This window comes from Microbacterium trichothecenolyticum (genome assembly GCF_000956465.1).
GTDB lineage: Bacteria > Actinomycetota > Actinomycetes > Actinomycetales > Microbacteriaceae > Microbacterium > Microbacterium trichothecenolyticum.
The window spans coordinates 1-112973 of the sequence record NZ_JYJA01000041.1 but is presented as its reverse complement, the minus strand read 5'-3'; the positions used below and the strand labels follow the sequence as shown (position 1 = coordinate 112973).

The following is a 112973-nucleotide window of genomic DNA, read 5'->3' as shown; positions in this document are numbered from 1 at the left end:
CGCCTCGCGCGGCTGCGGCGCCGCATCCGTCCGCTCGTGCTGCGCCGGACCAAGGATCTCGTCGCCGCGGACCTCCCCGCCAAGCAGGAGCAGGAGGTGCGCATCGAACTGGGCGCCGCCCATCGCGCGCTGTACGACACGGTGCTGCAGCGCGAGCGTCAGAAGGTGCTCGGACTCCTCGACGATCTCGACCGCAACCGGTTCATCGTCTTCCGGTCCCTCACGCTCCTGCGCATGCTGAGCCTGGCTCCCGAGCTCGTCGACCCCGCGCACGCGGGCATCGCGCCGAGCAAGCTCGCCGCGCTCTTCGAACAGCTCGACGAGGCCCTCGCCGAGGGGCACCGGGCACTCGTGTTCAGCCAGTTCACGTCGTTCCTCGGGCTGGTGGCGAAGGAGCTCGAGGCACGCGGCATCCCGTACGCGTATCTCGACGGATCGACGCGCGACCGCGATGCCGCCGTCGCCGCCTTCCGTGGGGGAGAGGCGCCCGTGTTCCTCATCAGCCTCAAGGCCGGCGGGTTCGGCCTGACGCTCACCGAGGCGGACTACGTGTTCCTGCTCGACCCGTGGTGGAACCCCGCCGCCGAGGCGCAGGCCGTCGACCGAGCGCACCGCATCGGCCAGCACCGCAGCGTGATGGTCTACCGGCTGATCGCGAACGGCACGATCGAGGAGAAGGTGATGGCGCTGCAGCGGCGCAAGGCGCGGCTGTTCCGGTCGGTGATGGACGACGACGCGCTGTTCGGGCAGGCGCTCACCGCCGATGACATCCGCGGTCTCTTCGAAGACTGATCCCCAGCATCCTCGACGGCCGGATCCGGTTTTGCACGGCGGGCGATCCGGTGCGCCCCGCGAGCCTCACCTAGAATCGTCTGGTTCGACAGGAGGGCAACCCCATGCGCATCACGGGCCTCGGCCACGCCGGAATGTTCATCGAGACGGCGGGAGGAAGCATCCTCTGCGACCCGGTGATCGGGCCGACCTTCTTCGGGTCGTGGTTCCCGTTCCCCGACAACCGGGCACTCGACTGGGAGACATACGGCAAGGCCGATTTCCTGTACATCTCGCACCGCCACCGCGACCACTTCGACCCGGCGCTGATGCACAAGCACGTGCCGAAGAGCATCAAGGTCCTCCTGCCGGACTATCCGACGGACGACCTCGAGCAGGATCTTCGCCGGCTCGGGTACGACAACATCGTTTACACGCAGGCGGGCGTTCCCCTCGAGTTCGGCGACCTCAAGGTCATGGTGACGCCGCTGCGGGCACCCAGCGACGGCCCGATCGGCGACTCGTCGCTATCGGTCGACGACGGCACCGCCAGTATCCTGAACCAGAACGACTCGCACCCGCTCGACCTCGAGAAGCTGATGTCGTTCTCGAAGCCGGAGGCCTACTTCACGCAGGTGTCGGGCGCGATCTGGTGGCCGATGGTCTACGACCTCCCTCAGGACGCCAAGCAGAACTTCGCCAAACTCAAGCGCGACGCCCAGAACAAGCGCGCGATGTACTACATCGAGAAGGTCGACGCCGAGCATGTCTTCCCGATGGCGGGGCCGCCGATGTTCCTCCGCGAGGAGCTGTTCAAATACAACGGCTACGGCATCGAGGACGACTCGATCTTCACCGACCAGCGCCAGTTCCTCGCGCACATGGCGCAGCTGCGTCCCGAGCAGAAGGGCTACGAGTTCGTGCCCGGCACGGTCGTGGAGCTGAACGACGGCGAGATCTCGGTCACGCAGACGCTCTACACGCAGGCCGAGATCGACCGCATCTTCGATGACAAGTGGGCATACCTCGCCGAGCAGCGCGACGCGCGCCAGGACGAGGTTCGCGCGGAGGAGGCGACCCGCGCCGCCGTGCTCCCGCCGGACGAGATGCTCGCCGCGATCAAGGAGTGGTGGGAGCCGCTGCTGCGCCGCGCCCGCACGATCCGCAACGGCGTGGGCGGTGTGGTGCGCTTCCGCATCGGGGAGCTCGACATGGTGGTGGACTTCCCGAAGGCCAAGGTGCGCGAGTACGCCGACGGCGACGAGTGCATCTACTGGTACACGATCCCCGCAGACCTGGTCTCGACCAACATCGCCGACCACGAGATCGACTGGTCCAACTCGATCTTCCTGTCGATGCAGTTCTCCGTGGGCCGCAGCGGCAAGTTCAACGAGTTCCTCACCACCTTCCTCAAATGCCTCTCGCGTGACCGCATCGAGTACGTCGAGAACTGGTACGCGGAGCAGACGGACCAGACCGAGGACGCCCAGCTCGGCGACTGGATCGTGCAGCGCCGCTGCCCGCACCTGCGCGCCGACCTCACGAAGACGGGGAAGATCGAAGACGGCGTGCTCACGTGCTCACTGCACGACTGGAAGTGGGACCTCACCAGCGGGAAGTGCCTGACGAGCCAGGGGCACCCGATCCGGGCGTCCCAGGTCGAGGACGACCTGTATCGCGCGGCCACGACCCCCGCGGCCTGACGAATCCGCAACGCCGGTTCGTTGTGGATCCTCCACAACGAACCGGCGTTCTGCTGACGGGTCTTGTGTGGGGTCGGCGCTGATCTGCGCCGGCGAGTATCACCCGGTGGCTCCAGCGGGTCCTGATCACCGTGCCCGCGATCGCGGGCGATCAGAACCCGAAGGAATCACGCCATGACCACCGTTCCCATCCACGGCGCCGGCGGCGTCGTCCCCGCATCCACCGCCCGCCCGAACCCGCTCAGCGCCCTCCTCGCGTGGGAGGCCCGCGCCGAAGCCGCAGTGAAGGCCTCGCTGCAGCGCTGGAGCATCCCGGCCCTGCGCGTCGCCCTCGGCGCGGTGTTCCTGGTCTTCGGGGCCCTGAAGTTCTTCCCCGGAGTGAGCCCGGTAGAGGCCCTCGTCAGCCGCACGTGGGAGAAGCTCACGTTCGGCCTGGTGAGCGGGCAGGCCGCTCTCGTCGCCACGGCGGTCATCGAGGTCGCCGCGGGTGCGCTCCTCATCGCCGGCGGCGTCTTCGCCCGCGTCGGCCTCGTGGTGCTCGCGCTCGCGTTCGTGGGCATCCTGTCGCCGATCGTGCTGCTGCCCGCGGAGGTCTTCGGTCCGGTCGGCCCGACCCTCACCGGCCAGTACATCTTCAAGAACGTCGTGCTGATCGCTGCCGCGCTCGTCGTGGCCTCCCGCGTGCTGCGCGGACCCGCGCCCCGCTGACCCGGGCGCGCGACTCGGCGAAGGCCGGCCCCGGTTCGGGTCCGGCCTTCGCTGTGTCGTAGACTGGACGGCGATCACAGCAACCTTTAACACCGTCCCGTGAGGCGGAGAAGGGAGCGGCGGATGAGCACGCGCACCGTGCTGCACGAGGCCGACATCGCCCGGGCCCTGACTCGGATCTCGCACGAGATCCTCGAGTCCAACAAAGGCCCCGAGGGACTGGTGCTCCTCGGCATCCCCACTCGGGGCGTCACCCTCGCCCACCGCGTCGGCGCGCTCGTCGCCGAGTTCGGCGGCGCCCCTGTCCCGGTCGGATCGCTCGACGTCACGATGTACCGCGACGACCTGCACCGCAATCCGACCCGCGCGCCGCAGCCGACGCAGATCCCTGCCGGCGGCATCGACGGCAAGGTCGTCGTCCTCGTGGACGACGTGCTCTTCTCGGGTCGCAGCATCCGTGCCGCTCTCGACGCCCTGCAGGACATCGGCCGCCCCGCCGCCGTGCGGCTGGCGACGCTGGTCGACCGCGGGCACCGCGAGCTGCCCATCCGGCCGGACTTCGTCGGCAAGAACCTGCCGAGCTCGCGCGACGAGCGCGTGAACGTGCGCCTCGCCGAGACGGACGGCGTCGAGGAGGTGACGATCGAGTCATGAGGCACCTGCTCGACACCCAGACCCTCTCCCGACAGGACGCACTGCGCATCCTCGACGTCGCCGAAGACATGGCCGACACGCAGCAGCGCGAGGTCAAGAAGCTCCCGACGCTGCGCGGCAAGACCGTGGTCAACCTGTTCTTCGAGGACTCCACGCGTACGCGCATCTCGTTCGAGGCGGCCGCGAAGCGGCTGTCGGCCGACGTCATCAACTTCTCCGCGAAGGGCTCGAGCGTCTCGAAGGGCGAGTCCCTCCAGGACACCGCGCAGACGCTGCAGGCGATGGGCGCGGATGCCGTCGTCATCCGCCACGGCGCGTCCGGGGCGCCGCGCACCCTCGCCACCAGCGGCTGGATCAGCGCGGGGGTCGTCAACGCCGGTGACGGGACGCACGAGCACCCGACGCAGGCCCTGCTCGACGCTTTCACCATCCGCAAGCGCCGCTTCGGCGACGACAGCCGCGGGCGAGACCTCGCCGGTGTCAAGGTCACGATCGTCGGCGACGTGCTGCACTCGCGGGTCGCGCGCTCGAACGTCTGGCTGCTGGACACGCTCGGCGCGAGCGTCACCCTGGTGTCGCCGCCGACGCTCGTGCCCCAGGACATGTCGAACTGGCCGGTTCAGGTGCTGTACGACCTCGACGAGGCGATCGCGGCCGGCCCCGACGCGCTCATGATGCTGCGCATCCAGCTGGAGCGCATGAACGCTGCGTATTTCCCCACTGAACGGGAGTATTCACGCCGCTGGGGCCTCGACGCGCGCCGACTGCAGGAACTGGGAGCGGATAGCATTGTCATGCACCCCGGACCCATGAACCGGGGCCTGGAGATCTCCGCAGAAGCCGCTGACTCGCCGCGCTCGACCGTGCTCGAGCAGGTCGCCAACGGCGTCTCGGTGCGCATGGCCGCGCTGTACCTGCTGCTGGCGGGCGCGGAGCGCACCCCGGCCGAGACCACGTCCACGGCGGATGCCGCAGCCCCGGACGGCACAGAGAAGGAGAACACCCGATGAGCGAGACCCTTCTCTTCCGCGGAGCGCTGGTCGAAGGATCGACCGCGGCCGACGTCCTCGTCGAGGACGGCGTCATCACCGCCATCGGCAGCGCGGTCGGCCACGCCGGCGCCACCGAGATCGACGTCGACGGCCTGGTCCTGCTGCCCGGCCTGGTCGACCTCCACACGCACCTGCGCGAACCCGGCTACGAGGCATCCGAGACCATCCTCACCGGTTCGCGCGCCGCCGCGGCCGGCGGGTACACGGCAGTGTTCGCCATGCCCAACACCTCCCCGGTGGCCGACACGGCGGGCGTCGTCGAGCAGGAGCTCGCCCTGGGCGAGGCCGCCGGGTTCGTCACCGTGCAGCCGATCGGCGCGGTCACCGTGGGCCAGAAGGGCGAGCGGCTCGCCGAGCTCGGCGCCATGGCCGACTCGCGCGCCCGCGTCCGCGTCTTCAGCGACGACGGCTTCTGCGTGTGGGACCCGCTGATCATGCGGCGAGCGCTGGAGTACGTGAAGGCGTTCGACGGCGTCATCGCGCAGCACGCCCAGGACCCCCGCCTCACCGAGGGCGCGCAGATGAACGAGGGCGCCGTGTCGGCCGAACTCGGCCTCGCCGGCTGGCCGGCGGTCGCCGAGGAGTCGATCATCGCGCGCGACGTGCTCCTCGCCGAGCACGTCGGCTCACGCCTGCACGTGTGCCACCTCTCCACCGCGGGCTCCGTCGAGATCATCCGGTGGGCGAAGCGCCGCGGCGTGAACGTCACGGCCGAGGTCACCCCCCACCACCTGCTCCTCACCGACGAGCTGGTGCGCGACTACGACGCCCGTTTCAAGGTCAACCCGCCGCTGCGCCGCGAGGAGGACGTGCTCGCCGTGCGCGAGGGCCTCGCCGACGGCACGATCGACATCGTGGCGACCGACCACGCGCCTCATCCCACCGAGGCCAAGGCATGCGAGTGGCACGCGGCGGCGAACGGCATGGTCGGCCTCGAGAGCGCGCTGCGCGTCGTGCAGCAGTCGATGGTCGACACCGGCCTCATCACGTGGGGAGACGTCGCGCGCGTCATGTCGCGCGAGCCCGCCCGCATCGGTCGGCTCACCGGCCACGGCACCCCGCTCACCGAGGGCCAGCCCGCCTCACTGGCGTTCTACGACCCGTCGCCGCGGCGCACCTTCACGACCGAAGACCTGCGCGGCCGGAGTGTGAACTCGCCGTACCTCGGCCGTGAGCTCCCGGGTGACGTCCGCTGGACCGTGCACCAGGGCACCGTCACGGTCGCCGACGGCGTTCTCCTCGACACGCCGGGGGTCCGCGCATGACCCGCGAGGCCGCTCTCGGCGTCATGGTCGCGGTCACCATCGCGCTGCTCGGCGTGCTGGTGTGGGCCTGGTGGCGACGAACGCGGCGCGACGCCGCGCTGGTCGCGCCCGTGGGCGAGATCCCCGCGGGGGCCGCGACGCTCTCGGCGTTCCCCACCCTCTACGTCGCGACGACGCGTCACGACGAGCCGCTCGAGCGCCTCGCCATCGGAGGCCTCGCCTTCCGGTCCCGCTCCGACGTGACGGTCACCGATGCCGGCGTCGCCCTCGATCTCACCGGCAAGCCCCGCGTGTTCGTCGCGGCCGACCGCATCGAGCTCGTCGCGCAGGCGACGGTCGCGATCGACCGCGTGGTCGAGCCCGAAGGCCTCGTGCGCCTCGCGTGGCGCCTCGACGACGGCACCGTCGTCGACTCCTATCTCCGACCCCAGGATGCCTCGGCCCGCGCCCTCGCGGACGCGGTGGCCGGCATCCTTCCCACGACCCAGACGGGAACCGACGCATGACCTCCCTGTTCCAGACCGATCCGGCCGTCCTCGTGCTCGAGGACGGGACCCGCCACGTCGGACGCGCCTACGGCGCCCTCGGCACGACCATCGGCGAAGTGGTCTTCGCCACCGGCATGACCGGCTACCAGGAGACCCTCACCGATCCCTCGTACGCGGGCCAGATCGTGCTCCAGACCGCACCCCACATCGGCAACACCGGCATGAACGACGAGGACCCCGAGTCGCGCCGCATCTGGGTATCGGGCTACATCGTCCGCGACCCCTCCCGCGTCGTGTCGAACTGGCGTGCCGACGAGTCCCTCGACGACGCGCTCGTGAACGACGGCGTGATCGGCATCAGCGGCATCGACACGCGCGCGATCACGCGTCACATCCGCTCTGCCGGCAGCATGCGCGGCGCGATCTTCTCGGGGGAGGCCTCGACGATCGACCCTGACGAGCAACTGCGCCTGGTGCGCGAGGCCCCCGAGATGGCCGGCCGGAACCTCTCGGCGCAGGTCTCGGTGGCCGCGGCCGAGATCACGCCGGCGAAGGGCGAGCGCATCGGCAACCTCGCCGTGCTCGACCTGGGCGTGAAGCAGGCGACGATCGACAACCTCGCCGCCCGCGGCTTCGAGGTGCACGTGCTCCCGCAGGACGTCACGATCGACGGCATCCGCGCGATAGACCCGGTCGCGGTGTTCTACTCGAACGGCCCCGGCGACCCTGCGGCATCGGGCGACCATGTCGACCTGCTGCGCGGCGTGCTCGACGACGGCCTGCCGTTCTTCGGCATCTGCTTCGGCAACCAGCTGCTCGGTCGCGCGCTGGGCCTCGGCACGTACAAGCTGCCCTTCGGCCACCGCGGCATCAACCAGCCTGTGCTCGACAAGGCCACGGGCCGCGTCGAGATCACGGCGCACAACCACGGCTTCGCGGTCGACGCGCCCATCGAAGGATCTTTCGACAGCCCGAACGGCTACGGGAAGGTCGAGGTCAGCCACGTCGGCCTCAACGACCGGGTGGTCGAGGGCCTGCGGGCGCTCGACATCCCGGCCTTCTCGGTGCAGTACCACCCCGAGGCGGCCGCCGGCCCGCACGACGCCAACTACCTGTTCGACCGCTTCCGCGACCTCGTCGTCGCGAACCTCGAGAAGAAGGCCGCGAAGTAATGCCCAAGCGCGACGACATCAACTCCGTCCTCGTCATCGGCTCCGGCCCGATCGTCATCGGTCAGGCGTGCGAGTTCGACTACTCCGGCACGCAGGCCTGCCGCGTGCTGCGCGACGAAGGCGTCCGCGTCATCCTCGTGAACTCCAACCCGGCGACGATCATGACCGACCCGGACTTCGCCGACGCGACCTACATCGAGCCGATCAACTGGCGTGTGATCGAGACGATCATCGCGAAGGAGAAGCCTGACGCGATCCTGCCGACCCTCGGCGGTCAGACGGCGCTCAACGCCGCGATCGACCTGCACAAGCACGGCATCCTCGACAAGTACGACGTCGAGCTCATCGGGGCCGACTTCGAGGCGATCAACAAGGGCGAGGACCGCCAGATCTTCAAGCAGCTGGTGCTCGACGCCGGCGCCGACGTCGCAGACTCGGTGATCTGCCACACGATGGACGAGCTGCTCGCCGGCGCCGAGAAGCTCGGCTACCCGCTCGTCGTGCGCCCGTCCTTCACGATGGGCGGCCTCGGCTCGGGCTTCGCGTACGACGAGGAGGATCTCCGCCGCATCGGCGGTGCGGGCCTGCACGACTCGCCGACGAACGAGGTGCTGCTCGAGGAGTCGATCCTCGGGTGGAAGGAGTACGAGCTCGAGCTGATGCGCGACACCGCGGACAACACGGTGGTCGTCTGCTCGATCGAGAACGTCGACCCTGTCGGCGTGCACACCGGCGACTCGATCACGGTCGCCCCGGCGCTGACGCTCACCGACCGCGAGTACCAGAAGCTCCGCGACATCGGCATCGACATCATCCGCGCGGTGGGCGTCGACACCGGCGGCTGCAACATCCAGTTCGCGGTCGACCCGAAGTCGGGCCGCATCATCGTCATCGAGATGAACCCGCGCGTGTCGCGCTCGTCCGCGCTGGCGTCCAAGGCCACCGGCTTCCCCATCGCGAAGATCGCCGCGAAGCTCGCCATCGGCTACCGCCTCGACGAGATCCCGAACGACATCACGAAGGTGACGCCGGCGAGCTTCGAGCCGACGCTCGACTACATCGTCGTGAAGGTGCCGCGCTTCAACTTCGAGAAGTTCCCGGCCGCCGACACGACCCTCACCACGACCATGAAGTCGGTGGGCGAGGCGATGGCGATCGGCCGCAACTACGCGACCGCGCTGCAGAAGGCGCTGCGCTCGCTCGAGAAGCGCGGCTCCAGCTTCCACTGGGGCGACGAGCCCCGCTCGGCGGACGAGCTGCTCGAGATCGCGAAGACCCCCACCGACGGCCGCATCGTCGTCCTTCAGCAGGCCCTCCGCAAGGGCGCCACGGTCGAGCAGGCGTTCGAGGCCACCAAGATCGACCCGTGGTTCCTCGACCAGATCGTCCTCATCAACGAGGTCGCCGAGTTCGTGGCGAAGGCGGGGGAGCTGGATGCCGCCACCCTGCGGGTCGCGAAGGAGCACGGCTTCAGCGACGCCCAGGTCGCACAGCTCCGCGGCGACAGCGAGACCCAGGTGCGCGGCATCCGTCACGGCCTCGGCATCCGTCCCGTGTACAAGACCGTCGACACGTGCGCGGGGGAGTTCCCGGCGCTGACGCCCTACCACTACTCGAGCTACGACTTCGAGACCGAGGTCACCCCGTCCGAGCGGACCAAGGTCGTCATCATCGGCTCGGGCCCGAACCGCATCGGCCAGGGCGTCGAATTCGACTACTCGTGCGTGCACGCATCGTTCGCCCTGTCGGACGCGGGCTACGAGACGGTCATGGTCAACTGCAACCCCGAGACCGTGTCGACGGACTACGACACCTCCGACCGCCTGTACTTCGAGCCGCTCACGCTCGAGGACGTCCTCGAGGTGCTGCACGCCGAGGCGCAGTCGGGGAAGATCCTCGGCGTCATCTGCCAGCTCGGCGGCCAGACTCCGCTCGGACTCGCCAAGGGCATCGAGGAGGCCGGCTACACGATCCTCGGCACCAAGCCCGCTGCGATCGACCTCGCCGAGGAGCGCGAGCTCTTCTCGCGCCTGCTCGATGACGCCGGACTCGTCGCACCGCGCAACGGCACGGCGATCGACGTCGACGGCGCCGTCGCGGTGGCCGAGGAGATCGGCTACCCGGTGCTGGTGCGCCCGAGCTTCGTGCTCGGCGGCCGCGGCATGGAGATCGTGTACTCGACCGAGGCGCTGCGCGACTACTTCGTCCGCGTCGCAGGCGAGGCGATCATCGGCCCCGGTCTGCCGCTGCTGGTGGACCGCTTCCTCGACGACGCGATCGAGCTCGACGTGGACGCGCTGTACGACGGCGACGAGCTGTACATCGGCGGCGTCATGGAGCACCTCGAGGAGGCCGGCATCCACTCCGGCGACTCGTCGTGCACGCTGCCGCCGGTGAGCCTCGGGCGCACCGACATCGACCGCGTCCGCATCGCCACGCACGCGATCGCCGAGGGCGTCGGGGTGCGCGGACTCCTGAACGTGCAGTTCGCGATCTCGGCCGGAGTCCTGTACGTGATCGAGGCCAACCCCCGCGCGAGCCGCACGGTGCCCTTCGTCTCCAAGGCCCTCGGCATCCCGCTCGCGAAGGCGGCGTCTCGCATCATGGCGGGCGCCACCATCGCCGAGCTGAAGGCAGAGGGGCTGCTTCCCGAGCAGGACGGCTCGCGGGTGCCGCTGGACGCCCCCGTCGCGGTCAAGGAGGCCGTGCTGCCCTTCAAGCGGTTCCGCACGCGCGACGGCCAGACCGTCGACTCGGTGCTCGGCCCCGAGATGCGCTCGACGGGTGAGGTCATGGGCATCGACCGCGACTTCCCGACGGCGTTCGCGAAGTCGCAGGAGGCCGCGTACGGCGGCATGCCGCAGTCGGGCACCGTGTTCATCTCGGTCGCCGATGCCGACAAGCGCGCCGTGATCCTTCCCGCCCATCGCCTGCAGGAGCTCGGCTTCGATCTCGTCGCGACCGAGGGCACGGCCGAGATCCTCTCGCGCAACGGCATCGACGTGCGCGTGGTGGGCAAGTACTCCGAGACGCAGGACTCGGGCGAGACCAACATCGTCGACCTGATCAACGCCGGCGAGATCGACATCGTCGTGAACACCCCGTCCGGCGGCGCCGCCCGCGCCGACGGCTACGAGATCCGCGCGGCCGCCGTCGCGGGCGACAAGGCGCTGTTCACCACGATGGCCGTGCTCGGCGCCGCCGTCAGCGCGCTGCCGGTGCTGCGCGAGGGCTTCAAGGTCAAGAGCCTGCAGGAGTACGCGGCCGATCGGGCGGGCGCATGACCTCATTCGGTGAGCGCATCCGCGCGGGGATGGCGACGCACGGGCAGCTGTGCGTCGGCATCGATCCGCACGCCCACCTCCTCGCGGAGTGGGGATTGGATGCCTCCGCCGCCGGTGTGCGCGAGTTCGGCCTGCGGGTGGTCGAGGCCGCTGCGGGCCGGGTCGCGGTCGTCAAACCGCAGGTCTCGTTCTTCGAGGTCCACGGCTCGGCGGGCTTCGCTGCGCTCGAGGACGTGCTCGCGGCGGCTCGTGACGCCGGACTTCTCGTGATCGCGGACGCCAAGCGCGGCGACATCGGCACCACGATGGACGCGTACGCCCAGGCATGGCTCACGCCCGGCTCGCCGCTCGAGGCCGACGCGCTCACCGTGAGCCCGTTCCTCGGCGTGGGCGCACTGGACGGCACGTTCGACCTCGCCCTGCACCACGGCAAGGGCGTGTTCGTGCTCGCCGCGACGAGCAACCCCGAGGCGCTCGGACTGCAGCGCGCGCGTCATGAGGACGGCGACACGGTCTCGGCCGGCATCGTCCGCGAGGTCTCCGAACGCAACGCCCGCACCGCGCCCGACGGCGAGTGGGGGAGTCTGGGATTCGTCATCGGCGGCACCGTGGACTGGACGGATGCCGGCCTCCGGCCGTTCGCGCCGGTCGCGCCGATCCTCGGCCCGGGCTTCGGTCATCAGGGCGCCGAACCACGTCATCTCGGTGAGCGCTTCGGCTTCCTGCAGGAAGCGGTGGTAGCGTCTGAGAGCCGCAGCATCCTGGCTGCCGGACCCGACCGGCTCGCCGCGCGCATATCCGAGCGCGCCCTTCTCTACCGTGGTGATTGATATGTCCGATTCCCGCATCCTTTATCAGGAAACCCCTGATGAGGCCCCGCCCCGCATCCCTGGCGCGCAGGGGCGGCCTCCCGAGGTCGACCGCGTCGCCGCGTCGCGCCGTGCCGTCGCCGCCCGCCGCGAACGCGCCGCCCTCAAGAAGGACGTCGCGATGCGGGTGATCACGCCGCAGGAGCTCCTGCGGCGAGCCCTCGCCGAGCCCACGTCTCCCGCCGGCGCGATGCGCGTGCCCGAGTTCCTGACCGCGATCCCGGCGATCGGCGAAGGCAAGCGCGACCGTATCCTTCAGGACCTGGAGATCTCGCCGGTCAAGCGTCTGGGCGGCCTCGGCTCGCGCCAGCGCGAGGACCTGCGCCACTTCCTCGACAGCCGGTGGCCCGAGGCCGAGCCCCGCGCCGGCCGCAGCCGCCTCGTCGTGCTCGCCGGTCCCACTGCCGTGGGAAAGGGCACCGTGGCTGCGCACATCAAGGACCACCACCCCGAGATCCTGCTGTCGGTGTCGGCGACGACGCGGGCACCGCGCCCGGGCGAGGTCGACGGCGAGCACTACTTCTTCGTCGATGACGCGGAGTTCGACCGCATGATCGCCGACGGCGAGCTGCTCGAGCACGCCACCGTGCACAACGCCTACCGCTACGGCACGCCGCGCGCCCCCATCGAGAAGGCCCTCGCCGAGGGACGCACCGTGCTCCTCGAGATCGACCTGCAGGGGGCCCGCCAGGTGCGCGAGGCCGATCCGTCGGCCACACTCGTGTTCCTGCTGCCGCCGAGCTGGGACGAGCTCGTACAGCGCCTCGTCGGCCGCGGCACCGAGGACGCCGCCGAACGCGCCCGGCGCCTGCGCACTGCCAAGACCGAACTGGCCTCTCAGGGCGAGTTCGACTACCGCGTCGTGAACGACGACGTCGCCCATGCAGCCGACGAGGTCGCCCGCCTCGCGCGCTGAGAGCATCCCGTCACGTAGAATGGTGGGATGCCTCGGCACCCCGAGGCTCCATCGACTCCCATTCCGACATCCGATCCAGGAGGTTTCGCCATGGCCGGAACGAACCAGGGCATCATTGAGCCCCCCATCGACAGCCTGCTCGAGAAGGTGGACTCGAAGTACCAGCTCGTGATCTTCGCGTCCAAGCGCGCGCGCCAGATCAACGACTACTACTCCGACCTCCACGAGGGCAACCTGTTCGACAACGTGGGCCCGCTCGTCGACTCGACCGTCGAGGACAAGCCGCTCACCATCGCGATGCACGAGATCCACGAGGACAAGCTGCGCCTGCGCCGCGCGGAGTAATCCGTCATATCCTCGATGCCCCCGACGACGGCCCCTGTCCGTCGCCGGGGGCATACTGGTGTCCGCCCCCTCGCGCCCGGACGCCACGACGACCGGAGCCACGACAACTGGAGTACCGATGACCGACCTGCGTCTGTTCACGTCCGAATCCGTCACCGAGGGCCACCCCGACAAGATCTGCGACCAGATCTCGGACTCCATCCTCGACGCGATCCTGGACGCCGACCCGAACGGGCGTGTCGCCGTCGAGACCCTCGTCACCACCGGACTCGTCCACGTCGCCGGTGAGGTGTCGACCTCCGCATACGTCGAGATCCCGGCCATCGTGCGCGGCGTCGTCAACCGCATCGGCTACACCTCGAGCGACACCGGATTCGACGGCGACTCGTGCGGCGTGAGCGTCTCGATCGGGGCGCAGTCCTCCGACATCGCCGCCGGCGTCGACAAGGCGTTCGAGCGCCGCGAGGACGGCTCGCAAGACCCCCATGACCTGCAGGGCGCGGGCGACCAGGGCATCATGTTCGGCTACGCGACGACCGAGACGCCGCAGCTCATGCCGATGGCCGCATGGACGGCGCACCGCATGGCCGAGCGCCTCGCCGATGTGCGCCGGTCGGGCGAGCTGCCGTTCCTGCGCCCCGACGGCAAGACCCAGGTCACTCTCGGCTACGACGGCCACACGCCGAAGACGGTCGAGTCCGTCGTGCTGTCGACGCAGCACCACCCCGACATCTCGCAGAAGGCGCTGCGCGCCGCCGTCCGGGCCGAGGTCATCGACCCGGTGCTCGAGGCGACCGGGCTCGAGCTGCCCGACGTGAAGTACTACATCAACCCGGCGGGGCCGTTCGTCATCGGCGGTCCGAAGGGCGACGCCGGCCTCACCGGCCGCAAGATCATCATCGACACGTACGGCGGGGCGTCGCGCCACGGCGGTGGCGCGTTCAGCGGCAAGGACCCGTCGAAGGTCGACCGCTCAGCCGCCTACGCGATGCGCTGGGTCGCGAAGAACGCCGTCGCCGCCGGACTCGCAGACCGCCTCGAGGTGCAGGTCGCGTACGCCATCGGCAAGGCGAAGCCCGTCGGGCTCTATGTCGAGACGTTCGGCACCGGGCGGGTGGCGGACGACGTGATCACCCAGGCCATCCTCGACGTGTTCGATCTGCGCCCGAAGGCGATCATCGACCAGCTCGATCTGCTGCGGCCGATCTACGCGCAGACCGCGGCGTACGGCCACTTCGGCCGCGAGCTGCCCGACTTCACGTGGGAGCGCACCGACCGCGCGGACGCGCTGCGCGCCGCAGCCGGGCTCTGACGCCGGCCGCGTGACCGCGGTGCACGACGACGAGCCCGACTCCGCCGATCGACCGCGGCGCCCGCGCCGCGTCGCGCGTGTGCTGATCGACTCGCCGCTGCCGCAGCTCGACCGCCTCTTCGACTACGAGATCCCCGCCGAGCTCGTCGCGGACGCCGTGCCTGGCGTCCGGGTGCGCGTGCCCTTGCGCAGCGCCGGGCGAGTGGTCGACGCGCTCCTCGTCGAGGTGGGGGAGCCGGATGCCTCGGACCGCCCCCTGTCGCAGCTCGAGGCCGTCGTGTCGCCGGTGCCGGTGCTGACGCCGGCGCTCTACGCGCTCGCCCGACGCGCCGCCGACAGGGCGGCAGGATCAGCCGGCGACATCCTCCGCCTCGCGATCCCCAAGCGCATGGTGCGCGCCGAGAAGGCATGGCTCGCAGCCGACCCGCCGTCGCGACCGGTGATCGACGAGGCGGATCGCGCGTGGGCCGACGGGGTGCTGGGCGCGTACCCGGGGCTCGCCGAAGCGCTCGACGACGACGAGCGCCTCGCGGTGGATGCGCCGCCCGTGCCGTCGACGCTCGGCGACGGCACGGTCGTCGGATCCTGGGCGATCCTGCTCGCCGCGGCAGCGACGCACACCCTCGCCTCCGGGCGCAGCACCGTGATCGCCGTGCCGGATCACCGTGACCGCGCCCAGCTCGAAGCCGCGCTGGCGGCCCGCATCCCCGCCGACGCCCTGGTCCGCGACGATGCGAAGCAGAGCGGTCCCACCCGGTACGCCGCGTTCCTGCGGACCCTCGCCGACGCGCCGTGCGTCGTGATCGGCAACCGCTCCACCGTGTACGCGCCGGTGTCCGCGCTCGGGCTGGCCGCGCTCTGGGACGACGGGGACCCGCTGCTGGGGGAGCCGCTCAGCCCCGGCGTCCACGCCCGCGACGCGGCGCTGCTGCGTCAGGAGCTGCACGGCGGAGCTCTCGTCTTCGCGGGCCACACCCGCACCACCGACGTCGAGCGCCTGGTCGCCGTCGGCTGGGTGCGCGACCTCCCCGCGGCACGGCGGGTGAGCCCTCGTGTCGTGCTGAGCGCGAACCGCGAAGGGGAGTCCCGCGCGGCGCGCGTGCCGTCGTCGGCGTTCGCCGCCGCGCGTGAAGCGCTCACCGAGGGCCCGGTGCTCGTTCAAGTGGCGCGTCCGGGCTATGCACCCGTTCTCGTGTGCGCGAAATGCCGCCATCCTGCGCGCTGCGCGCACTGCGGCGGTCCGCTCCACGCCGCGCGGCAGGGCGCCGTCCCGACATGCACGTGGTGCGGACGCGCCGCCCACGCGTGGGCCTGCCCCGAGTGCCGGTCGACGCTCCTTCGCATGGCCTCGTCCGGCAGCGAGCGCACCGCCGACGAACTCGGTCGCGCCTTTCCGGGCACGCGTGTGATCGTCGCCGACGGCGACCACCCCGTGACCGAGGTCGACGCCCGTCCCGCTCTGGTGGTGGCGACCCGCGGCGCCGAGCCGCGCGCGGCCGGCGGGTATCGTGCCGTGATCCTGCTGGATGGGGATCGGATGCTGATGGCCGACGATCTGCGCATCGGCGAGTCGTGTCTGCGGTGGTGGTCGAACGCGGCGGCCCTGGCCGCCCCCGGGTCGCCGGTTCATCTGGTCGGCGTGGGCGGCGAGGTCGCTCGCGCGCTGGCGACCTGGACGCAGGCCGCGTACGCCCGCTCCGAGCTCGCCGACCGTGCCCCGCTGCGAATGCCCCCGACCGTCCGGGTGGCCTCCGTCGACGGACCGCATCGCGCGGTGGACACCGCCATCGCCGCGTTGCGCGCCGCCGTCCCGGAGCTCGACGGAGAGGCCGTGCTCGGTCCGATCGCGCACGATGAGTCGGTGCGCGCTCTGGTGCGGTTCGACTACGGCCTCGGCGCCAGCGTGACCGAGAGTCTGCGCGCGTCCGTGGTGAGCCACGCGATGAAGGGGCGCCGCGCCGCGAAGGGTCGCACGCCCGGGGCCGCCCATACACTGAAGGTTCGGGTCGACGTACCCGATCTCGATCTCTGACCCTCGACTTCCAGGAACGTCATGCGTCTCGTCTTCGCCGGCACACCGGCGCCGGCTGTGCCGGCGCTGCGCCGGCTCGCGGCATCCGCTCACGACATCGCCGCGGTCATCACCCGCCAGGACGCCCCGCTGGGGCGCAAGCGGGTCCTGACGCCGTCACCCGTCGCCACGGCCGCCGAGGAACTCGGGCTGCCCGTGATCCGGGCCGACCGCCTCGATGCGGCCGCCACCGCCGAGATCGCGGCTCTCGAACCCGACCTCGGTGTGATCGTGGCCTACGGCGGGCTCGTGCGCGAGCCGCTGCTGTCGACCCCGGCGCACGGGTGGATCAACCTGCACTTCTCGCTGCTGCCGCGCTGGCGCGGCGCCGCACCGGTGCAGCACGCCCTCATCGCCGGTGACGCACGCACGGGGGCCAGCGTGTTCCAGCTCGTGCCCGAGCTCGACGCCGGAGACGTGTTCGGCGAGCTCGCCGTCGACGTCCCGCCGAACGCGACCGCCGGCGACCTCCTCGCCTCGCTGGCCGACGACGGAGCCGGGCTGCTCTCGGACGTGGTCGACGCGATCGCCTCCGGCGCCGCCGTCGCCCGCCCGCAGGAGGGCGACACCACGTACGCGTCGAAGCTCGGCGACGACGACGGCCGCATCCGCTGGGACGAGCCCGCGAGCGCAGTGCTCGGCCGCATCCGCGGGGTGACGCCCGAACCCGGTGCGCACACCACGATCGACGGCGCCCGGTTCAAGGTTCTCGCTGTCGCGCCGGCTCCCGGCGACGCTCTGCCACTCGAACCGGGCGCGCTCGCCCTGCACGGCAAGCAGGTGATCGCCGGGACCGCATCCGCGCCGATCGTGCTCGAGACGGTGCAGCCTGCCGGCAAGGGCGCGATGCGCGCCGCCGACTGGTGGCGAGGGCTGCACGGAGCGACCCCGGTGGCGGGATCGTGAGCCGCACGGTCGCGGCCCGCCGCGTCGCCTACGAGACGCTGCGAGCCGTCCACGAGTCGGACGCGTACGCCAACCTTCTGCTGCCGACGGCGATCTCGCGCGCCGGCCTCTCGACGGCCGACGCCGCGCTCGCGACCGAACTCACCTACGGCACGCTGCGGCGCCAGGGCACGTACGACGCGGTGATCGCGATCGCCGCCGATCGCCCGGTCTCCGACATCGACCCGGCCGTGCTCGACGCGCTGCGTCTCGGCGTGCACCAGCTCCTTTCCACCCGTGTCGCCTCCCACGCCGCGGTGAACGAATCCGTGGAGCTCGCCCGGGGTGCGGGCGGCCGCGGTGCCGCCGGGTTCGCGAACGCCGTGCTGCGCCGGATCTCGCGCGACACGCCGGGCGACTGGATGACGCATGTCGCCGCGAGCGCCCGCTCCGACGACGAGCAGCTCGGCCTGCTGTTCTCGCACCCGGTGTGGGTCGTGCGCGCCTTCCGGCGCGCGCTGGCCGCGGAGGGCCGCGCCGAAGAGCTCGAGGCGCTCCTCACCGCCGACAACGCCTCGCCGCGCGTCACGATGGCGGCGCTGCCCGACCTCGCCGGTGTTCCCGACGATGCCCGGCGCACGCCGTTCTCGCCGATCGGGTTCCGCCTCGGCGGCGGCGATCCCGACTCGCTCGTGCGCTCCTCGCGCGGTCGCATCCGCGTGCAGGACGAGGGCTCCCAGCTCGCCGCGCTGGCGCTGACGCGCGCCCTGCCCATCACGGAGGGGGAGCGCTGGCTCGATCTGTGCGCGGGTCCCGGTGGCAAGACCGCCGTCCTCGCCGCCGAGGCCCGTGTCGGCGGCGCCGTGCTCGAGGCCAACGAGATCTCACCGGCGCGCGCCGGCCTCGTCCGGCAGGCTCTCGCGGGCGTCCCGGTGGAGGTGCCCGTGTCGGAGGAGGATGGCCGCAGCCGCGCGGCGAACGCGCCCGACACCTACGACCGCATCCTCGTCGACGCGCCGTGCACGGGGCTGGGTGCGCTGCGCCGACGTCCCGAGGCGCGCTGGCGCAAGGCGCCGAGCGACGTCCCGGCGCTGACCGAGCTGCAGCGGGAGCTGCTCAGCACCGCGGTCGGTGCGCTCAAGCCTGGCGGCGTCGTCGCCTACGTGACGTGCTCGCCGCACCTCGCCGAGACGTCCGGCGTCGTCGCCGACATCCGCCGCGAGTGGGGCGCCGCGCTCGAGGAGATCTCCGCCCGTGACGTGATCACGTCACTGTCCGACGCCGACCCGGGCCTGCCACCGCAGTCCGACGGCAGCGGGCGCGCACAGCTGTGGCCGCACCGTCACAACACCGACGCGATGTCGATCTCGCTGCTGCGGCGGGTCTGAGCCGTCGGGCCGGGTCTGAGCCGCGGCATCCGTCCCCGCTCGCGAGTTCATTCCCGCAGGCGGATGCCGCTGGGCATCTGCTCGAACTCGACCCGCAGGGCGACCAGCGCGGCGCTGTGGGCGCGGGCGAGGTCCCGCGCGTCGACGATCACCTCGGCGGCCTCGGGGAGCGCTTCGGCGATCTCGCGGAGCACGGCGACGACCCGCTCGGTGCCGGCCAGGCCGAGCTCGCCCGACAGGCGCAGCACGCGTCCCTGGTCGGTGTCCTCGACGGTGAACGCGGGGACGGCGACGCTCTCGTGCGGCTCGAGCAGGTGCATGCCGAACCGCTCGCCGAGCGTCTCGAGGAGCGCGATGGCGCGCACCGAGTTGCCGTGCTCGTCCAGCCGGGGGCTGAACGCCGCGACGCCGAACTGCGACGGGGCGACGGCCAGCAGGCCTCCGCTGACGCCGCTCTTCGCCGGCAGACCGACGCGCAGCAGCCACTCGCCGGAGTAGTCGTACATGCCGCAGCTCGCCATGATCGACAGCACGTCGCGGGCCACGGCCTCGGAGACGACCCGCTCGCCGGTGACGGGGTTGAGGCCGCCGAACGCGAGCGTCGCGGACATCACTGCGAGGTCCCGCACGGTCACCAGCAGCGAGCACTGCCGGAAATAGGTCTCGACGGCGATCTCGACCGAGCCCTCGATGATCCCGTGCGAGCGCAGCAGGTGCGCCAGGGCGCGGTTGCGGTCGCCGGTCGCCGACTCCGAGGCGTAGACCTGCTCGTCGACCCACAGCGACCGCCCGGCGAACGCGGAGAGTCCTTCGACGATGCGGGTCATCCGGTCGTCGACGCCGTCGCCGGGGATGAGGGCGGACGTCGCGATCGCCCCGGCGTTGACCATGGGATTCGCCGGCCGCCCGGTGCCGGGCTCGAGGCTGATCGCGTTGAACGGCTCGCCGCTCGGCTCCGCGCCGACCTTGCGCAGCACCGCGTCGCGGCCGCGATCGGCGAGGGCGAGCGCGAGCACGAACGGCTTCGAGATCGACTGGATCGTGAACTCGTGCGTGACATCGCCGACGGCGCGGACCCGGCCGCGCGGGCCGACGACCGCGAGCGCGAGCCGGTCGGGATCGGCGGCGGCGAGCTCGGGGATGTAGCCCGCCGGGGCGCCGTCGTCATGGGGTCGGATGTCTTCGAGGACGTCGTGCAGCAGCGCCGTGATCGGATCCACGGCTCGACCATAATGGACGCGTGCCACCGATCGACGACGCCGCCCGCCAGAGGGGCATCCGCATCAATCCCAGCATCCTGGCCGCCGACTTCGTGAACATGCAGGCCGAACTCGCCCGCATCGCGACGGCCGACTTCGTCCATGTGGACGTCATGGACAACCACTTCGTGCCCAACCTCACGTTCGGCCCGCAGATGGTCGAGCGGATCCAGGCGACGAGCCCCGTGCCCCTCGACGTGCACCTCATGATCTCCGACCCCGACCGCTGGGCACCCGGCTACGCCGAGCTCGGGGCGGCATCCGTAACATTCCACCTCGAGGCGGCGACCGAGCCGGTCGCGCTCGCCCGACGGCTGCGCGACATCGGCGCACGCGCCGGCGTCGCGGTCAAGCCCGCGACCCCTGTGGAGGGCCTGTTCGACCTCCTCGACGACTTCGACCAGATCCTCGTGATGACGGTCGAGCCGGGCTTCGGCGGCCAGTCGTTCATGCCCGAGACCATGCCGAAGCTGCGTCGCCTGACCGACGAGGCCCGCAGGCGCGGGTCGTCGGTGTGGCTCCAGGTCGACGGCGGCATCGGCGAGTCGACGATCGCGCAGGCCGCCGAGGCGGGCGCCGACACGTTCGTCGCGGGCTCGGCCGTGTTCGGTGCGGGCGACCCGTCGAACGCCATCGCGGGCCTTCGCGCGTCCGCCGCCGAGCACCACATCCACTGACCGTCGCGTCACGCGGCGCCGAGGCATCCGCTCGGTTCGATACCCTGGCATGGTGAAGACGTTCGACACGCTGTACGCCGAGCTCGCCGCGAAAGCGGCTGAGCGCCCCGAGGGATCGGGAACCGTGGCACAGCTGGACGCGGGCGTCCACGCGATCGGCAAGAAGATCGTGGAGGAGGCGGCCGAGGTCTGGATGGCGGCCGAGTACGAATCGACGGATGCCGCAGCCGAGGAGATCTCGCAGCTGCTGTACCACCTGCAGGTGCTGATGCTCGCGAAGGGGCTGAGCCTCGAGGACGTCTACCGACATCTCTGAGCGCGAGTCCCCACCCGTCCTCGAACCCGAAAGCCCCGCTGCCATGCTGCGAATCGCCGTGCCGAACAAGGGCTCGCTCGCCGAGACCGCCTCTGAGATGCTTCACGAGGCGGGCTACATCGGTCGCCGCGACCCCAAGGACCTCCACGTCATCGACCCTCAGAACGAGGTCGAGTTCTTCTACCTCCGTCCGAAAGACATCGCCACGTACGTCGGATCCGGCGCACTGGACGTCGGCATCACCGGACGCGACCTGCTGCTCGACGCCCGCATGCCGGGCGCCCGCGAGATCGAGGCTCTCGGCTTCGGCGACTCGACGTTCCGCTTCGCGGGTCCTCCCGGACGCTTCACGTCCGTCCAGGACCTCCAGGGCGCGCGGGTCGCGACCGCCTACCCCGGCCTCGTCGACGCCTTCCTCGACGAGCACGGCGTGGCCGTCGACCTGGTGCCGCTGGACGGAGCGGTCGAGTCCGCCGTGCGCCTCGGGGTGGCGGACGCCGTCGCCGACGTCGTGTCGACCGGCACCACGCTGCGCCAGGCCGGCCTCGAGATCTTCGGCCCGGTGCTGCTGCAGTCCGAGGCGGTGCTGATCACCTCGCCGACACAGGCGGAGGGAACCGACACGTTGCTGCGGCGCCTGCGGGGCGTCATGGTCGCCCGCCGCTACGTCATGGTCGACTACGACCTGCCGGCCGACCTCGTCGACGACGCGGTCAAGATCGCCCCGGGCATCGAGTCGCCGACGATCGCGCCGCTGCGCGACCCTGCGTGGGTGGCCGTGCGCGTGATGGTGGCCCGCAAGGGCGTGAACCAGGTCATGGACGCGCTGTATGCGATCGGCGCCCGCGCGATCCTGGTCACCGCGATCCACAACGCGAGACTCTGATGAGCCTGGTCTGCCGCGTCATCCCGTGCCTCGACGTCGCCGCAGGGCGCGTCGTCAAGGGCGTGAACTTCCAGAACCTGCGCGACATGGGAGACCCGGTCGAACTGGCACGCGAGTACTTCCGCCAGGGCGCCGACGAGATCACCTTCCTCGACGTCACGGCGACGGTCGATGAGCGCTCGACGACCTACGACGTCGTCCGGCGCACCGCCGAAGAGGTCTTCATCCCGCTCACCGTGGGCGGGGGAGTCCGCTCGGCCGACGACGTCGCCCGCCTGCTGTCGGTCGGCGCCGACAAGATCGGCGTCAACTCGGCGGCGATCGCCCGCCCGGCGCTCCTGGACGAGATCGCCGACCGCTTCGGCGCTCAGGTGCTCGTGCTCTCGCTCGACGTCAAGCGGGCTTCGTCGCAGCTCAGCGAGCGCATCCCGTCCGGCTTCGTCGTCACCACGCACGGCGGCCGCACCGAGACGACCCTCGACGCGCTCGAGTGGGCGCGCGAGGCGATCGAACGCGGTGCGGGGGAGCTCCTGGTGAACTCGATCGACGCCGACGGCACCAAGCAGGGTTTCGATCTCGAACTCGTCTCCCTGATGCGCGAGGTGGCGAGCGTCCCCGTCATCGCGTCGGGTGGCGCCGGCCGCGCAGAGGACTTCGGCCCTGCCATCGAGGCCGGCGCGGACGCCGTGCTCGCAGCATCCGTCTTCCACTCCGGCCAGCTCACCGTCGGCGACGTGAAGGCCGCCATGCGCGCCGAAGGGATCGCCGTCCGGGAGGTGGCCGCATGACCGGGACGCTCGACGAACGCATCGCGCGCGTGACCTTCAACGCCGACGGCCTGGTCGCCGCGGTCATCCAGCAGTGGGACACCCGCGAGGTGCTCATGCTCGGATGGATGGATGCCGAGGCCCTGCGTCGCACGCTCACCGAGGGCCGCGTCACCTTCTGGTCGCGCTCGCGCCAGGAGTACTGGCGCAAGGGCGATACGTCCGGCCACATCCAGCTGGTCCGCGGAGCGAGCCTCGACTGCGACGGCGACACGATCCTCGTCGAGGTCGAGCAGATCGGCGCCGCATGCCACACCGGCACCCGCACGTGCTTCGACGGCCGCGACCTCGGCGCCGTGCGTGGCCCGGAGCCGGACGCGTGAACCGCAGGGCGCGACTGCTCTCCGTCGTCGTGGCGGTGCTGTGCGGGGCGCTGGGCGTGATCTCGTCGACCCAGACATGGCTGACGGTCGAGCTCCAGGACGCCGCCCACCACACGCTCGAGGTGCCCGGCGCCTCCGCGGTGCCGGTGCTGGCGCCTCTCAGCCTCGCTGTGCTCGCCCTCGGTGCCGCACTGTCGATCGTCGGGCTGGTGCTGCGCTACGTCTTCGGCGCACTGGCGTTCTTCATCGGCGCCGTCCTCGCCTGGCTCACTGCCCGCGTCGTGTTCGAGCACCCGGTCTCCGCCGTCGCCTCGGTCGTCACCGAATCCACCGGCATCGCGGGGGAGGCCTCCGTCGCGAAGCTCGTCGCGTCCATCGATGCGACCGCGTGGCCGGTGGTGACCCTGGTCGTCTGGGTGGTGCTGATCGCGGCCGGTGTCTTCGTGCTCGCGACAGCGCACGCCTGGTCGCGCACCGGTCGCCGCTACCGCACGGACGAGGCCGCGAAGGCCGCCCCGGCCGCCGGTTCCCCCGCGCGCGCCGGCGACGGCCCGCGCCCCCACGACGCTGCCGGATCGCGCGCCATCGACAACTGGGACGACCTGTCGCGTGGCGAGGATCCGACCGCCTGACCGCTAGACTGGCGGCATCCCGCCCAGGTTCCACGAGGAGACACGCATGAGCAACAACATCGGCGACCCCGGCCACGGACACTCGCCCGCAGCCTGGACTGCCGTCGTGATCATGCTCATCGCGGTCTCGATCGGCACCTTCTTCTTCTTCCTCGACATGCCGATCTTCGTCTGGGCGTCGGCCGGCCTCCTGGTCATCGGACTCCTCGTGGGCTGGATCATGAAGCGCGCCGGCTACGGCGTGGGCGGCTCCAAGGTCGCGGCGAAAGAGCACTGAGCATGCTCGCCGACCTCACGGCCGGCGCGGTGGAGGATGCGGAGGGACGCGCCTCGGTGCGTCCCCTGGCAGAGGTCGAGTCCGCAGCCCTCGCGCAGCGTCCCGCTCTCGACGTCCTCGCCGCGCTCGCCCCTTCCGACCGCGTCAAGATCATCGCCGAGGTCAAGCGTGCGAGCCCGTCGCGCGGCGACCTCGCCGCCATCCCGGACCCGGCGCTCCAGGCCCGTCGCTACGAAGAGGGCGGCGCGTCGGCGATCTCCGTCCTCACCGAGGGGCGGAAGTTCAAGGGCAGCCTCGCCGACCTCGAGGCGGTGAAGGCCGCGGTCACGCTGCCGGTCCTGCGCAAGGACTTCATCGCGACCGAGTACCAGGTGCTGGAGGCCCGCGCATCCGGCGCCGACCTGGTCCTGCTCATCGTCGCCGCGCTCGACCAGGACGTGCTCGCTCGCCTCTACGCATTCACGCGTGAGCTGGGAATGACGGCGCTCGTCGAGACGCACTCGGCCGACGAGGTCGACCGCGCCGTGGACCTCGGGGCGCAGCTCATCGGCGTCAACGCGCGCGACCTGTCCACCTTCCAGCTCGACCGCGACCTCTTCGGTCGCCTCGCCGAGCGCATCCCGGCGGGGGCGATCAAGATCGCCGAGTCCGCCGTGCTGGCGCCTGCCGACGTCGCCCACTACCGCCGCGACGGCGCAGACGTGGTGCTCGTGGGCGAGGCGCTCGTCACGAACGATCCCGTATCCACCCTGCGTGCATTCCTGGAGGCAGGCGCATGAGTCTTCGTGAGGCTCCCGGGCCGCTGTTCGGCGAGTTCGGCGGGCGGTACATGCCCGAGTCCCTCATCGCCGCCATCGACGAGCTGACAGCCGAGTACGAGGCGGCGAAGGCCGATCCCGCGTTCCAGGCCGAGTTCGTGCGGCTGCTGCACTCGTACGCCGGCCGCCCGTCGCCGATCACCGAGGTCGCCCGGTTCGCCGAGCACGCCGGCGGCGCCCGCGTGTTCCTCAAGCGCGAGGACCTCAACCACACCGGCTCGCACAAGATCAACAACGTGCTCGGCCAGGCGCTGCTCACGAAGCGCCTCGGCAAGACGCGCGTCATCGCCGAGACCGGCGCGGGCCAGCACGGCGTCGCGACCGCGACGGCCGCAGCGCTCTTCGGCTTCGAGTGCACGATCTACATGGGCGAGGTCGACACCGAGCGGCAGGCGCTCAACGTCGCCCGCATGCGCCTGCTCGGCGCCGAGGTGATCCCCGTCAAGACCGGCTCGCGCACCCTCAAGGACGCGATCAACGACGCCTACCGCGACTGGGTCGCGAGCGTCGAGACGACCAACTACATCTTCGGCACGGCCGCCGGGCCGCACCCGTTCCCCGCGATGGTCCGCGACTTCCAGAAGGTCATCTCGGAGGAGGCGCGCGCTCAGCTCCTCGAGGAGGCGGGGCGGCTGCCCGATGCCGTCCTCGCGTGCGTCGGCGGCGGCTCGAACGCGATCGGCATGTTCGACGCGTTCCTCGACGACGCGGGCGTCAAGCTCTACGGCGTCGAGGCCGCCGGTGACGGCGTCGACACGCCGCGGCACGCCGCGTCGATCGAGCGCGGCCGCCCGGGTGTGCTGCACGGCGCGAAGACCTTCGTGCTGCAGGACGAAGACGGCCAGACGATCGAGTCGCACTCGATCTCTGCGGGTCTCGACTACCCGGGCGTCGGCCCGGAGCACGCGTGGCTCGCCTCGATCGGCCGCGCCGAGTACATCCCGGCGACCGACGACGAGGCGATGCAGGCACTGCGTCTGCTCTCCGAGACGGAGGGCATCATCCCCGCGATCGAATCCGCCCACGCCCTCGCGGGGGCGCTCCGCATCGGCCGCGAGCTCGGCCCCGACGCGATCCTCGCCGTGTGCCTCTCCGGGCGCGGCGACAAGGACATGGACACCGCGGCGCGGTACTTCCAGCTGTACGACGAGGCAGCGGATGCCTCGACCGCCGCATCCGCGCCGCACGACGACGCCGCACACGGCGAGGGGGAGAAGCTGTGACCTCACGCGTCGCCGCGGCGATCGACGCCGCCCGTGCCGAGGGGCGCGGCGCGTTCGTCGGCTACCTGCCGCTCGGCTTCCCCGACCTCCAGACGAGCATCGACGCCGCGGTCGCACTGGCCGAGAACGGCGCCGACATCCTCGAGCTCGGGCCGCCCTACTCCGACCCCGTGATGGACGGCACGGTCATCCAGGAGGCGACCCAGACCGCCCTCGCGGGCGGGTTCCGCCTGCGCGACACGTTCACGGCGGTGCGCGAGATCACGCGCCGCGTCGACGTGCCGGTGCTCGTCATGACCTACTGGAACCCGGTGCTGCAGTACGGCGTCGACCGCTACGCCGACGACCTGCTCGCCGCCGGCGGAGCGGGCCTCATCACGCCCGACATCACGCCAGAGGCGGCGCCGGAGTGGATCGCCGCCAGCGAGCGCACCGGCCTCGACCGGGTGTTCCTCGCCGCGCCGACCTCGACGGACGAGCGCCTCGAGCTCATCGCGCAGAACTCCACCGGCTTCGTCTACACCGTCTCGACCATGGGCATCACGGGGGAGCGCGCGCAGTTGGATGCTGCGGCCCGCACCCTCGTCGCGCGCCTGCGCGAGCACGGGGTCGAGCACGCGTGCGTCGGCATCGGCATCTCGAACGCCGAGCAGGTCGCCGGCGTGCTCGAGTACGCCGACGGCGCGATCGTCGGCACGGCGCTCGTGCGCGCACTGCGCGAGCGGGGCCTGGAGGGCCTCGCCGAGACCGCGCAGAGCCTCGCCGCAGGCACCGCCCGCGGCGCGAACTAGACTTCTGACGTCGGCGGCCACCGCCGACGCCCCCAGCACGGATCCAGCAAGGACACGGTTCTCCCATGATCAACGCCGCCGCGAGCGTCGTCGCCAGCATCCCGAGCCCGTCGATCAGCTACTTCGACATCGGCCCCCTGCGGATCCACATCTACGCGCTGTGCATCATCACGGGCATCATCGTCGCGGTGCTGTGGACCAACGCCCGCCTCACGAAGCGCGGCGCGGAGCCGTGGGTCGTCATCGACATCGCCCTGCTCGCCGTCCCGCTCGCGATCATCACGGCTCGCATCTACCACGTGCTCACGCACTGGAACTTCTACTTCGGCGAGGGCGCGAACCCCTGGTCGGCCCTCTTCATCTGGGAGGGCGGCATCGCCATCTACGGCGCGCTCATCGGCGGCGCCGTCGGTGCCTGGCTCGGCTGCCGCTGGACCGGCATCCGCTTCTGGACCTTCGCGGACGCGCTCGCCCCCGGACTCCTCCTCGCCCAGGCCATCGGCCGTTTCGGCAACTGGTTCAACCAGGAGCTCTTCGGCCTGCCCACGGACCTGCCGTGGGGCCTCGAGATCGACTACCCGAACCCGGCGTGGCCGATCGGCCTGCCCGAGGGCACGCTCTTCCACCCGACCTTCCTCTACGAGGTCCTCTGGAACACGCTCGGCGTGCTCTTCCTCGTATGGGTGGGTCGCCGCTTCACGCTCCAGTGGGGACGCCTCTTCGGCCTGTACCTCGTGTGGTACAGCGCCGGCCGCATCGTGTGGGAGTCGATCCGGATCGACCCGAGCGACATCTTCCTGGGCCTTCGCACCAACGTCTGGGCAGCCATCCTCGGCGTAGTGATCGGGCTCGTGATCTTCTTCCTGCAGAAGCGCCGCCACCCCGGCCTGGAGCCGTCGCCCTATGTGTCCGGCCGCGAGTGGAAGGCCGGACAGGCTGTACAATCTTCGGAGACCGACGACTTCGTCGACGTCAGCGAACCCCCGACGTCCGAAGCCGAAGGGGTCAGCGCCACAAGCACTCCTGCCAACAAGTAACGCAGCTCTCTCCCCGAAGAGCGCGCCCAGGGCCGACGTCGTCCCATCTTGACTATCAACGTGAGGACGGTAGGTATGGCTTCGAGCCCCCGTTCCGTCGCCTCTGCGGAGGCGAACTTCCCCGCTGCGTCCGGCCGTGCCGGGTTCCCGCAGAAGCAGGGGATGTACAACCCTGCCTTCGAGAAGGACGCCTGCGGCCTGGCCATGGTGGCCACGCTCCGCGGTGAGGCCGGCCACGACATCATCGATCTGGCCCTGACCGCCTTGCGCAACCTCGAGCACCGAGGCGCGATCGGCTCCGATGCCGGCACCGGCGACGGCGCGGGCATCCTGACGCAGATGCCGGACGCGTTCCTGCGAGCGGTGGCCGGGTTCGACCTGCCGCCGGTCGGCGAGTACGCCGCAGGCCTGGTGTTCCTGCCGCGCGACGCCGAGGCGCGCGCGACGCAGAAGAGCGGGATCGAGCGGATCGCCGCATCCGAGGGTCTGACCGTGCTCGGCTGGCGCGACGTCCCGACCGCCGACGAGAACCTGGGCAAGCTGGCCTTCGAGGCGCGCCCGGTCTTCGAGCAGCTCTTCATCTCACGTCCCGCGACCGGTGACGCCGCGGCTCTTTCGGGCATCGCGCTCGACCGTCGCGCGTACCGCCTGCGCGCCCGTGCACGCACCGAGCTCGACGCGTACTTCGTGTCGCTGTCCTCGCGCACGCTCGGCTACAAGGGCATGGTCACGACGCTCCAGCTCGAGCCGTTCTATCCCGACCTCCAGGACGAGCGCTTCGCCTCAGAGCTCGCGGTGGTGCACTCGCGCTACTCGACCAACACCTTCCCGTCGTGGCCGCTCGCGCAGCCGCTGCGCATGCTCGCGCACAACGGCGAGATCAACACCGTCAACGGCAACCGCAACTGGATGCGCGCCCGCCAGTCGCAGCTCGAGTCCGAGCTGCTCGGCGACATCCAGCCGCTGCTGCCCATCTGCACCACCGGCGCGAGCGACTCGGCGTCGTTCGACGAGGTGCTCGAACTCCTCACGCTGACGGGCCGGAGCCTCCCGCACGCCATCATGATGATGGTGCCCGAGGCCTACGAGAAGCAGGCCGACATCGACCCGAAGCTGCGGGCGTTCTACGAGTTCCACTCCATGCAGATGGAGCCGTGGGACGGCCCGGCCGCACTGATCTTCACCGACGGCACGCTCGTCGGCGCAACGCTGGACCGCAACGGCCTGCGCCCCGGCCGCTGGACCGAGACGACCGACGGCCTCATCGTGATCGGCAGCGAGACCGGTGTGCTCGACTTCGAGCCCGAGCGGATCAAGCGTCGCGGCCGCCTGCGCCCCGGACGCATGTTCCTCGTCGACACCGCCCAGCGCCGCATCATCGAGGACGACGAGATCAAGGCGCAGCTCGCCGACCAGGAGCCGTGGCAGGAGTGGCTCGACGCCGGCCGCGTCCGCCTCGCCGATCTCCCCGAGCGCGAGCACATCGTGCACCCCATCGCCTCGATCACGCGGCGCCAGCGCACCTTCGGCTACACCGAGGAAGAGGTCAAGATCCTCCTCACGCCGATGGGTCAGAACGGCGCCGAGCCGCTCGGTGCCATGGGCTCCGACACGCCGGTCGCGGTCCTGAGCGAGCGCCCGCGCCTGCTGTTCGACTACTTCACGCAGCAGTTCGCGCAGGTCACCAACCCGCCGCTGGACTCCATCCGCGAAGAGGTCGTCACGTCGCTGGGCCTGGGCCTCGGCCCCGAGCGCAACCTCCTCGAGTGGGGGCCCGAGCACACGCGCGTCGTGACGCTCGACTTCCCGGTGATCGACAACGACGAGCTCGCCAAGATCCAGCACATCGACACGGCCCTTCCCGGCCGCACGTCGGTCACGATCCGCGGCCTGTACCGCGTCGAGGCCGGCCACAAGGGCATGAAGAAGCGCCTCGAGCAGATGTGCCAGGAGGTCGACCAGGCCATCGAGGACGGCGCCGAGTTCATCGTGCTGTCGGACCGCGACTCCAACAAGGACCTGGCGCCCATCCCGTCGCTGCTCATGCTGGCGGCCGTGCACCACCACCTCATCCGCAAGCAGACCCGCATGAAGTGCGGTCTCGTGGTGGAGGCGGGCGACGTGCGCGAGGTGCACCACATCGCGACGCTCATCGGGTACGGGGCATCCGCTGTCAACCCGTACCTCGCGATGGAGACCGTCGAGTACCTGGTGCGGGCCGGCTTCATCACCGGCATCGCGCCCGAGAAGGCCGTCAAGAACCTGATCTACGCCCTCGGCAAGGGCGTGCTCAAGATCATGTCGAAGATGGGCATCTCGACCGTGTCGTCTTACGCCGGCGCCCAGGTGTTCGAGGCCGTCGGCCTGTCGCAGGACTTCGTCGACACGTACTTCACCGGCACCGAGTCCAAGCTCGGCGGCGTCGGGCTCGACGTCATCGCCGCCGAGAACGCCGCCCGGCACGCGTATGCCTACCCGCAGGATGCTGCGGTCCGGGCGCACGAGCGGCTCTGGACGGGTGGCGAGTACCAGTGGCGCCGCGACGGGTCGCCCCACCTGTTCAACCCCGACACGGTGTTCCGCCTGCAGCACTCGACACGCACGCGCCGGTACGACATCTTCCGCGAGTACACGAAGCTCGTCGACGACCAGGCGAACGAGCTGAAGACCCTGCGCGGCCTGTTCGCGCTCAAGACCGAGGGTCGCACGCCCGTGCCGATCGACGAGGTCGAGTCGGTGGCGTCGATCGTCAAGCGCTTCTCGACGGGTGCGATGAGCTACGGCTCCATCTCGCGCGAAGCCCACGAGACGCTCGCGATCGCGATGAACCGCATCGGCGGCAAGTCGAACACCGGCGAGGGCGGCGAGGACGTGGACCGCCTCCTCGACCCCGAGCGTCGCAGCTCCATCAAGCAGGTCGCGTCGGGCCGCTTCGGCGTCACGAGCCTGTACCTGACAGAGGCCGACGACATCCAGATCAAGCTCGCGCAGGGCGCCAAGCCCGGCGAGGGTGGACAGCTGCCGCCGACCAAGGTGTACCCGTGGGTCGCCCGGACGCGTCACGCGACCGCCGGCGTGGGTCTCATCTCGCCGCCGCCGCACCACGACATCTATTCGATCGAGGACCTCAAGCAGCTGATCTTCGACCTGAAGCGCGCCAACCCCGGTGCGCGGGTCCACGTGAAGCTGGTGAGCCAGTCGGGCATCGGCGCGGTCGCCGCCGGCACCGCCAAGGCGCTGGCCGACGTCATCCTGGTGTCGGGCCACGACGGCGGCACCGGCGCGAGCCCGCTGAACTCGCTGAAGCACGCCGGCACCCCGTGGGAGCTCGGTCTCGCCGAGACGCAGCAGACGCTCATGCTCAACGGCATGCGCGACCGCGTCGTCGTGCAGGTCGACGGCCAGCTCAAGACCGGCCGCGACGTCATCATCGGCGCGCTGCTGGGCGCGGAGGAGTTCGGCTTCGCCACGGCGCCGCTCGTGGTGTCGGGTTGCATCATGATGCGCGTCTGCCACCTCGACACCTGCCCCGTGGGCGTCGCGACGCAGAACCCCGTGCTGCGCGAGCGCTTCAACGGCAAGCCGGAGTTCGTCGTGAACTTCATGGAGTTCATCGCCGAAGAGGTGCGCGAGTACCTCGCGTCCCTCGGCCTCCGCTCTCTCGACGAGGCGATCGGCCGCAGCGACCTGCTGGACATCGACGGCGCGGTGAACCACTGGAAGGCGAACGGCCTGGATCTCGGCCCCGTGCTCGACGGGCCGGTCTTCGCCGAGGACGAGCCGCGCCGTAACACGACCGCGCAGCTGCACGAACTCGACGAGCACTTCGACGTCGGTCTCATCGAGCGCGCGCAGGACGTCATCGCGAACGGCGGCGAGATCACGATCGACCTGCCGATCCGCAACACCGAGCGCGCCGTCGGCACGCTGCTGGGTCACCACGTGACCAAGGCGCGCGGTGAGAACGGGCTGCGCTCGGGGAGCATCGTCGTCAACCTCACGGGGTCGGCGGGCCAGTCGTTCGGCGCGTTCATGCCCGCGGGCATCACCCTGCGCCTCGAGGGCGACTCCAACGACTACGTCGGGAAGGGGCTCTCGGGCGGTCAGATCGTCGTCCGTCCGCCACGCGGAGCCACGTTCGACGCGTCCAAGAACGTCATCGCCGGCAACGTGATCGGCTACGGCGCGACGCTCGGGACGATGTTCCTGCGCGGCGTCGTGGGCGAGCGCTTCTTCGTGCGCAACTCCGGTGCCACCGCGGTGGTCGAGGGCGTGGGCGATCACGCGCTCGAGTACATGACCGGCGGTCTCGCGGTCATCCTCGGCGCGACCGGACGCAACCTCGGTGCCGGCATGTCCGGTGGCACCGCGTACGTGTACAAGCTCGACCGCAAGCTCGTGAACCGCGAGGCGCTGGCCTCCGGCGAGCTCGAGCTCGGCGAGCTGGGCTCCGGCGACGCCGAGATCCTTCGCGACCTGCTCGAGCAGCACGTCGCCGAGACCGAATCGACCCTCGCCAAGGCTCTCCTCGACGACTTCGAGGCCGAGCTGGCGAACTTCGTCCGGGTCCTGCCACGCGACTACGCCGCTGTGCTGCAGACCCGCCAGGAGGCGGTGGCCGAGGGGCTCGACCCCGACGGCGACGTCGTCTGGAACCGCATCCTGGAGGTGACGGGTGGCTGACCCGAAGGGCTTTCTGAAGGTCACCGAGCGCGAGCTGCCCACGCGGCGGCCGGTGCCGGTGCGCATCATGGACTGGAAAGAGGTCTATGAGCCGGGCGACGCGGCGGTGCTGCGCCGGCAGGCCGGGCGCTGCATGGACTGCGGCGTGCCGTTCTGCCACAAGGGCTGCCCGCTCGGCAACCTCATCCCGGAGTGGAACGACCTGACGTGGCGCGGCGAAGGCCGCGCCGCCAGCGAGCGTCTGCACGCGACGAACAACTTCCCGGAGTTCACCGGGCGGCTGTGCCCCGCTCCCTGCGAGAGCTCCTGCGTGCTCGGCATCAACCAGCCGGCGGTGACCATCAAGCAGGTAGAGGTCTCGATCGCCGACGAGGCGTTCGCGAACGGCTGGATCGAGCCGGAGCCCCCGGGGCGCCTCACCGGGAAGACCGTCGCCGTCGTCGGCTCGGGTCCTGCCGGTCTCGCGGCCGCGCAGCAGCTGACGCGCGCGGGCCACACCGTCGCCGTGTTCGAGCGCGACGACCGCATCGGCGGCCTCCTGCGCTACGGCATCCCCGACTTCAAGATGGAGAAGAAGCACCTCGAGTCGCGTCTTCGCCAGATGCAGGACGAGGGCACGCGGTTCCGCGCGGGCGTCGAGATCGGCAAGGACATCTCCTGGGCCGACCTCCGCGCCCGTTACGACGCGGTCGTCATCGCCACGGGCGCGACCGTGCCGCGCGAACTCGCGATCCCCGGACGCGACCTGGCCGGCGTGCATTTCGCGATGGAGTACCTCGTCGAGTCGAACAAGGCCGTCGCAGGTGACGCGGTCGCCAATCAGATCACGGCCGAGGGCAAGCACGTCGTGGTCATCGGCGGCGGCGACACCGGAGCCGACTGCATCGGCACGGCACACCGTCACGGCGCGCTGAGCGTGACGAACCTCGCGATCGGCCGCCGCCCCCCGGGCGAGCGTCCCGAGCACCAGCCGTGGCCGATGGACCCGCTCGTGTTCGAGGTGCAGTCCGCGCACGAAGAGGGCGGCGAGCGTGCCTTCCTCGCCTCGACCGTCGAGTTCCTGGCGAACGACGCCGGCGAGGTGCGCGCGCTGCGCGTCGCCGAGACCGAGTTCGTCGACGGCCGCCGCGTGCCCAAGAGCGGCACCGAGCGTGAGATCCCCGCCGACCTCGTACTGATCGCGATGGGCTTCACCGGCCCCGAGCGCGCCCTCCTCGAGGACCAGCTCGGCGCCCGCTTCACCGAGCGGGGCAACGTGCGCCGCGAGGACGACTACCAGACGACCGCCCCGGGCGTGTTCGTGGCCGGCGACGCCGGCCGCGGCCAGTCGCTCATCGTGTGGGCGATCGCCGAGGGACGCGCCGCCGCAGCCAGCGTCGACCGCTTCCTCATGGGCGAGACGGAGCTACCTGCTCCGGTCCGCCCGACCGATGTCGCCATCGGCCTGCAGCCCGCGTAGGCTGGCCGAGGCACTCGCCACCTTCAACCCACCCGGAGAAAACCACGGATGAGACGCGCCAAGATCGTCGCCACCCTGGGGCCCGCCACGTCGTCGTATGAGATGGTCCGCGCGATCATCGATGCCGGCGTCGACGTCGCCCGCTTCAATCTGAGCCACGGGGACTACTCGGTCCACGACAACAACTTCGCCAACGTACGCAAGGCCGCCGACGACGCCGGACGGGCGGTCGCGATCCTCGTCGACCTGCAGGGTCCGAAGATCCGCCTCGGCAAGTTCGAGAACGGACCGCACGAGCTGGCGGTCGGCGACATCTTCAAGATCACCACGGAGGACATCCTCGGCACCAAGGAGATCGTCGGCACGACGTTCAAGGGCCTGCCGAACGACGTCAAGCCGGGCGATTTCCTCCTCATCGACGACGGCAAGGTCCGCGTCGAGGTCGTCGAGACCGACGGCACGGTCGTCACCACCAAGGTGATCGTCGCAGGCCCCGTCTCGAACAACAAGGGCATCAACCTGCCCGGCGTCGCAGTCAACGTCCCCGCGCTGTCCGAGAAGGACGAGGCCGACCTCCGCTGGGGTCTGCGCGCCGGCGCCGACATCATCGCCCTGTCGTTCGTGCGCGACGCGAAGGACGTGCAGCGCGTCCACGTCATCATGGCCGAGGAGGGGCGCCACGTGCCTGTCATCGCCAAGATCGAGAAGCCGCAGGCCGTCGACAACCTCGAGGAGATCATCGACGCATTCGACGGCATCATGGTCGCCCGCGGCGACCTCGGCGTCGAGCTGCCCCTCGAGGCGGTGCCGATCGTGCAGAAGCGCGCGGTCGAGCTCTGCCGTCGTATGGCCAAGCCCGTCATCGTCGCGACGCAGATGCTCGAGTCGATGATCGAGAACCCGGTGCCCACGCGCGCCGAGACGAGCGACGTCGCCAACGCGGTCCTCGACGGCGCGGACGCGGTCATGCTCTCGGGCGAGACCAGCGTCGGCAAGTACCCGGTGGTGGTCGTCGAGACCATGGCGCGCATCGTGGAGTCGACAGAGGAGCACGGCCTGGACCGCATCCAGCCGCTCACGACCAAGCCCCGCACGCAGGGCGGCGCGATCACGCTGGCCGCGATGGAGGTCGCCGAGTTCGTCGACGCGAAGTTCCTCTGCATCTTCACGGAGTCGGGCGACACCGCGCGCCGCATGTCGCGCCTGCGTCCCCGCATCCCCATGATCGGTTTCGCGCCCGAACCGGCGATCCGCCGTCGGATGGCGCTGACGTGGGGTGTGCAGTCGACGCTCGTCGAGCACGTCGCGCACACCGACCTGATGTTCATCCAGGTCGACGACTACCTGCTGTCGAACGACCTCGCGAAGGTCGGCGACAAGGTCGTCGTGATCTCGGGATCCCCTCCCGGAATCATCGGCTCGACGAACGACATCCGCATCCACAAGGTGGGCGACGCGGTGCACGGCAAGGCGCCGATCTACAAGACACGGGACTGACACGTCCCTCAACCGGACGGCTGCGACCACTACTGTGGTCGCAGCCGTCCGGTTTTTCGAGAGAGGTGACGCCGATGTGGTTCGGTGATTTCTGGTGGTTCCTGCTGTGGAGCTTCTACTTCATCGCGTATCTGTACGTGGTGATCGTGATCATCACGGACCTGTTCCGTGACGATGCGCTCAACGGCTGGCTCAAGGCGCTGTGGATCATCGCCCTCGTCTTCGTGCCGTTCCTCACCGCGCTGATCTACATCATCGCCCGCGGCAAGGGCATGGCCGCGCGTGCGCAGTCCGCGCGCGGGGGAGTGGTGGCCGAGTCCGACGACTACCGTCCCTCCGCCTCATCGAGTCCCGCAGAGGACATCGCGCAGGCGAAGGCGCTCCTCGACGCCGGCGCGATCTCGCAGGGCGAGTTCGACGCCCTGAAGAGCAAGGCGCTCGGCAACCAGTACTTCGGCGCTTGACCCCTGAGAACAGCAGAAGAGCGGATGCCTCGGATTCGAGGCATCCGCTCTTCCGTTTGTGCCGGCCTGCCGGCGTCAGCTGATCTTCTTGCGGTAGATCGCCATCGACGCGATGTACGCGACGACGAGGATGCCGACCAGCCAGGCCATCGCCACCCAGATGTCGGTGCCGACCGGCTCGCCGGCGAACAGCGCCCGCATCGAGTCGACGATCGAGGTGACCGGCTGGTTCTCGGCGAACCACTGCACCGGACCCGGCATGCTCTCGGTCGGGACGAACGCCGAGCTGATGAACGGGAGGAAGATGAGCGGGTACGAGAACGCACTCGCGCCGTCCACCGTCTTCGCCGTCAGGCCCGGGATCACCGCGAGCCACGTGAGCGCCAGCGTGAACAGCACCAGCATGCCGATCACGCCCATCCACGCGCCGAAGCTCGCGCCCGTGCGGAACCCCATCAGCAGCGCGACGCCGATGACGAGGGCGAGCGAGACGAGGATCGAGACGAGCGATGTCAGCACGTGCGCCCACAGGACTCCCGACCGTGCGATCGGCAGGGACTGGAACCGCTCGAAGATGCCGCTCTGCATGTCCAGGAACAGCCGGTAGGCCGTGTAGGCGATGCCCGAGGCGATCGTGATGAGCAGGATGCCGGGGAGCATGTAGTCGATGTACGACCCCTTTGCGCCGCCGGTGTCGATCGCCCCGCTGAAGACGTAGACGAACAGGAGCATCAGCGCGATCGGGGTGACCGCGGTGGTGATGATGGTGTCGGGGCTGCGCAGGATGTGCCGCAGCGACCGGCTGGTGAGAACGGCGGTGTCGCCGATGATGTGCGCGGTCATCGTCCTTCCTTTCGTGTCGTGGCGGCGTTCGCGGCGTCGCCGGGTTCTGCGGTCTCCTCTTCGCCGGTGAGGGCGAAGAAGACGTCCTCGAGGCTCGGCTGCTTCTCGACGTACTCGACCTCGGCCGGCGGCAGGAGCTGCTTGAGCTCCGCGAGCGTGCCGTCGACGATGATGCGGCCCTTGTGGAGGATCGAGATGCGGTCCGCGAGCTGCTCGGCCTCTTCGAGGTACTGCGTGGTCAGCAGCACGGTCGTGCCGCCCCGCGCCAGCTCCCGCACCGCATCCCAGACCTCGAGGCGCGCTGCGGGGTCGAGACCGGTCGTGGGCTCGTCGAGGAAGATCACCGGCGGGTCCCCGATCAGGCTCATCGCGATGTCGAGCCGGCGCCGCATGCCGCCGGAGTACGTCGACACCTTGCGGGAGCCGGCATCCGTCAGCGAGAAGCGGGCGAGCAGGCCGTCCGCGATCGCGCCGGGGTCGGGGAGGTGGCGGAGCTGCGCGATGAGCACGAGGTTCTCGCGGCCGCTCAGCACCTCGTCGACGGCGGCGAACTGCCCGGTGAGGCTGATCGTCTCGCGCACCTTCTGAGCCTGGGCGGCGACGTCGAATCCGGCGATGGCGGCGGTGCCGGCATCGGCCTTGAGCAGCGTCGACAGGATGCGGACGACCGTGGTCTTTCCCGCACCGTTCGAGCCGAGCAGCGCGAAGATGCTGCCGCGCGCCACCTCGAAGTCGACGCCGCGCAGCACGTGCAGGTCCTTGTAGGACTTCTCGAGCCCCTGGACCCGGATGGCGGTGTCGGTGGTCATTTCTCATCTCCTCGTTCTGCGTCGTCGATCGCCTTGTTGAGGCGTGCGCGCTCCTTGTCGATCCATTGCTTGCCGGAGTAGGCGGCGGTGAACTCCTCGGCGAACGCCGAGGCGTCCTCGCCGACGATGTCGCGCACGGGGGTGCCGTCGGCGGCCGCGCGCTCCCAGAGGTCGGCCGAGTCGCCGAGCATCTGCATCATCGTGACGCCGTCGGTCATCCCGCCGACGGTCATGAAGTACCTGTCCAGCGCCTTGGCGGCGCCGCGGTAGGGCTCGGGCAGCGCCTCGATGCGCGCCTTGTACTGACGGTACTGCTTCTTCTGCTCGAGCGAGCCGGTGACGACTTCGTACCACTTGGCGGCCATGATCAGTCCTCTTCCTGGGGGTTGTGGGTGTCGGCGTGTTCGCGGTGGAGCTGTTCGATGCGTTCTGCGAGGAAGCTCCAGGTCCTCCAGAACTCCGCGAGCTGCTCGCGGCCCTGCGCGTTGAGGGAGTACACCTTGCGCGGCGGTCCCTTCTCCGACGGGACCTTCTCGACGTCGACGAGGCCGCGCTGCTCGACCCTGACCAGCAGGGCGTACACCGTGCCTTCGGCGATGTCGGAGAAGCCCTGGTCCCGCAGCCACGAGGTGATCTCGTACCCGTAGGCGGGGCGTCCGGAGAGGATCGCGAGCACGATGCCCTCGAGCGTGCCCTTGAGCATCTCGGTCTCCTGCTTGCCCATGGCGCACCTCCTTCTGTCTGACTACTCAGTCTTGCTGACTACTGGTAGACGGTAACACTAAGTACCAGTACTTAGCAACACCGAATAGCAAAGAAATCTCGGGCAGAGGTGTAATGTCCATCCGTCGCCAATGGAGGCGGCAGCAAAGGACCTTCGATGACCCGATCCAGCTCACCGGTCGCACCCGACGACCAGAGCACCCCTGAGCGTCACGATCTGCAGGCGGGCGGCGTCAGCGCTGCCGGCTCGATCGTGATGGCCGTCGCCGGAAGCGCTCCGGCCTACTCGATCGCCGCGACCACGGCCACCCTCGTCGGCGTCGCCGGGCTCGGCGCCCCCGCCGCACTGCTGTGGTGCGGCATCCCGATGCTCGGCATCGCCTGGGCGTTCCTGTACCTCGGCAGAGCCGATGTCAACGCCGGTGCGGCGTACTCCTGGGTGGCGAGGGCGCTGCATCCGGCGCTCGGATTCCTCTCCGGGTGGGCGCTGGTGATCTCGGCGACGATCTTCATGGTCGCCGGCGCGCTTCCCGCCGGCGCGATGACCGTCTCGCTGTTCGACCCGTCCCAGGCCGAGAACGTGCCGCTCATCACCGGCGTCGGCGCGATCTGGTTCGTCATCATGGCGGCCTGCGTCTACTTCGGCGTGAACATCACCGCGCGCGCCCAGTGGATCATGTCGACGATCGAGGTCGGCATCCTTGTGGTGTTCGCCGGGCTCGCGCTCTTCCGCGCCGCCACGACGAGCCACGACGGACCGAACTTCTCCTGGGACTGGCTCGGCTTCTCGCACCTCACCGGACCCGGCATCTTCGTCGGTGCCGCGCTGATCGCGGCCTTCTACTACTGGGGCTGGGACGTCAGCTCGAACCTCAATGAGGAGACCACCAACGGCCACAAGTCGGCCGGCGCGGCAGGACTCATCGGTGTGGGCATCGTCTTCGTGCTGTTCGAGATCTTCACGATCGCGACGCTCATCATGCTGTCGCAGGAGCAGATCGAGGCGAACAGCGCCAACATCCTCTCGGTGCTCGGCGACGTCATCTGGCCGGGCCTCGGGGGCAAGATCCTGATCATCGCGGTGGCCCTCTCGACGATCGCGACGCTCGAGACCACGCTCATCCAGGTGACCCGGTCGCTGTTCGCGATGGGCCGTGACCACACGATCCCGCGCGCGTTCGGTCGCGTGCACCCGCGATGGAAGACTCCGACCTACGCGACGATCGTCATCCTCGTCGTCTCGCTGCTGCTGTTCGTCGGCTCGAACTTCCTCGGCAGCGTGGGCGACATCATGGAGAACGCCATCCTGTCGATCGGCCTCCAGATCGCGTTCTACTACACGCTCGCCGGCGTCGCCGTCGTCGTGGCGTATCGGAGGGTGCTCTTGCACTCCGTGAAGAACTTCCTGCTGATCGGACTGTGGCCCGCCGCCGGTGCGGCGTTCATGGGCTGGGCGTTCTTCGCGTCGATCCCGAGCAACGACCCGATCGTGAACTGGCTCGGCATCGGGCTCATCGTGCTGGGCATCGTGCCGCTGGCCCTGTTCTACCGCAAGGCGAAGGTGTACTACTCGCGCCGCCCGCTCGAGGTGCCTCCCGAGCTCGACAAGAAGGCTCCTGCCGACATCGATCTGCGCTCGCCCGGGCAGGTCGAGACGCTGCCCGACCCGAACACCTCGGTGATCAAGACTCTCGACGAGGAGTGAGATGAGAAGAGCGGATGCTCCCCACCTCGCGGGTGAGCATCCGCTCTACTCAGCGGTCGCGTCCTGGACCTGCTGCGAGAGTCCGGGGGTGCCGGTGGTGGGAGTCGAACCCACACGCCCTTGCGGGCAACCGAGTTTGAGTCGGTCGCGTCTGCCATTCCGCCACACCGGCCCGCGCGCCATGCCGCGCGTCCGGGATTGACCATACCGTAGGATTCAATGGTGACTGAGCAGGAGCAGACCGCCGCATCGACGGCATCCACCCCCCGCCGCGTCGTGGTCGCCGAAGACGAGTCGCTCATCCGACTCGACATCGTCGAGATCCTCCGCGACAACGGATACGACGTCGTGGGCGAGGCCGGCGACGGCGAGACGGCGGTGGCCCTCGCCACCGAGCTGCGTCCCGACCTGGTGATCATGGACGTGAAGATGCCGCAGCTCGACGGCATCTCCGCCGCCGAGAAGCTCAGCAAGAACCACATCGCCCCGGTCGTGCTGCTCACCGCGTTCAGCCAGAAGGAGCTCGTCGAGCGCGCGAGCGAGGCAGGCGCCCTCGCGTACGTCGTCAAGCCCTTCACGCCGAACGACCTGCTGCCGGCGATCGAGATCGCCCTGGCCCGCTACGAGCAGATCATCACCCTCGAGGCCGAGGTCGCCGACATGGTCGAGCGCTTCGAGACCCGCAAGCTGGTCGACCGCGCCAAGGGCCTTCTCAACGAGAAGATGGGCCTGTCGGAGCCCGAGGCGTTCCGCTGGATCCAGAAGGCGTCGATGGACCGCCGCCTGACCATGCAGGACGTCGCGAAGGCGATCATCGAGCAGCTGGCGCCCAAGAAGGGCTGACCCTCACGACTTCAAGAGAAGCGGATGCCTCGTGACGAGGCATCCGCTTCTTCCGTCCCGGTGCGGGTTCAGACAGGCGGCAGTTCCTTGATGTGGTTCGTGATGCGCACGGTCGAGCAGCGGCGCCCGGCCTCGTCGGTGACGACGATCTCGTGGACGGCGAGCGTGCGACCGAGGTGGATCGGCGTGCAGACGCCGGTCACGATGCCCGACGTCGCCGAGCGCGTGTGGGTCGCGTTGATGTCGACGCCGACCGCGAGCTTGCCCGGACCCGCGTAAAGATTCGCGGCCATCGAGCCGAGCGATTCACCCAGAACCACGTAGGCGCCGCCGTGCAGGAGGCCGACCGGCTGGGTGTTCCCCTCCACCGGCATCGTGGCCACCGCGCGCTCGACGGAGAACTCGGTGAAGACGATCCCCATCTTCTCGGCGAGCGCGCCCATGCCGCGATTCGCGGCCCACGCGAGGCCGTCGACAGGGGAGGGGGAGTGCTCGGGCATGCGTCGCCTTCGGGTGCTGGGGCGGGAGATCGGGTGTCGCCGGCCCTGACTAGGCTTGCAGGGTGACGGACTCCGCAAAGCCTACCCTTCTCGTCGTCGACGGCCATTCGCTGGCATATCGGGCGTTCTACGCCCTCCCGGTCGACAACTTCTCGACGAAGGACGGCCAGCACACGAACGGGATCTACGGGTTCCTCGCGATGCTGATCAACCTGATCAAGGCGGAGAAGCCGACCCACCTGGCCGTGGCCTTCGACACCTCCCGGCAGTCCTTCCGCACCCGCGAGTACACCGAGTACAAGGCGAACCGCTCCGAGACGCCGTCCGAGTTCAAGGGGCAGATCCCGCTCCTGCAGGACTGCCTCGCGGCGATGAGCATCCAGGTGCTCCAGCAGGAGGACATCGAGGCCGACGATATCCTCGCGACCCTCGCGACGCAGGGCGCCGAGAAGGGGTTCCAGGTGCTGGTGTGCTCGGGCGACCGCGACACGATCCAGCTCGTGAACGACGACGTGACGCTCCTCTATCCGAACGTGCAGGGTGTCTCCCAGCTCAAGCGCTACGACCGCGACGCGGTCATCGAGCGCTACGGCGTGCCGCCCGAGCAGTATCCCGACATCGCCGCGCTGGTGGGCGAGACGAGCGACAACCTGCCCGGGGTGCCCAAGGTCGGCGAGAAGACCGCCGTGAAGTGGCTCACCCAGTTCGGCTCCCTCGACGCGCTGCTCGAGGGCGCCGACTCCATCAAGGGCGTCGTCGGCGGCAACCTGCGCGAGCACATCGAGGACGTCCGCCGCAACCGTCGCCTCAACCGGCTCCTGACAGACGTCGACCTGCCCCTGGGCCCCGACGATCTCGAGGTGCAGCCGATGGATGCGCAGGCGGTGCGCGACATCTTCTCTCGCCTCGAGTTCAAGACCCTCATCCCGCGTGTGGCCGAGCTCGCGGGCATCGAGCAGCAGATGGCCGCGGTCACGTCGGCGGCTGCCGAGCTCGCGCCCGTCGCGCAGGAGCTCGCCCCCGCCGACTTCGCGGCCTGGCTCGAGAGCGCGACCGGTGAACTGGGTGTGACGATCGCGGTCGAGGGCGGGCTCCCGGCACGCGTCGGCGTCGCGACGAAGGATGCCGCAGCCGAGGCGTCGTGGACCCCCGAGCTCGCGGCGGCCCTCGCACCGTGGCTCACCTCCGATGCCCCCAAGGTCTTCGCCGATGCGAAGCCGCAGGTGAAGGCGCTGCGGCGTGCGGGCCTGCGCCTCGGCGGGCTCGCTCTCGATGTGATCCTCGCCGGCTGGCTGCTGCGCCCGAGCTTTCCCGACAAGACGCTCGCCGATCTCGTCGACCGCTACCTCGACGAGAAGCTGCCCGAGTCCGACCCGACGCAGCTCGTGCCCGAGACCGAGGGCGCGACGACCGGCCAGCTGTCCTGGTACCTGATGCGCGTGGCGGCGGCGGTGCGCGCGGAGCTGCCCGAGAGCGTGGCAGCCGTCCTCACCGACATCGAGCTGCCGACCCTGCACACGCTCGCCGACATGGAGCTCGCGGGCGTCGCCGTGTCGCACGCCACCCTGTCGCAGTTCTCCGGCGAGCTCGGCACCCGCGCCGACGCGCTCGCGCAGGAGGCGTACGCGGCGATCGGCCGCGAGGTGAACCTCGGCTCGCCGAAGCAGCTGCAGGAGGTGCTCTTCGAAGAGCTGCAGCTGCCGAAGACACGCAAGACCAAGACCGGCTATTCGACGGATGCCGCGGTCCTCGCTGATCTGCAGGAGACCAACCCGCATCCGTTCCTCGACCTGCTGCTCCAGCACCGTGAAGCGACGAAGCTGCGGCAGATCATCGAGTCGCTGGACAGCGCGATCGGCGGCGACCGCACGAGCGGAGCCGACGGCCGCATCCACACGACCTACGTGCAGACGGGCAGCCAGACCGGCCGCCTGTCGAGCACAGATCCGAACCTGCAGAACATCCCCATCCGCACCGAGGAGAGCCGCCGCATCCGCTCGGCGTTCACGGTCGGCGACGGGTACGAGACGCTGCTCACGGCGGATTACTCGCAGATCGAGATGCGCATCATGGCGCACCTCTCGGAGGACCCCGGCCTCATCGAGGCCTTCAACTCCGGAGAAGACACGCACCGTTTCGTCGGCTCGCGCGTGTTCGGCGTCGCACCCGAAGACGTGACACCCGCGATGCGCACGAAGGTCAAGGCGATGTCGTACGGCCTCGTGTACGGGCTGTCGGCGTTCGGGCTGTCGAAGCAGCTGCGCATCGAGCAGTCCGAGGCGAAGCAGCTCATGATGGAGTACTTCGCGCGCTTCGGCGCGGTGCGCGACTACCTGCGCTCGTCGGTCGAGCAGGCGCGTATCGACGGCTACACCGAGACGATCTTCGGCCGCCGCCGACCGTTCCCCGACCTCGCGAGCCCCAACCGCGTGCTGCGAGAGAACGCCGAGCGCGCCGCGCTCAACGCGCCGATCCAGGGCAGCGCCGCCGACATCATGAAGATCGCGCTCTTCCACATCCACGACGACTTCGCGGCGCAGGGGCTCGGCTCGCGCGTGCTGCTGCAGATCCACGACGAGCTCGTGATCGAGGTGGCCCCGGGGGAGTGGGATGCCGCCGAGCAGATCGTGCGCACCCGTATGGGCGACGCCGCGCAGCTGTCGGTGCCGCTCGACGTGCAGATCGGTCGCGGAGACGACTGGGACGTCGCCGGTCACTGATCCGTCGATCCTCGTCGGCGGGCTCACGGCACCGGGATTCTCGTTTGTCGGCACCGCGTCCCATGCCTAGGCTCGGTGCTATGACAGACGAAACCCGCACGCCCACGCAGATCGACAAGATCGCTGATGCGTGGGTCGACACCCTCGCCGAACTCGAGCCGACGCTCGCGACCTACATCGGTCGTTCCGAGTACAACGACCGGTTCGGCGACTACAGCCCGGCCGGCCAGGAACGGCTTGTCGAGGAGGGCCGCAAGACCCTCGCCGCGCTCGATGCCGCGACCGCCGACGACGACGTCGACGTCGTGACGAAGGAGGACCTCTCTCGCGAGATCCAGCTGGAGCTCGACCTGCACGACGCCAAGTGGCACCTCCGCGACCTCAACGTGATCGCCTCCCACGCGCAGAACATCCGCTCCGCGTTCGACCTGATGCCCACCGCGACCGCCGACGACTGGTCGGTCATCGCGAAGCGTCTCGGCGCCGTCTCGGGGGCGGTCGGCGGTTACATCGAGACCCTCCGCGAGGGCATCGCGCAGGGTGTGGTGCCGGCTCGCCGGCAGGTCACCGAGGTGGCGACGCAGGTCGCCCGCTACACCGCCGACAGCGGCTTCTTCGCAAGCTTCGCCGCCGACGCCGCACCTGAGGAGGGACAGCTGCCCGCCTCCCTCGCACGCGACCTCGCCGACAACGCCAACGCCGCTCGCGTCGCGTATGACGAGCTGGCCGCATTCCTCACGAGCGAGCTCGCCCCTGCCGCGTCCGAGAAGGACGCCGTCGGGCGCGAGCTGTACGCGCTGCACTCGCGCCGCTTCCTCGGCGCCACGATCGACCTCGACGAGACCTACGAGTGGGGCGTCGAGGAGCTCGCGCGCATGGTCGCCGAGCAGGAGTCGATCGCGAACGAGATCAAGGCCGGCGCATCGGTCGAGGAGGCCGTCGCGTTCCTCGAGCAGGACACGAGCCGCAAGCTCTACGGCACCGAGGCGCTGCAGAAGTGGATGCAGGAGACCAGCGACCGCGCCGTCGCCGAGCTCGGCAAGACCCACTTCGACATCGCCGAGCCGATCCGAAAGCTCGAGTGCATGATCGCACCCACCAAGGAAGGCGGGATCTACTACACCGGCCCGACGGACGACTTCTCGCGTCCCGGCCGTATGTGGTGGTCGGTGCCCGAGGGCGTCGAGGACTTCGACACGTGGCGCGAGCTCACGACGGTGTACCACGAGGGCGTCCCGGGCCACCACCTCCAGATCGCCCAGGCGGTCTACAACCGCGCGCAGCTGAACACCTACCGCCGCCTTCTCGGTGGCACGTCGGGCCACGCCGAAGGCTGGGCGCTCTACGCGGAGCGCCTGATGGAGCAGCTCGGCTACCTGTCCGATCCCGCCGACCGCCTCGGCATGCTCGACGGTCAGCGCATGCGCGCCGCCCGCGTCGTGCTCGACATCGGCGTGCACCTCGAGAAGCCGCGTCCCGACGGGCAGGGTCCGTGGGACGCCGACTTCGCGCTCGAGTTCATGCTGCGCAACGTCAACATGCCGGACGAGTTCGTGAAGTTCGAGGTCAACCGCTACCTCGGCTGGCCGGGTCAGGCGCCGTCGTACAAGGTCGGCCAGCGCATCTGGGAGCAGCTGCGCGACGAGGTCGCCGAGCGCGAGGGCGACGCCTTCTCGATCAAGCAGTTCCACAAGCGCGCGCTCGACCTCGGCGGTGTCGGACTCGACACGCTGCGCTCCGCGCTCTCGCGCTGATCAGGCGCCGGGGTCGTGGCGCAGCAGCGCCACGACCTCGGCGTCCGTCGTCTGGCGGAAGTCGTCGTAGTACTGGCCCACCGCCCAGAAGTCGGCTTCGCGATACGGGCACACGAACACATCGACGGCGTCGGCCGGCGGCTCCCACTGCTCCGGCGCGACAGGAACTGCCAGCACGATCTGCTCCGGGTCGCGGGCACGAAGAGCGCGGCACGCCGCGATGGCGGTCGCGCCGGTGGCCACGCCGTCGTCCACGACGATCGCGGTCCGCCCCGACAGCTCCACGGACGCCGAGCCGAAGGCATCCGTCCGCCGTGCCAGCTCGTCGCGCTCCACGGCCTCGACGCGCTCGAGATCGCGCGAGGACATGCCCGCCCACCGCATCGCGCCGGGCGTGACGATACGCACCCCGTCCGCGATCGCGCCCACGGCGTATTCCTCGTGGCCCGAGGCGCCGAGCTTGCGCACGACGACCGCGTCGAGCTCGAGTGCGAGCGCGTCGGCGACCGCCGCGGCGACCACGACGCCGCCCCGGGGGATGCCGAGGACCACGGCATCCGTACCCCGCCATCGTTCGAGCTCTGCGGCGAGCTCGCGCCCGGCGGACCGGCGATCCGCGAAGGGGATCATGCCTCCACGCTACGCTCGCGGGGTCCGGACGTCTCGGGAATGCCCGGCCCGCTCCGCCGGTTCATGCAAGCGCATAGAAGGAGAAGCACACATGACCTCTATCGATCCCGCCACGATCGAGCTCGGACTCGACACCTTCGGCGACGTGACCCGCGACCCCTCCGGGGAGCTGATCAGCGGCGCGCAGACGATCCGCAATGTCGTCGAGCAGGCCGTGCTGGCCGATCGCGTCGGACTGTCGTTCTTCGGCGTGGGGGAGCACCACCGCCGCGAGTTCGCAGTGTCCAGCCCCGAGATCGTGCTCGCCGCCGCGGCGGCGCGCACGGAGCGCATCCACCTGGGAACCGCTGTCACCGTGCTCTCGAGCGATGACCCGGTGCGCGTCTTCGAGCGGTTCGCGACCCTGGACGCGATCTCGAACGGTCGCGCCGAAGTCATCCTCGGCCGCGGGTCGTTCATCGAGTCGTTCCCGCTGTTCGGCTACGACCTGCGCGACTACGAGACGCTGTTCGACGAGAAGCTCGACCTCTTCTCGCACCTGCTGACCGAGAAGCCCGTCACGTGGAACGGGACGCTGCGGGCATCCCTCGACGCCGCCGACGTGTTCCCCAAGACCGAGGCCGGCCTGCGCGCGTGGGTCGGCGTGGGCGGCACCCCGGAGTCGGCGGTGCGGGCCGCACGCTACGGGTACGGCCTCATGCTCGCGATCATCGGCGGTCCTGCAGGGCGCTTCGCGCCTTTCGCGGAGCTGTACCGCCGGTCGCTCGAGACTTTCGAGCAGCCGCAGCTGCCGGTCGGGGTGCACTCGCCGGGCCACGTCGCCGAGACGGATCAGCAGGCGTGGGACGAGGCGTACGAGGGCTTCGAGGCGATGAACAACTCGATCGGCCGCGAACGCGGCTGGCCGACGTACAACCGTCTTCGCTTCCAGCACGACGTCGGGCCCGAGGGCGCGCTGTACGTGGGCTCGCCCGAGACCGTCGCCCGCAAGATCGCCGACACTGTGCGGACTCTCGGCGCATCCCGATTCGACATGAAGTTCTCGACCGGCACGCTGTCGCACGAGAAGATGATGCGCTCGATCGAGCTGTTCGGCACCGAGGTCGCCCCTCGCGTGCGCGACATGCTGTCGTGAGCCCCGCGCGGGTTCCGGCATCCGTAGCATGACGCTATGACGGATGCCGCAACCCGCGCGTCGTCGACGCTCTCGCAGCGTCTCGACCGCCTGCCGTTCACCCGCACGCACCTGCGCGTGCTCACCGGATCGGGGATCGGGTGGGCGCTGGACGCGATGGACGTCGGGCTCATCTCCTTCATCATCGCGGCGCTCGCAGCGCAGTGGAGTCTGACGCCGATCGAGGCGAGCTGGATCGCCTCGGTCGGGTTCGTGGGCATGGCGATCGGTGCGAGCGTGGGCGGACTCCTCGCGGATCGGTTCGGGCGCCGCCAGGTGTTCGCGCTGACCCTCCTCGTGTACGGGGTCGCAACGGGTGCGAGCGCGCTCGTGGGCGGCCTCGCCGCACTCCTGGTGCTGCGGTTCCTCGTGGGGCTGGGGCTGGGCGCCGAGCTGCCGGTCGCGAGCACCTATGTGAGCGAGTTCGCTCCCGCGCGCATGCGGGGGCGCCTGATCGTGATCCTCGAGGCCTTCTGGGCCGTGGGGTGGACCCTGGCCGCGCTCGTCGGCTACTTCGTGATCCCCGCATCGGAGAACGGCTGGCGCTGGGCGTTCGCGCTCGGCGCGATACCCGCGGCGTACGCGCTCATCGTGCGCTGGGGCCTTCCCGAGTCGGCGCGCTGGCTCGAGCGGCGCGGGCGCTTCAGTCAGGCGGAGTCGGTCGTGCGCACGTTCGAGGCTGCCGCCGGCGCCGCAGCGGCACCCGCGTCGGGGCGGCCGGCGGTTCCTCCTGCCGCCGCGACGTCGCTAGGGCAGCGACTTGGCAGTCTGTGGTCGGCCGAGTTCCGCGTCCGCACGGCCTGCCTGTGGCTGGTGTGGTTCTGCGTCAACTTCTCGTACTACGGCGCGTTCATCTGGATCCCGTCGATCCTCGTGGCGCAGGGGTACGACCTCGTGCGGTCGTTCGGCTTCACCCTGATCATCACGCTCGCACAGCTGCCCGGCTACGCGGTGGCGGCGTGGCTGATCGAGGTGTGGGGGCGCCGGGCGACGCTCTCGGTCTTCCTCGTGGGTTCGGCGGTGTCGGCGATCTTCTTCGGCACCGCCACCGGAGCAGGCGCCGTCATCGCGGCCGGTATGGCGCTGTCGTTCTTCAACCTCGGCGCGTGGGGTGCACTGTATGCGGTGACCCCAGAGATGTACCCGACGTCGCTGCGCGCGACAGGCTCGGGCTGGGCGGCCGGCGTCGGGCGGATCGCGTCGATCGTGGCGCCGCTGGTCGTACCTCCGCTGCTCTTCGCCGGCGGCGCACCCGTGCTGTTCGTGGTGTTCGCGGTCTTCTTCGCGGTGGCAGCGGCGGCGGCCTGGGGACTCGTGGATCGGCGCGGCGTCGCGCTCGACGACCGGTGACGCCGGCCGGTCGCACGTCGAGCCGGACGTAGGCTTGAGCCCGTGGCATCCGTTCGATACGTCGCGATCGGCGACTCCTTCACCGAGGGTGTGGGCGACGAGCTCCCCGACGGACACGTGCGCGGCTGGGCCGACCTCGTGGCGCAGGGCTGGGCGAACGCCACCGATCAGCCGGTCGAGTACGCGAACCTCGCGATCCGCGGCAAGCTCGTCTGGCCGATCGTCGAGCAGCAGCTCGAGCCGGCGCTCGCGCTCAAGCCGACGCACCTGTCGTTCAACGGCGGCGGCAACGACATGCTGCGTCCGCGCACCAGCGTCGCTCAGGTACTCGCGGCCTTCGAGACGGTGCTGCGCCGCTGCGACGAGGAGGGTGTCCAGCTCATCGTGCTCTCGGGGGCGAATCCGACGGCCCAGCTGCCGCTGAAGCGCGTGATCCAGCGACGCGGCGACCTTCTGTCGTACGCCGTCGAGGCACGCCTCGCCGCGCGCACCGACGTCGTGCAGGCGTACAACTGGTTCGACGAGGAGCTGGCCACGCCGCCCTACTGGTCCGAGGACCGCCTGCACATGAACGCACGCGGACACCATCGCGTCGCCGCGCGCGTGCTGAGCTCGCTCGGTGTCGAGCCGGTGCCGGAGTGGTGGTCACAGCCGCCACTGCCCCCGATGGGACCCCGTGGCGCGGCCTACTACCGCGAGCACGTCGGCCCGTGGGTGCGGCGGCGGCTGACGGGGACGTCATCCGGCGACGGCCGCGAACCGAAATTCGGTCAGTGGACCGAGATCGCCCCGGCCGGCTGGTAGGCGCTCATTCGGCGCCACCGGTCACCGCGTAGGTGAGTTCGGCGAAGGCACCTGCCTGCCGCACCGCGGTGAGCCGCAGCCGGTCGGCACCGATGCTGCGGGGGAGGAGCGGCTTGCCCGACGGCAGCGTGGCGGGCGCGATCGAGACGCGGATCTCGTCGAGGAGGCCCGCGTCGGCGAACTGGCCGGCGAGGTCGCCGCCGCCGACGATCCACACATCGCCATCGCCCGCCGAATCGCGGATCTGCGGCCACGCCTCGCGGACGTCGCCGGAGACGAACCGGATGTCGACGCCCGCGACCACGGGCTGCTGCTTGCTCGTGAACACCCAGGTGGGGCGGTCGCCGTAGTAGGACGGCCACTTCTCGGGGTGCGCGACGAGGTCCTCGTGCTCGAGCACCCACCGGTAGGTCGACGAACCCTGCACCAGCACGCCGATGCCCGCCAGGAACCGCTGGAAGTCGTCGTCGCCACCCTCGCCGCCCGGTGCGGCGAAGAGCCACTCCAATGAGTCGTGCTCGTCGGCGAGGAAGCCGTTGAGCGTGGTGGCGGTGTAGAAGACGACGCGAGGCATGCGGTCACCGTAGCGCGCATCTCGGACAAAGGCTTTACGACATATTCAACCGAGTAGTACAGTACCGAATAGTTGAATACAGGAGGCGAGATGACCGACGCACTGAGCCGCACCTTCGCGGCACTCGCCGACCCCACTCGTCGCGCGATGCTCGCGCGGCTGAGCCAGGGCGAGGCGACGGTGGGGGAGCTCGCCGAGCCGTTCGACATGACGTTCGCCGCCGTGTCGAAGCACCTCCGCGTCCTCGAGGGAGCGGGGCTCGTGACCCGTGGCCGAAACGCCCAGTACCGACCGGCCCGGCTCGACGCGCGACCCCTGGCGGCAGCATCCGTCTGGATCGGGGGCTATGCGCAGTTCTGGGAGGACAGCCTCGGCGCCCTCGAGCAGTACCTCAACGCCCTGCAGCAGCTGGGCGCTCCCCGCACGACACCGACCGGCGGCCCCGCCGCACCCACTGAGAAGGAGAACGACCATGACTGAGTACTTCACCGTCACCCGCACCCTGCAGGCTCCCCGGGAGCTGGTCTTCGAGACCCTGACCAAGCCCGAGCACTTCGCCGTGTGGTTCGGCACCGCGGCCGTCGAGGTGCCTCAGGACAGCCTCACGATGGACGTGCGTCCCGGCGGCGCCTTCCGCGCCGTGATGCTGCTGCCCGACGGCAACCGGATCGACTGGGCCGGGGAGTACAAGGTCGTCGAGCCGCCCTCGCACCTCGCGATGACGCTCACCGACCAGCCCGGCGACGACGCGGGGCTGCCCGTGCTCTTCGACCTGGAAGAGGCCGGCGAAGGCACCGTGCTCACCATCCGCCAGGACCGAAGCGACTTCTCCGACGAGCAGGTCGCCGCGACGATCGCCGGGTACAACTCATTCATCGACGACATCGAGCGCGTGCTGGAGAGCCTCCAGAGCGCCTGAACGCCGTCACAGCGCGCCCGGGCGGCGCAGCGCGCTCATCGCGAGCACGCTGCCCGCCCGGGCGCTCTCGCGTGAGTCGGCGCCGGCCAGCGCCGCCACGATGTAGCCCGCGGCGAAGGCGTCGCCTGCGCCCGTCGAGTCGACCACGTCGTCGACTCTGTCGACGGGCACCGCGGTCGTCTCGCCGTCCGCGGAGACGAGCACGGGCTCCGCGCCGCGCTTGACCACGTACACGCCGGCCGGCGCGACCCCGAGCTCGTCCGCTGCGGCCGCCTCGTCGGCGTTCGCGAAGACGACATCGGGCTCGAGCTCCGCCAGCAGGCGACGCAGCCGCTCGCCGCCCAGCGTGCGCATCATCGCGACACTCGACAGGTCGAGACTCACGCGGGCGCCCCCGGCAGCCGCGCGGGTCGCAGCATCCGTCACCGCCCGCGCGGAGAGGGGCGACGCGAAGCCGTAAAGCGGCAGGTGCACCCAGTCGGCGTCGGCGGTCCACGACGGATCGATGCGATCGAGCTCGGCTGCCGCGCCACGGTCGGTGATCATGGTGCGCTCGCCCACGGCGTCGACGAGCACCACGATCGAGCCCGTGCGGCCGTGCCGCTGCACCTGGACGTCGACGCCGGCGGCTTCGAGCGCGGCGACGAGCGCGACGGCCAGCGTGTCGTCGCCGACACGGCCGATGAAGCGGGACGGATGCTGCGTCGCCGCCGCGACCGCGACGTTCGCGGCGCTTCCGCCCCGCGTGAGACGCACTTCGGCGGGGTTGTCGGTGCCGCGCTCGAGCGTCGCGCCGCCGAGGACGATGAGGTCGGCGACGAGGTCGCCGATGACGACGAGCATCAGGCGTCGCCGGCGAGCGCCCGCGCGATACGGGCGCCGAGGTCGACGTTGCCGCGGTACACCGCGACGTTCACCTCAAGGCTGCGCCCTGCCGTCTCGCGCTGGAAGAAATCGAGCAGGAACGGTGTGGTGTCGTGGCCCGACACGCCCTCCGCGGCGGCCGCGGCGAGCGCCCGCGTCAGTACGTCGTCGTGCAACGCCGGGTCGAGCTGGCGATCGGCGGCGACGGGGTTCGCGACCAGCAGTGTCGACGAGATGCCCAGCGCGTCACGGGTGCGCGCGATCGCGGCGATCTCGGCGGGGGAGTCCACCGAGTACTCCACGTCGTAGCCCGAGTCGCCGACGTAGAAGCCGGGGTAGTCGGTGGTGCGGTAGCCGACCACGGCGAGGTTCAGCGTCTCGAGCCGTTCGAGGGTCAGCGCGATGTCGAGGATCGACTTGACGCCCGCACTCACGACCACGAGCGGAAGCCCGGCGAGGGTCGGCAGGTCGGCGGACTCGTCGAAGGTCTGCGCGGCACCCCGGTGCACTCCGCCGAGGCCGCCGGTCGAGAACACGCGCACGCCCGCCCGCGCCGCGAGGTGCGCGGTCGCGGCGACGGTCGTGCCCGCGCTGAGCCCCTTGACCACGGCGACGGGAACGTCGCGCACGCTCGCCTTCACGACGCCGTCGGCGGTCGAGAGGCGCTCGATCTCGTCGGGCGACAGGCCCACGGTGGGGCGTCCGTCGACGAGGCCGATCGTCGCCGGCACGACGCCGAGTGCGCGGACGCGGGCCTCGGCTTCGAGGGCGACCGTCAGATTGCGCGGCCGCGGCAGGCCGTGCGTGAAGATCGTGGACTCGAGCGCGAGCACGGGATCGCCCGAGGCGACGGCGTCGCGCACCTCCCGAGCGATGACAAGGGGATCGGACACGGGCACCCTTTCGATCCAGGCAGTTCGTCCGAGCCGGACAAGGACACAGTATCGAGCGGATGCCGCGACCCCCGGGGTCAGCCGCGCGGGCGGCGCCGCGCGCGGGGCGGATCCATTCCGAGGCGGATGCGCGTGCGCTTGCGCTCGATGACGATGAAGACGCTGCCGAGCGCCCAGAGCGGCACCTGCATGAGGAACGCGAGACGGAAGGCATCGAGGTTATAGGTCGCGGGCGTTCCCGCACCCTGGAGGTCGAGCGCGAGGCCGATGAGGAGGATCGCGAGGAGCGCCGCGAGGAAACCGCCCGCGTTCGTCACCCCGGTCGCGGTGCTGAGGCGGTGCGACGGATTGTGCGTGCGGGCGTGGTCGAACGCGATCATCGACGCGGGTCCGCCGGTCGCCAGGGCGACAGCGAGTGCGAGCAGGAGCCACAGCGGCGCTGGCCCCGGGTAGGCGATCACGACGAGCCAGGCGATCGCCTGCACGGCGACGGTGGGCAGCACGAGCGCCCGCGAGCGCAGGTGGGGGATGCGGCGCGACAGCTCGCCCATGATCGGCCCGAGCGCCATGCCCACCACGACGTACAGCGACATGATCGACGCGGCCTCGGCCGTCGTGCGCCCCTCGCCCGCAGTGAGGAAGGGCATGCCCCACAGCAGCACGAACGCGGTACCCGCGAACGGCGTCGTGAAGTGCGACCAGAACGCCAAGCGGGTACCCGGGTGCGCCCAGGCCGCACGGATGCCGACCCCGGTGTCGACCGACGACGTCACGACCCGGATCGCGCCGGTGTCGGTGTCCACCGACACGTCCTCGTCGCGGTCGGGCGGGTGGTTGCGGATGAGCAGGAAGACGAGGATCGCGAACAGCACGCCGAGCCCGGCGATGCTGCCGAACGTGATGGTCCAGCTGGTGGCGTGCAGCAGCGCCGCGAGCGGGATCAGCGCAACCAGCTGTCCCGCCTGGCCCACGATGCCCGTGAGCTGCACCATGATCGGGCCGCGCTGCGCGGGAAACCACGTCGCGATGAGTCGCAGCACACCAGGGAAGACCGCCGCATCTCCGGCGCCCAGCAGCATGCGCGCGAGGATCGCCACACCGACGCTGGGGGAGATCGCCATGGTCAGCTGTCCCACCGCCATCAGCAGCATCCCGACCGTCATGATCGGCCGCGCGCCATATCGGTCGAGAAGGACGCCGATCGGGATCTGCATCCCGCCGTACACCGCGAGCTGCACCACCGCGAACATCGACAGCGTCGCAGCGTCCGCGTCGAAGCGCGCCGCGGCGTCCACGCCCACGGCGCTCAGCGACGAGCGGTTCGTGATCGCGAGGACGTACGCGGCGACGCCGACGGTCCAGATCACCCAGGCATATGCTCCCGGCCCCGTCGCGCGAGGGCGGGACAGACTGTGCACCCTTCCACAGTAGTCACCGCGACGGATGCTGCCGCTCGCGCCCGCCCATTCACCGGGCCGTCCGGCGGGGGAGCCGAGCAGCGCCTTTGCGGCAGCATCCGTCTCCTGTCAACCCCCTCCCTGATTCAGCTGGGGATGCGGGAGCGTAAGCGCGGGACCATTCGTCCCGATACAGGGGAGGGCCCTCGCCGCGCCCCGGAAAGGACACCTCGCATGAGTATCGGAGCAGGCATCGCCCTCTTCGCCATCGGAGCGATCCTCGCGTTCGCGGTGAACGTGGAGGTCGAGTGGGTGAATCTCGACATGATCGGCTACATCCTCATGGGTGCCGGAGCCGTCATCTTCCTGGTCGGCATCGTGCTGATGGCCCGTCGCCGCCGCACGGAGACCGTCACACGGACCGCCGTCGACCCCACCGTCAACGAGCAGGTCACACGCCGGAGCACGAGCACGACGGACGACGCCGCCGGACTCTGAACAACGGCTCTCCGGCCGCGGGCGCTGCGGCGCCCGCGGCCGGAATCGTTTCAGGGCGAGGCGTGCTGATCGTCAGGGTCGGCGGTCGCCTGTATCGACGCTCGGAACGCTTCGACGCCACGCGTCTCGATGGGCGCGCCGAGGGTCGCGGCATGATCGCCGCGAAGAGACTCCCAGCGCTCGCGCGACATCACGAAGCGGTTGTGCAGCACGGCGACGCCTTCGCGAGCCACATTCAAGGCGCCGTCTGACTCGTAGCCCACACGCCGTGACACGGCGTTGGACGGACCGTTGTCGACGAAGGCGCCCGACGTCGCCTCGCGCGCCCCGAGGCCCTCGAAAGCGAGATGCAGGGCGAGCATGCGCATACGGGTGCCGATCCCGCGCCCCTGGTGAGCGCGCCCCAGCCACGATCCTGTCGTGACACGGCGCAGCACCGGCCACTCATTCGCCGTCAGACCCTGAACGCCGGCGGGGATGCCGTCGTGCAGGACCGCGAGCTCGAGCACGAACGCATCGGGGGAGACGCGGCCTCGGATGCCCCATTGGAACGACAGCACGCTCCGCGCCACATCGTCGGCTGCGCCTCGCGACCACGGGTGCTCGAACGGCATCATCTCAGGATCATGGATGCCTCGACCCGCCAGTTCCGCGAGCTGCACGAGGAGTGCGTCGTCGATCCAGCGGAGCTCGAGGTCGCCCGCGCGCACCGACACCGCCGAGGCGGGCCAGAGCCGGGCGAGCGCGTCGGTGTGCGGCATCCCGGAAGTCTGCCAGACGGCTGAATCAGGAGGTAGAGTGACCATGCGCCCATTATCAATGGGCGATTGCCCATTAGGAGTGGAATGCCGACCGGTCATGCGCTTCAAGACGCCCGCGGAGTCTTGCTGGACGCAGGACGAGATGTTCTCGCGACGCACGGCGCTGCCGCGCTCACCAGCAGGTCGATGACGGAGAAGTCCGGCGTCGCGAAGGGTGTCCTGCACCGCCACTTCGAAGACTTCGATGCGTACGTCGCGGCATTGGTCGCGGACGAGGCCGTTCGCATCCAGGCGATCGAGCCGCGTGTGGCGGACTCCGCCGCGGCGGCGACGACGGATGTGATCGAGCAGACCTTCACCTCGACGATGCTCGGGCTCGTGAGCCTCGTCATCGGCCGCGCCAGCGTGCGGCGGCGCGTCGGGGATGGCTCGCCCGGCATTCCGCTCCTGGGCGATGCGACGACGGCTGTCGCCGACGTCCTCGCCGCGGGGCGCGAGGTCGGCTGGATCCGGGAGGACGCCGACGTTCCCGTTCTGGCGTTGGCGCTCGCAGGCAGCGCCTATCTCCTGTCCGCGGGGGCATCAAGCGCCCTTCCGGATCACGAAGCGGTGCGAGAAGTCGTCGAGTCGATCCTCGCAGCCTCTCTCTGAACCCAGCCGGAGTTCGACCCGGCCCTACTCGCGCTCGACCGGAAGCCAGAGCTCGCACGTCGCGGTACTGAAGTCGGGGGAGCGGTCGAGCACCGCCACGATGGACGGGCCCGGGCGCAGTCGCCAGGGGTTGGAAGGGAACCATTCGCTCGCCGTTGCGGCCCAGGTCGATTGAAGTGCGGCGGGGTATGGGCCTTCCGTGCGGAAGACCGCCCACGCGCCGGCCGGAACCTCGATCACATCGAGATCATCGGGCGGGGAGACGTCCTCACCGACCGCGACGCCGTGGAGGTAGATCAATTCGCTTCCCTCGGTGTAGTCGGCGTCCACGTCGGCGCTCACCTGCAGCAGCCCAGCCGGCTCGGTGCTGCTCAGCTCCTTGAGCCGGGCGTGCTCGGTGACGGGCAGAGAGACGATGTGGGCCTGGATGTGCGGATTGACGCCTTCGTGGATGAGAGGCACGCGTGCGGCATGACCGATCAGCAGGAAGGCCGGTCGGTCGGCGATACGGGTGTCCATGGGTGTGTTCCCTTCTACGGTCAGGCGGAACCTGAGCTGCGGTTGCGATCGAAGGGGACCGCCGTCGCGGCGCACATCAGCGGGGCTCGCACCGTGCACCGCCCGGAACGCACGACCGAACGCCTCGGTGGAGCCGTAGCCATGGCGCACCGCGATGTCGAGCATCTCGCCGTCGCCGAGCACATCGGCAGCAGCGACCGTCATTCGCCGACGCCGGATGTACTCCGAAAGCGGCATGCCCGCCAGCGACGAGAACGTGCGACGCACGTGGTACTCGGTGGTGCCGAGGCTCGCGGCGAGCCCGGCGAGGTCGACGTCGTCCGACAAGTCGGCTTCGGCGACCTCGATCACCCGGTTGAGAATCGCGATCACGGTTCCTCCTTCCACACCAGCCTCGTCGGGCGCGCACGGAGGCGCCCGACTATCGCGGTTCGATTCGATCGTGCCGCACCGGACGTCAGAAGGGCGGGTTCTCCGGCGGTTCTGCGATCCGCTCGAGCAACGCGCGGACGCGTTCTCGCAGACCCGCGAACGGGTTCGTGGTGTGATGCCCGCTGGGAAAATCAACCTCGATGCTGCCGTCCTCCCGCCTCTGATGCCGGAGCAGCGTGGTGTCTTTCAGCGCGTGGTCGGGGTCGCACAGCGGATCGAGGTTCGCAATGTCGGTTACGCCGCGACCACGACCGTGATAGGCGCAGTGGTGATCGATGTCTCCGTCGATCGCGAGGCGGTCGCAGCCGTCGCGAGCGCACGTGCCATGCACCAGAGCCAGCCACTCTCGTTGCGCACGGGTGGCCTTGCGGGATCGGCGGTCCATATCGAGGATGACACCGGTGACCGGCTCGGTGATCACCCTTGTGAATGCGCCGGCGTCGAGCAGCATCTGCCGTGCGGTGGCATCGTCGATCGTTCCGATTCCGGGGATCAGGCAGTCACTGTTCAGATCCAGACCCGCCACCTCGGTGGAGGTCGCCGGGACGCGCACGCTCGCCCTCGCCGCGGGAACGAGCCGGTCGAGAGGAACGGTCACGAGCACCTTCGACTTCACTCGAGTGACGTCGCCGCCGATCAACATGTCAGCGAACAGATCCGCACGGACCTGCCCTGTCGTGCGACCGTCGAGCTGGACCGCAGGCATCTGCTTCGCCGTCAGCGAGAGTTCGCGGTCGAAAGCGTGTGCACGATCTGTTGTGACCATCGCATATACCCACGACATGCCGTCAGCGATGTCCTCGACGTACACCGCGCGTCGAGCGAAGGCGGCTGCGTGCCGCTGCGTGCGGGTGCACGCCGTCAACCGGTCGGCGACCAGGCGAGCCTGCCGGCGGGTGCCGCTGACCGTGGACGACACGGCGATATCGCGCATCAGCTCATCGAACCCGCCGCTCGCATCGGGCACGCTCTCGATCAGCGGCATCTGGGCGAGTACGGCCTTCACATGCGCGATCGATATCAGCCCATCGCGCGCGGCCTGCCAAACGCGGGGGAGTTGCGCGAGCGCCCGCTGCGCCACGGCCGCCGACGACCGCACTTCGCCCTCCGTGAGGCGCAGCCGCGACGACGCCTCGAGAGCTGCGCACCGCTCCGCCAGCGTGGCATCGCCGCCGAGCGATGGAAACCCTCCGGCCAGGCGCGGATCGAAGTCCACGTTCACGTACAGCTCAGGATGTGCGCGCGCGAAGTCGAGTACCTCGGCGAGATGCTCGCTCTGCCGCGCCGCACGCCGGTTCATCTCGAACTGCGCTGACTCCGCGTCCCCGAACAACTCCCTGAGCACGAACGCATGGCCCACATGGCCAACGGTCGGCGAGAGGGCTTCCACGAATCGAGTTTAGTACTTATCTTCGATTCTGCATAGCCCCAACGTGATCTTCGATCGAAGATGCGGCACACGGTCGCGCCGAACAGGCCGGCCGGAGAGACTCTGCGTCGCGTCGCGTGCTTCCAGCATGTGGGGACGACGGCGCCCGTGACACTCGCTGTGTCGTCCGCATCCAACGCGTGCACACGACACCGCAAGCTGAACGCCGACGAAGTTGATCTCACAGTCCCGGCTCAATAGGTATTCAGGGGAGCCCGTGAGATTCCCGCGTCCCGCGGTCTCCGGGCGAGTTGACATAATGTGCATTATCGGCGCGATCAGGAAGCAGCGCAGAAGGAACCCCTTCCGGACCCTCGTTCCAGAAGGGGTTCCCGGAAGGGGTCCTTCACAGAGGTTCGCCCCACACGTTCCGCGTCGCGCGCTCGACCGCCGCGCGAAGCCACAGAGTCAACCGGATGACTCTCCCTGACCGTGTTACACCGCTGTAGTTTCGCCACACGCCCACCGCAACCCGCTGAGCGGTGTGGATCAGACGACCCAGTCGCCGTCCCGCATGAGCACGCGGCCGGCCAGCTCGTTCGACTCGCGCCAGGCCTGTATCCGCGTCGGTCGCAGCACGAGGAAGACGTACCCGGGCAGCCCGCGCGGGTCCCAGTCGGCCTGCGCCGCATAGGCCTCGCCGAGCGATGCGTCGTCGTCCACTCCCGTCGACCGCTCGAGCACGACGTCGATCATCGCGACATCGCGCGTCGGGCCGACCGCGAGGCGCGCGACCCCGGACGCCCCGAGGTTGCGCGCCGTCACCGAGCGGCCCTCCAGTGCGATGACGGCCCGGTCCCCGATCCACGCCAGCGACAGCGGCACGAGATGCGGTGCCGCCCCGGGAGATGCCGTCGCCACCCAGACGTCAGCCGCCGGAGCAGTCAGCGCCGTGAGCAGATCGGCCTTGCGGGTGACGCGGTCACGGGGTTCAGGCATCCGTTGCTCCCTTGATTTCGGCGGGAGTCAGTCTGTCAGACGGTGACGCGCGATTCGCTCCCCAGAGAACGATTTCCTAGGCTCGAAGCATGCTGGAGTCGCTCACCGGGTTCGTCGTGGTGGGCGTGGCGATCCTCGTGGGGTGGATCCTCGGTCGCATCGACCTGCTCGGCGAGCACGCACGTCCCGTGCTCGCGCGCCTGACCTTCTTCGTGCTCTCGCCGTTCCTGCTGTTCGTGGTGCTGGCGCAGGCCGACGTCCACACGCTGTTCTCGGCGCTCCTCCCGGTGTCGGCGATCGCGGCCGTGGCGGTCATCCTCGTCTACGCGGTCGTCGCCCGTCTCATCTGGCGGCGCTCCGCCGGCGACACCGTGATCGGCGCCCTCAGCGCGGGTCAGGTCAACTCGAACAACATCGGCATCCCGCTGTCGCTGTATCTCCTCGGCAGCGCAGCGTATCCCGCGCCGGTGATCCTCATGCAGCTGCTTGTGTTCACCCCGATCACGATGGCGATCCTGGATGCCGTCACCACCGCGCGCGCATCCCTCTGGCGGGCCGTGGTCCGGGTGGCGACCAACCCGATCGTGGTGGGCTCGGTGCTGGGCACACTCGTCTCGGTGCTGGGGATCGAACTGCCGCCGGTCGTGATGGAGCCGGCGATGCTCATCGCGAACGCGTGCGTGCCGATCCTCCTGATCGCCTACGGCATCTCGCTGCACGGGCAGCGCGTGCTCGGCGCGTCCGGGCGCCGACGCGACATCGTCCTCGCGACGACCCTCAAGCTCATCGCGATGCCGGTGATCGCCTGGGCGGTCGCCGAGTTCGTGTTCGGCCTCTCGGCGCACGACGTGCTCATCGTGACGGTGCTCGCCGCGCTCCCGACAGCGCAGAACGTGTTCAACTACTCGCAGCGGTACGACGTCGGAGAGACGATCTCGCGCGACACCGTGTTCCTCACGACGATCGGCTGCGTTCCGGTGCTGATCCTGGTCACGCTGCTGCTCGGCTGATCCGCCTCGCCGGGCTACGGACGCACGATCTCGTGCAGCATGCCCAGCACGAGCCGCGTCCCGTCCCCGTCGCGCAGCACCGTGAAGAGCGTGTGGGTGCAGGCTCGGCAGCGGACGATCGCCGCCGTCTCGTCGAGTTCCACGACGGCCGCGGCGACCGGTGAGGCATCGCCGCAGCCGCCGCACACGCCCACCAGCGCGGTGACGTCCGCGTCGAACACGTCCCACAGCATCCCCGCCGCGGCATTGCCGTCGACGACGCTCGCGGCGTTCTCGGCACGCATCATGCACCTCCGAAGCGTTCGGTCCTGATCCGGGCGGCCGGATGGCCCAACCCGACGAGCGCGTCGGCGACGTGCTCGACGAACCCCGTGGGTCCGCACACGTACACGATCGGCTCCCGCCCCGGCTCCCAGGTCGCGGCGCGCAGTGCGTCGTCGTCCAGCCGCCCGACCGGATCCGTCCACCCGTCGGGCGCCGCGCGGGTGTACCGCCACGTGACCCCCACTCCCCCGTTTCCGGCGAGCCCATCGAGCTCATCGCGATATATCGCGTCTGCCGCGGTGCGGACGGAGTAGAGCAGGCGGACGGATGCTGCAGCTCCGGCATCCGTCGCAGCCCGCACCATCGCCATCAGCGGCACGATGCCCGACCCGCCGGCGATGAGCTGCACGGGCGCCTCTCCCCCGGGTCGCCACACGAAGTAGCCCCCGAGGGGTCCCTTGACCTCGAGTTCGTCTCCGGGCAGCACGTCCTCCACGAGATACGGCGACACCTCACCGTCGGGGATCTCGTCGACCGCCAGCTCGATCGTCTCGGCAGGGCCGTACGAGCCGAGCGAATACGACCGCACCGCCTGGTAGCCGTCCTCCGCGGTGAGCCGGATGTCGACGTGCTGGCCCGCCGTGTTGCCCGGCCACCCCGGGACCTGAAGGCGCAGGATGCGCGCCGAGGGTGTCGCGGGCAGCGCCTCGACGACGCGGCCGGGCCGCCAGCCGCCGACCGTCACCAATACCGCTCCTCGGTCCACGGATCGCCGTGCATGTTGTAGCCGTTCTGCTCCCAGAATCCGGGCTCGTCGTCCTGCATGAGCGTGAGCCCGCGCACCCACTTGGCGCTCTTCCAGAAGTACAGGTGCGGTACAAGCAGCCGTGCCGGCCCGCCGTGCTCGGGGTCGAGCGGCTCGCCCTCGAACTCGAACGCGACCCACGCCTTGCCGCCGAGCAGGTCCTCCATCGGCACGTTGGTCGTGTAGCCGCCGTAGGAGTGCGCCATCGCGTACTCGGCGTCGGTCTCGACCGTGTCGAGCAGAGTGTCCAGCGACACGCCGCGCCAGGACGTGCCGAGCTTCGACCATCGCGTCACGCAGTGGATGTCGGTGTCGACGTCCTCGATCGGCAGGGCCATGAACTCGTCCCACGTCCACGAGACCGCGTCGCCACCCTCGGTGCGGATGCCGAAGCGCCAGTCGTCCTGCTCTATCCGCGGCGTCGGCCCGGCCGACAGCACCGGGAAGTCCTCCGTCAGGTACTGCCCGGGCGGCAGTCGCGGATCGCTCTCGCGGCGACGCGCTCCGAATCCTCTCGACACGACGGCCATCGAAACCCTCCTCCTGCACGCCACACCGGGCGCGCACGCTCACGGTCACGCACGCTCACGCTAGCGCGCTGCGGGCCGCGAAGGCGATGGGCATCGGGCAACACACGTTTCACGGTCGCTTGCAAGTTCGATGTGGGGTCTAAGCTTTAGCCGCACCACGTACAGGGAACTCTCAGAAAGGCCCCTCATGTCCACTGCATCCGAAGCCGAGAAGTCGGCCGTCAACGGAATCCGCACGGCGCTCGGCGTCGGCGGCGTCCTCGCCATCATCGTCGGCATCCTGATCCTGGTCTGGCCGGGCAAGACCGCCGCGGTCATCACCGCGATCATCGCGATCTACGCGATCGCCGCCGGCCTGGTCTACGCCGGTCTCGGGATCTTCTCGAAGACCAAGGGCGGCTGGGCTCGCGTCGGCCACATCGCGCTCGGCATCCTGTTCATCATCGCCGGTGTCGTCGCCCTCTTCAACCTCGGTCAGACCACCGCGTGGCTCGCGCTGTTCCTCGGCATCCTCATCGGAATCATGTGGATCGTCGAAGGCATCGTGGCGCTGTCGACGCTCGGAGACGCGTCGTCGAAGGGCTGGTCGATCTTCTTCGCCATCCTGAGCATCATCGCCGGTATCGTCGTGCTCTTCGCGCCGGTCTGGGGTGTCGCGATCCTCTGGTGGATCCTCGGCATCTCGCTGGTCGTGCTCGGTGTGATCAACGTCGTCCGCGCCTTCACCTTCAAGGGCGACATCTGATCCGCGACGGAAACGTCATCGGCCCCGGGAGCGGAAGCTCCCGGGGCCGACTCGTGCCTGTGATCGGATCAGCCGACGGGCAGGTGCCGGTTCCACCAGTCCAACACCGCGTCGAAGCGCTGGACGCGGTGCCGCGGCTGACCGGCGCGCGTGAGCTCGTGGTTCTCTCCGGGGAACACCAGCAGTTCGGCCTCGGTCCCCTGGCGCTTGAGCGCCGAGTAGTAACGCGTCGCCTGCTCCAGCGGGCAGCGGAAATCGAGCTCGGAGTGCATGACCAGGGTCGGGGTCGTGACCTGGCCGACAACGGCCATGGGGCTCTGCCGCGCGATGTCCTCCACCGAGACGCCGACGTACTCGTCGCCGAAGAACGAGCCGATGTCGCTCGTTCCCTGGAACGAGAGCGGCTCGAGGAAGCCGCGCTCCACGATCGCCCCGGCGAACCGGTGGTCGTGCGCGATGACCCACGCGGTGAGGTATCCGCCGTACGAGCCGCCCTGCACGCCGACCCGTTCTCCGTCCAGGCGCGTGTCGTCCGCGATCGCCCCCTCGAGGAAGTCGATGACGTCGGCGAAGTCGACGGTGCCCATCTGCTGACGGATGCTGCGCCCATGCGCCCGCCCGTAGCCCGCGGATCCGCGGGGATTGGAGTAGACGACTGCGTAGCCCGCATCGACCAGCACCTGCGTCTCGTCGAACAGGTGCACCCCGTACGAGGCGAAGGGTCCGCCGTGGATCTGCAGGATGACCGGGAACGGACCCTCGCCCTCCGGCGTCGCGACCCACCCGTGCACCGGGTAGCCGTCGCGACCGGTGACCGTCAGCTCCCGCGGAAGGGCGATGCCGGATGCTACGGCCCGAGCCCCGAACGCGGTCAGCGTCCGCGCGGCACCGTCCTCGATGAGCACGAGTTCGCCGAACGAGTCGGGCTGGGACACCGCTGCCACGATGCGGCCGCCACCGGTGGCGTGACCGCCGACCTCGACGTCTCCGCCGAGGAGCTCTGTGACCCCGCCGTCACGCGTGACCCGCAGGAGTCGCACGCGACCGCGTGCGGCATCCTGCACGAGGAAGCCCTCGCCGTCCACCCGAAGGTGCCCCTCGCCGAGGTTCAGCGCATCGGCGTCGGTGACGCGCCTGGCGCCGCTGTGCCCGACGAGCCACAGTCCGACGCCGGGGGCGATGAAGTCCACGCCGTCGCCGACCTCGTGCGCGAGGAGGGCGATCGTGCCGTCCGGCGAGACGACCGCTTCGTAGATCGCGATGCCCGCATCGGTTCCGAGCACCTCGCGCTGCCCGGAACCGTCCACCGCGAGGGCGATGATGCGGTCGCGCAGATCACGACGGTCCGACTCGATCTCGTCGGGGACGGTGAGGATCTCGCGTCCGTCGGCGGTGAAGACGACCCCGCCGTGGGATGCCGCGCCCTCCGTCAGCTGGCGCGCCTCGGCGGCGACCAGCGTCTTCTTGGGCGGCGTCTCGTCATCGGGGCGCACCGCGGATGCGGGCTCGTAGAACGGCTCGGCGTCCACTGCGGGAGCGGCGATCACGAAGACGTGGGCGGGGCGGTCGCCGATGTAGCCGAGGCCGTTCGCGTGCCAGCGCACGCCGGTGATGTGCCGCGGCGCCTCGGCCGCGGCATCCAATCCCTCCACGCTGCCGTAGCGGCCCTTCTCGGGCACGCGCGCGACGAATGCGATGCTCGCGCCGTCGGGCGACCAGGCGAAGTCCTCGACGCCCAGCACCGCGTCGGTCGCCTGCACCGGCTCGCCGCCGGCCGCGGCGACCACGTGCACCTGCGGCTTGCCCTTGGCGTCGCCGCGCACGAACGCGATGCGCGTCGCGTCGGGCGAGAGCTTCGGGGCGCCGTCGGCGGTGCCGCGCGTGAGACGGCGCGGCGTGCCGTCGGGCAGATCGACGCGCCACACCTGGCCGACGTTGCGGTTGGCAGCGATGTCCGGGCGCGAGGTCGCGAAGACGGCGAACGAGCCGTCGGCGGCGATCTCGGGACGCCCGACCGAGACGAGGGTCTCGATGTCGTTCGCCTTCATCGGCTCACTCCGTCCCGAACGACGAGACGTCGCCGACGAGTCGGGTGTTGTCGGCCGGCACCGGGTCCAGCGCCGCCTGCGCGACCTCGGCGGCGAACTCCGACACGTTGTAGAGCTTGCCCGCGTCCTCACGGCGGGCGGCGATCGCGCCCGGGTTGGCCCGCTCGAGCAGCGTCGCCGTGATGGTGCCCTCGATCATGTCGCCGGAGACGACGACGAACTCGACACCGCGCTCGGTGAGAGCGGGGATGCGCTCGCGCAGGGCGTCCTCGCCGGCGCGCTTGGACAGCGCGACCGGCTCATACTCCGGCATCGTCGGGGTCGTGCGGATGAAGTGGGCCTGGTGGCTCGTGACGAACACGACGCGCGAGCCGTCGCCGAGCAGGGGCAGCGCGGTCTCGAGCACGTTCACCTGCGCGTCGCGGTTAAGCAGGAGCGCGTAATCCTCGGCCATGCCCGACTCCATGCCGCCCGACGCGTTGAGCACGAGGATCTCGAGCGAGCCGAACGTGCTCGCGACCTCGTCGAACATCGCCTGGACCGAGGCGGGATCGGTGAGGTCGGCACCGACCACGAGCACCTGGACGCCCAGCTCGCGCAGCTCGCCGGCGAGCTTCTCGGCGCGCGGAGCCTTGTTGCGGTAGTTGATGACGACGTTCGCTCCGGCCTGTGCGAGGTAGCGGGCCGTGTCGGCGCCGATGCCGCGGGACGAACCCGTCACGAGGGCGGTCTTGCCGCTCAGCGAGCTCTCGGGAAGCGGGGTCAGAGTCTGAGTCACGTGTAGACCCTACCTGCTAGGTTCGAGCTGAGGAGGCGCACCGTGGAGCTCATCGAGGTCGTCGAACAGTGGGCATGGATCGGCTGGCTCGTGCTGATCCTGGTCTTCCTCGTGATCGAGATGCTGACGCTCGACTTCACATTCCTGATGCTCAGCATCGGCGGACTCGCGGGCCTGGTCACCGACCTGCTCGGCGCTCCGATCTGGCTCCAGGTGATCATCGCCGCCGGCGTCGCCGCCGCCCTCGTTCTCCTGCTGCGTCCGCCTCTGCTGCGACGATTGCGCCGCGGAGAGGATCCGACGCCGTCGAACGTCGACGCCCTCATCGGCCTGGGCGGCACGGTCGTCTCGTCGGTCGGCGCGCATGGCGGTCAGGTCAAACTCGCCAACGGCGACGTCTGGACCGCGCGCTCCGAGGCCGGCGACCTCGAGCCCGGAGCCCGGGTGCGCGTCAGCCGCATCGACGGCGCGACCGCGATCGTCCGCTCCGACTCCCCCGACCCGCTCACCCCCGCACCGGAGGACCCGCTCGCATGAACGACTTCACCTCGGCCATCCCCACGGCGATCGGGTGGATCCTCGCGATCGCCGTCTTCATCTTCGTGCTCGTCGTCATCTTCCGGTCCATCCGGATCATCCCGCAGGCCAGCGCCGGCGTCGTCGAGCGCCTGGGCCGGTACCACAAGACGCTCACCCCCGGGCTGAACCTGCTCGTCCCTTTCATCGACCGCCTGCGACCACTGCTCGACATGCGCGAGCAGGTCGTGTCGTTCCCGCCGCAGCCGGTGATCACCGAGGACAACCTCGTCGTCTCGATCGACACGGTTGTCTACTTCCAGGTGACCGACGCCCGCGCAGCGACGTACGAGATCGCGAACTACCTGGGCGCCGTCGAGCAGTTGACGACGACCACGCTCCGCAACGTCGTCGGCGGGCTGAACCTCGAGGAAGCGCTGACGAGCCGCGACAACATCAACGGCCAGCTGCGCGTGGTCCTCGACGAGGCCACCGGCAAATGGGGCATCCGCGTCTCCCGCGTCGAGCTCAAGGCCATCGATCCGCCGCACTCGATCCAGGACTCGATGGAGAAGCAGATGCGCGCCGAGCGCGAGCGTCGCGCCACGATCCTCACCGCGGAGGGCTCCAAGCAGTCCCAGATCCTCGAAGCCGAGGGCCGAAGGCAGGCCGAGATCCTCAAGGCAGAGGGCGACAAGCAGGCCGCTGTCCTCCGCGCCCAGGGTGAGGCCGAAGCGATCCAGACCGTGTTCGACGCCATCCACTCCGGCAACCCCGACGACAAGCTGCTGGCGTACCAGTACCTGCAGACGCTCCCGAAGATCGCCGACAGCGCATCGAGCAAGCTCTGGATCATCCCGAGCGAGTTCACCGAGGCGCTCAAGGGCCTGACGGGCTCCTTCGCGGGCGTGATGACGGATGCCGCGGCCAAGGGTCGCGCGTCTGCCGCAGGAGGACCCGCGCCCGGCGGACCGCCGCCCGCTGTCACCCCGCCCACCCCGTGACCCACCCCTGGTTCGAGGGCGTCGCGACGCCGCGCGTCCTCGCCCACCGAGGCCTAGTGACGCCCGATGCCGCCCGCGCCGGCATCGTCGAGAATTCCTTCGCGGCGGTCGCCGCGGCGCACTCGGCCGGGGCGCACTACGTCGAGTCGGACTGCCACCGTACCGCGGACGGTGTCGTCGTCCTGTTCCACGATGACGACCTGTCGCGCGTGACCGGCGACCCGCGGCGGATCTCCGATGTGACGGTGCGCGAGCTCGAGCACCTGATGGCAGCGCGGGGTGGGCTCATCACGCTGGCGCAGGCCCTGAACGCCTTCCCGACCGTGAGGTTCAACCTCGACGTGAAGGCGACGGATGCCGCGACCGCCGTCGGCACCGCGATCGCGCCGTTCGCCGACCGGGTGCTCGTGACGAGCTTCTCGGACGAACGGCGCCGCGCCGCGCTGGGCGCGGCGCGGGCCGTGGGCGAGGCGTCGGGGCGCAGCATCCGTCCCGCCACCTCCGGTGGCCGCGGCACCATCGGACGCGTGCTGGCCGCCGTGTCGGCGCGCTCGGATCGGCTGGTCGCGCGGGCTCTGGCCGGCATCGACGCGCTCCAGGTCCCCGAGCGACAAGGCCGCCTGCGCATCGTCAAACCTCGGCTCGTCGCGGCGGCGCACCGGCACGACGTCGAGGTGCACGTGTGGACCGTGAACGCCCCCGACGACATGGTCAGGCTGGTCGAGATGGGCGTCGACGGCATCGTCACCGACCGCGCGGACGTCGCGCTCGCCGCCCTCGCCTAACATGGGGTGGTAACGGTCCGCATCTCCCCCTGTGCATCGACTGTGAAAGGTCGATGAACAGGGCCCCTTCGGATGATCCGCTCAGGTCACTTCGTTATACCTGTACAGCGACGAGAGGACCACAAAATGGCAGACCGCAGCCTGCGCGGCATCCGACTCGGCGCCCAGAGCCTACAGAGCGAAGAGGGCGTCGTGTTCCATGAGCGCGCACAGCACATCTACTCGTGCACGTCGTGTGGACGTGACACGACTTTGACCTTCGCGGCCGACGCCGAGGTTCCGCCCGCCTGGGAGTGCCGCACGTGCGGTGCCGAGGCGCTGCTGCGGGTCGGCGACGGCACCGCGACCGTCGACCACTCCGGCGACAAGACGCCTCGCAGCCACTGGGACATGCTCCTGGAGCGCCGCACCATCCCCGAGCTGGAAGAGCTGCTCGAGGAGCGCCTCGCTTACGTCCGCGCCCGCCGCGGCGCCGGCGAGGCCGTGACGGTGGACAAGCTCAGCGCCTGACCCGCGCTTCGCGCGACGCCGGCCCTACGGGGCCGGCGTTTTCGCGTGCCCGCGGGAGCGCCGCCGCACGATGATGCCGAGCCCTGCGAGCACGATCACGCTGCCCCATGACAGCAGCGCGTTCAGCGACGACCCGATGAGGACGGCAGGCGTGAGACCCGTCCGCAGGGGCACGTCGGTGAGCATGTGTCCCGGTTCATCGGCCGGGAGTCCGTCGATCGTGGATCCGTCGGGCGCGATCACCTGACTCGTGCCCACCGTCGACAGGTTGACGACGGAGCGGCCCGTCTCGATCGCGCGCAGCCGCGCGACCGCGAGCTGCTGCAGGTTCTCGTCGGTGCCCCGGAAGTCGGCGTTGTTCGTCTGGAAGAGGTAGACGCGCGCACCGTCGCGAGCACCCTCCCAGACGAGCGCGTCGTAGATGACGTCGAAGCAGATGGCGAGCCCGACGAGGGTGCCGTCGACGTCGAACACCGGAGGCGTCGTACCGGGCGTGTAGTCGCGGCCGATCATCCCGATGAGATCGGGGGCGATGGACGCGTAGAACTCCCGGTCCGGCACGTATTCGCCGAACGGCACCGGATTGCGCTTGTCGTAGGTCTGCTCGATGCCGGTGCCCTCGCGCCAGAGGAACGACATGTTGAAGTACTCGTCGCCGCGCTTGTCGATGCGGTTGGCGATCAGCGGCGCGCCCACCTGCCTGACCACGCGGTCGAGGGCGGCTGCGACGACGGGCGCCCCGGCGGGGTCGACATCCACGCTCCCCTCCGGCCAGAGCACGACGTCGACGTCGTCAGCGCCGAACAGCGGCGTCGTCGCGTCGTACTGCGAGGCCAGGATGTCTCCGGCCTCGCGCTCGTCGAAGTAGCCGGCGGGGCCGTTCCCCTGCACGCTCGCGACGCGCATCGAGCCCGCGGGAGTCGTCGCCCACGCGGGGACGACCACGAGCGCGGTCGCGACGAGGGCGAGCACCCCGACCGGGAGGAAGGGACGGATGCCGCCACCCCGCGCCCGCCGCGGAGATCTGACGAGTTCCACCGCGGCGGCGACGAGCGCGACGATGAGGAAGGTGAGCCCGGCGGTGCCGGTCCACGAGACCACCTCGGCGAACGGGCCGTTCACCTGGGAGGTGCCGACGCGCCCCCAGGGGAATCCTCCATACGGGAAGCCGCCGATCACCGCTTCTTTCGCGGTCCACAGCCCCGCGACGAGCACCGCAGTCAGCAGAATCCGCCCGCGGCGGGGAACGACCTGCGGCACCCAGCGATAGGCCAGCGAGATGAGCACCGCTCCGCCCGCGACGAACAGAGCTTCGAGGACCGAGAGCGCGAGCCACGGAAGCGGCCCCACCCACTCGGCGGTGAAGTCGACGTTGAGCAGATAGAACGCGAGACCGTACGCGAGCCCCGTCAGGAACGCTCCCCCCGCCCGCCGCCCGATGAGCGTCAGGAGCGCCAGCGCGACCGACACGAAGGCCATCGGCCACCACGCGACCGAGGGGAAGGCCAGGTCGAACAGCACTCCGGCCAGCACCGAGAGGGGGACCGCCGCCCACAGCGGGAAGATCGGGCGAGGTGGCACGGGATCAGCCTAAGCGAGCGGAACGGCCATCCTTCGCCGCGTCGGCGTCGCTAGACGCCGGAGTACGCGACGATGCCGCGGCGCACGGCATCCAAAGCCTTGCGGGCCGTGCCCGCGATCGGCTGATCGGCGACGATCGACAGCTGATCGAGCAGGTCGATGGTCTGCTTGGACCAGCGCACGAAGTCGCCGGCCGCCATGTCCGCCTCGATCAGCACGCGATCGAGCATGCCGCCGCGGGCCCACGTGTGCATGGCCTGTGCGAGACCGGCTGAGACCGGCTCGGTGCCGGGCAGCCTGTGCTCCTGCTCGAGGTCGTCGAGCTCCTGCCACAGCGACAGCGTCGCCTCGAACGCCGGACGGAATGCACCGCGCGGCAGCCCTCGCTCCCCCGGGCCGCCGTCGTCGCGCCTCGGCTCGTACACGAGCGAGCAAGCCAGCGCGGCCAGGGATGCGGCATCCAGGTCCTTCCAGATGCCACGCCGCAGCGATTCGGCGACGAGCAGGTCCCGCTCGCCGTAGATGCGACGCATCGTGCGGCCGGCGGGGGTCAGCGTCGTCGCGCCGTCCTCGGCGATCGATACGTACTCGAGCGCGCCGAGCACGTCGACGACACGGTCGAAGATGCGCGCGACGGTGCCGGTGCGCGTCTCGATCTGGCGTCGAAGCTTGTCGATCTCGCGCTTGAGCTTCCAGTACCGCTCGGCCCACCGCGCATGGTGCTCGCGCTCGGGGCACTGATGGCACGGATGCCGCTGCATCTGCCTGCGCAGAGTCTCGATGCGGCGCAGCCGCTCGTCGCGGGTGCGCCGCGACGCGTTGGCGTCCTTGCGGTTGAGCTTCTCGACGTCGCTCAGCTCACGGCGGATCCGCGAGTACTCGGCGAAGTCGCCGCGATCGCACGTCATCGCCTTCGCGTACCCGGCGAGCGACTCCTCCTGCTCCTTGACCTGCCGGGCGAGCCCGACGACGGCACGGTCGGCCTGGAACTGGGCGAACGACGACTCGAGGATCTCACGCGCCTTGGCCCGGCCGAACTGGTCGATGAGGTTGACGGCCATGTTGTACGTCGGCCGGAAGCTCGAGTTGAGCGGGTAGGTGCGACGGGAGGCCAGCGCGGCCACGGCCTGCGGGTCGAGGCCTTCGGTCCACTGGATGACCGCGTGGCCCTCGACGTCGATGCCGCGGCGACCGGCACGACCGGTGAGCTGGGTGTACTCCCCCGACGTGATGGCGACACGGGCTTCGCCGTTGAACTTCTCGAGCTTCTCGAGCACCACGGTCCGTGCGGGCATGTTGATGCCGAGCGCGAGCGTCTCGGTGGCGAAGACGACCTTCACGAGCTTGCGCTGGAAGAGCTCCTCGACGACCTCCTTGAACGCCGGCAGGAGTCCGGCGTGGTGAGAGGCCACACCACGCTCGAGGTTGTCGCGCCATTCCCAGAACCCCAGCACGGCGAGATCCTCCTCGAGGAGGGTGCGCGTGCGCTCCTCGATCACCGCGCGGATCTCGCGACGCTCCTCCTGAGAGGTCAGCCGCACACCGGCGCGGCGCACCTGCTGCACCGCGGCATCGCAGCCGGCTCTGCTGAAGATGAAGAAGATGGCCGGCAGCAGGTTGGCGCGCGCGAGCAGGTCGACGACCTCCGGGCGGTCGAGGCGCTCGATCCGCTGCACGTTCGCGGACCGCACGGGCCGCTTGCCGCCGCGGTTCGGACGGCGACGGGATGCCTCGTACCCTGCCTGCCGCGCGCTGTTCGACGCCTGCACCCGATGATTGCGCTCGAAGTTCTGGCCCTTGAAAGAGCGGATGCGCATGAGCTCCTGGTTGACCTGGGCCGTCGCGATGCCGGCGCGGTCATCGAAGAGCGGCAGCAGGTCGCCGCGCACGAGCACGTGCTGCTCGAGGGGTACCGGGCGCGTTTCGGAGACGATGACTTCGGTGTCGCCGCGCACGGTGTCGAGCCAGTCGCCGAACTCCTCGGCGTTCGAGACGGTGGCCGACAGCGAGATCAGCCGCACGTCAGGTGCCAGGTGGATGATGACCTCCTCCCACACCGCGCCGCGGAAGCGATCGGCGAGGTAGTGCACCTCGTCCATGACCACATAGCGGAGTCCACGCAGCGCCGGTGAGTCGGCGTAGAGCATGTTGCGCAGCACCTCGGTCGTCATCACCACGATGCGCGCATTGCCGTTGATGTTGGTGTCGCCGGTGAGCAGGCCCACCTCGTCGGGTCCGTAGACCTCCTGGAGCTCGCGGAACTTCTGATTCGACAGCGCCTTCATCGGCGTCGTGTAGAACGCCTTGTCGCCGGGCTCGCGCATCGCCAGGTGCACCGCGAACTCGCCGACGATCGTCTTGCCGGCGCCGGTGGGCGCGGCCACCAGGACGCTGCGGCCTTCTTCGAGGGCGCGGCATCCTTCGATCTGGAAGGGGTCGAGCGTGAACCGCTGGGAGGCGGCGAAGGCGGCCGTGATCGGATGCGTCCGATCGAGGCGTGCCGACGCGCTCGCTCGTGCGTAGCGGTCGGCGGGAGCGGCGTCGCTCACGAGACCTCGGGAGGCAGCAGGCCGGCTGCGCGCTCGCGCTTGGCCTTGCGACGGTCGAACAGCATCGACAGCCCCACCGCGGCGAAGTAGAGCACGCACAGGATGCCCGCGAGCAGCAGCATGGAGGTGACGTCGGCGGCAGGCGTCGCGGCGGCGGCGAAGACGGTGATCACGATGATGGCGACGCGCCAGCCCTTGAGGATGCCGCGCCCCGACACCACGCCCGCCAGGTTCAGCGCTACCAGGAACACCGGCGTCACGAACGAGACACCGATCACCAGGAGCAGCTTGAAGACGAAGTCGTAGTACGTGGCGTAGTCGTAGAACTGCGCGATGCCCTGGTCGTTCGGCACGAAATTGGCCATGAGCACGACCATGTGCGGCATGATCAGCCAACCGACGTAGAGCCCCGCGACGAAGAGCGGGATCGCGGCCGCCAGGAAGCCGACCGTGTAGCTGATCTCTTTGCGCGTGAGGCCGGGCATGATGAACGCCCAGATCTGCCAGAGCCAGATGGGCGCGGAGATCAGCAGACCGATCGCGAACGCGATCCGCATGTGCAGGTCGAAACCGCTCGAGACGGTCGTGAAGTTGAGCGCGATGTACTGGTCGCCCCGCTCGCCCGCGATCTGCACGATCGGCTGCGACAGCAGGTCGATGACCCAGCCGCTGATGAGGAAAGCGACGACCATGCCGACGACGAGGCCGGCCGCGGCGATGAAGAATCGCCGACGCAGCTCGCGCAGGTGCCCTCCGAGGGACATGCGCTTGTCGCGCCGAGGCTGCTCAGGCTCCTCGATACGCGGTGGATCCGTGGTGACCACGGTGGGTCAGGATGACGGGTCTGCGGTGCTGCTCGAGCTCGCGGGGGTGTCGGCCTTGGGAGTCTCCGACGCCACGTTCTCGGCCTTCGGCTTCGCCGCGGAGTCGTCCTCCTTCATCGCCTTCATCTCGCCCTTGAAGACCCGGGCGGACTGACCGAGGCTCTTGGCCAGAGCCGGCAGCTTCGCAGCCCCGAACAGGAGCAGGATCACCGCGAGGATGATCAGAAGGTGCGGCCATCCGAATGCGCCCATGCGGAATCTCCTTGTCGGTGCGGATGTGCGTCCAGTGTAACCCGACGGCGAGGGGTCATGACGGCCCTCACCGGTATTGCGCCAAGCCCGCTTCGGCCCAGTCGGCGACGGCGCGGCGTGCGGCCGCGGGCTCGAACACCTCCACGAGTCCGCCACGGCGTGCCGCCAGGCGCCGGAGGCTGAGCTCGTCGGCGACGCGCATGGTCGCGACCGTGACGCCTTCGGCGGTCTCGAGTGCCGCGCGGTCGAGGTAGTCGCCGAGCAGCGGCGCGACGTCTTCCGCGAAGCGGATGCGCGCGACCACGTCGCCTGCGTCGGTGTCGAACCAGTCAGGGGCCTGTTCGCCCGCGTGCGTGCTCGGGATGCCGGTGAGCTCGAGGTCGCTGACGCGGTCCAGGTGGAACGTGCGCATCGCCTCGCGGAGGTGGCACCAGCCCTGCAGGTACCACTGCCCGCTCGCGATGTGCACCTTCACCGGGTCGACGGTGCGGGTCGTGGGTGCCGCGTCGGGCGCCTTGTAGGTGAAGGAGACCGCCACTCCGCGCCGCAGCGCATCGGACACGAGGTCGCGCACCGCATCGACGGGCTCCGTCGCGAGGATCACCTCGGCCGGGATCCCCGAGGCCCCGCGCGCGAGCTTGGCGAGCAGCCCGGCGTAGAGCGCGGTGTCGCCCACTCCGGGGATCGACCGCGCCAGCTGGAGACCCGCGAGGAGGGCGGCCGCCTCGCGCGCCGTCAGCTTCGGCGCGCGTTCGAGCCCGACGGAGTTCGTGATGACGATGAGGTCGCGCTCGTCGAGCAGGTCCCAGTCGATGTCGAAGAGGTCGTTCGCCATCTGCCAGTACCCGCGATCGCCCGGAAGGCCGATCACGGTGAGCTTCTCGACCATCGAGCGCATCTGCTCGGGCGAGACGTCGAACTCGTCAGCCGCCTCGGCGAGGGAGACCTCACCCTTGCCGATCAGGTACGGCACGAGCTGCAGCATGAGGGCCGCGCGATCGGTCGCGACGAGCTGGCGCCGGACGCTCATCAGGTCCCCCCGTGGAGGTCGCGGGTCGCCGCGAGCCGGTCGATGACGCGATCCCGCAGATCCGCGGGCTCGACGACCCGCACTTCGGGGCCGTAGGAGGCGAGCTCGTCGGCGAAGATGTGCACGTCGACGTACGGGACGCGGATCCCCTGCTCTGCCGGCTGAGCGCGGCGCGCAAGGCGCAGCGAGGCTTCGGTGCCGGGGTTGACCTCCAGCAGCGCCGAGTTGCGCGCGGCGACCTCGTCGAGACCTGCGAGCGCCCGGTCACCTGCGCCCTCGCGCAGCGCCGGGTCGAAGGACGCGCGGGTGAGGGCGACGGGGCCGACGATGCGGGCGAGAAGGAACGTGCGGTCGTCGCGGACGTCGAGGTCGATGCCGAACACGTGCCATCGACCCTCGTACTCGACGAGGGCCAGCGGCTGCACCCGCCGAGTTCGCGGTGCGGCCTCCCCCGGCTTGAGATAGGGGAAGGTGACGACGCGGCTGGACTCGATCGCCTGCTGGAGGGCCGGGAATGCGGGGTCGCGCAGACTCAGCCGCGGCGAGAAGCCGATGATGGGCTCGTCGACCAGGTCTCCGAGGGCGCGGATCTTGCGCAGGCCGCTGCGAGCGTCGTCCGACAGCGAGCTCTCGCTCCAGACCCCGCCGGCGAGGGTCAGCAGCGCCAGCTCTGCCGGAGTGAACTCGATGTCCTCCGGCAGCTCGTACTCGGCGCTCGGCACGCGGTAGCGCGCCTCGCGGAGATCGTCGGGGTCTGCCCAGTCGCCGATCGTCTCGATCGGAACGCCGAGTCCCCGCAGCGACTCCTTGTCGCGCTCGAACATCTTCTCGAGCGCGTCCTTCGACGCGCCCGCCTCGCTCTGCTCGCGGTAGCCCGCGACCGAGGTCAGGATGGTGTCCTTCGTGAGACCCTGATCGGTCGCGATGAGAGCCACCACGAGGTTCACCAGACGCTCCTCGGGCGGGATCTTCGCGGCGGCAATGGCAGGCACTCGCCTATCCTATGGCCGCCCGCGTCGGCGTCGTCGAACCCCCGGCTACTGCGCCGGCACCGCGTCGAGGCCGAGGATGTCGATCACGAAGACCAGGGTCGAGCCGGCCGGGATGCCGCCCTGCGCCTGGTCGCCGTAGCCCTGGTCGGGCGGTACGACGACCATGACCTGCGACCCTACGGTCTGCCCCTCGAGCGCCTTCGCGAATCCGGGCACCACGCCGTCGAGCGTGAGCGATGCCGGCTCGCCGTCCCAGGTCGTGTCGAACGGCTCGTTCTCGCCCCAGACCACGCCGGTGTAGTGCACGCGCACCGGCTGGTCGCCGGTGACCTTCTCGCCGTCGCCCTTCTTGAGCGTCTGGATCGTCAGGTCGCTCGGTGCCGCACCGTCGGGGATGATGAGGCCCGGGCGGCCGTCGGGCGCACGCACGACGCTGGGCAGCCCGAAGCCGCTGTTGAACTGGTTCTGGCCGTCGGCGGCCGCGAGGTACACCTTGCGGAGGTCGATGACGGCGACGAGGGCGTCTCCGTCGTCCAGCCCGGCCTGATCCGCGACGCCCTCGGCGAGGTCATCGGATGACAGCGCGACGGCCACGCGGGATCCCTCGGTGGCGCAGTGCAGGGCGTCCTCGAAGCCGGGGAAGTTGGCGAACTGCGCGACCGAGCCCACCCGCGACATGTCGCCGTCGTACGGGGTCGCGGCGAGCATCTCTCCGTTCGTACCGCTGAACAGCGCGACATCGATCACCAGCGGCTGGTTCACCGAGGTGATGGCGGTGCCGTCACCGGTCACCACGTCCTCGTAGGCGAGCTCCGCAGCCTTCACGGGCGTGTACAGATCGACCTCAGGCTCGTCCTGGGTGTCGCCGGTGACGGTGATGAGGTCCATCACGTCGGGGTTCGAGACCTCGGGACGCGAGCAGTCGGATGCGGACGAGCCGGGCAGCGAGCATCCGGCCAGGCCGACGGTCACGAGTCCCAGGACAACCAGGGCAACGGGGATCTTGCGCACCGGGCTAGTTTAGGCGGACTCGTCGGGCGCGTCGGACCGTCCGGACGCCTGGCGGGCGCCCTCGGCCGCGCGCTCCGCTTCGCGGACGCGCTTGCGCAGGTTCTTGTCGGTGATCTGGCGGTCGCCGACGGCGCCGGGCGTCCACAGCTCCACATCCTCGTCGCCATAGCTCGACTTCGACGCGCGGCGCTTCACCTCGGGTGGGATCGCCCCGGGAGCGAGCCGTCGCGCCCACACGAGGAAGCCGGTGTGCGCGACCATGCGGTGGTCGGGGCGCACAGCGAGGCCCTCGACGTGCCAACCGCGCACCATGGTCTCGTTCGCGTCGGGCTCGGTGAACAGCCCGGTTCCGCGGATGTACTCCGCGACGCGGCTGAGCTGGGTCGCCGTCGCGACGTAGCAGACCACGACGCCGCCCGGCGTGAGCGCCTCGGCCACGGCGTCGATGCACTCCCAGGGCGCGAGCATGTCGAGCACGACACGATCGACGGATGCCTCGGCCACCGTGTCGTTCAGCTCCTCGGCGAGGTCGCCCACGACCACGTCCCAGTTCGCCGGCACGTGCCCGGTGAATGTCTCGACGTTCGCCCGCGCGACCGCGGCGAAGTCGTCGCGGCGCTCGAAGGAGACGAGCCGTCCTTCGTCGCCGATCGCGCGGAGGAGCCAGAGCGACAGTGCTCCCGAGCCCACGCCGGCCTCGACGACCGTGGCACCGGGGAAGATGTCGGCCTCGGCGAGGATCTGCGCGGCATCCTTCGGGTACACGATGGCCGCGCCGCGCGGCATCGACATCACGAAGTCGCGGAGCAGCGGACGCAGCGCCAGGTACTCGTGTCCGCCGCTGTTCGCGACGACGGACCCATCGGGCTGGCCCACGAGCTGCGCGTGCCGCAGCACGCCGTGGTGGGTGTGCAGCTCACCCCCCTCGCGCAACGTGATGGTGTGCAGACGGCCCTTGGGTCCGGTGAGCTGCACGCGGTCGCCGAGGCGGAAGGGGCCGCTCGGGCGCCCGCCGGCGAGTTCCTGGTCGTCGGTCATCGGGCGGTCTCCTCGGCGGGGTTCGGGGTGTGGACGCGGGCGCGATGCGCCGCGTGGAACTCGGCGACGTCAGCGGCCGTACGACCTTCGAGGCTGTCCCAGAGCGTGTGGGCGCCGGCACCGGTGAGCGAGACCATGAGCGGCACGCCGATGACGGACGCGCCCGAGGCCACGGCGGAGCGCAGCCCGTTGGGCGAGTCCTCGATGGCGACGACCTCGTCGGGCGTGACGCCGAGCGCCTCGCACGCCTGCAGATAGGGGTCGGGGAAGGGCTTCGGCCGCGTCGCATCGTCGCCGGCGACCACGACGTCGAACGCGTCGAAGTCGATGAGGTCGACGACCGTCTGCGCCATGCGGCGCATCGACATCGTCACGAGTCCGGTCTTGACGCCGGCCTCGCGCAGGCTGGCCAGCAGCTCGCGCGCGCCCGGCCGGAACGGGACGCCGGTGGCGGACAGCTGACGCATGACGTCCTCGGTGAGGTGGTCGATGATCGCGTCGGTGCTCATGCGCACGCCGGTGCCCTGCAGGATGCGGGCGGAGTCCTCGAGCCCGAGGCCGACCAGTCCGAGCGCCTGCTCGTGGGACCACGTCCCGCCGAAGCTCTCGATGAGGGGCGTCTCCGCCGCCATCCAGTAGGGCTCGGTGTCGACGAGGGTGCCGTCCATATCCCACAGGACGGCCGAGAGTCTGGGCGCATTCACCGTGCAATCCTACCGAGGGGTCTCCGGCCCTCCGCGGGGGCAGGGGCATATCCTGGAGGGAACCCGCAGCGGGTGCGGGTGAAGGGGGTCTCGTGGACGGACTGGGTCGTCGTGTTCTCGTCGCAGCGTTCGACGGCTGGAACGACGCGGGCGAAGCCGCGTCGTCCGCGATCACGCAGCTGCGCGAGGGCGGCTCCTACGAGACGGTGTTCTCGGTCGATCCCGAGCTCTATTTCGACTACCAGTACACGCGTCCGCACATCGCCGCTGACGGCGACGGACGACGCACGCTCCGCTGGCCCGAGGCCACGCTCCTGCGCCCCGCGCAGGCGACGCGCGGCACCCAGCTGTGGCTGCTCACCGGCGTTGAGCCCGCACGCGCGTGGCAGGCGTTCTCGTCCGAGTTCATCGACATCGCCCTTCGCGAGGACATCACCGGGTTCGTCGCGATCGGCTCGATGATGTCGGATGTGCCTCACACCCGGCCGATCTCGGTCTTCTCCGGCAGCGACAACGAGAACCTGCGCACGGCGCTCGAGCTCGAGCGCAGCACCTACGAGGGCCCGGTCGGCATCCTCAGCGTCCTCGGCGACGCCGCCGAGCGCGCCGGGATCCCCACGGCGAGCCTGTGGGCGAGCGTGCCGCACTACGTCGCCGGGCACACGCCCTCCCCGAAGGCGACCCTGGCGCTCCTGGACCGGCTCGAGGACCTGACCGGCGCGCCTGTCCCCCGTGGCGACCTCGCCACGGAGGCCGCGGCATGGGAGGCCTCCATCGACGCGGCCGCGGCCGACGACGAGGAGATGACCGAGTACATCCACCAGCTCGAGCGCACGCGCGACACGTGGGACTCGCCCGAGGCCTCGGGCGACGCGATCGCGCAGGAGTTCGAGCGGTACCTGCGCCGCACCGACGGCAAGCCGGGCGACGGGCCGAGCAAGCCGGGCCGCGACGACCCGCGCCGCTGAGCGGCATCCGTCCCCCGCGTCAGGGGTTGATGACGCCCATGCTCAGCAGCACCAGCAGGAGTGAGCCGACCGCCACGCGGTAGACCACGAACGGCAGGAAGCTGTGCTTGGAGATCCAGTTCATGAAGAACGCGATCACGCCGAGCGCGACGATGAACGCGACCGCCGTCGCCACTGCGGTCTCGCCGAGGGTGAACAACCCGGGCTCGTCGAGGCTCTTGAACAGCTGGAAGAAGCCGCTGCCGAAGACGGCCGGGATCGCGAGCAGGAACGCGTAGCGCGCGGCGGCGGCGCGCTCGTAGCCCATGAAGAGGCCGGCCGTGATCGTTCCGCCCGAGCGCGACACACCCGGGATCAGTGCGAGCGACTGCGCGAAGCCGTAGATCACGCCGTGGCCGATCGTGATGTCCTGAAGCTTGCGCTTCTTGGCGCCGACGTGGTCGGCGATGCCGAGCAGCACGCCGAAGAAGATCAGCATGCCGGCGGTGATCCAGAGCGATCGCAGCACCGTCTCGATCTGGTCCTGGAACAGCAGGCCGAGCACCACGATCGGGATCGAGCCGACGATGATGAGCCAGCCGAGCTTCGCATCGGGGTCGTTGCGCGGGATGCGGCCGAACAGCGCCCGGAACCAGTGCCCGATGATCCGCACGATGTCGCGCCAGAAGAAGACCACCACGGCCGCCTCGGTGCCGATCTGGGTGATCGCGGTGAACGCCGCGCCCGGATCCTGTGCCGACGGCAGGAACTCGCCGAGGATGCGCAGGTGCGCGCTAGACGAGATCGGCAGGAACTCGGTCAGTCCCTGGACGAAGCCGAGGATGATCGCTTCGAGAAGCATGGGCGCCTTTCAGCCGTGCGGTGACGGATGCCGGGGGACGAGGCATCCGTCGATGAATCAGTAGGTGCGGAGCAGATCGGTGAGGACGGCCTGGCCGAAGACCAGCGCGTCGATCGGCACGCGCTCGTCCACGCCGTGGAACATGCCCGTGAAGTCGAGGTCTGCGGGAAGGCGCAGCGGCGCGAACCCGTAGCCGGCGATGCCGAGCGTCGCCAGCGCCTTGTTGTCGGTGCCGCCGCCCATCAGGTACGGCACGACGGGCGCGCCGGGATCGTGGCGGCCGAGCGCCGCGACCATGGCGTCGACGAGGTCGCCCGAGAACGGGACCTCGAGGCCGATGTCCTGGTGGACGATCTCGACCTCCACGCCGTCGCCGACGATGCGGCGGATGTCGGCGAGAGTCGAGTCCTCGGTGCCGGGAAGGGTCCGGACGTCGATGAGCGCCTCGGCCCGGTCGGGGATCACGTTGTGCTTGTAGCCGGCCACGAGACCGGTCGGGTTGGTGGTGGTGCGCAGCGTCGAGCGGAGGAATCCGGATGCTGCGCCGGTGGCTGCCGCGACGGCGTCGGGGTCGCCCGCGGGCTGGCCGGTGAGCTCGGCGAGCCGCTCGCTCATCTCGCGCGAGGTGTCGGTGAGCGTCACGGGCCACGCGGTGCGCCCGAGCGCCGCGACGGCCTCGGCGAGCCTCGTCACGGCGTTCTCGTCGTGCAGCTTGGACCCGTGCGCGGCGCGGCCGCGCGCGACGAGGCGGATCCAGATGAGCGCCTTCTCCCCCACCTGCAGCAGGTAGGCGTGGCTGTCGCCGATCGGGATGGAGTAGCCGCCGACCTCGCTGATCGCCTCGGTGGCGCCGTCGAACCACTCGGGGCGGTCCTCGACCACGAGCGCGGATCCCTCGACGCCCCCGTTCTCCTCGTCGGCGAAGAACGCCAGGACGAGGTCGCGCTCGGGCTGCTCGCCGGCGCGGAGGATGTCGGCGACCGAGGTCAGGATCATGGCGTCCATGTCCTTCATGTCGACGGCGCCGCGACCCCACAGCATCCCGTCCTTCACGACGCCCGCGAACGGGTCGACGCTCCAGTCTTCGGCGATCGCCGGGACCACGTCGAGGTGGCCGTGCAGCACGAGCGCGGGCTTGTCGCGGTTGCGGCCGGGAACCCTCGCCATCACGTTGGTGCGGCGCGGAAGGGGCTCGTAGAACTCGGGCTTCAGGCCCAGCGTCTCCAGGTACGCGCCGACGTACTCCGCGGCCTCCCGCTCGCCGGCGGCGCGGCCCCCGCCGTGGTTCGTCGTGTCGAAGCGGATCAGATCCCGCGCGAGCGCGGCGACCTCCGGAAGTCCGAGATCGGATGAGGGCATGGGCTCAAACCTACCGGTCACTCGTTTCCTGTCCGTTTCCGCGAGGAGCGCGCGACACCGAAGGACTCAAGGTCCCGCGGGGACGAAAGAAGGCCCCCTTTCGGGGGCCTTCTTCACTGTGCGCGAGGGGGGACTTGAACCCCCACGCCCTATACGGGCACTAGCACCTCAAGCTAGCGCGTCTACCTATTCCGCCACCCGCGCAGGTGGTTTTCGGTTTCGCAACCGAGGAATGACATTACCACGTCACCGGAGGTTCAACGAATCGACGGACGCCCGGGCGCGTCATCCCATCGAAACGCCGAACAGCAGGCCCAGGAGGTACGTCACCGCGGCGGCGCCGAAGCCGATCGCGAGCTGGCGGAGCGCGCGCTTGAGCGGCGGTGCGCCCGACAGCAGGCCCACGGCGGCACCGGTCGACATCAGCGCGATCCCGACCAGCACGAGCGCGACGACGACGGCGGCGGGGCCGGACAGGCCGAAGATCCACGGCAGCACCGGGATGATCGCGCCGGACGCGAAGAACAGGAAGCTCGACAGCGCGGCGGCCCAGGCGCTTCCCACGACCTCTTCGTGGGGGGCGACCGAGATCGGGCCGGTGTCGGCGCGTCCCTGACCCAGCGCGTGCGCGGCCTCGACGACGCGGCGGGCGCGCGCGGACGCCTCGGCCTCCGGCATCCCGCGGGTCCGGTAGACGAGCGCCAGCTCGTTGGCGTCGATGTCGAGGTGCGCGATGGCGCCGTCGGCGTAGTCGCTCGGCTCCGTGGCCGCGAGGAGCTCCCGCTGCGAACGGACCGACACGAACTCCCCCGCGCCCATCGACAGCGCGCCCGCGAGCAGGCCCGCGATGCCGCTGAAGAGCACGAACTGGCTCGACACCCCGGTGGCCCCGATGCCCATGACGAGCGCGAGGTTCGAGACGAGGCCGTCGTTCGCGCCGAAGACCGCGGCACGGAACGTGCCCGACAGCCGGCGGCGTCCGCGGGCGGCGAGCCCGCGCACGACCTCGTGGTGGATCCGCTCGTCTGCCGCCATCGTCGGCGTAGCGAACGGCTCGTCGTCGTAGGGCGATCGAGCTTCGGCGTTCTGGGCGAGTGCCAGCACGAAGATCGAACCGAAACGCTTGGCCATCCAGCCGAGCAGGCGGGTGCGTACATCGGCGCGGGGCAGTCGTGCCGGCTCGCTGCCCAGCAGCTGCAGCCAGTGCGCCTCGTGCCGCCCCTCTGCCTCGGCGAGCGCCAGGAGGATCTCACGCTCCTCCCCCGTGCGTCGACCAGCGAGCTCGCGGTAGACGTGCGCCTCCGCCCGCTCGTTGACGAGGTACCGCGCCCAGCGGCGTCGATCGCGGTCGGTCGGTGCGGCGGGCGCGCTCACTCGGGCCTCCAGTCAGGGGTGCGGGACTCGTCAACGCTAGCCAGCGCCAGAGGCCCCGCAGGCCCGAAACCGAGGATTGCCAGCATTTCGGGGATCCGAACCTCACTGCCCCCGAGAGCGGCGCGCGGACCGCGTCCGAGGCGTCAGGAGCGGACGCGCTTGCGCAGCACGTCGATCCGGGACTGCAGCTGGGTCACCGTGGCGTGTGACACGGCAGGGCCGCCGCAGATCCGGCGCAGCTCGGCGTGCACGAGGCCGTGGGCCTCGCCCGTCTGGCGGGCGTAGAGGCCGACCAGGCTGTTGAGCAGCTGACGCTGCTCCTTGAGCGTGCGGTGCAGCGCCTGGGGAAGCGCGGGCTCCTCCTCGGGCGCGGTCGCCTCCTGCGCCTCGCGCGCGCTGCGGTGTCGCGACTGCCGCGAGACCCGCGACATCAGGACGTCGTGCACCTGGTCGGGTTCGAGCAGGCCCGGGATGCCCAGGAACTCCTCCTCCTCGGGCGTGCCGGGCACGGCGAGCTGGCCGAACTCCTGGCCGTCGAACAGCACGCGGTCGAAGTGCGCGAGCGAACCCAGCGCCTGATAGGAGAACTCCTCCTCGAGCGCATCGGACGCCTTGTCCTCGCGCTCGGCGGCGTTCATCAGGTCTTCTTCGGCGTTCCACTCGTCCTCGCCGTCGGAGTCGCGGTCCAGCGCGTGGTCGCGCTGGCGCTCCATCTCGTTCGCCAGGGCGAGCAGCTGCGGCACGTTCGGCAGGAACACGCTCGCGGTCTCACCGCGGCGGCGCGCCCGCACGAAGCGCCCGATGGCCTGCGCGAAGAAAAGCGGCGTCGATGCGCTCGTCGCGTACACGCCGACGGCGAGGCGCGGCACGTCGACGCCCTCCGACACCATGCGCACCGCGACCATCCAGCGGCTCGTCGACTTCGAGAACTCCTCGATGCGGCTGGAAGCCTCAGCCTCGTCCGACAGCACGACGGTGGGCGCCTCGCCGCTGATGTCCTGCAGGATCGCGGCGTACGCCCGCGCGGCCGTCTGATCCGTCGCGATCACGAGGCCGCCCGCATCGGGAACGTGCTCGCGCACCTCGGTGAGCCGGCGGTCGGCGGACCGCAGCACAGCGGGGATCCAGTCGCCTTCAGGGTCGAGCGCGGTGCGCCACGCCTGCGAGGTGATGTCCTTGGTGTTGTCCTGGCCGAGCTGCGCCTCCATCTCCTCGCCGGTCTTGGTGCGCCAGCGCATCTGGCCGGCGTAGACCATGAAGAGAACGGGACGCACGACGCCGTCTTCGAGCGCTCGGCGGTAGCCGTAGGCGTAGTCGGTGCGCGAGACGCGGATGCCCTTGGTGTCGGGGTGGTACTCGACGAACGGGATGGGCGCGGTGTCGCTGCGGAACGGCGTTCCGCTCAGCAGCAGCCGGCGGGTCGCCCGCGCGTACGCCTCGCGCAGCGCGTCGCCCCAGCTCAGCGCATCGCCGCCGTGGTGCACCTCGTCGAGGATCACGAGCGTCTTCGCGTCCATCGTCAGGCGCTGATGGACGGATGCCTTGACCGCGACCTGCGCGTACGTCACGGCGACGCCGTGGTACTGGCGGGCGGGCGCGAAGTGTCGGTTGCTGAAGGCGGGGTCGAGGCGGATGCCCACCCGCGCGGCTGCGTCGGCCCACTGCGTCTTCAGGTGCTCCGTGGGAGCGACGACGACGATGCGGCTGACGATGCGGCGCCGCAGCAGCTCGCTCGCGAGGCGGAGGGCGAACGTGGTCTTGCCTGCGCCCGGGGTGGCCGCCGCGAGGAAGTCGCGGGGTCCGCCCCCCGGGCCGTCGGGGCCGTCCAGTCCGAAATAGAGGTCGAGCGCTTCGGCCTGCCACGCGCGCAGCCGCTGCGCGGTTCCCCACGGGGCGCGCTGCGGGTACGTCGGCGACAGGTGCTCCGCGGCGAAGCTGCCGATGTGCGGCTCAGCGCCATGCGGACCGGTGGCGAGACGGCCTTCGGCGGAGGATTCGGTGAGGAGGTTCTCTGGGTGGGCCGGCGGCGATTCGATCGTCGTTTCGTCCGTCACCGATCACACCTCCCCCGTAGACAACGAGTCACCACGATAGACGACGCGCACGACATCGCGGGCCGGGGCGTCACCGGGCTGCCGCATCCGCAAAGGTCGCCCACCGCGATAGCCTGGCTGTCGGTCACAAGCCGAGGAACGGAAGACGGATGCCCCCGAGAGAAGATCCCCGAAGCCCGTACGTCGCGAACCTCCAGCCGCACCCGTGGCGTCGCTACGTCGCGCTCGGCGACTCTTTCACCGAGGGCGTCGGAGACCCCGAGCCGTCTGCGCCGAACGGGTATCGAGGGTGGGCCGACCGCGTCGCCGAGGTGCTCTCCGAGCAGGTCGACGACTTCGCCTACGCGAACCTCGCGATCCGCGGACGTCTCATCGGCCAGATCGTCGACGAGCAGGTGGCGCCGGCGATCGCCCTCAAGCCCGACCTCGTCACGTTCTCGGCCGGCGGCAACGACGTCATCCGGCCCAACGCCGACCCCGACCGCGTCGCGCAGCTGTTCGAGGACGCCGTCGTGCGCCTGTCGCGCGACGGTGCCACCGTCGTGGTCTTCACCGGCATCGACACGGCATTCACCCCGGTGTTCCGCGGCATCCGGGGCAAGGTCGCGATCTACAACGAGAACATCCGCGCGATCGCCGACAAGTACGACTGCATCGTCGCCGACCAGTGGGCGCTCAAGGAGGTGCAGGACATGCGCTTCTTCGACGACGACCGCCTGCACTACAACGCTCTCGGCCACCACGAAGTCGCACGGATGGTGCTGCGCGCCCTCAACGTGCCGAACGACCTCCAGCCGATGCAGCCCGATCCGCTGCCGATCCGCACGTGGCGCGAAGCGCGAGCGGTCGACGTCATGTGGGCCCGCGAGTATCTCGTGCCGTGGGTGCTGCGGCGCCTTCGCCACCAGTCTTCCGGCGACCAGGTCACGGCGAAGCGACCCGACCCGCTGCCGGTGATCACGATCGTCCCTGGCGCGGAGCCCGCGGCGCCGCGCGGCGACGAGGCCTGACGTGGCGACGCACCTCGTCACCGGCGCCGGTTCGGGCATCGGCGCGGCGCTGACGGAGCGGCTCGCCGCCCGCGGCGACGACCTTTGGCTGCTCGCCCGGGACGCCGGACGCGCGGCGCAGCTGCGCCGGCGCTTCCCCGGCGCGCAGACCCTCGTCGGCGACCTCGCCGACCCGGCACGGCTGTCGTGGGCGTTCAGCCACCAGAGCGTGCCGCCGCAGCTCGACGCGCTCATCCATGTGGCCGGCGTCGTGGAGCTCGGAGCGATCGGCGACACGCCGGTCGCGACGTGGCAGCACCAGCTCAACGTCAACGCCGTGGCACCGGCGGAGCTGACCCGGCTCATGCTCCCCGCCCTCCGCACGGCCCGCGGGCGCGTCGTCTTCGTGAACTCCGGTGCCGGCCTGCGCGTGAACCCCGAGTGGGGTTCGTACGGCGCGAGCAAGTTCGCAGTGCGCGCCGTCGCGGATGCCCTCCGGGAGGAGGAGCGCGCGAACGGTGTCCGCGTGACCACCGTGTACCCGGGGCGCACGGCGACACCCATGCAGGAGAAGGTGCACCAGCAGGAGGGCGCCGACTACGACGCGTCGCAGTGGATCGACCCGGCCTCCGTCGCGACGGCGATCCTCGCTGCTCTCGACCTGCCCCGCGACGCGGACCTCACCGAGCTGATGGTCCGGCCGGGCGCCTGACCGCGCCGGCGCGGCCGCGAGCGGGTCAGCGCGCCCGCAGCTCCCACAGCGCCACGGCGCTCGCCGCGGCGACGTTGAGGGAGTCGACGCCCCCGGCCATCGGGATCGTGACGACGGTGTCGGCCGCCTCGAGCGCCCGGCGTGACAGCCCGTCGCCCTCGGCGCCGAGCATCAGGGCGACCCGTTCCGGGCGGCGCGCGCTGAAGGCGTCGAGCGAGACGGCGGCGTCCGACAGGGCGAGCGCTGCGAGCTCGAAGCCGGAATCGTGCAGCACCCCACGGGCCTCATCCCACTCGGGCAGCCGCGTCCACGGCACCTGGAAGACGGTGCCCATGCTCACCCGGACGCTCCGCCGATAGAGCGGGTCGGCGCACCTCGGGCTCACGAGCACCGCGTCGGCGCCGAGACCGGCGGCCGCGCGGAAGATCGCGCCCACGTTGGTGTGGTCGACGATGTCCTCGAGCACGACGACGAGTCGCGCGTCCGCGACGACCTCGGCGACCGATGGGAGCTCGGGCCGGTGCATCGACGCCAGCGCGCCGCGATGCACGGCGTACCCGGTCAGGGACTCGGCGATCTCGGGGGCGACGACGTACACCGGGGTCGCGGCATCCGTCACCAGCTCCTCGACGTCGGGGACCCATTTCTCCTGCACGAGCAGCGAGCGGGGGCGGTGGCCGGCCGCGATCGCGCGGCCGATCACCTTCGCCGACTCGGCGATGTACAGGCCGCCCTCCGGCTCGATCACGCGCCTCAGCGCGACGTCGGTGAGATCGCGGTAGTCGGTGAGCCGCTCGTCGGAGGCGTCGGTGATCTGGATCGCGTGCATCGCGTCCCATCGTCGCACGCAGCTCAGGCCGCAGTGCCGACCGCCGTCCAGGCCCGTGCCGTCACCGTGAACGCACCGTCGCCGAGCTCGTCGCGCAGCGCCCCCTCCAGGCGCGCGACGTCCCCGCGATCGAGGGTGGCGACATACCGGCCGGCCGGCCCGACGCCGAGCAGGAACGGGTCCCACCAGTGCGCGAAGTCCCTGAACGACACGGCGCACTCGACCACCGTCTGCGTGACGTGCGCCAGTCCCGCGCGGCGGAAGATGTCGACCAGCTGCCCGGGTGCGGCGCCGCTGAGGCCGGCCTCGCCGCGCACCCCGTCGTCGAGTCGGCGCGCCACGCGCCAGAACGTCGAGAGCGGTCCGCCGTCGCCGGCGTGATCCCACACGCACGCCGAGACGCGGCCGCCGGCCGCCGTCACGCGACCCATCTGCGTCACACCGCGCACCGGGTCCGACATGAAGTGGACGACGAGCTGAGCCAGCGTCGCTGCGAACTCTCCGTCGGCGAACGGCAGATGCTCGGCTTCTGCGACGCGCACGTCCACGCCGGGGCACAGCTCCTCGGTCGCTTCGACGAACGCCGGTTCGGGATCCGCGGCGCTGACCGCCGAAGGCCCGAGCCGCTTCACCAGCTCGAGGGTCAGCATCCCGGGTCCGCAGCCCACGTCCAGCACGTGGGCGCCCGCGCCGACGCCCTCCAGCCCGACGGTCGCGAATTCGACCGCCAGCGGGGTCGAGAACCGGCCCATGAAACGCGCGTACTCCTCGGCGCTCACGCCCCCGAAGCTGCCCACGCGCTCATCCTGGCACGCACTGCCGCTCCGTAACATCCCCGAAAACCGCGGGGCCTACACTCGACGCGAAGGGGGTGCGCCGTGACGACGATCTCGACCGGAATGGACGCCCGGACGACGGATGCCGTGGCTCAGGCCATCGCCACGCTCTCGGGCAGGCGGATCGCCGTGCTGACCGGGGCGGGCGTCTCGACGGACTCCGGCATACCGGACTACCGCGGGGCAGGCGCTCCGGTGCGGACCCCGATGACAGTCGAGCAGTTCCTCTCGAGCGATGCGTCGCGCCGACGCTACTGGGTCGGCAGCCACCTCGGGTGGCGGGCGTTCGCGTCCGCCGAGCCGAACCCCGGGCACCGCGCGATCGCCGACCTCGAAGCTCGAGGACTCGCCACCGGCGTCGTGACGCAGAACGTCGACGGGCTCCACGTCCGCGCCGGCAGCCGCCGCGTCGTCGAGCTGCACGGCACGATGCGTCGCATCTTCTGCACCCACTGCGGCCAGGTCTTCGACCGGCGTGACCTCGCCCGCCGCGTCGAAGACGACAACCCGTGGATCCGCGTCCCCGAGAACGTCGCACTCGGACCCGACGGCGACGTGCTCCCCGAGAGCACCGAGGGCTTCCGCATCCCGGAATGCAGCGTGTGCGGCGGGATGCTGAAGCCCGATGTCGTCTTCTTCGGCGAGTTCATCCCCGCCGAGAAGTTCCGCGAGGCGGAGCAGCTCGTGCACACCAGCGAGGCGCTCATCGTGGCGGGGTCCTCGCTCGTCGTGAACTCCGGCATCCGGCTGCTCGAGCGTGCGCGACGCCGCCGCCTGCCCGTCGTCATCGTGAACCGCGGCGCCACGCGCGCGGACGCCCGGGCGACGGTGAAGATCGACGCCGGCACCAGCGAGGTGCTGCGCGCGCTCGCCGACGGGCTGCCCTCCCTCGGCTGAGCGGCTGACGCCCAGGCGGCCCGGGTAGGGTCGAGAGCATGACCGCGCTCACCCTGATCCGCCACGGCGAGACCGATTGGAACCGCGACCGGCGCATCCAGGGGTCGACGGACATCCCCCTCAACGACACCGGTCGCGCACAGGCCCGCGCGACCGCGCAGGTGCTGAGCGAACGCCTCGACGGCGGTGCTCCCGTGACCATCGTGTCGAGTGACCTCGCCCGTGCTCGCGAGACGGCGGAGATCATCGCCGCCGAGCTCGGCCTCGCGGCGCCGCGCACGTACGCCGGTCTGCGCGAGCGCGCGTACGGCGAGGCCGAGGGAGTCGGCATCGACGAGTTCCGCACCCGGTGGGGTGACTGGTACACGGCCGAGGTGCCCGGCGCCGAGCCGTGGTCCGATCTGCGCACCCGCGCCATCACGGCGCTCGGGAGCGTCGTGCGGGACCACCGCCGCGCCACCGCTCCCGCCGCGGCCTCGCTCATCGTCGTGAGCCACGGCGCGCTCATCCGCGAGGTGATGCGCCACGCGACGGCAGGCGCGCTGCCGTTGGAGGGAGAGCGCCTCGCCAACGGCGCCACGCACGATTTCGTCTATGAGCGCGATCACCTGCGTCTCGTGACGTACGCGGGCCTGGTGACCTAGGCTCGGCTGGAGTCGGCGATCGCGCCGCCCTACCGCGCCGAGAAGGACTCCGCGGTCTTCCCGCACTCCGAGGATGTGCCGTACGAGCTCATCGGTCGCGTCGCGCGCGAGATCGCGGACGAGCGCGTCCGTCAGTCCGCGGCGGGCTGAAGCGCCCTCAGGACTCCGCTCATGCGCCCGCGCGGGCCAGCACGCCGCGCGCGTGGCGCAGCACCGGCTCGTCGACCATGCGCCCGTCGTACGAGAACACACCGCGCTCACCGTCTGCGGCGGCGAGGACGGCGCGCGCCCACGTCACGGTCTTCTCGTCGGGACGGTAGGCGGCACGGATGACGGCCACCTGACCGGGGTGGATGCAGGCGGTGGCGCGGAAACCGGATGCCGCAGCATCCGCCGCCTCGATGGCGAGGCGCTTCGCGTCCGCGATGTCGAGGTGCACGGCGTCGATCGCGGCCTTGCCGCGCGCGCCGGCTGCCAGCAGCACGCGAGACCGCGCATAGCGCGCGATGTCTCGGTAGCGGCCGTTGGGCTTGCGACTGGAGGTGCCGCCGATGCTCGCGACGAGGTCCTCCGCGCCCCACATCATGGCCACGACGTTCTCGAGTGCGGCGATGCGGTCGGCCTGGGCGACACCCTTCGCCGTCTCGCACAGCGCGACCACCTCGAAGCGTGCGTCGATGCGCCCGATGCGCTTGGGCGACTCGGACTTCGCGACCATGATGCGCCGGTAATCCGTCTGCGACAGCGTCGCCAGGTCGGCGACGAACGCGTCGCTCTCGGGCGGATTCACGCGCACGATGACCCTCGCCGGGTCGAGCTCGGATTCGATGAGGTGCCCGCGCGCCGCGGTCTTGTCGGCGGGCGCGACCGCGTCCTCGAGGTCGAGGATCACCGCATCTGCGCGGTCGAACGCCTTGGCGTACCGCTCGGGGCGGTCGGCCGGGCAGAACAGCAGCGCGGGGCCGAGGTCGAAGCTCATCGGGTCTCCTCCGGTGTCTGGGGTGCGCACCACATCAGCGCGGTCCGGCTGGCGAGGGCGACGACTTCGCCCCGCTGGTTGCGGCCGGTGTGACGCAGCGTCACGATCCCCTGGCCCGGTCGCGACGCCGAGAGCCTCTTGTCGAGCACTTCGGTCTCGGTGTACAGCGTGTCACCGTGGAACAGCGGCGCCGGAAAGCTCACGTCGGTGAGGCCGAGCTGAGCGACGAGCGTGCCCTGCGTGATCTGCGAGACGGATGCCCCCACCATCGTGGCGAGCGTCCACATCGAGTTCATGAGGCGCTGGCCGAACGGCTGGGTCTCGGAGAACGCGGCATCCAGGTGGAGTGCCTGCGTGTTCATCGTGATCGACGAGAACACCACGTTGTCGGCCTCGGTCGCGGTGCGACCGGGGCGGTGCAGGTACCGTGCGCCGACCTCGAGCTCGTCGTAGTAGAGCCCGCGCTGCACGATGTCTCGCGCGGCCTCGGCCGGGGCGTCGTCGGGAGCGTCGGGGATCACCTCTGTCACGCTACCCTCACGCCACGCCGAGTGCCCGCGCGATCACCAGGAGCTGCACCTCGTTCGTGCCCTCGCCGATCTCGAGGATCTTGGAGTCACGGTAGTGCCGCGCGACCGGGTACTCGTTCATGAAGCCGTTGCCGCCGAAGATCTGGGTCGCGTCGCGGGCGTTGTCCATGGCGGCGTCGCTCGCGGTGAGCTTCGCCATGGCCGCCTGCGTCTTGAAGGGCTTGCCCGCATCCCGCAGTCGCGCCGCGTGGTGCCACGCGAGCCGCGCGACATGCACGCGCTGCTGCATGCGGGCGAGGAGGAACTGGATCCCCTGCCGCGTCGAGAGCGCGTCGCCGAACACGGTCCGCTTCCTGGCGTAGTCGACGGCCGCGTCGAGGCATCCCTCCGCCGCGCCGGTGGCGAGCGCGGCGATCGCGATGCGTCCCTCGTCGAGGATGTGGAGGAAGTTCGCGAAGCCGCGCCCCTCGGTGCCGAGCAGGTTCGCCGCGGGAACGCGCACGTCCTGGAAGGTGAGCGGGTGCGTGTCGGACGCGCGCCAGCCGACCTTGTCGTAACCGGGTTCGACGGTGAACCCGGGCGTGCCGTGGGGCACGACGATGGTCGAGATCTCCTTGCGGCCGTCGGTCTCGCCCGTCACCGCCGTGACCGTGACGAACCGCGTGATGTCGGTGCCCGAATTGGTGATGAACTGCTTAGAGCCGTTGATGACCCACTCGTCGCCGTCTCGGCGCGCGGTGGTGCGGGTGGCGCCGGCATCCGAGCCCGCCTCCGGCTCGGTGAGGCCGAACGCGGCGAGCGCGCGGCCGGCCAGCAGGTCGGGCAGGAGGTCCTGCTTCTGCTCCTCGGTGCCGAACCGGAAGACCGGCATGGCCCCGAGGCTCACACCCGCCTCGAGCGTGATCGCGAGCGACTGATCGACGCGGCCGAGCGCCTCGATCGCGAGGCACAGTGCGAAGTAGTCGCCGCCCTGACCGCCGTACTCCTCGGGGAACGGCAGGCCGAACAGCCCCAGCTCCCCCATCTGCGCGACGACGTCCATCGGCAGGGTGTGCGTGCGGTCGGCCTCGTACGAGACGGGCGCGACGACCTCGTCGGCGAACTGCCGCACCAGCGCGGCGAGCTCGCGCTCGTCCTCGCTGAGGTCGTAGGTGTCGTAGCTGTCCATTGCTGCTCCTCGGGTGTCAGGAGGTCGGCGCGGACGCCTCGTGGGCGTCCGCGGTGGAGTCGTCGGGAGAATCGGATGCCGCAGCCGCGTCGACCAGCGCGACGTGCGCGAGCACCTGGTCGCGTCGCACCTGTTCGCCGACCGCGACGTCGACGCGCACGACCCCGTCGTGCGGGGCGAGGACGGGGTGCTCCATCTTCATCGCCTCGATCGTGACGATGCGGTCGCCGGTGGCGACCGTCGCGCCGTCGGTCACATGCACGGCGACGACCGCACCCGGCATGGGGGCGCGCAGTTGCGGATCGGATGCCGCGGCCGCACGCTCGCGGGCCGCCAGGCGTCGATGCATGGCGGCGCGGCGGCCGAGCGGGCGGAGACGGTGCGTCACGCCGTCGGCATGCACCCAGACCCATCCGTCGGCGTCACGGGCGTCGATCGCACCGCCGGACGCGCCCGGCGCAGGTGGGACAGCCACCGCGATCACGTCGCCCTCCGCGGTCTCCACCGAGACCGCGCGGGCGGGCGGAGTCCCACCCGAGCGCCAGCCCGATCCCGCGCGCCACAGCGCGCTCGCCCGCCGCTCTGCTCCGGGGTGTTCCGGACCCGTGGGATCGAGGGCGGCGGCTGCGACATCCAGCGCTGCCGCGATCGGCGCGCCCGCCGTGTACGGCGGCATCCGGTCGATGAGTCCGGTGTCCATGTCGCCCGTCTGGACGCCGTCCTCGGCGAGCAGGGCGCGGAGGAAGCCGATGTTGGTGTCGAGCCCGAGCACGACCGTCTCGGCGAGCGCGCCGTCGAGACGCGCGAGCGCCTCCGCTCGGTCGGCGCCATGTGCGATGACCTTCGCGATCATCGGGTCGTAGTCCGCCGTCACGGCGCTCGCGCTCTCGACCGCCGAATCGGTGCGGACACCCTCGGCGGGCCGCCACACCAGCACCTCGCCGGTGGCGGGGAGGAAGCCGCGCTCCGGCGTCTCCGCGTACACACGGGCCTCGATCGCGTGGCCGTCGAGGCGCACGTCGTCCTGCGCGAGCGCGAGCGGCTCCCCCGCGGCGATCCGCAGCTGCTGCTCGACCAGGTCGAAGCCGGTCACGAGCTCGGTGACGGGGTGCTCGACCTGGAGGCGCGTGTTCATCTCGATGAAGAAGAACTCGTCGGGCTGGGAGGCTGCGACGAGGAATTCGACCGTGCCGGCACCCCGGTAGTCCACGGATGCCGCGGCCGCGCAGGCCGCCGCGCCCAGGCGCGCGCGGGTGTCGGCGTCGACTGCCGGCGACGGCGCCTCCTCGATGACCTTCTGGTGGCGGCGCTGCAGCGTGCACTCGCGCTCGCCGAGGTGGACGACGCTCCCGTGCGCGTCGGCCAGCACCTGCACCTCGATGTGGCGCGGGCGCTCGATGAGGCGTTCGAGCAGGAGGGTGTCGTCGCCGAACGCGGCTGCGGCGACCCGGCGAGCAGTCGCGAGGGCGTCGGGCAGCTCTGCGGCCGAGCGCACCACCTGCATGCCCTTGCCGCCGCCGCCGGCCGACGGCTTCACCAGGAGGGGGAAGCCGGCACGCTCGGCGGACGCCGCGATCTCAGCATCCGTCATTCCCGCCGCGCTGAAGCCGGGGACCGTCGGCACGCCGTGCGACGCGACGTGCTCCTTCGCGCGGATCTTGTCGCCCATCACCTCGAGCGCGCGCTCGCCGGGACCGATGAAGACGACGCCTGCCTCGGCGCACGCGCGGGCGAACGCGACGTTCTCCGACAGGAAGCCGTAGCCGGGGTGCACCGCCTGCGCGCCGCTCTCAACGGCCGCGGCGACCACGGCGTCGATGTCGAGGTAGGACTGCGCGGCGGCAGCGGGCCCGATGCGAACGGCGTCGTCGGCCTCGCGCACATGGGGCGCGCCGGCGTCGGCATCGCTGTAGACGGCGATCGAACGGATGCCGAGACGCCGAAGCGTGCGGATCACCCGGCGGGCGATCTCGCCGCGGTTGGCGACGAGGACGGTGTCGAACCCTTCTACGGGCTCAGGCAGGGGCATTTCGTCTCGCTTCGCTCGCTCGATGACCGGGGGCATGGTTCGCACTTCTCCCTCTCACATCCGGAAGACGCCGAAGCGCGGTTCAGGCAGCGGCGTGCGCGAGACGACATCGAGCGCCAGGCCCAGGAGGTCCCGGGTGTCGAGCGGGTCGACGACACCGTCGTCCCACAGCCGGGCGGTCGCATAGTACGGGTCGCCCTGCTCCTCGTACCTGGCGCGGATCGGGGCTTCGAACTGCGCCTGGTCCGTCGTGGACCACTCCTCGCCGCGCGCCTCCAGCTGGTCTCGCTTGACGGTCGAGAGCACGGAGGCGGCCTGGTTGCCGCCCATGACCGAGATGCGACTCGCCGGCCACGTCCACAGGAATCGCGGCGAGTAGGCGCGCCCGCACATCGAGTAGTTGCCGGCGCCGAACGAGCCGCCGATGACGACCGTGAGCTTCGGCACCCGCGTGGTCGCGACGGCCGTGACCATCTTGGCCCCGTCCTTCGCGATGCCGCCCGCCTCAGCGTCGCGCCCCACCATGAAGCCCGAGATGTTCTGCAGGAACAGCAGCGGCACCCCCCGCTGATCGCACAGCTCGATGAAGTGGGCGCCCTTCTGGGCGGACTCGCCGAACAGCACGCCGTTGTTGGCGACGATCCCGACAGGGTGCCCGTGGATGCGCGCGAACCCGGTGACGAGCGTGTCGCCGTACTCGCGCTTGAACTCGTGCAGCTCACTGCCGTCGACGAGCCGCGCGATCACCTCGCGGACGTCGTAGGGCTGGTTCACGTCGACCGGCACGACTCCGTACAGATCGGATGCCGGGGCCACGGGTTCGACCGCCGGGATGACGTCCCATGCGGGCTCAGCCGGCGCCGGCAGGGTCGCGACGATGTCGCGCACGATCTCGAGCGCGTGCTCGTCGTCCTCGGCGAGGTGGTCGACGACGCCGGAGCGGCGGGCGTGCAGCTCTCCCCCGCCGAGCTCCTCGGCGGTGACGATCTCGCCGATCGCGGCCTTCACCAGGGGCGGACCGCCGAGGAAGATCGTGCCCTGGCCGCGCACGATGACCGTCTCATCGCTCATCGCGGGCACGTAGGCACCGCCGGCGGTGCAGGAGCCCAGCACCGCGGCGATCTGCGGGATGCCCGCGGCCGACAGCCGGGCCTGGTTGAAGAAGATGCGGCCGAAGTGGTCGCGGTCGGGGAAGACCTCGTCCTGCATCGGCAGGAACGCTCCCCCCGAATCGACGAGGTACACGCACGGCAGGCGGTTCTCGAGCGCGATCTCCTGCGCCCGCAGGTGCTTCTTGACGGTCATCGGGTAGTACGTTCCGCCCTTGACCGTCGCATCGTTGCACACCACCATCACGTGCCTGCCGTGCACGAGCCCGATCCCCGCGATCACGCCGGCGGCAGGGGCGTCGCCGTCGTAGAGTCCCTCCGCGGCGAGCGGCGCGACCTCGATGAACGGGCTCCCCTCGTCGAGCAGGCGGGTGACCCGGTCCCGCGGCAGCAGCTTGCCGCGCGCGACATGCCGCTCGCGCGACGCTGCAGGTCCGCCGACGGATGCTGCGGCCAGCCGCTCGCGCAGCTTCTCGGCCAGGTCCCGCTGGGCGTCGCGCGTGCGCGCGAAGTTCTCGTCGTGCACTGCGGCCGTGCTCAGCACGCTCATCCGGATCTCCCGCGCATCTTCCTCGACGTCACGATCGGATCACGTCCGTTGTCGGGACGCGATCGGATTGGTTAGTGTTCACTAACTGAGGTTCAGGTTAGCGAGCCTTAACTGGATTTACAAGCGGAGCAGCAGATGACGAACGGTGTCACCGATCGCGATCGCGCGAAGGCCGACCGCCACGCGGCGATCCTCCACGAGGCGGCCGCCCTCTTCGCCGAACGCGGCTTCAGCGGCGTCAGCCTCGAAGACATCGGCGGAGCGGTCGGGGTGAGCGGCCCCGCCCTCTACCGCCACTTCGCGAACAAGCAGGCCCTGCTGGGCGCCATCCTCGTCGAGGTGAGCGAGCGGCTGCTGGCAGGCGGGCGCACCGTGATCTCGGCTCATCACGAGGCGACCGACCAGCTGGACGCGATCATCGCGTTCCACGTCGAGTTCGCCCTGCGCGATGCGGACGTCATCCGGGTACAGGACCGCGATCTCGCGAGCCTCAGCGACGACGACCGCCACACCGTGCGGCGTCTGCAGCGGGAGTATGTGGAGGTGTGGATCGGCATCCTCTCGACCGTCCACCCGGAGCGTGACGAGGACGACCTCCGCGTGCGCGCGCACGCCTGCTTCGGCCTCATCAACTCGACGCCCCACACCGTGCGGGCGTCGCGGTCGCGCCCCGGCGAGCGCGATGTGCGCGGCATCCTTCGCACGATGGCCCGCGCCTCCCTGACCGCCTGAGGTCGGCGAGGGCCTAGTCTGGACGGACCATGACGGGGCATGGACGGCACGACGACGCCGGGGCGGGGCACGTCGACGGCACCGAGACGTCCGCTGATCCCCGTGCGCCCGGCCAGGGCGACGCGAGCTCGCGTCGGGATTTCCTGAAGCTCGGCGGTGTCGCCGCCGCGGGCCTGGTCGTGGGCGGCGCGGTCGGTGCCGCGGCCGGTGCCTCCCTCGGTCACACGATCGGGTATCGCGAGGGGTCGGTCGATTTCGGCGCCGTGCCGCCGCGATCCGAGCCCGGCTTCGACCACGTCGTCGTGCTGATGGGTGAGAACCGGTCGTTCGACAACCTCCTGGGATGGCTCTACACGCCCGAGAACCTTCCCGAAGGCGCCACCTTCGATGGGCTGGCGTTCGGCGACTACGCCAACACCGCCCCCTCCGGCGAGCGCGTCGCCGTCCACGCGTATTCGGGGCCCACGGACGACGTGATGGCGCGGCCCGACCCGGATCCCGGCGAGGAGTTCCCGCATGTCAACACGCAGCTGTTCGGCGTCGTCGACCCGCTGGACAACGCCGCGCGCCAGGTGGGCGACATGGCCGCGCCGTTCAATGCGCCACCGTCCGGCACTGCGCCGACGATGGAGGGCTTCCTCCACGATTACTGGAACAACCTGACACGGCTGAGACATGGCAAGGAGCCCACGATCGAGGAAGCGTCGCACATCATGGGCGGCTTCTCCCCCGAGCAGCTTCCGGTGCTGTCGACGCTCGCGAAGGGTTTCGCGGTCTTCGACGCGTGGTTCGCGGCCGTGCCGTCGCAGACGTACTGCAACCGCTCGTTCTTCCATGCGTCGACATCGCACGGCTTCGTCACGAACAAGCACGGCGGGGGCTACGACAAGTGGCTCGACGCGGCGCCGATGCCCACGATCTTCAACCGGCTCGAGGACGCGGGGATCCCGTGGAAGGTGTATTTCGACGAGATGCAGTTGGTCTCTCTCACCGGCATCCTGCACGCGCCGGTGCTGGAGAAGTACTGGCGAACGGGCCGATTCGGGCACATGTCGGAGTTCTTCGACGACGCGAAGGCGGGCAGGCTCCCCGCGTACGCGTTCATCGAGCCGCGGCTGGTGTACAACCACAACGACTTCCACCCGCCCTTCGGCGCGCTCCGCGAGAGCGACGTCGACGGCTCCGCGGTGGTGGACTCGGCCGTGTCGGACGTGCGCGCGGGCGAGAAGCTGGTGGCCGACGTGTACGACGCGATCAAGCAGAGCGCGACACCGGGCGGATCGAACGCGATGAACACGCTGCTGCTCATCACGTTCGACGAGCACGGGGGGACGTACGATCACGTGCCCCCGCCGTCGGCGACCCCGCCTGTCGCCGACGACGACCCGGGCGAGATGGGGTTCGCGTTCGACCGTCTCGGGGTGCGCGTGCCGGCGATCGCGGTGTCGGCCTACACGCGGGCCGGCACGATCGTGCACGACGAGATGCATCACGCGGCGGTGGTCGCCACGCTGGCCCGACTGCACGGGCTGCGTCCGCTGACGAGGCGCGACGCTGAGGCGCGCGACCTGTTCTCGATCGTGAACCTCGACACTCCCCGCGACCCGGCGAGCTGGCCGGTGGTGCACCCGATGTACGTGCCTCCCAACCCCGCCGAGGATCAGCCGGCCGACCTCAGGGACGGGCCCCACAGGCACAAGCCCCTCAGCCCGCCGGGACGCGGCCTGCTGGGGCTGCTGCAGGCGCGGTACGCCGCGGCCGATTCCGCGGAGCCGGAGACATACGCCGAGGCGTACGACGTGCTGCAGAAGCACGGCCTCGGACTCTTCTACCCGAAGGAGGACTGACCGGCCGGCCCCCAAGGTGCCGGCCGGCCAGCGGCCTCGTCAGCGCATCAGCATCGCGCGCCCGGGCTCCCGGAGGATGTCCGCGACGTCCACCAGGAAGCCCGATCCCTGCTCGCCGTCGACCAGCCGGTGATCGAACGACAGGGCGAGCGTCATGACGTCGCGCAGCGCGATCTCTCCGCGATGCTCCCAGGGCTGACGCCGCACCGCGCCGAGGGCGAGGATGCCCGCCTCCCCGGGGTTGATGATCGGCGTTCCGGCGTCCACGCCGAACACGCCGACGTTCGTGATCGAGAACGTGCCGCCCATCATGTCGGCCGGCGACGACTTGCCCGCACGTGCGGTCTCCGCGAGCCCGCGGATCGCGTCGGCCAGTTCGACCAGCGTCAGCTCCTGCGCATCGCGGATGTTCGGCACCACGAGCCCGCGCCCGGTCGCCGCGGCGATCCCGAGGTTCACGTAGTGGTGCTCGACGATCTCCCCCGCCTCGTCGTCCCACTTCGAGTTGAGGCCGGGGTGGCGGCCCAGCGCGAGGCACACGGCCTTCGCGGCCACGGCCATGATCCCGATCCGGTGCTCCTGCAGGTCGCGGTCGCCCTTCAGTGAGGCGATGAGCTCGCTCGTCGCCGTCACGTCGACCGTCAGGAACGTCGTGACGTGCGGCGCAGTGAAGGCGCTGCGCACCATGGCGTCCGCGGTCATGCGCCGCACCCCGCGGATCGGCGTGCGCGTCGTGCGCTCTCCCGCTGGGGCCGGCAGGGGCATCTCGAAGGTCTCGACGGGCTCGGCCGCAGCCGGCGCGGTCGCCGTGGCGCCCACGCGCGTCGCATACGCCTCGACGTCGGCGCGCGTGATGACCCCGGACGCACCGCTCGCCTCGACGAGCGCGAGGTCGATGCCCAGCTGCTTCGCGAACTGCCGCACGGGCGGTGTCGAGCGCGGGCGCTCCACGGGGCGCTCCACGACGTCTGCGAACTGGATCGCGTCGTGCGGAGCCGCCTCGAGGACGGCGGTGTCGGATGCTGCGGCCACCGAGCCCGCGACACGCGTGCGGCGCTGCGGGCGCCCGGCCCCCTGGGGCGTGGCGCCGTAGCCCACCAGGTTGGGCTCGGATTTCGCCGCCACGGCAGACGCGCTCGCCGCAACCTCCGGGGCGGAGGCCTGGGACTCCGCGGCGGGCGCCGGCGGTGCAGCTGGGCCCACGCGCCCGGAGGCTCCGGGCGACGCGCCCGCGACGCCTGGAGGGGGCGTGGGGACCGTTCCGCCGAGGTCGAAGGAGATCAGCACCGAGCCGACCGCGACGACATCGCCCGCTTCGGCGTGCAAGGCCGTGATGGTGCCGGCGTACGGGGACGGCAGCTCGACGACGGCCTTCGCGGTCTCGACCTCGGCGATGGTCTGGTTGAGAGTGACCGTGTCGCCGACGGCGACCAGCCACTGCACGAGCTCGGCTTCGGGGAGTCCCTCACCGAGGTCGGGGAGCCTGAAGTCCTGCGTCATGAGTCGAGCACCCCCGAGAGGCTGTTCGGCCGGTCCATGACGCGATCTACGGCGTCGAGGATCCGGTCGAGGTCCGGCAGGTGGTGCTTCTCGAGCTTCGCGGGCGGGTACGGGATGTCGTGCCCGGTGACGCGCTGCGGCGCCGCCTCGAGGTAGTTGAAACAGCGCTCGGTGACGCTGGCGACCAGCTCGGCGCCGACGCCCGCCTCGCGGGCGGCCTCGTGGGTGACCACGACGCGCCCGGTCTTGCGGACGGAGGCGGTGACCGTGCGGTAGTCCACCGGCGAGATCGAGCGCAGATCGATGACCTCGATCGAGACGCCGTCGTCCTCAGCGGCGGTCGCGGCGTCCAGGGCCGTGAGCACCTGCGAGCCGTAGGTCAGCAGCGTCACGTCGCTGCCTTCGCGCGCCACACGGGCGAGGCCCATCGGCGGAGCGTCCGCGAGCTGGACGTCGAGGTCGACCTCTCCCTTGGTGTGGTACAGCCTCTTCGGCTCGAAGTAGACCACCGGGTCGTCGGACGCGATCGCCTGTCGCAGCATGACGTAGGCGTCCTGCGGGTTCGACACCGCGATCACACGCAGGCCCGACGTGTGCACGAAGTACGCCTCGGGCGACTCCGAGTGGTGCTCCGCGGCGCCGACGCCACCCGCCCACGGGATGCGGATCGTGATCGGCATCTTCACGTTGCCGCGCGTGCGGTAGTGCAGCTTGGCGACCTGGCACACGATCTGATCGAACGCCGGGTACACGAAGCCGTCGAACTGGATCTCGACGACGGGCCGGTAGCCGCGGAACGCGAGCCCGACGGCGGTGCCCATGATGCCGGCCTCGGCGAGCGGCGTGTCGACCACGCGCTGCGCCCCGAACTGGTCGAGGAGGCCGTCGGTGATGCGGAAGACGCCGCCGAGCTTTCCGATGTCCTCGCCCATGACGAGAACCTTCTCGTCGTCCGCCATCGAGCGACGGAGTCCCTCGTTGATGGCCTTCGCCATCGTCAACTGCGTCACCGTCACACCCCCTCGGCTGCCGGGGCGAACCCGTCGAGGTACGCACTGAACCGCTCGCGCTGCTCAGCGAGGCCCGAGTGGGGCTCCGCGTAGACGTTGTCGAGCACTGTCAGCGGGTCGCGGGTCTTCGCGGTCATCGCCGCCTCGCGCACCGCCGCGGCGAGAGCATCGGCGTCGGCCTCGACGCTCGCCACGAACGCCTCGTCGAACTCGCCGCGCGAGCGCAGCAGTGCCTCGACGCGCGCGATCGGGTCGCGGCGGCGCCACTTCTCGACCTCCTCCTTGTCGCGGTACCGCGTCGGGTCGTCCGACGTGGTGTGCGGGCCCATGCGGTAGGTGACCGCCTCGATGAACGCGGGGCCGTTGCCGCGGCGCGCGTTGTCGAGCGCCCAGCGCATCGCAGCGAAGCACGCCAGCACGTCGTTGCCGTCGACGCGCATGCTGGGGATGCCGAAGCCCGGCGCACGCCCGGCGATCGGGAACTTCGCCTGCACAGTGACGGGCTCCGAGATCGCCCACTGGTTGTTGGTGCACACGAACACCACAGGCGCACGGAAGGAGGAGGCGAACACCATCGCCTCGTTGACGTCGCCCTGGCTCGACGCGCCGTCGCCGAAGTAGGCGACCGACACCTGGTCTGTGCCGTCGCGCTGCACGCCCATCGCGTAGCCGACCGCGTGCAGCGCCTGCGCGCCGATGATGATCTGCTGCGTGGCGGTGTTGATGTCGTAGGGGTTGTAGGTCGAGTGCTCCTCGCCGCGCCAGGCGAGCACGAAGTCCGCGGGCTTGCCGCCACGGGCGTAGACGACGCCGGTCTCGCGGTAGCTCGGGAAGGCGAAGTCATCGGCGCGGAGGGCGCGGGCGGTGCCGATCTGGGTCGCCTCCTGGCCCTGGCACGGCGGCCACAGGCCCAGCTGACCCTGCCGCTGCAGAGCGACGCCTTCGGTGTCGATGCGCCGCAGGAGAACCATGTCGCGGTAGAGGCCGCGCAGAGTCGCGGCGTCGACGTCGGCCACCCAGCGATCGAGCTCGGGGTCGGCGATGCGCTCGCCGTCGGGGGTCAGCAGGCGCGCGACATCCTCGATGTCGGTGGCGAGATCCGCTGTGGGTGTCAGGGTGTGCGTCATCGTCATCACTCCTCGTTGCGGGCCCCCTCGTGAGGAGCCGCTTCGCGTGCGCCGGCCACTTCGCCGGCTGCTTCAACGGTACGTCCGCATCGCACCTCGCTCAAGCATTCGAGGACTTCTTGAGCATGTTGACAACTCAAGCCCACCAAAGGCGTGCTAACGTTTCGCACTATGAGTGCCCTCGATCACGTCGACCTGGAGCTGCTGGCAGCGCTCTCCGCCGACCCGCGCGCGACCGTCGTCGCACTCGCCGAACGGCTCGGCCTCTCGCGCAACACCGTCCAGGCGCGCATGTCGCGACTGGAGAAGGCGGGGGTCTTCCTGTCGTACGAGCGAGCCATCTCGTCCGCCTCGCTCGGGTTCCCGATCGAGGCGTTCATCAGCGTCATCGTGCGGCAGGCCGATCTGCCCCGCATCGCCGTCGAACTCGCCCGCGTCCCGGAGGTCGTGCAGGCGCACGGGCTGTCCGGTCAGGTGGATCTGCTGGTGCGGGTCGCGTGCCGCGACACCCAGCACCTCTTCGACACCGACGCCCGCATCCTCGCGATCGAGGGCGTGGAGCGCACAGAGACGTCCCTCGTGATGGGCGAGGTCATCGCCCACCGCGTGACGCCCCTCATGGAGCTGGCACGACGGGAGTCGTAGCCGCCGGCCCTTTCGGGTTTCCGGTCGAGGAGGCGTCGGCGCGCACGAGAACCACGCCGACGAGGATCAGCGCCCCGCCGATGAACTGGATGGGCGCGGGCACCTCGGCGAGGAAGATCCACGCGAACATGAGGGCGAACAGCACCTCCGAGAGCCCGACGAAGGACGCGACCCGCGAGCCGATGCGCGGGACCGCCATCACGCCCAGCGCGTAGCCCAGCGTCGTCGCGATCGCCGCGACCCAGCCGAGCGGTATCCACCACGGCACCGCCACGCCCGCGAGGACCACGTCGACCGGCGGCGCCTGGAAGGGCATGATGCCGGCGAGGCACAGCGCACCCATGACGACCGCACCGGTCAGCAGGCCGCTCGCGGCCAGCGCGAGCGGCGGCAGGTCGTCGCCGGCCCGCTCCGAGATCACGAAATAGGCGCACACGCACACCGCTGCAGCGAGGGCGAGCAGCGTCCCGATCAGGTCGAAGGAGGCGCCCGAGATGTCGACGACGAGCACCAGACCGACCATCGCGACCGCGGAGCCCCACAGCACGAGCGCCGACGGCGCTGTGCGCGTGCGCACCCACACCGCGACGACCAGCATGACCGGGGCGAGGTACTGGATCAGCAGCGCCACGGCGACCGGCATCCGCTGCATCGCCGAGAAGAAGAAGAGCTGACATCCGAGCACCGGCATCAGGCCGAAGCCGACGATGAGCCGCCAGTGCCGCTTGAGGAAACCCCGCTGCCGCATGATCGCCAGGAACAGCGCCGGCGAGAGCACGAGGCCCGCGACTCCCATGCGAACCAGCAGCGCCGCGCCCAGCGACCAGCCGGCCTCGAGCAGGGGCTTCACGAAGGGGCCGCTCGAGGAGAACGCCAGTGCCGAGGCGACGCCCATCACGAGCCCGCTGGTGCGCATCCGCGCCTTCGTGCGCAAGGACGCGCTCGGGGCGATGACGGGAAGGGACGCGGTCGAGACGGTCATGGGCGACATCCGGCTGTCAGGGGTGAAGTGTGCTTACACTGGTGACAGTAGCGAACGGCATGTCAGGAGTCAACATGGTTTTCATCCGTGACACGGAGCTGAGCCTCCGCGCGGCCGCCCACCTGGTCAACACGTTGCCCGGCTACGACGACGAGGACACGCTCACCACTCTCGAAGCGTTCGACGAGTACCTGATGGTGAACCCCTACACGGGGCTCATCCGGCGCGATGGGCAGGAGCTCGCTGCGATCCGTGCTATCCGCCCGCGTCTGCGGCAGCTGTGGGAGGTCGACCGCGACGGCGCCGTCCCGCTCGTCAACGAGATGCTCGCGGACGGCAGCGCACTGCCCCGCCTCGTGCGCCATGACGGCTTCGACTGGCACGTGCACGCCACCAGCGACGAGGCGCCACTGGCGACCCGCATCCTCGTCGAGGCGGCGATGGCCTTCGTCGACGTCATCCGCTCCGACGAGTACGACCGCGTGCGCATCTGCTCCGCGGACGACTGCGACTCCGTCTACATCGACTACTCGAAGAACGGCTCCAAGCGCTACTGCGACACCGGAAACTGCGGCAACCGCATGAACGTCAACGCGTACCGGCGTCGGAAGGCGCGAGAAACCGCGTGATCGCGTCGCCGGCGGCCGCCGGCGTCTCGTAGTGGATCAGGTGCCCGACGTCGGGGATCTCCACCAGCTCGCCGTGCGGGAACATCGCCCTGAGCTTGCGCTCGGCCTCGATGGGCGTGATGTCGTCCCTCACCGCGGCGACCAGCAGCGTCGGCTGCGCGATGCGCGGCGCGAACGCGCGCACGTCGTTCGACACCGACGCGACGAAGGCGTCACGCAGCACGTCGCGGTCGGCGAAGCGTGAGAAGTACGTGTCGTGCTGATCATGCACGAATCGACGGATGCCGGAGTCCTTGGTCTTCGCCATCGAGACGCTCATCACCCGCACGATGAGCCCGTTGCGCAGCAGGGCCTCGCCGAGGCGCCTGGGCAGCTTCGCACCCGCCCAGTAGTAGAAGACCGCCAGTCTCGTGAGGATGCCTCGCGGTCCCTCCAGCGCCGGAGCGCCGATCGGGTTCACGAGGATCACACGCGACGTCTGGAGGCCGGCGGCCACCGCCGCCGCGACGACGATCGAGCCGAACGAGTGCCCGAGGATCACGGCGCCCGGTGCGACGGCCGTGGCGAACTCGCGGAGCCACTTCGCGTAGAGGTCGAGGTCGTGGGTGCGGCCGGGAACAGGCGCCGTCTCGCCGAAGCCGGGGAGGTCGGGCGAGATCACCCGCACGCTCGGCAGGTGCGCGACGACGGGCTCGAGCCCGTGGTGCTCGCCACGGAAGCCGTGCACCGCGACGATGGTCGTCTCCGCGTCCGCGGGCCCGTACACCCAGTACGCGGTGGTGCCGCCGAGCACCGCGACCTCGTGCCGCTCGACGGGGATCTCGTCGAGGAGCGGGGCGTACGGGTTCGGCGCGGTCACCCGTCGAGTCTACGAGGACTCCCCCGGTCCAGGCTGTGCGCGGAGCGCCTGCAACGGATGTCGGAGGCGACGCATACCGTGAACGGCATGAGCCGCCCGCATCCCGAACAGCTGCCGCTGTGGGATGTGCCGGACTGGGTGCGCATGGTCGGGGTGTTCGACCTGGAGACCACCGGCATCGACGTCACCGGCGACCGCATCGTGACGGCCCACGTGGGTCTGCTGGACGCCTCGGGCCGCGTCATCCGTGCCCGCGACTGGCTGGCCGATCCCGGCGTCGAGATCCCCGAGGGCGCGAGCGCGATCCACGGCATCTCCACGGCGCACGCACGCGCCAACGGCCGACCGGCCGCCGAGGTGGTCGCGGAGGTGGTCGCCGCCGTACGCGCCCTGCTCGATGCCGGCATCCCCGTCGTCGCGTACAACGCTCCGTTCGACTTCTCGCTGCTGAAGTACGAGTCGCTGCGGCACGGCGTCGCACCGATCGAGGATCCGTCTCCCGTGATCGATCCTCTCGTGGTCGACAAGGCGTACGACCGGTGGCGCAAAGGCAAGCGCACGCTGGAGGTCGTCGCGGCGCACTACGCCGTGAGGCTGGACTCCGCGCACGAGGCATCGGCGGACGCGGTCGCTGCGGGCCGCGTCGCGCAGGCGCTCGCGGAGCGATTCGCCCCGTGGCTGCCCGACACCGTTCACGAGCTGCACACCCGCCAGATCGGCTGGGCCCGCGCCCAGGCGGAGAGCCTGACCGAGTACTTCATCCGCATCGGGAGGATCGATCCCGACGACCGACTCGACGGTCGCTGGCCGATCCGCTGACAGGCGTCGCCCACCCGGCCGGGAAACGCAGAAGACCCCGCCGAAGCGGGGCCTTCCGGGGTGACTGCTTACTTGGAGCCGCCGAAGTTCTTGAAGCGCTGGTTGAACTTCTCGACACGACCGGCCGAGTCCATGATGCGCTGCTTGCCCGTGTAGAACGGGTGCGAGGCGGACGAGATCTCGACATCGATGACGGGGTACTCGACACCGTCGAGCTCGATCGTCTTGTCGCTGGTCACCGTCGAACGGGTGAGGAAGGTCTCGCCCGAGCCGAGGTCACGGAACACGACGGCCTGGTAGTCCGGGTGGAGGTCAGTCTTCATGATGGTCCTTTGAGGATGGTGCCCTGGATTTTGCCAGGGCGGTCAAAGTCTGGAGTGCGAATGCACCAAAGAGAGATTCTACCAGTCTCCGAGGCGGACGCCGAACCGGCCGCTCTCGGGGCTCAGTGGGCGGCGCGTGCCGCGTAGCGGCCGCCCTCTTCGCTGAGGCGGATCGGCACGCCGAACGTGTCGGTGAGCGCCTCGGCGGTGAGTGTCTCGCGAATCGGACCGGATGCCACGGCCTGGCCGTCGCGCAGCAGCAGCACGTGCGTGAAGCCGATGGGGATCTCCTCGACGTGGTGGGTGACCATGACCATCGCCGGCGTGGTCGGCGCCTGCGCGTAGCCGCCCAGCAGGATGAGCAGCTCTTCGCGCGCGCCGAGGTCGAGGCTGGCGGTCGGCTCGTCCAGGAGGAGCAGCTCGGGGTCGGTCATGACGGCACGGGCGATCTGCACGCGCTTCTGCTCGCCGTCGCTGAGGGTGCCGAACGTGCGGTCGGCCAGGTGGTCGAGCTTCCATTCCGCGAGCACGCGGAGCGCCCGGCGCTCGTCGATGTCCTCGTAGTCCTCGCGCCAGCGGCCGAGCACGGAGTACGCCGCCGTCAGGACGACGTTGAGAACGGTCTCCTCCGGCGGCACCCGACGCGCCATCGCGGAGGAAGCGAACCCGATCCGGGGCCGCAGTTCGAAGACGTCGGTGCGGCCGAGACGCTCGCCGAGGATGGTCACGACGCCCGAGGTGGGATGCAGCAGCGTGTCGGCCATCTGGAGCACGGTGGTCTTGCCGGCACCGTTCGGCCCGAGGACCACCCAGCGCTCGTCGTCGTTGATGGTCCAGTCCAGGTGATCGACGATGTTCCGGGCGTTTCGGCGGACGACGACGTCGGAGAACTCGAGCACCTGGGGCATGCTGACAGCCTATCGGCCGCCGGAGACCACCTCCGCGTACAGCGCGGCCGTCTGGTCGGCGATGCGCCGCCAGCTGAAGTCCTCGGTCGCGCGCCTGCGCCCGGCGGCCCCGTACTCTCGCGCGCGCTCCGGATCGCTCACGACCTCGGTGAGCACGCGGGCGAGATCCGACACGTACTGCTCGGGGTCGGTCGGGGTTCCGGTGCCGTCCTGCACCTGCTCGATGGGTACGAGGCGACCGGTGACACCGTCCAGCACGACCTCGGGGATGCCGCCGGTCGCCGTCCCGACGACGGCGGCGCCGCAGGCCATCGCCTCCAGGTTCACGATGCCGAGCGGCTCATAGACCGACGGGCAGACGAAGGTGGTCGCGGCGCTCAGGATCGTGCACAGCTCGTGGCGCGACAGCATCCGATCCAGCCACACGACGCCCTCGCGGGTCTCCTGCAGCCCGCGGACAAGCCCCTCGACCTCCGCCATGATCTGCGGGGTGTCGGGTGCGCCGGCGGCCAGGATGACCTGCACGTCGGCCGGCAGGCGCTCGGCGGCGCGGAGGAAGTACGGCAGGCCCTTCTGCCGCGTGATGCGGCCGACGAAGACGACGGACGGCTTCGCCGGGTCGATCCCGAGCTCCGCGAGCAGCGCGGGGTCCTCGACGGGATGCCACGCCTCGACGTCGATGCCGTTGTAGATCACGCGCACGCGGTCGGGATCCAGCACCGGGTAGCTGCGCAGGATGTCCTCCCGCATGCCGTTGCTCACCGCGACGATCGCCGCCGCGCTCTCGTACGCGGACTTCTCGATCCAGCTCGAGACGGCATACCCGCCGCCGAGCTGCTCGGCCTTCCAGGGGCGCAGCGGCTCGAGACTGTGGGCGGTGACGATGTGCGGGATGCCGTGCAGCAGCGACGCGAGGTGCCCGGCGAAGTTCGCGTACCAGGTGTGACTGTGCACGACGTCGGCGCCTGCGACATCCGTCACGATCTCGAGATCCGTGCCGAGCGTCTGCACCGCGGCGTTGGCGGCGGAGAGCTCCGAAGGCACGCCGTACGACGTGGTGCCCTCCTCGTCGCGGGCGGCTCCGAACGCGCGCACCCGGACGTCGATGCTCGAGCGGAGCGCCTTGACGAGCTCCGTCACGTGCACACCGGCGCCGCCGTAGATCTCCGGCGGGTACTCCTTGGTGACGATGTCGACTCGCATGTGTCGAACGCTAGTACACGGGCCGGAACGCGTCATAGTGTGGGTCGCATGCCAGCTGCACCCAAGGTCTTCGGAATCATCCTCGCCGGCGGCGAAGGGAAGCGGCTGATGCCGTTGACCGCGGACCGCGCCAAGCCGGCCGTCCCGTTCGGAGGGCAGTACCGGCTCATCGACTTCGCGATCTCGAATCTGATCAACTCGGGCCTGAGACAGATCGTGGTGCTGACGCAGTACAAGTCCCACAGCCTCGACCGCCACATCTCGCAGACGTGGCGGATGTCGGCCCTCCTGGACTCCTACGTGACCTCGGTGCCCGCGCAGCAGCGTCTGGGCAAGCGCTGGTTCTCGGGATCGGCGGACGCCATCCTGCAGAGCCTCAACCTCATCAACGACGAGCAGCCCGACATCGTGGTCGTGATCGGCGCCGACCACGTCTACCGCATGGACTTCCGGCAGATGCTCGCCGCGCACATCGAATCGGGCGCGCGGGCCACGGTCGCCGGCATCCGGCAGCCGATCTCGCTGGCGAACCAGTTCGGCGTGATCGACGTCGAGTCCGAGGACCCGATGCGCATCCGCGAGTTCCTCGAGAAGCCCCAGAACGCGGTCGGCCTGGCCGACGCTCCCCATCAGGTGCTCGCGTCGATGGGCAACTACATCTTCGACACGGACGCGCTCATCGAGGCCGTCGAGTCCGACGGGGAGCTTCCGACGTCGAACCACGACATGGGCGGCGACATCATCCCCTACTTCGTGGGCCGCGGCGAGGCCGGCGTCTACGACATGAACCGCAACGATGTGCCGGGGTCGACCGATCGCGACCGCTACTACTGGCGCGACGTGGGAACCATCGACTCGTTCTTCGACGCGCACCGCGACCTCATCTCGACGCTGCCGGTGTTCAACCTGTACAACATGGATTGGCCGATCCACTCCCAGTCGGTCAACTCCCCGCCCGCGAAGTTCGTGCGCGACTCGGTCGGCCGCATCGGCAACGCGATCGACTCCATCGTGTCGCTCGGGTCGGTGCTGTCGGGCACGCACCTCGAGCGCAGCGTGGTCGGCCCGTGGACGCTCGCCGGCGGTGGCTCGACGATCACCGACTCGGTGCTCTTCGACCACGTGCAGGTGGGCGCCGGGGCACGCGTGCACCGGGCGATCCTCGACAAGAACGTGGTCCTCGACGACGGCGCCACCGTCGGCGTCGACCGCGAGAAGGACCTCGCGCGCGGCTTCACGATCACCGACAGCGGCATCACCGTCGTCGGCAAGGGGTTCCGCGTCGAGCGCTGACACACGGCGGGAAGCGGCATCCGGTCCCGCTAGCGTGGGAGCATGCCTGTCGCCCCCGCCCGCTTCCTCGTCGTGCTCGACGCCGACTCCACGCTCATCCGCAACGAGGTCATCGAGCTGATCGCCGACGAGGCAGGGCGCGGCGCGGAGGTCGCGGCGGCGACGGAGGCCGCGATGCGGGGCGAGGTGGATTTCGCGTCCAGCCTGCGCTCCCGTGTCGAGGCCCTCGAGGGGGTGCCGGTGGCGGCGTTCGCGCGCGTGCTCGCGCGCATCGAGCCGACGCCCGGCGTCCGCGAGCTGATCGCAGCCGTGCATGAGCGCGGCGGTGCCGTGGGTGTGGTGTCGGGCGGATTCCACGAGATCCTCGACACGGTCGCCCCCAACCTCGGTGTGGACGTGTGGCGCGCCAACCGCCTCGCGACCCGCGACGGCGTGCTGAGCGGCACCGTCGACGGCGCGATCGTGGATGCTGCGGGCAAGGCCGCCGCCCTCCGCGAATGGGCCGACGAGAACGGCGTGCCCCTCACCCGCACACTCGCGATCGGCGACGGCGCGAACGATCTCGAGATGATGGCGGTCGCCGGGCTCGGCGTCGCCTTCAACGCGAAGCCCGCGGTGCGCGAACGCGCCGACCTCGTCGTCGGTCCGGTCGACCTCGCGGAGGTCATCCCGCTGCTGCCGTAGGCGCATTTCGCGACCCCCACCCGGGCTGTTCCGATGTCGGGCGCCGTCGGTAGCGTCGGAGCATGCACATCATCCTCGTTCCCGGGCTGTGGCTCGACGCGTCGTCGTGGGGCGACGTCGACCCCGCCCTCGAAGCCGCCGGCCACCGCACGCACGCACTCACCATGCCGGGGGTCGGCGCCTCCGCCACGGAGTCGGCGGGCATCGGCATCGCCGACTGGATCGCCGCGACCGTGGCGCAGATCGATCGCCTGGACGGGCCGGTCGTGCTCGTCGGCCATTCCGGCGGCGGCAACGTCGTCTACGGCGCCGTCGATGCGCGGCCCGACCGGGTCGCCCGGGTCGTGTTCCTCGACACGTTCCCGCCGGGCGACGGCGGCTCCATCTCCGAGTTCCCCGTCGTCGACGGTGTGATCCCGTTCCCAGGCTGGGACTTCTTCGACGAGGCCGACATCGTCGACCTCGATCCCCAGACGCGGACGGAGGCCGCGGCGCGCGCGAAGTCGGTGCCCGAGCGGGTCCCCACCGATCCGATCCGGCTCACCGACGAGCGACGGCGCGCCGTTGCGGCGACGATGATCACCGGAACCGTTCCGGAGGCGCAGATCCGCGAGATCATCGCGGCGGCACCGCCCTGGGCGGCCGAGCTGGCCGCTCTGGAGCACCTCGACATCATCGAGCTCGGTGCCCCCGAAGACCCGGCGGGCCATTGGCCGCAGTTCTCGCGGCCCGGCGCGGTCGCCGAGGCGATCCTGCAGGCGATCTCCTGAGAACGCCGACGGGCTCAGCGGCCGGTCGCGGTCGCTGAGCCCGCCTAAGCACGCCGAGCCCGCCCAAGCACGCAGCGGTGGGCGGTCAGTGCCCCATGCCGAGTCCGCCGTCGACCGGAATAACGGCGCCGGAGATATAGGCCGCGTCATCCGACGCGATCCACGTCACGACGCCGGCCACCTCGTCGGGGGACGCGAAGCGCCCCGCGGGGATGCTCTTCTTGTACTCGGCCTGCGTGTCGTCAGAGAGCTCGGCCGTCATGTCGGTCTCGATGAAGCCGGGTGCCACGACGTTCGCCGTGATGCCGCGGGCTCCCAGCTCGCGGGTGAGCGAGCGCGCGAAACCGACGAGCGCGCTCTTCGATGCGGCGTAGTTGATCTGACCGGCCGAGCCGTACAGCCCGACGACGCTCGAGATCAGCACGACGCGACCCCAGCGGGCGCGCAGCATCCCCTTGGAGGCGCGCTTGACGACGCGGAACGCGCCGCCGAGGTTGGTCGAGACGACACTGTCGAAGTCGTCCTCGGTCATGCGCAGCAGGAGGGTGTCCTTCGTGATGCCGGCGTTCGCGATGACGATCTCGACCGGGCCCAGCGTGTTCTCGACCTCGGTGAATGCGGCGTCGACGGCTGCGGCATCCGTCACATCCGCTCGCACGGTGAGGGTGCCCTCGGGACCCTCTCCGGAGCGCGCGGTGACGGCGACCTTGTAGCCCTCGGCGACGAAGCGCTCCGCGATGGCGCGGCCGATGCCGCGGTTTCCGCCGGTGACGAGGACGACGCGATCGGTGGACATGGTGGCACTCCCGGGGTTGTGGCGGATCCGCACCAGCCTACCGGCGGCGCCCCGATCGACCGGCGTGTTTGACACCCCCGCTGCGGCGCTGGGACTCTGGTCCCAGACATCGAAGAAAGGCCGCCCCGTGAGCGACAACATCCCGCAGGACCCCGCACCCGAGCCGGGCTCGTACCCGCCGGTTCCGCCCGCTCCGGCAGCGGACCAGCCCACCCAGCC

Annotated in this window: 110 protein-coding genes and 2 tRNA genes (1 of these 112 running past the window's edge); 61 read left to right on the top strand and 51 right to left on the bottom strand. The window is 70.4% G+C overall.

Annotation, left to right across the window (positions count from 1 at the left end):
• The 16 genes from RS82_RS19225 to RS82_RS19150 form a co-directional block, all read left to right on the top strand.
• Window positions 1–792, top strand: partial view of a DEAD/DEAH box helicase gene (locus RS82_RS19225; RefSeq protein WP_245619663.1) — the end only. 2487 nt of this gene lie to the left of the window's left edge; 792 of the gene's 3279 nt are visible here — the last part of the coding sequence; its start codon lies beyond the left edge, outside the window; it ends in the stop codon at window positions 790–792.
• Window positions 793–896: 104 nt separating this feature from the next.
• Window positions 897–2474 (top strand): Rieske 2Fe-2S domain-containing protein, encoded by a 1578-nt coding sequence (locus RS82_RS19220; protein WP_045302497.1) that lies wholly within the window; start codon window positions 897–899, stop codon window positions 2472–2474.
• 174 nt (window positions 2475–2648) lie between these two features.
• The gene (locus tag RS82_RS19215) at window positions 2649–3182 is read left to right on the top strand and encodes a DoxX family protein (RefSeq protein WP_084695778.1); all 534 of its coding nucleotides are present in this window, start codon (window positions 2649–2651) and stop codon (window positions 3180–3182) included.
• Between the two features lie 123 nt (window positions 3183–3305).
• Window positions 3306–3836, top strand: a complete 531-nt coding sequence (gene pyrR, locus RS82_RS19210; RefSeq protein WP_045302495.1) for a bifunctional pyr operon transcriptional regulator/uracil phosphoribosyltransferase PyrR — start codon at window positions 3306–3308, stop codon at window positions 3834–3836.
• Window positions 3833–4846 carry an aspartate carbamoyltransferase catalytic subunit gene (locus tag RS82_RS19205; RefSeq protein ID WP_045302493.1) on the top strand — a complete coding sequence of 338 codons (1014 nt, stop codon included), beginning with the start codon at window positions 3833–3835 and terminating at the stop codon, window positions 4844–4846. Before pyrR ends, RS82_RS19205 begins: the two co-directional genes overlap by 4 nt.
• Complete coding sequence (locus RS82_RS19200; RefSeq protein WP_045302492.1) at window positions 4843–6153, top strand: dihydroorotase; 1311 nt, start codon at window positions 4843–4845, stop codon at window positions 6151–6153. Before RS82_RS19205 ends, RS82_RS19200 begins: the two co-directional genes overlap by 4 nt.
• Entirely contained in the window at window positions 6150–6659 is a 510-nt protein-coding gene (locus RS82_RS19195) for a PH-like domain-containing protein (RefSeq protein WP_045302489.1), read from the top strand. Before RS82_RS19200 ends, RS82_RS19195 begins: the two co-directional genes overlap by 4 nt.
• On the top strand, window positions 6656–7813 hold the full coding sequence (gene carA, locus RS82_RS19190; RefSeq protein WP_045302487.1) for a glutamine-hydrolyzing carbamoyl-phosphate synthase small subunit: 1158 nt from the start codon (window positions 6656–6658) through the stop codon (window positions 7811–7813). The genes RS82_RS19195 and carA overlap by 4 nt, the downstream gene beginning before the upstream one ends.
• Window positions 7813–11097: a carbamoyl-phosphate synthase large subunit gene (carB, locus tag RS82_RS19185; RefSeq protein WP_045302485.1), complete on the top strand. Its 3285-nt coding sequence runs from the start codon at window positions 7813–7815 to the stop codon at window positions 11095–11097. Before carA ends, carB begins: the two co-directional genes overlap by 1 nt.
• Complete coding sequence (pyrF, locus tag RS82_RS19180; RefSeq protein WP_045302483.1) at window positions 11094–11927, top strand: orotidine-5'-phosphate decarboxylase; 834 nt, start codon at window positions 11094–11096, stop codon at window positions 11925–11927. Before carB ends, pyrF begins: the two co-directional genes overlap by 4 nt.
• 1 nt (window position 11928) lies before the next feature.
• Window positions 11929–12882: a guanylate kinase gene (gmk, locus tag RS82_RS19175; RefSeq protein ID WP_245619662.1), complete on the top strand. Its 954-nt coding sequence runs from the start codon at window positions 11929–11931 to the stop codon at window positions 12880–12882.
• Window positions 12883–12972: 90 nt separating this feature from the next.
• Window positions 12973–13227: a DNA-directed RNA polymerase subunit omega gene (rpoZ, locus tag RS82_RS19170; protein ID WP_018170775.1), complete on the top strand. Its 255-nt coding sequence runs from the start codon at window positions 12973–12975 to the stop codon at window positions 13225–13227.
• A 118-nt stretch (window positions 13228–13345) separates the two neighbouring features.
• Window positions 13346–14539 carry a methionine adenosyltransferase gene (metK, locus tag RS82_RS19165; protein WP_045302477.1) on the top strand — a complete coding sequence of 398 codons (1194 nt, stop codon included), beginning with the start codon at window positions 13346–13348 and terminating at the stop codon, window positions 14537–14539.
• A 10-nt stretch (window positions 14540–14549) separates the two neighbouring features.
• Window positions 14550–16571 carry a primosomal protein N' family DNA-binding protein gene (locus RS82_RS19160; RefSeq protein ID WP_084695777.1) on the top strand — a complete coding sequence of 674 codons (2022 nt, stop codon included), beginning with the start codon at window positions 14550–14552 and terminating at the stop codon, window positions 16569–16571.
• Between the two features lie 21 nt (window positions 16572–16592).
• The gene (fmt, locus tag RS82_RS19155) at window positions 16593–17516 is read left to right on the top strand and encodes a methionyl-tRNA formyltransferase (protein WP_045302475.1); all 924 of its coding nucleotides are present in this window, start codon (window positions 16593–16595) and stop codon (window positions 17514–17516) included.
• On the top strand, window positions 17513–18883 hold the full coding sequence (locus RS82_RS19150; protein WP_052676940.1) for an RsmB/NOP family class I SAM-dependent RNA methyltransferase: 1371 nt from the start codon (window positions 17513–17515) through the stop codon (window positions 18881–18883). The genes fmt and RS82_RS19150 overlap by 4 nt, the downstream gene beginning before the upstream one ends.
• 47 nt (window positions 18884–18930) lie before the next feature.
• Here the strand turns inward: RS82_RS19150 and glsA are convergent, their stop codons facing one another.
• Window positions 18931–20103 carry a glutaminase A gene (glsA, locus tag RS82_RS19145; protein WP_045302473.1) on the bottom strand — a complete coding sequence of 391 codons (1173 nt, stop codon included), beginning with the start codon at window positions 20101–20103 and terminating at the stop codon, window positions 18931–18933.
• Between the two features lie 20 nt (window positions 20104–20123).
• Here glsA and rpe point away from each other — a divergent pair, with 20 nt between their 5' ends.
• From rpe to RS82_RS19070, 15 genes are all read left to right on the top strand, one after another.
• Window positions 20124–20819, top strand: coding sequence for a ribulose-phosphate 3-epimerase (gene rpe, locus RS82_RS19140; RefSeq protein WP_045302471.1), 696 nt, complete (start codon window positions 20124–20126; stop codon window positions 20817–20819).
• A gap of 52 nt (window positions 20820–20871) precedes the next feature.
• Window positions 20872–21135 carry a phosphoribosyl-ATP diphosphatase gene (locus RS82_RS19135; RefSeq protein WP_045302883.1) on the top strand — a complete coding sequence of 88 codons (264 nt, stop codon included), beginning with the start codon at window positions 20872–20874 and terminating at the stop codon, window positions 21133–21135.
• Window positions 21136–21178: 43 nt separating this feature from the next.
• A complete protein-coding gene (gene hisG, locus RS82_RS19130) occupies window positions 21179–22021 on the top strand; it encodes an ATP phosphoribosyltransferase (RefSeq protein ID WP_045302469.1) in 843 nt (280 codons plus the stop codon).
• Window positions 22021–22809, top strand: a complete 789-nt coding sequence (gene hisF / locus RS82_RS19125) for an imidazole glycerol phosphate synthase subunit HisF (protein ID WP_045302467.1) — start codon at window positions 22021–22023, stop codon at window positions 22807–22809. The genes hisG and hisF overlap by 1 nt, the downstream gene beginning before the upstream one ends.
• Window positions 22806–23171, top strand: a complete 366-nt coding sequence (hisI, locus tag RS82_RS19120) for a phosphoribosyl-AMP cyclohydrolase (RefSeq protein WP_045302465.1) — start codon at window positions 22806–22808, stop codon at window positions 23169–23171. The genes hisF and hisI overlap by 4 nt, the downstream gene beginning before the upstream one ends.
• Window positions 23168–23803 carry a Trp biosynthesis-associated membrane protein gene (locus tag RS82_RS19115; protein WP_045302463.1) on the top strand — a complete coding sequence of 212 codons (636 nt, stop codon included), beginning with the start codon at window positions 23168–23170 and terminating at the stop codon, window positions 23801–23803. The genes hisI and RS82_RS19115 overlap by 4 nt, the downstream gene beginning before the upstream one ends.
• Window positions 23804–23849: 46 nt before the next feature.
• Window positions 23850–24080, top strand: a complete 231-nt coding sequence (locus RS82_RS19110) for a DUF6704 family protein (protein ID WP_045302461.1) — start codon at window positions 23850–23852, stop codon at window positions 24078–24080.
• 2 nt (window positions 24081–24082) lie between these two features.
• Window positions 24083–24859, top strand: coding sequence for an indole-3-glycerol phosphate synthase TrpC (gene trpC / locus RS82_RS19105; RefSeq protein ID WP_045302459.1), 777 nt, complete (start codon window positions 24083–24085; stop codon window positions 24857–24859).
• Window positions 24856–26121, top strand: coding sequence for a tryptophan synthase subunit beta (trpB, locus tag RS82_RS19100; protein ID WP_045302458.1), 1266 nt, complete (start codon window positions 24856–24858; stop codon window positions 26119–26121). The genes trpC and trpB overlap by 4 nt, the downstream gene beginning before the upstream one ends.
• The gene (trpA, locus tag RS82_RS19095) at window positions 26118–26912 is read left to right on the top strand and encodes a tryptophan synthase subunit alpha (protein ID WP_045302456.1); all 795 of its coding nucleotides are present in this window, start codon (window positions 26118–26120) and stop codon (window positions 26910–26912) included. The genes trpB and trpA overlap by 4 nt, the downstream gene beginning before the upstream one ends.
• Before the next feature lie 65 nt (window positions 26913–26977).
• Window positions 26978–27949 carry a prolipoprotein diacylglyceryl transferase gene (gene lgt / locus RS82_RS19090; protein WP_045302454.1) on the top strand — a complete coding sequence of 324 codons (972 nt, stop codon included), beginning with the start codon at window positions 26978–26980 and terminating at the stop codon, window positions 27947–27949.
• Between the two features lie 75 nt (window positions 27950–28024).
• On the top strand, window positions 28025–32632 hold the full coding sequence (gene gltB / locus RS82_RS19085) for a glutamate synthase large subunit (protein WP_045302452.1): 4608 nt from the start codon (window positions 28025–28027) through the stop codon (window positions 32630–32632).
• Entirely contained in the window at window positions 32625–34091 is a 1467-nt protein-coding gene (locus tag RS82_RS19080; protein ID WP_045302451.1) for a glutamate synthase subunit beta, read from the top strand. The genes gltB and RS82_RS19080 overlap by 8 nt, the downstream gene beginning before the upstream one ends.
• A 48-nt stretch (window positions 34092–34139) precedes the next feature.
• Window positions 34140–35588 carry a pyruvate kinase gene (gene pyk, locus RS82_RS19075; protein WP_045302449.1) on the top strand — a complete coding sequence of 483 codons (1449 nt, stop codon included), beginning with the start codon at window positions 34140–34142 and terminating at the stop codon, window positions 35586–35588.
• 74 nt (window positions 35589–35662) lie between these two features.
• The gene (locus RS82_RS19070) at window positions 35663–36052 is read left to right on the top strand and encodes an SHOCT domain-containing protein (protein WP_045302882.1); all 390 of its coding nucleotides are present in this window, start codon (window positions 35663–35665) and stop codon (window positions 36050–36052) included.
• 75 nt (window positions 36053–36127) lie between these two features.
• Here the strand turns inward: RS82_RS19070 and RS82_RS19065 are convergent, their stop codons facing one another.
• From RS82_RS19065 to RS82_RS19050, 4 genes are read right to left on the bottom strand one after another with little or no spacing between them, the layout of a single operon-like run.
• On the bottom strand, window positions 36128–36895 hold the full coding sequence (locus tag RS82_RS19065) for an ABC transporter permease (protein ID WP_045302447.1): 768 nt from the start codon (window positions 36893–36895) through the stop codon (window positions 36128–36130).
• The gene (locus RS82_RS19060; RefSeq protein WP_045302445.1) at window positions 36892–37704 is read right to left on the bottom strand and encodes an ABC transporter ATP-binding protein; all 813 of its coding nucleotides are present in this window, start codon (window positions 37702–37704) and stop codon (window positions 36892–36894) included. The genes RS82_RS19065 and RS82_RS19060 overlap by 4 nt, the downstream gene beginning before the upstream one ends.
• Complete coding sequence (locus RS82_RS19055; protein ID WP_045302443.1) at window positions 37701–38069, bottom strand: DUF1048 domain-containing protein; 369 nt, start codon at window positions 38067–38069, stop codon at window positions 37701–37703. The genes RS82_RS19060 and RS82_RS19055 overlap by 4 nt, the downstream gene beginning before the upstream one ends.
• A gap of 2 nt (window positions 38070–38071) precedes the next feature.
• Window positions 38072–38428 (bottom strand): PadR family transcriptional regulator, encoded by a 357-nt coding sequence (locus RS82_RS19050; protein ID WP_045302441.1) that lies wholly within the window; start codon window positions 38426–38428, stop codon window positions 38072–38074.
• Window positions 38429–38584: 156 nt separating this feature from the next.
• Between RS82_RS19050 and RS82_RS19045 the strand changes: the two genes are divergently transcribed.
• Complete coding sequence (locus RS82_RS19045) at window positions 38585–40132, top strand: APC family permease (protein ID WP_045302439.1); 1548 nt, start codon at window positions 38585–38587, stop codon at window positions 40130–40132.
• Between the two features lie 89 nt (window positions 40133–40221).
• Here RS82_RS19045 and RS82_RS19040 read toward each other — a convergent pair.
• Window positions 40222–40304 (bottom strand) — tRNA-Leu (locus RS82_RS19040).
• A 47-nt stretch (window positions 40305–40351) separates the two neighbouring features.
• Between RS82_RS19040 and RS82_RS19035 the strand changes: the two genes are divergently transcribed.
• Window positions 40352–40975: an ANTAR domain-containing response regulator gene (locus RS82_RS19035; RefSeq protein WP_157005684.1), complete on the top strand. Its 624-nt coding sequence runs from the start codon at window positions 40352–40354 to the stop codon at window positions 40973–40975.
• Window positions 40976–41043: 68 nt separating this feature from the next.
• Here RS82_RS19035 and RS82_RS19030 read toward each other — a convergent pair whose 3' ends face one another.
• The gene (locus RS82_RS19030; protein ID WP_045302437.1) at window positions 41044–41475 is read right to left on the bottom strand and encodes a hotdog fold thioesterase; all 432 of its coding nucleotides are present in this window, start codon (window positions 41473–41475) and stop codon (window positions 41044–41046) included.
• Between the two features lie 62 nt (window positions 41476–41537).
• On the opposite strand from RS82_RS19030, the gene polA reads away from it, so the two are divergent.
• A complete protein-coding gene (gene polA / locus RS82_RS19025) occupies window positions 41538–44195 on the top strand; it encodes a DNA polymerase I (RefSeq protein ID WP_045302435.1) in 2658 nt (885 codons plus the stop codon).
• Window positions 44196–44275: 80 nt separating this feature from the next.
• Window positions 44276–45949 (top strand): DUF885 domain-containing protein, encoded by a 1674-nt coding sequence (locus tag RS82_RS19020; RefSeq protein WP_045302433.1) that lies wholly within the window; start codon window positions 44276–44278, stop codon window positions 45947–45949.
• Here RS82_RS19020 and RS82_RS19015 read toward each other — a convergent pair whose 3' ends face one another.
• Window positions 45950–46579 (bottom strand): phosphoribosyltransferase, encoded by a 630-nt coding sequence (locus RS82_RS19015; RefSeq protein WP_045302431.1) that lies wholly within the window; start codon window positions 46577–46579, stop codon window positions 45950–45952.
• A 91-nt stretch (window positions 46580–46670) separates the two neighbouring features.
• On the opposite strand from RS82_RS19015, the gene RS82_RS19010 reads away from it, so the two are divergent.
• The 3 genes from RS82_RS19010 to RS82_RS19000 are packed head-to-tail and all read left to right on the top strand — an operon-like array spanning window position 46671 to window position 49907.
• Window positions 46671–47714 carry an LLM class flavin-dependent oxidoreductase gene (locus RS82_RS19010; protein ID WP_045302430.1) on the top strand — a complete coding sequence of 348 codons (1044 nt, stop codon included), beginning with the start codon at window positions 46671–46673 and terminating at the stop codon, window positions 47712–47714.
• A gap of 36 nt (window positions 47715–47750) precedes the next feature.
• Window positions 47751–49103: an MFS transporter gene (locus RS82_RS19005; protein ID WP_045302429.1), complete on the top strand. Its 1353-nt coding sequence runs from the start codon at window positions 47751–47753 to the stop codon at window positions 49101–49103.
• A gap of 42 nt (window positions 49104–49145) precedes the next feature.
• Window positions 49146–49907 (top strand): SGNH/GDSL hydrolase family protein, encoded by a 762-nt coding sequence (locus RS82_RS19000; RefSeq protein ID WP_045302427.1) that lies wholly within the window; start codon window positions 49146–49148, stop codon window positions 49905–49907.
• A 4-nt stretch (window positions 49908–49911) separates the two neighbouring features.
• Here RS82_RS19000 and RS82_RS18995 read toward each other — a convergent pair whose 3' ends face one another.
• The gene (locus RS82_RS18995; RefSeq protein WP_045302425.1) at window positions 49912–50481 is read right to left on the bottom strand and encodes a dihydrofolate reductase family protein; all 570 of its coding nucleotides are present in this window, start codon (window positions 50479–50481) and stop codon (window positions 49912–49914) included.
• A gap of 90 nt (window positions 50482–50571) precedes the next feature.
• Between RS82_RS18995 and RS82_RS18990 the strand changes: the two genes are divergently transcribed.
• A complete protein-coding gene (locus tag RS82_RS18990) occupies window positions 50572–50961 on the top strand; it encodes an ArsR/SmtB family transcription factor (protein WP_045302423.1) in 390 nt (129 codons plus the stop codon).
• Window positions 50954–51400: an SRPBCC family protein gene (locus RS82_RS18985; protein ID WP_045302421.1), complete on the top strand. Its 447-nt coding sequence runs from the start codon at window positions 50954–50956 to the stop codon at window positions 51398–51400. The genes RS82_RS18990 and RS82_RS18985 overlap by 8 nt, the downstream gene beginning before the upstream one ends.
• A gap of 6 nt (window positions 51401–51406) precedes the next feature.
• On the opposite strand, the gene RS82_RS18980 is transcribed toward RS82_RS18985, so the two are convergent.
• The 3 genes from RS82_RS18980 to RS82_RS18970 form a co-directional block, all read right to left on the bottom strand.
• Window positions 51407–52243: a carbohydrate kinase family protein gene (locus RS82_RS18980; RefSeq protein WP_045302419.1), complete on the bottom strand. Its 837-nt coding sequence runs from the start codon at window positions 52241–52243 to the stop codon at window positions 51407–51409.
• Complete coding sequence (locus RS82_RS18975) at window positions 52243–53157, bottom strand: pseudouridine-5'-phosphate glycosidase (protein WP_211255972.1); 915 nt, start codon at window positions 53155–53157, stop codon at window positions 52243–52245. Before RS82_RS18975 ends, RS82_RS18980 begins: the two co-directional genes overlap by 1 nt.
• A gap of 77 nt (window positions 53158–53234) precedes the next feature.
• On the bottom strand, window positions 53235–54524 hold the full coding sequence (locus RS82_RS18970; protein WP_211255971.1) for an MFS transporter: 1290 nt from the start codon (window positions 54522–54524) through the stop codon (window positions 53235–53237).
• A gap of 264 nt (window positions 54525–54788) precedes the next feature.
• Between RS82_RS18970 and RS82_RS18965 the strand changes: the two genes are divergently transcribed.
• Window positions 54789–55052 (top strand): DUF6458 family protein, encoded by a 264-nt coding sequence (locus tag RS82_RS18965; protein ID WP_045302415.1) that lies wholly within the window; start codon window positions 54789–54791, stop codon window positions 55050–55052.
• 50 nt (window positions 55053–55102) lie between these two features.
• Here RS82_RS18965 and RS82_RS18960 read toward each other — a convergent pair whose 3' ends face one another.
• Window positions 55103–55813, bottom strand: a complete 711-nt coding sequence (locus RS82_RS18960) for a GNAT family N-acetyltransferase (protein ID WP_045302412.1) — start codon at window positions 55811–55813, stop codon at window positions 55103–55105.
• 84 nt (window positions 55814–55897) lie between these two features.
• On the opposite strand from RS82_RS18960, the gene RS82_RS18955 reads away from it, so the two are divergent.
• Window positions 55898–56464, top strand: coding sequence for a TetR/AcrR family transcriptional regulator (locus RS82_RS18955; RefSeq protein WP_045302410.1), 567 nt, complete (start codon window positions 55898–55900; stop codon window positions 56462–56464).
• A gap of 24 nt (window positions 56465–56488) precedes the next feature.
• On the opposite strand, the gene RS82_RS18950 is transcribed toward RS82_RS18955, so the two are convergent.
• The 3 genes from RS82_RS18950 to RS82_RS18940 all read right to left on the bottom strand — a co-directional run bounded on the left by RS82_RS18950 (window position 56489) and on the right by RS82_RS18940 (window position 59783).
• A complete protein-coding gene (locus tag RS82_RS18950) occupies window positions 56489–57355 on the bottom strand; it encodes an AraC family transcriptional regulator (RefSeq protein ID WP_045302879.1) in 867 nt (288 codons plus the stop codon).
• Between the two features lie 85 nt (window positions 57356–57440).
• The gene (locus RS82_RS18945; RefSeq protein WP_157005682.1) at window positions 57441–58805 is read right to left on the bottom strand and encodes a DUF222 domain-containing protein; all 1365 of its coding nucleotides are present in this window, start codon (window positions 58803–58805) and stop codon (window positions 57441–57443) included.
• 528 nt (window positions 58806–59333) lie between these two features.
• Complete coding sequence (locus RS82_RS18940) at window positions 59334–59783, bottom strand: hypothetical protein (protein WP_045302406.1); 450 nt, start codon at window positions 59781–59783, stop codon at window positions 59334–59336.
• A gap of 89 nt (window positions 59784–59872) precedes the next feature.
• On the opposite strand from RS82_RS18940, the gene RS82_RS18935 reads away from it, so the two are divergent.
• Window positions 59873–60793 carry an AEC family transporter gene (locus RS82_RS18935; RefSeq protein ID WP_045302404.1) on the top strand — a complete coding sequence of 307 codons (921 nt, stop codon included), beginning with the start codon at window positions 59873–59875 and terminating at the stop codon, window positions 60791–60793.
• A gap of 14 nt (window positions 60794–60807) precedes the next feature.
• On the opposite strand, the gene RS82_RS18930 is transcribed toward RS82_RS18935, so the two are convergent.
• From RS82_RS18930 to RS82_RS21705, 3 genes are read right to left on the bottom strand one after another with little or no spacing between them, the layout of a single operon-like run.
• On the bottom strand, window positions 60808–61080 hold the full coding sequence (locus RS82_RS18930; RefSeq protein ID WP_245619660.1) for a DUF6510 family protein: 273 nt from the start codon (window positions 61078–61080) through the stop codon (window positions 60808–60810).
• Window positions 61077–61802, bottom strand: coding sequence for a ferredoxin reductase (locus RS82_RS18925; protein ID WP_211255980.1), 726 nt, complete (start codon window positions 61800–61802; stop codon window positions 61077–61079). Before RS82_RS18925 ends, RS82_RS18930 begins: the two co-directional genes overlap by 4 nt.
• A complete protein-coding gene (locus RS82_RS21705; protein WP_045302398.1) occupies window positions 61799–62392 on the bottom strand; it encodes a sulfite oxidase-like oxidoreductase in 594 nt (197 codons plus the stop codon). Before RS82_RS21705 ends, RS82_RS18925 begins: the two co-directional genes overlap by 4 nt.
• A gap of 187 nt (window positions 62393–62579) precedes the next feature.
• On the opposite strand from RS82_RS21705, the gene RS82_RS18915 reads away from it, so the two are divergent.
• Window positions 62580–63137 carry an HdeD family acid-resistance protein gene (locus RS82_RS18915; RefSeq protein ID WP_045302396.1) on the top strand — a complete coding sequence of 186 codons (558 nt, stop codon included), beginning with the start codon at window positions 62580–62582 and terminating at the stop codon, window positions 63135–63137.
• 68 nt (window positions 63138–63205) lie between these two features.
• Here the strand turns inward: RS82_RS18915 and RS82_RS18910 are convergent, their stop codons facing one another.
• Both RS82_RS18910 and RS82_RS18905 read right to left on the bottom strand, forming a co-directional pair.
• The gene (locus tag RS82_RS18910) at window positions 63206–65185 is read right to left on the bottom strand and encodes a S9 family peptidase (protein WP_045302393.1); all 1980 of its coding nucleotides are present in this window, start codon (window positions 65183–65185) and stop codon (window positions 63206–63208) included.
• Between the two features lie 4 nt (window positions 65186–65189).
• Window positions 65190–65963 (bottom strand): SDR family oxidoreductase, encoded by a 774-nt coding sequence (locus RS82_RS18905; RefSeq protein ID WP_045302391.1) that lies wholly within the window; start codon window positions 65961–65963, stop codon window positions 65190–65192.
• Between the two features lie 42 nt (window positions 65964–66005).
• Here RS82_RS18905 and RS82_RS18900 point away from each other — a divergent pair, with 42 nt between their 5' ends.
• From RS82_RS18900 to RS82_RS18885, 4 genes are all read left to right on the top strand, one after another.
• Window positions 66006–66500: an NfeD family protein gene (locus RS82_RS18900; RefSeq protein WP_045302389.1), complete on the top strand. Its 495-nt coding sequence runs from the start codon at window positions 66006–66008 to the stop codon at window positions 66498–66500.
• Window positions 66497–67483, top strand: a complete 987-nt coding sequence (locus RS82_RS18895; RefSeq protein ID WP_045302387.1) for an SPFH domain-containing protein — start codon at window positions 66497–66499, stop codon at window positions 67481–67483. Before RS82_RS18900 ends, RS82_RS18895 begins: the two co-directional genes overlap by 4 nt.
• Entirely contained in the window at window positions 67480–68268 is a 789-nt protein-coding gene (locus RS82_RS18890; RefSeq protein ID WP_045302384.1) for a glycerophosphodiester phosphodiesterase family protein, read from the top strand. Before RS82_RS18895 ends, RS82_RS18890 begins: the two co-directional genes overlap by 4 nt.
• 126 nt (window positions 68269–68394) lie before the next feature.
• Window positions 68395–68778 carry an RNA polymerase-binding protein RbpA gene (locus RS82_RS18885; RefSeq protein ID WP_045302382.1) on the top strand — a complete coding sequence of 128 codons (384 nt, stop codon included), beginning with the start codon at window positions 68395–68397 and terminating at the stop codon, window positions 68776–68778.
• Between the two features lie 24 nt (window positions 68779–68802).
• Here the strand turns inward: RS82_RS18885 and lnt are convergent, their stop codons facing one another.
• From lnt to RS82_RS18840, 9 genes are all read right to left on the bottom strand, one after another.
• A complete protein-coding gene (lnt, locus tag RS82_RS18880; RefSeq protein WP_045302380.1) occupies window positions 68803–70359 on the bottom strand; it encodes an apolipoprotein N-acyltransferase in 1557 nt (518 codons plus the stop codon).
• A 50-nt stretch (window positions 70360–70409) separates the two neighbouring features.
• A complete protein-coding gene (locus RS82_RS18875) occupies window positions 70410–72908 on the bottom strand; it encodes a DEAD/DEAH box helicase (RefSeq protein ID WP_045302378.1) in 2499 nt (832 codons plus the stop codon).
• The gene (gene tatC, locus RS82_RS18870; protein ID WP_045302376.1) at window positions 72905–73672 is read right to left on the bottom strand and encodes a twin-arginine translocase subunit TatC; all 768 of its coding nucleotides are present in this window, start codon (window positions 73670–73672) and stop codon (window positions 72905–72907) included. The genes RS82_RS18875 and tatC overlap by 4 nt, the downstream gene beginning before the upstream one ends.
• Before the next feature lie 66 nt (window positions 73673–73738).
• A complete protein-coding gene (gene tatA / locus RS82_RS18865; RefSeq protein WP_045302374.1) occupies window positions 73739–73984 on the bottom strand; it encodes a Sec-independent protein translocase subunit TatA in 246 nt (81 codons plus the stop codon).
• Window positions 73985–74051: 67 nt separating this feature from the next.
• Window positions 74052–75014 carry a helix-turn-helix transcriptional regulator gene (locus RS82_RS18860; protein ID WP_045302372.1) on the bottom strand — a complete coding sequence of 321 codons (963 nt, stop codon included), beginning with the start codon at window positions 75012–75014 and terminating at the stop codon, window positions 74052–74054.
• Window positions 75014–76006 (bottom strand): helix-turn-helix transcriptional regulator, encoded by a 993-nt coding sequence (locus RS82_RS18855; protein ID WP_045302371.1) that lies wholly within the window; start codon window positions 76004–76006, stop codon window positions 75014–75016. Before RS82_RS18855 ends, RS82_RS18860 begins: the two co-directional genes overlap by 1 nt.
• A gap of 45 nt (window positions 76007–76051) precedes the next feature.
• Window positions 76052–77017 (bottom strand): FKBP-type peptidyl-prolyl cis-trans isomerase, encoded by a 966-nt coding sequence (locus RS82_RS18850; protein ID WP_045302369.1) that lies wholly within the window; start codon window positions 77015–77017, stop codon window positions 76052–76054.
• Between the two features lie 9 nt (window positions 77018–77026).
• Complete coding sequence (locus tag RS82_RS18845; RefSeq protein ID WP_045302368.1) at window positions 77027–78055, bottom strand: tRNA (adenine-N1)-methyltransferase; 1029 nt, start codon at window positions 78053–78055, stop codon at window positions 77027–77029.
• Entirely contained in the window at window positions 78052–78759 is a 708-nt protein-coding gene (locus tag RS82_RS18840) for an HAD family hydrolase (protein WP_045302366.1), read from the bottom strand. The genes RS82_RS18845 and RS82_RS18840 overlap by 4 nt, the downstream gene beginning before the upstream one ends.
• Window positions 78760–78851: 92 nt before the next feature.
• Between RS82_RS18840 and RS82_RS18835 the strand changes: the two genes are divergently transcribed.
• Window positions 78852–79727: a PAC2 family protein gene (locus RS82_RS18835; RefSeq protein WP_045302364.1), complete on the top strand. Its 876-nt coding sequence runs from the start codon at window positions 78852–78854 to the stop codon at window positions 79725–79727.
• Window positions 79728–79746: 19 nt separating this feature from the next.
• On the opposite strand, the gene RS82_RS18830 is transcribed toward RS82_RS18835, so the two are convergent.
• From RS82_RS18830 to RS82_RS18810, 5 genes are all read right to left on the bottom strand, one after another.
• Entirely contained in the window at window positions 79747–80568 is an 822-nt protein-coding gene (locus RS82_RS18830; protein WP_045302362.1) for an undecaprenyl-diphosphate phosphatase, read from the bottom strand.
• A 57-nt stretch (window positions 80569–80625) separates the two neighbouring features.
• Window positions 80626–81927, bottom strand: a complete 1302-nt coding sequence (locus RS82_RS18825; protein ID WP_045302360.1) for a M20/M25/M40 family metallo-hydrolase — start codon at window positions 81925–81927, stop codon at window positions 80626–80628.
• 119 nt (window positions 81928–82046) lie between these two features.
• A tRNA-Leu gene (locus RS82_RS18820) sits at window positions 82047–82131 on the bottom strand.
• An 81-nt stretch (window positions 82132–82212) separates the two neighbouring features.
• The gene (locus RS82_RS18815; protein WP_045302358.1) at window positions 82213–83301 is read right to left on the bottom strand and encodes a VIT1/CCC1 transporter family protein; all 1089 of its coding nucleotides are present in this window, start codon (window positions 83299–83301) and stop codon (window positions 82213–82215) included.
• Window positions 83302–83444: 143 nt separating this feature from the next.
• Window positions 83445–85244, bottom strand: coding sequence for a DEAD/DEAH box helicase (locus tag RS82_RS18810; protein ID WP_045302877.1), 1800 nt, complete (start codon window positions 85242–85244; stop codon window positions 83445–83447).
• Window positions 85245–85504: 260 nt separating this feature from the next.
• Here RS82_RS18810 and RS82_RS18805 point away from each other — a divergent pair, with 260 nt between their 5' ends.
• Window positions 85505–86365, top strand: coding sequence for an SGNH/GDSL hydrolase family protein (locus RS82_RS18805; protein WP_045302356.1), 861 nt, complete (start codon window positions 85505–85507; stop codon window positions 86363–86365).
• 1 nt (window position 86366) lies between these two features.
• Window positions 86367–87056 (top strand): SDR family oxidoreductase, encoded by a 690-nt coding sequence (locus RS82_RS18800; RefSeq protein WP_045302354.1) that lies wholly within the window; start codon window positions 86367–86369, stop codon window positions 87054–87056.
• A 25-nt stretch (window positions 87057–87081) separates the two neighbouring features.
• On the opposite strand, the gene RS82_RS18795 is transcribed toward RS82_RS18800, so the two are convergent.
• The gene (locus RS82_RS18795; RefSeq protein WP_045302352.1) at window positions 87082–87885 is read right to left on the bottom strand and encodes a TrmH family RNA methyltransferase; all 804 of its coding nucleotides are present in this window, start codon (window positions 87883–87885) and stop codon (window positions 87082–87084) included.
• Window positions 87886–87908: 23 nt separating this feature from the next.
• Window positions 87909–88682, bottom strand: a complete 774-nt coding sequence (locus RS82_RS18790) for a class I SAM-dependent methyltransferase (RefSeq protein ID WP_245619659.1) — start codon at window positions 88680–88682, stop codon at window positions 87909–87911.
• A gap of 102 nt (window positions 88683–88784) precedes the next feature.
• Here RS82_RS18790 and RS82_RS18785 point away from each other — a divergent pair, with 102 nt between their 5' ends.
• Complete coding sequence (locus tag RS82_RS18785; RefSeq protein ID WP_045302350.1) at window positions 88785–89618, top strand: Sir2 family NAD-dependent protein deacetylase; 834 nt, start codon at window positions 88785–88787, stop codon at window positions 89616–89618.
• A 38-nt stretch (window positions 89619–89656) separates the two neighbouring features.
• Window positions 89657–90262: a histidine phosphatase family protein gene (locus RS82_RS18780; RefSeq protein ID WP_045302348.1), complete on the top strand. Its 606-nt coding sequence runs from the start codon at window positions 89657–89659 to the stop codon at window positions 90260–90262.
• A gap of 169 nt (window positions 90263–90431) precedes the next feature.
• Here RS82_RS18780 and RS82_RS18775 read toward each other — a convergent pair whose 3' ends face one another.
• From RS82_RS18775 to RS82_RS18755, 5 genes are read right to left on the bottom strand one after another with little or no spacing between them, the layout of a single operon-like run.
• The gene (locus RS82_RS18775; protein ID WP_045302345.1) at window positions 90432–91241 is read right to left on the bottom strand and encodes an HpcH/HpaI aldolase/citrate lyase family protein; all 810 of its coding nucleotides are present in this window, start codon (window positions 91239–91241) and stop codon (window positions 90432–90434) included.
• The gene (locus RS82_RS18770; protein WP_045302873.1) at window positions 91238–91759 is read right to left on the bottom strand and encodes a MaoC family dehydratase; all 522 of its coding nucleotides are present in this window, start codon (window positions 91757–91759) and stop codon (window positions 91238–91240) included. Before RS82_RS18770 ends, RS82_RS18775 begins: the two co-directional genes overlap by 4 nt.
• Window positions 91760–91778: 19 nt before the next feature.
• Window positions 91779–92939: an acyl-CoA dehydrogenase family protein gene (locus RS82_RS18765; RefSeq protein ID WP_045302343.1), complete on the bottom strand. Its 1161-nt coding sequence runs from the start codon at window positions 92937–92939 to the stop codon at window positions 91779–91781.
• Window positions 92940–92955: 16 nt separating this feature from the next.
• Entirely contained in the window at window positions 92956–94968 is a 2013-nt protein-coding gene (locus RS82_RS18760) for an acetyl/propionyl/methylcrotonyl-CoA carboxylase subunit alpha (RefSeq protein ID WP_045302341.1), read from the bottom strand.
• Between the two features lie 54 nt (window positions 94969–95022).
• Window positions 95023–96627 (bottom strand): carboxyl transferase domain-containing protein, encoded by a 1605-nt coding sequence (locus RS82_RS18755; RefSeq protein ID WP_045302339.1) that lies wholly within the window; start codon window positions 96625–96627, stop codon window positions 95023–95025.
• A 135-nt stretch (window positions 96628–96762) separates the two neighbouring features.
• On the opposite strand from RS82_RS18755, the gene RS82_RS18750 reads away from it, so the two are divergent.
• Together RS82_RS18750 and RS82_RS18745 are read left to right on the top strand one after the other, a co-directional pair.
• Complete coding sequence (locus RS82_RS18750) at window positions 96763–97359, top strand: SACE_7040 family transcriptional regulator (RefSeq protein ID WP_045302337.1); 597 nt, start codon at window positions 96763–96765, stop codon at window positions 97357–97359.
• A 29-nt stretch (window positions 97360–97388) separates the two neighbouring features.
• Window positions 97389–99206 carry an alkaline phosphatase family protein gene (locus RS82_RS18745; protein ID WP_084695773.1) on the top strand — a complete coding sequence of 606 codons (1818 nt, stop codon included), beginning with the start codon at window positions 97389–97391 and terminating at the stop codon, window positions 99204–99206.
• 39 nt (window positions 99207–99245) lie between these two features.
• Here the strand turns inward: RS82_RS18745 and RS82_RS18740 are convergent, their stop codons facing one another.
• From RS82_RS18740 to pdhA, 3 genes are read right to left on the bottom strand one after another with little or no spacing between them, the layout of a single operon-like run.
• Window positions 99246–100706, bottom strand: coding sequence for a dihydrolipoamide acetyltransferase family protein (locus RS82_RS18740; protein WP_045302334.1), 1461 nt, complete (start codon window positions 100704–100706; stop codon window positions 99246–99248).
• Window positions 100703–101716, bottom strand: a complete 1014-nt coding sequence (locus RS82_RS18735) for an alpha-ketoacid dehydrogenase subunit beta (protein WP_045302869.1) — start codon at window positions 101714–101716, stop codon at window positions 100703–100705. Before RS82_RS18735 ends, RS82_RS18740 begins: the two co-directional genes overlap by 4 nt.
• 2 nt (window positions 101717–101718) lie before the next feature.
• On the bottom strand, window positions 101719–102849 hold the full coding sequence (gene pdhA / locus RS82_RS18730; RefSeq protein ID WP_084695772.1) for a pyruvate dehydrogenase (acetyl-transferring) E1 component subunit alpha: 1131 nt from the start codon (window positions 102847–102849) through the stop codon (window positions 101719–101721).
• A gap of 165 nt (window positions 102850–103014) precedes the next feature.
• Here pdhA and RS82_RS18725 point away from each other — a divergent pair, with 165 nt between their 5' ends.
• Entirely contained in the window at window positions 103015–103488 is a 474-nt protein-coding gene (locus RS82_RS18725; RefSeq protein WP_045302332.1) for an Lrp/AsnC family transcriptional regulator, read from the top strand.
• On the opposite strand, the gene RS82_RS18720 is transcribed toward RS82_RS18725, so the two are convergent.
• On the bottom strand, window positions 103460–104470 hold the full coding sequence (locus RS82_RS18720) for an EamA family transporter (protein ID WP_045302330.1): 1011 nt from the start codon (window positions 104468–104470) through the stop codon (window positions 103460–103462). The two genes, RS82_RS18725 and RS82_RS18720, sit on opposite strands and share 29 nt — an antisense overlap.
• Window positions 104471–104544: 74 nt before the next feature.
• Here RS82_RS18720 and RS82_RS18715 point away from each other — a divergent pair, with 74 nt between their 5' ends.
• Window positions 104545–105099 (top strand): CGNR zinc finger domain-containing protein, encoded by a 555-nt coding sequence (locus RS82_RS18715; protein ID WP_045302328.1) that lies wholly within the window; start codon window positions 104545–104547, stop codon window positions 105097–105099.
• On the opposite strand, the gene RS82_RS18710 is transcribed toward RS82_RS18715, so the two are convergent.
• Entirely contained in the window at window positions 105059–105958 is a 900-nt protein-coding gene (locus RS82_RS18710; RefSeq protein WP_045302326.1) for an alpha/beta fold hydrolase, read from the bottom strand. The genes RS82_RS18715 and RS82_RS18710 overlap by 41 nt on opposite strands.
• A gap of 87 nt (window positions 105959–106045) precedes the next feature.
• Here RS82_RS18710 and RS82_RS18705 point away from each other — a divergent pair, with 87 nt between their 5' ends.
• Complete coding sequence (locus RS82_RS18705; RefSeq protein ID WP_052676954.1) at window positions 106046–106777, top strand: exonuclease domain-containing protein; 732 nt, start codon at window positions 106046–106048, stop codon at window positions 106775–106777.
• A 68-nt stretch (window positions 106778–106845) separates the two neighbouring features.
• Here the strand turns inward: RS82_RS18705 and RS82_RS18700 are convergent, their stop codons facing one another.
• From RS82_RS18700 to glgA, 3 genes are all read right to left on the bottom strand, one after another.
• The gene (locus RS82_RS18700) at window positions 106846–107100 is read right to left on the bottom strand and encodes a type B 50S ribosomal protein L31 (protein ID WP_045302322.1); all 255 of its coding nucleotides are present in this window, start codon (window positions 107098–107100) and stop codon (window positions 106846–106848) included.
• A 122-nt stretch (window positions 107101–107222) separates the two neighbouring features.
• Complete coding sequence (locus RS82_RS18695; RefSeq protein WP_045302321.1) at window positions 107223–108008, bottom strand: ABC transporter ATP-binding protein; 786 nt, start codon at window positions 108006–108008, stop codon at window positions 107223–107225.
• A gap of 9 nt (window positions 108009–108017) precedes the next feature.
• Entirely contained in the window at window positions 108018–109211 is a 1194-nt protein-coding gene (gene glgA / locus RS82_RS18690) for a glycogen synthase (protein ID WP_045302319.1), read from the bottom strand.
• A 48-nt stretch (window positions 109212–109259) separates the two neighbouring features.
• Between glgA and RS82_RS18685 the strand changes: the two genes are divergently transcribed.
• The 3 genes from RS82_RS18685 to RS82_RS18675 all read left to right on the top strand — a co-directional run bounded on the left by RS82_RS18685 (window position 109260) and on the right by RS82_RS18675 (window position 111958).
• Window positions 109260–110504, top strand: a complete 1245-nt coding sequence (locus RS82_RS18685; RefSeq protein WP_045302317.1) for a glucose-1-phosphate adenylyltransferase — start codon at window positions 109260–109262, stop codon at window positions 110502–110504.
• Between the two features lie 42 nt (window positions 110505–110546).
• Complete coding sequence (gene serB / locus RS82_RS18680; RefSeq protein ID WP_045302316.1) at window positions 110547–111188, top strand: phosphoserine phosphatase SerB; 642 nt, start codon at window positions 110547–110549, stop codon at window positions 111186–111188.
• 62 nt (window positions 111189–111250) lie between these two features.
• Entirely contained in the window at window positions 111251–111958 is a 708-nt protein-coding gene (locus RS82_RS18675) for an alpha/beta fold hydrolase (RefSeq protein WP_045302314.1), read from the top strand.
• A gap of 85 nt (window positions 111959–112043) precedes the next feature.
• Here RS82_RS18675 and fabG read toward each other — a convergent pair whose 3' ends face one another.
• Window positions 112044–112754 (bottom strand): 3-oxoacyl-ACP reductase FabG, encoded by a 711-nt coding sequence (gene fabG / locus RS82_RS18670; protein ID WP_045302312.1) that lies wholly within the window; start codon window positions 112752–112754, stop codon window positions 112044–112046.
• Window positions 112755–112973 lie beyond the last annotated feature (219 nt).

What these genes read in the sequence shown, in the direction of transcription:
- RS82_RS18740 (WP_045302334.1), bottom strand. Translation starts at nt 100,706, where the DNA reads ATGACGCAGGACTTCAGGCTCCCCGACCTCGGTGAGGGACTCCCCGAA.
- RS82_RS19065 (WP_045302447.1), bottom strand. Translation starts at nt 36,895, where the DNA reads ATGACCGCGCACATCATCGGCGACACCGCCGTTCTCACCAGCCGGTCG.
- RS82_RS18845 (WP_045302368.1), bottom strand. Translation starts at nt 78,055, where the DNA reads ATGACCGACGACCAGGAACTCGCCGGCGGGCGCCCGAGCGGCCCCTTC.
- RS82_RS18860 (WP_045302372.1), bottom strand. Translation starts at nt 75,014, where the DNA reads ATGAGCGTCCGGCGCCAGCTCGTCGCGACCGATCGCGCGGCCCTCATG.
- RS82_RS19195 (WP_045302489.1), top strand. Translation starts at nt 6,150, where the DNA reads ATGACCCGCGAGGCCGCTCTCGGCGTCATGGTCGCGGTCACCATCGCG.
- RS82_RS19070 (WP_045302882.1), top strand. Translation starts at nt 35,663, where the DNA reads ATGTGGTTCGGTGATTTCTGGTGGTTCCTGCTGTGGAGCTTCTACTTC.
- RS82_RS18795 (WP_045302352.1), bottom strand. Translation starts at nt 87,885, where the DNA reads ATGCACGCGATCCAGATCACCGACGCCTCCGACGAGCGGCTCACCGAC.
- RS82_RS18685 (WP_045302317.1), top strand. Translation starts at nt 109,260, where the DNA reads ATGCCAGCTGCACCCAAGGTCTTCGGAATCATCCTCGCCGGCGGCGAA.
- RS82_RS18885 (WP_045302382.1), top strand. Translation starts at nt 68,395, where the DNA reads ATGGCAGACCGCAGCCTGCGCGGCATCCGACTCGGCGCCCAGAGCCTA.
- RS82_RS18935 (WP_045302404.1), top strand. Translation starts at nt 59,873, where the DNA reads ATGCTGGAGTCGCTCACCGGGTTCGTCGTGGTGGGCGTGGCGATCCTC.
- RS82_RS19010 (WP_045302430.1), top strand. Translation starts at nt 46,671, where the DNA reads ATGACCTCTATCGATCCCGCCACGATCGAGCTCGGACTCGACACCTTC.
- rpoZ (WP_018170775.1), top strand. Translation starts at nt 12,973, where the DNA reads ATGGCCGGAACGAACCAGGGCATCATTGAGCCCCCCATCGACAGCCTG.
- pyrR (WP_045302495.1), top strand. Translation starts at nt 3,306, where the DNA reads ATGAGCACGCGCACCGTGCTGCACGAGGCCGACATCGCCCGGGCCCTG.
- carB (WP_045302485.1), top strand. Translation starts at nt 7,813, where the DNA reads ATGCCCAAGCGCGACGACATCAACTCCGTCCTCGTCATCGGCTCCGGC.
- RS82_RS18990 (WP_045302423.1), top strand. Translation starts at nt 50,572, where the DNA reads ATGACCGACGCACTGAGCCGCACCTTCGCGGCACTCGCCGACCCCACT.
- RS82_RS18940 (WP_045302406.1), bottom strand. Translation starts at nt 59,783, where the DNA reads ATGCCTGAACCCCGTGACCGCGTCACCCGCAAGGCCGATCTGCTCACG.
- RS82_RS18965 (WP_045302415.1), top strand. Translation starts at nt 54,789, where the DNA reads ATGAGTATCGGAGCAGGCATCGCCCTCTTCGCCATCGGAGCGATCCTC.
- trpC (WP_045302459.1), top strand. Translation starts at nt 24,083, where the DNA reads ATGCTCGCCGACCTCACGGCCGGCGCGGTGGAGGATGCGGAGGGACGC.
- fmt (WP_045302475.1), top strand. Translation starts at nt 16,593, where the DNA reads ATGCGTCTCGTCTTCGCCGGCACACCGGCGCCGGCTGTGCCGGCGCTG.
- glgA (WP_045302319.1), bottom strand. Translation starts at nt 109,211, where the DNA reads ATGCGAGTCGACATCGTCACCAAGGAGTACCCGCCGGAGATCTACGGC.
- hisI (WP_045302465.1), top strand. Translation starts at nt 22,806, where the DNA reads ATGACCGGGACGCTCGACGAACGCATCGCGCGCGTGACCTTCAACGCC.
- fabG (WP_045302312.1), bottom strand. Translation starts at nt 112,754, where the DNA reads ATGTCCACCGATCGCGTCGTCCTCGTCACCGGCGGAAACCGCGGCATC.
- RS82_RS18915 (WP_045302396.1), top strand. Translation starts at nt 62,580, where the DNA reads ATGTCCACTGCATCCGAAGCCGAGAAGTCGGCCGTCAACGGAATCCGC.
- RS82_RS19045 (WP_045302439.1), top strand. Translation starts at nt 38,585, where the DNA reads ATGACCCGATCCAGCTCACCGGTCGCACCCGACGACCAGAGCACCCCT.
- tatC (WP_045302376.1), bottom strand. Translation starts at nt 73,672, where the DNA reads ATGTCCCTCGGAGGGCACCTGCGCGAGCTGCGTCGGCGATTCTTCATC.
- RS82_RS19015 (WP_045302431.1), bottom strand. Translation starts at nt 46,579, where the DNA reads ATGATCCCCTTCGCGGATCGCCGGTCCGCCGGGCGCGAGCTCGCCGCA.
- RS82_RS18715 (WP_045302328.1), top strand. Translation starts at nt 104,545, where the DNA reads ATGGTTTTCATCCGTGACACGGAGCTGAGCCTCCGCGCGGCCGCCCAC.
- RS82_RS18955 (WP_045302410.1), top strand. Translation starts at nt 55,898, where the DNA reads ATGCCGACCGGTCATGCGCTTCAAGACGCCCGCGGAGTCTTGCTGGAC.
- RS82_RS18805 (WP_045302356.1), top strand. Translation starts at nt 85,505, where the DNA reads ATGCCCCCGAGAGAAGATCCCCGAAGCCCGTACGTCGCGAACCTCCAG.
- RS82_RS19215 (WP_084695778.1), top strand. Translation starts at nt 2,649, where the DNA reads ATGACCACCGTTCCCATCCACGGCGCCGGCGGCGTCGTCCCCGCATCC.
- RS82_RS18745 (WP_084695773.1), top strand. Translation starts at nt 97,389, where the DNA reads ATGACGGGGCATGGACGGCACGACGACGCCGGGGCGGGGCACGTCGAC.
- hisG (WP_045302469.1), top strand. Translation starts at nt 21,179, where the DNA reads ATGCTGCGAATCGCCGTGCCGAACAAGGGCTCGCTCGCCGAGACCGCC.
- carA (WP_045302487.1), top strand. Translation starts at nt 6,656, where the DNA reads ATGACCTCCCTGTTCCAGACCGATCCGGCCGTCCTCGTGCTCGAGGAC.
- RS82_RS19020 (WP_045302433.1), top strand. Translation starts at nt 44,276, where the DNA reads ATGACAGACGAAACCCGCACGCCCACGCAGATCGACAAGATCGCTGAT.
- RS82_RS18775 (WP_045302345.1), bottom strand. Translation starts at nt 91,241, where the DNA reads ATGAGCTTCGACCTCGGCCCCGCGCTGCTGTTCTGCCCGGCCGACCGC.
- pyrF (WP_045302483.1), top strand. Translation starts at nt 11,094, where the DNA reads ATGACCTCATTCGGTGAGCGCATCCGCGCGGGGATGGCGACGCACGGG.
- RS82_RS18985 (WP_045302421.1), top strand. Translation starts at nt 50,954, where the DNA reads ATGACTGAGTACTTCACCGTCACCCGCACCCTGCAGGCTCCCCGGGAG.
- RS82_RS18765 (WP_045302343.1), bottom strand. Translation starts at nt 92,939, where the DNA reads ATGGACAGCTACGACACCTACGACCTCAGCGAGGACGAGCGCGAGCTC.
- RS82_RS19050 (WP_045302441.1), bottom strand. Translation starts at nt 38,428, where the DNA reads ATGGGCAAGCAGGAGACCGAGATGCTCAAGGGCACGCTCGAGGGCATC.
- pdhA (WP_084695772.1), bottom strand. Translation starts at nt 102,849, where the DNA reads ATGACGATGACGCACACCCTGACACCCACAGCGGATCTCGCCACCGAC.
- RS82_RS19060 (WP_045302445.1), bottom strand. Translation starts at nt 37,704, where the DNA reads ATGACCACCGACACCGCCATCCGGGTCCAGGGGCTCGAGAAGTCCTAC.
- RS82_RS18995 (WP_045302425.1), bottom strand. Translation starts at nt 50,481, where the DNA reads ATGCCTCGCGTCGTCTTCTACACCGCCACCACGCTCAACGGCTTCCTC.
- RS82_RS19005 (WP_045302429.1), top strand. Translation starts at nt 47,751, where the DNA reads ATGACGGATGCCGCAACCCGCGCGTCGTCGACGCTCTCGCAGCGTCTC.
- RS82_RS18755 (WP_045302339.1), bottom strand. Translation starts at nt 96,627, where the DNA reads ATGAGCGTGCTGAGCACGGCCGCAGTGCACGACGAGAACTTCGCGCGC.
- hisF (WP_045302467.1), top strand. Translation starts at nt 22,021, where the DNA reads ATGAGCCTGGTCTGCCGCGTCATCCCGTGCCTCGACGTCGCCGCAGGG.
- RS82_RS18785 (WP_045302350.1), top strand. Translation starts at nt 88,785, where the DNA reads ATGGACGCCCGGACGACGGATGCCGTGGCTCAGGCCATCGCCACGCTC.
- RS82_RS19220 (WP_045302497.1), top strand. Translation starts at nt 897, where the DNA reads ATGCGCATCACGGGCCTCGGCCACGCCGGAATGTTCATCGAGACGGCG.
- RS82_RS18695 (WP_045302321.1), bottom strand. Translation starts at nt 108,008, where the DNA reads ATGCCCCAGGTGCTCGAGTTCTCCGACGTCGTCGTCCGCCGAAACGCC.
- gltB (WP_045302452.1), top strand. Translation starts at nt 28,025, where the DNA reads ATGGCTTCGAGCCCCCGTTCCGTCGCCTCTGCGGAGGCGAACTTCCCC.
- pyk (WP_045302449.1), top strand. Translation starts at nt 34,140, where the DNA reads ATGAGACGCGCCAAGATCGTCGCCACCCTGGGGCCCGCCACGTCGTCG.
- RS82_RS19030 (WP_045302437.1), bottom strand. Translation starts at nt 41,475, where the DNA reads ATGCCCGAGCACTCCCCCTCCCCTGTCGACGGCCTCGCGTGGGCCGCG.
- RS82_RS19200 (WP_045302492.1), top strand. Translation starts at nt 4,843, where the DNA reads ATGAGCGAGACCCTTCTCTTCCGCGGAGCGCTGGTCGAAGGATCGACC.
- RS82_RS18825 (WP_045302360.1), bottom strand. Translation starts at nt 81,927, where the DNA reads ATGCCCTCATCCGATCTCGGACTTCCGGAGGTCGCCGCGCTCGCGCGG.
- RS82_RS21705 (WP_045302398.1), bottom strand. Translation starts at nt 62,392, where the DNA reads ATGGCCGTCGTGTCGAGAGGATTCGGAGCGCGTCGCCGCGAGAGCGAT.
- RS82_RS18700 (WP_045302322.1), bottom strand. Translation starts at nt 107,100, where the DNA reads ATGAAGACTGACCTCCACCCGGACTACCAGGCCGTCGTGTTCCGTGAC.
- RS82_RS19205 (WP_045302493.1), top strand. Translation starts at nt 3,833, where the DNA reads ATGAGGCACCTGCTCGACACCCAGACCCTCTCCCGACAGGACGCACTG.
- RS82_RS18780 (WP_045302348.1), top strand. Translation starts at nt 89,657, where the DNA reads ATGACCGCGCTCACCCTGATCCGCCACGGCGAGACCGATTGGAACCGC.
- metK (WP_045302477.1), top strand. Translation starts at nt 13,346, where the DNA reads ATGACCGACCTGCGTCTGTTCACGTCCGAATCCGTCACCGAGGGCCAC.
- RS82_RS19110 (WP_045302461.1), top strand. Translation starts at nt 23,850, where the DNA reads ATGAGCAACAACATCGGCGACCCCGGCCACGGACACTCGCCCGCAGCC.
- RS82_RS19055 (WP_045302443.1), bottom strand. Translation starts at nt 38,069, where the DNA reads ATGGCCGCCAAGTGGTACGAAGTCGTCACCGGCTCGCTCGAGCAGAAG.
- RS82_RS18930 (WP_245619660.1), bottom strand. Translation starts at nt 61,080, where the DNA reads ATGATGCGTGCCGAGAACGCCGCGAGCGTCGTCGACGGCAATGCCGCG.
- RS82_RS18895 (WP_045302387.1), top strand. Translation starts at nt 66,497, where the DNA reads ATGAACGACTTCACCTCGGCCATCCCCACGGCGATCGGGTGGATCCTC.
- RS82_RS18910 (WP_045302393.1), bottom strand. Translation starts at nt 65,185, where the DNA reads ATGAAGGCGAACGACATCGAGACCCTCGTCTCGGTCGGGCGTCCCGAG.
- RS82_RS18725 (WP_045302332.1), top strand. Translation starts at nt 103,015, where the DNA reads ATGAGTGCCCTCGATCACGTCGACCTGGAGCTGCTGGCAGCGCTCTCC.
- RS82_RS18750 (WP_045302337.1), top strand. Translation starts at nt 96,763, where the DNA reads ATGACGAACGGTGTCACCGATCGCGATCGCGCGAAGGCCGACCGCCAC.
- lgt (WP_045302454.1), top strand. Translation starts at nt 26,978, where the DNA reads ATGATCAACGCCGCCGCGAGCGTCGTCGCCAGCATCCCGAGCCCGTCG.
- gmk (WP_245619662.1), top strand. Translation starts at nt 11,929, where the DNA reads ATGTCCGATTCCCGCATCCTTTATCAGGAAACCCCTGATGAGGCCCCG.
- RS82_RS18675 (WP_045302314.1), top strand. Translation starts at nt 111,251, where the DNA reads ATGCACATCATCCTCGTTCCCGGGCTGTGGCTCGACGCGTCGTCGTGG.
- trpB (WP_045302458.1), top strand. Translation starts at nt 24,856, where the DNA reads ATGAGTCTTCGTGAGGCTCCCGGGCCGCTGTTCGGCGAGTTCGGCGGG.
- serB (WP_045302316.1), top strand. Translation starts at nt 110,547, where the DNA reads ATGCCTGTCGCCCCCGCCCGCTTCCTCGTCGTGCTCGACGCCGACTCC.
- RS82_RS19035 (WP_157005684.1), top strand. Translation starts at nt 40,352, where the DNA reads ATGGTGACTGAGCAGGAGCAGACCGCCGCATCGACGGCATCCACCCCC.
- RS82_RS18830 (WP_045302362.1), bottom strand. Translation starts at nt 80,568, where the DNA reads ATGCTTCTCGAAGCGATCATCCTCGGCTTCGTCCAGGGACTGACCGAG.
- RS82_RS18705 (WP_052676954.1), top strand. Translation starts at nt 106,046, where the DNA reads ATGAGCCGCCCGCATCCCGAACAGCTGCCGCTGTGGGATGTGCCGGAC.
- RS82_RS18980 (WP_045302419.1), bottom strand. Translation starts at nt 52,243, where the DNA reads ATGCTCGTCGTCATCGGCGACCTCGTCGCCGACCTCATCGTCCTCGGC.
- tatA (WP_045302374.1), bottom strand. Translation starts at nt 73,984, where the DNA reads ATGGGCGCATTCGGATGGCCGCACCTTCTGATCATCCTCGCGGTGATC.
- RS82_RS18960 (WP_045302412.1), bottom strand. Translation starts at nt 55,813, where the DNA reads ATGCCGCACACCGACGCGCTCGCCCGGCTCTGGCCCGCCTCGGCGGTG.
- RS82_RS18760 (WP_045302341.1), bottom strand. Translation starts at nt 94,968, where the DNA reads ATGCCCCTGCCTGAGCCCGTAGAAGGGTTCGACACCGTCCTCGTCGCC.
- RS82_RS18720 (WP_045302330.1), bottom strand. Translation starts at nt 104,470, where the DNA reads ATGACCGTCTCGACCGCGTCCCTTCCCGTCATCGCCCCGAGCGCGTCC.